Source organism: Enterobacter sp. CPE_E863 (assembly GCF_046521465.1).
GTDB classification, from domain to species: domain Bacteria; phylum Pseudomonadota; class Gammaproteobacteria; order Enterobacterales; family Enterobacteriaceae; genus Enterobacter; species Enterobacter adelaidei.
This window is the reverse complement of sequence record NZ_JBKFZX010000001.1, coordinates 1,209,744-1,325,086: the sequence shown is the minus strand read 5'-3', so window position 1 is coordinate 1,325,086 and position 115,343 is coordinate 1,209,744. Positions and strand designations below refer to the sequence as shown.

At 53.9% G+C, this 115,343-nt stretch carries 104 protein-coding genes, 4 pseudogenes and 1 CRISPR repeat array (2 of these 109 cut by a window edge); of the genes and pseudogenes, 49 read left to right on the top strand and 59 right to left on the bottom strand.

Going from position 1 to position 115,343, the window contains the following annotated elements; genetic code table 11:
• Nucleotides 1-803: the 5' portion of a 3-phosphoserine/phosphohydroxythreonine transaminase gene (serC, locus tag ACLHV8_RS06370; protein ID WP_028019248.1), read on the bottom strand. 286 nt of this gene lie to the left of the window's left edge; the window shows 803 of its 1,089 coding nt (coding positions 1-803); the start codon lies at nt 801-803; its stop codon lies beyond the left edge, outside the window.
• A gap of 162 nt (nt 804-965) precedes the next feature.
• On the bottom strand, nt 966-1,658 hold the full coding sequence (locus ACLHV8_RS06365; protein WP_208594456.1) for a DUF421 domain-containing protein: 693 nt from the start codon (nt 1,656-1,658) through the stop codon (nt 966-968).
• A gap of 126 nt (nt 1,659-1,784) precedes the next feature.
• Between ACLHV8_RS06365 and ycaO the strand changes: the two genes are divergently transcribed.
• The 4 genes from ycaO (at nt 1,785) to pflA (ending at nt 8,087) form a co-directional block, all read left to right on the top strand.
• Nucleotides 1,785-3,545, top strand: coding sequence for a 30S ribosomal protein S12 methylthiotransferase accessory factor YcaO (gene ycaO, locus ACLHV8_RS06360; RefSeq protein ID WP_410392116.1), 1,761 nt, complete (start codon nt 1,785-1,787; stop codon nt 3,543-3,545).
• A 406-nt stretch (nt 3,546-3,951) separates the two neighbouring features.
• Entirely contained in the window at nt 3,952-4,809 is an 858-nt protein-coding gene (gene focA, locus ACLHV8_RS06355) for a formate transporter FocA (protein ID WP_008499974.1), read from the top strand.
• Between the two features lie 51 nt (nt 4,810-4,860).
• Nucleotides 4,861-7,143 (top strand): formate C-acetyltransferase, encoded by a 2,283-nt coding sequence (pflB, locus tag ACLHV8_RS06350; protein ID WP_024907798.1) that lies wholly within the window; start codon nt 4,861-4,863, stop codon nt 7,141-7,143.
• 203 nt (nt 7,144-7,346) lie between these two features.
• Nucleotides 7,347-8,087, top strand: coding sequence for a pyruvate formate lyase 1-activating protein (pflA, locus tag ACLHV8_RS06345; RefSeq protein ID WP_010429226.1), 741 nt, complete (start codon nt 7,347-7,349; stop codon nt 8,085-8,087).
• A gap of 35 nt (nt 8,088-8,122) precedes the next feature.
• Here the strand turns inward: pflA and ACLHV8_RS06340 are convergent, their stop codons facing one another.
• The 10 genes from ACLHV8_RS06340 to lrp all read right to left on the bottom strand — a co-directional run bounded on the left by ACLHV8_RS06340 (nt 8,123) and on the right by lrp (nt 22,114).
• Nucleotides 8,123-8,644 carry an anti-virulence regulator CigR family protein gene (locus ACLHV8_RS06340; RefSeq protein WP_208594454.1) on the bottom strand — a complete coding sequence of 174 codons (522 nt, stop codon included), beginning with the start codon at nt 8,642-8,644 and terminating at the stop codon, nt 8,123-8,125.
• A 123-nt stretch (nt 8,645-8,767) separates the two neighbouring features.
• On the bottom strand, nt 8,768-9,916 hold the full coding sequence (locus tag ACLHV8_RS06335) for an MFS transporter (RefSeq protein ID WP_028019252.1): 1,149 nt from the start codon (nt 9,914-9,916) through the stop codon (nt 8,768-8,770).
• A 275-nt stretch (nt 9,917-10,191) separates the two neighbouring features.
• A complete protein-coding gene (locus tag ACLHV8_RS06330) occupies nt 10,192-11,055 on the bottom strand; it encodes a dimethyl sulfoxide reductase anchor subunit family protein (protein WP_028019253.1) in 864 nt (287 codons plus the stop codon).
• A gap of 1 nt (nt 11,056) precedes the next feature.
• A complete protein-coding gene (locus ACLHV8_RS06325; RefSeq protein ID WP_017384545.1) occupies nt 11,057-11,674 on the bottom strand; it encodes a DMSO/selenate family reductase complex B subunit in 618 nt (205 codons plus the stop codon).
• A 10-nt stretch (nt 11,675-11,684) separates the two neighbouring features.
• Nucleotides 11,685-14,129 (bottom strand): dimethylsulfoxide reductase subunit A, encoded by a 2,445-nt coding sequence (gene dmsA, locus ACLHV8_RS06320; RefSeq protein WP_208594453.1) that lies wholly within the window; start codon nt 14,127-14,129, stop codon nt 11,685-11,687.
• Between the two features lie 210 nt (nt 14,130-14,339).
• Nucleotides 14,340-15,632: a serine--tRNA ligase gene (gene serS, locus ACLHV8_RS06315; RefSeq protein ID WP_047071876.1), complete on the bottom strand. Its 1,293-nt coding sequence runs from the start codon at nt 15,630-15,632 to the stop codon at nt 14,340-14,342.
• 92 nt (nt 15,633-15,724) lie between these two features.
• Nucleotides 15,725-17,068 (bottom strand): replication-associated recombination protein RarA, encoded by a 1,344-nt coding sequence (gene rarA, locus ACLHV8_RS06310; RefSeq protein ID WP_208594452.1) that lies wholly within the window; start codon nt 17,066-17,068, stop codon nt 15,725-15,727.
• 9 nt (nt 17,069-17,077) lie between these two features.
• A complete protein-coding gene (gene lolA / locus ACLHV8_RS06305; protein WP_108090351.1) occupies nt 17,078-17,692 on the bottom strand; it encodes an outer membrane lipoprotein chaperone LolA in 615 nt (204 codons plus the stop codon).
• A gap of 129 nt (nt 17,693-17,821) precedes the next feature.
• The gene (locus ACLHV8_RS06300) at nt 17,822-21,484 is read right to left on the bottom strand and encodes a DNA translocase FtsK 4TM domain-containing protein (RefSeq protein ID WP_208594451.1); all 3,663 of its coding nucleotides are present in this window, start codon (nt 21,482-21,484) and stop codon (nt 17,822-17,824) included.
• 135 nt (nt 21,485-21,619) lie between these two features.
• Nucleotides 21,620-22,114, bottom strand: coding sequence for a leucine-responsive transcriptional regulator Lrp (gene lrp, locus ACLHV8_RS06295; RefSeq protein ID WP_000228469.1), 495 nt, complete (start codon nt 22,112-22,114; stop codon nt 21,620-21,622).
• 544 nt (nt 22,115-22,658) lie between these two features.
• Here lrp and trxB point away from each other — a divergent pair.
• The 5 genes from trxB to infA all read left to right on the top strand — a co-directional run bounded on the left by trxB (nt 22,659) and on the right by infA (nt 28,483).
• On the top strand, nt 22,659-23,627 hold the full coding sequence (gene trxB, locus ACLHV8_RS06290; protein WP_208594450.1) for a thioredoxin-disulfide reductase: 969 nt from the start codon (nt 22,659-22,661) through the stop codon (nt 23,625-23,627).
• Nucleotides 23,628-23,741: 114 nt separating this feature from the next.
• The gene (gene cydD, locus ACLHV8_RS06285; protein WP_208594449.1) at nt 23,742-25,508 is read left to right on the top strand and encodes a heme ABC transporter permease/ATP-binding protein CydD; all 1,767 of its coding nucleotides are present in this window, start codon (nt 23,742-23,744) and stop codon (nt 25,506-25,508) included.
• Complete coding sequence (gene cydC, locus ACLHV8_RS06280) at nt 25,508-27,229, top strand: heme ABC transporter ATP-binding protein/permease CydC (RefSeq protein ID WP_208594448.1); 1,722 nt, start codon at nt 25,508-25,510, stop codon at nt 27,227-27,229. The genes cydD and cydC overlap by 1 nt, the downstream gene beginning before the upstream one ends.
• A 46-nt stretch (nt 27,230-27,275) precedes the next feature.
• Nucleotides 27,276-27,980 (top strand): leucyl/phenylalanyl-tRNA--protein transferase, encoded by a 705-nt coding sequence (aat, locus tag ACLHV8_RS06275; protein WP_028019262.1) that lies wholly within the window; start codon nt 27,276-27,278, stop codon nt 27,978-27,980.
• 284 nt (nt 27,981-28,264) lie between these two features.
• Nucleotides 28,265-28,483 (top strand): translation initiation factor IF-1, encoded by a 219-nt coding sequence (gene infA, locus ACLHV8_RS06270; RefSeq protein WP_002211347.1) that lies wholly within the window; start codon nt 28,265-28,267, stop codon nt 28,481-28,483.
• A gap of 228 nt (nt 28,484-28,711) precedes the next feature.
• A CRISPR array of direct repeats spans nt 28,712-29,702; the repeat unit is 28 nt; unit sequence TTTCTAAGCTGCCTGTACGGCAGTGCAC.
• A gap of 174 nt (nt 29,703-29,876) precedes the next feature.
• Here the strand turns inward: infA and ACLHV8_RS06265 are convergent.
• The 3 genes from ACLHV8_RS06265 to clpS form a co-directional block, all read right to left on the bottom strand.
• Entirely contained in the window at nt 29,877-30,320 is a 444-nt protein-coding gene (locus ACLHV8_RS06265) for a hypothetical protein (RefSeq protein ID WP_208594447.1), read from the bottom strand.
• A gap of 479 nt (nt 30,321-30,799) precedes the next feature.
• Nucleotides 30,800-33,082 carry an ATP-dependent Clp protease ATP-binding subunit ClpA gene (gene clpA / locus ACLHV8_RS06260; RefSeq protein WP_049005459.1) on the bottom strand — a complete coding sequence of 761 codons (2,283 nt, stop codon included), beginning with the start codon at nt 33,080-33,082 and terminating at the stop codon, nt 30,800-30,802.
• A gap of 27 nt (nt 33,083-33,109) precedes the next feature.
• Nucleotides 33,110-33,430, bottom strand: a complete 321-nt coding sequence (clpS, locus tag ACLHV8_RS06255) for an ATP-dependent Clp protease adapter ClpS (RefSeq protein ID WP_006174393.1) — start codon at nt 33,428-33,430, stop codon at nt 33,110-33,112.
• Nucleotides 33,431-33,697: 267 nt separating this feature from the next.
• Between clpS and cspD the strand changes: the two genes are divergently transcribed.
• A complete protein-coding gene (gene cspD, locus ACLHV8_RS06250; protein ID WP_008499993.1) occupies nt 33,698-33,919 on the top strand; it encodes a cold shock-like protein CspD in 222 nt (73 codons plus the stop codon).
• Nucleotides 33,920-33,989: 70 nt separating this feature from the next.
• Here cspD and macB read toward each other — a convergent pair whose 3' ends face one another.
• Both macB and macA read right to left on the bottom strand, forming a co-directional pair.
• Nucleotides 33,990-35,930 carry a macrolide ABC transporter ATP-binding protein/permease MacB gene (gene macB, locus ACLHV8_RS06245; RefSeq protein WP_208594445.1) on the bottom strand — a complete coding sequence of 647 codons (1,941 nt, stop codon included), beginning with the start codon at nt 35,928-35,930 and terminating at the stop codon, nt 33,990-33,992.
• A complete protein-coding gene (gene macA / locus ACLHV8_RS06240) occupies nt 35,927-37,042 on the bottom strand; it encodes a macrolide transporter subunit MacA (protein ID WP_129325288.1) in 1,116 nt (371 codons plus the stop codon). The genes macB and macA overlap by 4 nt, the downstream gene beginning before the upstream one ends.
• 159 nt (nt 37,043-37,201) lie before the next feature.
• On the opposite strand from macA, the gene ACLHV8_RS06235 reads away from it, so the two are divergent.
• Nucleotides 37,202-38,158, top strand: a complete 957-nt coding sequence (locus ACLHV8_RS06235) for a VirK/YbjX family protein (RefSeq protein ID WP_208594444.1) — start codon at nt 37,202-37,204, stop codon at nt 38,156-38,158.
• On the opposite strand, the gene ACLHV8_RS06230 is transcribed toward ACLHV8_RS06235, so the two are convergent.
• Nucleotides 38,155-39,813: an ATP-dependent endonuclease gene (locus tag ACLHV8_RS06230; protein WP_049005455.1), complete on the bottom strand. Its 1,659-nt coding sequence runs from the start codon at nt 39,811-39,813 to the stop codon at nt 38,155-38,157. The genes ACLHV8_RS06235 and ACLHV8_RS06230 overlap by 4 nt on opposite strands.
• Nucleotides 39,814-40,105: 292 nt before the next feature.
• On the opposite strand from ACLHV8_RS06230, the gene aqpZ reads away from it, so the two are divergent.
• The 4 genes from aqpZ to hcr all read left to right on the top strand — a co-directional run bounded on the left by aqpZ (nt 40,106) and on the right by hcr (nt 44,659).
• The gene (gene aqpZ, locus ACLHV8_RS06225; protein WP_208594443.1) at nt 40,106-40,801 is read left to right on the top strand and encodes an aquaporin Z; all 696 of its coding nucleotides are present in this window, start codon (nt 40,106-40,108) and stop codon (nt 40,799-40,801) included.
• A 182-nt stretch (nt 40,802-40,983) separates the two neighbouring features.
• A complete protein-coding gene (locus ACLHV8_RS06220) occupies nt 40,984-41,883 on the top strand; it encodes a lysine exporter LysO family protein (RefSeq protein WP_049005454.1) in 900 nt (299 codons plus the stop codon).
• A gap of 144 nt (nt 41,884-42,027) precedes the next feature.
• Nucleotides 42,028-43,680 (top strand): hydroxylamine reductase, encoded by a 1,653-nt coding sequence (gene hcp, locus ACLHV8_RS06215; RefSeq protein WP_208594442.1) that lies wholly within the window; start codon nt 42,028-42,030, stop codon nt 43,678-43,680.
• A 10-nt stretch (nt 43,681-43,690) separates the two neighbouring features.
• A complete protein-coding gene (gene hcr, locus ACLHV8_RS06210; RefSeq protein ID WP_208594441.1) occupies nt 43,691-44,659 on the top strand; it encodes an NADH oxidoreductase in 969 nt (322 codons plus the stop codon).
• A gap of 59 nt (nt 44,660-44,718) precedes the next feature.
• Here hcr and ACLHV8_RS06205 read toward each other — a convergent pair whose 3' ends face one another.
• The gene (locus tag ACLHV8_RS06205; RefSeq protein ID WP_208594440.1) at nt 44,719-45,153 is read right to left on the bottom strand and encodes a DoxX family protein; all 435 of its coding nucleotides are present in this window, start codon (nt 45,151-45,153) and stop codon (nt 44,719-44,721) included.
• A 151-nt stretch (nt 45,154-45,304) separates the two neighbouring features.
• On the opposite strand from ACLHV8_RS06205, the gene poxB reads away from it, so the two are divergent.
• The 4 genes from poxB (at nt 45,305) to ACLHV8_RS06185 (ending at nt 50,616) form a co-directional block, all read left to right on the top strand.
• Nucleotides 45,305-47,023: a ubiquinone-dependent pyruvate dehydrogenase gene (gene poxB, locus ACLHV8_RS06200; RefSeq protein ID WP_208594439.1), complete on the top strand. Its 1,719-nt coding sequence runs from the start codon at nt 45,305-45,307 to the stop codon at nt 47,021-47,023.
• Nucleotides 47,024-47,060: 37 nt separating this feature from the next.
• A complete protein-coding gene (ltaE, locus tag ACLHV8_RS06195) occupies nt 47,061-48,062 on the top strand; it encodes a low-specificity L-threonine aldolase (protein ID WP_208594438.1) in 1,002 nt (333 codons plus the stop codon).
• 10 nt (nt 48,063-48,072) lie between these two features.
• Nucleotides 48,073-49,509 carry an SDR family oxidoreductase gene (locus tag ACLHV8_RS06190; protein WP_208594437.1) on the top strand — a complete coding sequence of 479 codons (1,437 nt, stop codon included), beginning with the start codon at nt 48,073-48,075 and terminating at the stop codon, nt 49,507-49,509.
• A 93-nt stretch (nt 49,510-49,602) separates the two neighbouring features.
• A complete protein-coding gene (locus tag ACLHV8_RS06185) occupies nt 49,603-50,616 on the top strand; it encodes an NAD-dependent epimerase/dehydratase family protein (RefSeq protein ID WP_028019276.1) in 1,014 nt (337 codons plus the stop codon).
• A 90-nt stretch (nt 50,617-50,706) separates the two neighbouring features.
• On the opposite strand, the gene ACLHV8_RS06180 is transcribed toward ACLHV8_RS06185, so the two are convergent.
• From ACLHV8_RS06180 to gspC, 15 genes are all read right to left on the bottom strand, one after another.
• Nucleotides 50,707-52,527 (bottom strand): chitinase, encoded by a 1,821-nt coding sequence (locus ACLHV8_RS06180; RefSeq protein ID WP_208594436.1) that lies wholly within the window; start codon nt 52,525-52,527, stop codon nt 50,707-50,709.
• 131 nt (nt 52,528-52,658) lie between these two features.
• On the bottom strand, nt 52,659-53,099 hold the full coding sequence (gene iagB, locus ACLHV8_RS06175; RefSeq protein ID WP_028019278.1) for a type III secretion system invasion protein IagB: 441 nt from the start codon (nt 53,097-53,099) through the stop codon (nt 52,659-52,661).
• Nucleotides 53,100-53,201: 102 nt separating this feature from the next.
• Complete coding sequence (locus tag ACLHV8_RS06170) at nt 53,202-55,895, bottom strand: glycosyl hydrolase family 18 protein (RefSeq protein ID WP_208594435.1); 2,694 nt, start codon at nt 55,893-55,895, stop codon at nt 53,202-53,204.
• A 256-nt stretch (nt 55,896-56,151) separates the two neighbouring features.
• On the bottom strand, nt 56,152-56,949 hold the full coding sequence (locus tag ACLHV8_RS06165; protein WP_129325272.1) for a prepilin peptidase: 798 nt from the start codon (nt 56,947-56,949) through the stop codon (nt 56,152-56,154).
• Nucleotides 56,946-57,431: a type II secretion system protein GspM gene (gspM, locus tag ACLHV8_RS06160; RefSeq protein WP_028019281.1), complete on the bottom strand. Its 486-nt coding sequence runs from the start codon at nt 57,429-57,431 to the stop codon at nt 56,946-56,948. The genes ACLHV8_RS06165 and gspM overlap by 4 nt, the downstream gene beginning before the upstream one ends.
• Entirely contained in the window at nt 57,428-58,561 is a 1,134-nt protein-coding gene (gspL, locus tag ACLHV8_RS06155; protein ID WP_208593749.1) for a type II secretion system protein GspL, read from the bottom strand. The genes gspM and gspL overlap by 4 nt, the downstream gene beginning before the upstream one ends.
• 15 nt (nt 58,562-58,576) lie before the next feature.
• Nucleotides 58,577-59,587 carry a type II secretion system minor pseudopilin GspK gene (gene gspK / locus ACLHV8_RS06150; protein ID WP_208593750.1) on the bottom strand — a complete coding sequence of 337 codons (1,011 nt, stop codon included), beginning with the start codon at nt 59,585-59,587 and terminating at the stop codon, nt 58,577-58,579.
• The gene (gene gspJ, locus ACLHV8_RS06145) at nt 59,584-60,189 is read right to left on the bottom strand and encodes a type II secretion system minor pseudopilin GspJ (protein ID WP_208593751.1); all 606 of its coding nucleotides are present in this window, start codon (nt 60,187-60,189) and stop codon (nt 59,584-59,586) included. The genes gspK and gspJ overlap by 4 nt, the downstream gene beginning before the upstream one ends.
• Nucleotides 60,186-60,566 (bottom strand): type II secretion system minor pseudopilin GspI, encoded by a 381-nt coding sequence (gspI, locus tag ACLHV8_RS06140; RefSeq protein WP_028019285.1) that lies wholly within the window; start codon nt 60,564-60,566, stop codon nt 60,186-60,188. The genes gspJ and gspI overlap by 4 nt, the downstream gene beginning before the upstream one ends.
• Entirely contained in the window at nt 60,559-61,044 is a 486-nt protein-coding gene (gene gspH / locus ACLHV8_RS06135; protein ID WP_028019286.1) for a type II secretion system minor pseudopilin GspH, read from the bottom strand. Before gspH ends, gspI begins: the two co-directional genes overlap by 8 nt.
• On the bottom strand, nt 61,044-61,493 hold the full coding sequence (gspG, locus tag ACLHV8_RS06130; protein ID WP_028019287.1) for a type II secretion system major pseudopilin GspG: 450 nt from the start codon (nt 61,491-61,493) through the stop codon (nt 61,044-61,046). Before gspG ends, gspH begins: the two co-directional genes overlap by 1 nt.
• A gap of 3 nt (nt 61,494-61,496) precedes the next feature.
• The gene (gspF, locus tag ACLHV8_RS06125; protein ID WP_028019288.1) at nt 61,497-62,705 is read right to left on the bottom strand and encodes a type II secretion system inner membrane protein GspF; all 1,209 of its coding nucleotides are present in this window, start codon (nt 62,703-62,705) and stop codon (nt 61,497-61,499) included.
• Entirely contained in the window at nt 62,705-64,183 is a 1,479-nt protein-coding gene (gspE, locus tag ACLHV8_RS06120) for a type II secretion system ATPase GspE (protein ID WP_208593752.1), read from the bottom strand. Before gspE ends, gspF begins: the two co-directional genes overlap by 1 nt.
• Before the next feature lie 12 nt (nt 64,184-64,195).
• Complete coding sequence (gspD, locus tag ACLHV8_RS06115; RefSeq protein WP_108090370.1) at nt 64,196-66,085, bottom strand: type II secretion system secretin GspD; 1,890 nt, start codon at nt 66,083-66,085, stop codon at nt 64,196-64,198.
• A gap of 13 nt (nt 66,086-66,098) precedes the next feature.
• The gene (gene gspC, locus ACLHV8_RS06110; protein WP_028019291.1) at nt 66,099-66,830 is read right to left on the bottom strand and encodes a type II secretion system protein GspC; all 732 of its coding nucleotides are present in this window, start codon (nt 66,828-66,830) and stop codon (nt 66,099-66,101) included.
• Nucleotides 66,831-67,128: 298 nt separating this feature from the next.
• Here gspC and ACLHV8_RS06105 point away from each other — a divergent pair, with 298 nt between their 5' ends.
• Both ACLHV8_RS06105 and ACLHV8_RS06100 read left to right on the top strand, forming a co-directional pair.
• Complete coding sequence (locus ACLHV8_RS06105; protein WP_208593753.1) at nt 67,129-68,676, top strand: ExeA family protein; 1,548 nt, start codon at nt 67,129-67,131, stop codon at nt 68,674-68,676.
• Nucleotides 68,676-69,305 carry a hypothetical protein gene (locus ACLHV8_RS06100; RefSeq protein WP_208593754.1) on the top strand — a complete coding sequence of 210 codons (630 nt, stop codon included), beginning with the start codon at nt 68,676-68,678 and terminating at the stop codon, nt 69,303-69,305. Before ACLHV8_RS06105 ends, ACLHV8_RS06100 begins: the two co-directional genes overlap by 1 nt.
• Here ACLHV8_RS06100 and ACLHV8_RS06095 read toward each other — a convergent pair whose 3' ends face one another.
• The 3 genes from ACLHV8_RS06095 to ACLHV8_RS06085 form a co-directional block, all read right to left on the bottom strand.
• The gene (locus ACLHV8_RS06095; protein ID WP_028019294.1) at nt 69,306-69,929 is read right to left on the bottom strand and encodes a helix-turn-helix domain-containing protein; all 624 of its coding nucleotides are present in this window, start codon (nt 69,927-69,929) and stop codon (nt 69,306-69,308) included. It lies immediately after the preceding gene.
• A gap of 267 nt (nt 69,930-70,196) precedes the next feature.
• On the bottom strand, nt 70,197-71,027 hold the full coding sequence (locus tag ACLHV8_RS06090; protein WP_208593755.1) for an N-acetylmuramoyl-L-alanine amidase: 831 nt from the start codon (nt 71,025-71,027) through the stop codon (nt 70,197-70,199).
• Nucleotides 71,024-71,347: a heavy metal-binding domain-containing protein gene (locus tag ACLHV8_RS06085; RefSeq protein ID WP_023310944.1), complete on the bottom strand. Its 324-nt coding sequence runs from the start codon at nt 71,345-71,347 to the stop codon at nt 71,024-71,026. The genes ACLHV8_RS06090 and ACLHV8_RS06085 overlap by 4 nt, the downstream gene beginning before the upstream one ends.
• Before the next feature lie 97 nt (nt 71,348-71,444).
• Here ACLHV8_RS06085 and ACLHV8_RS06080 point away from each other — a divergent pair, with 97 nt between their 5' ends.
• The 6 genes from ACLHV8_RS06080 (at nt 71,445) to artJ (ending at nt 75,965) form a co-directional block, all read left to right on the top strand.
• On the top strand, nt 71,445-71,963 hold the full coding sequence (locus ACLHV8_RS06080; protein ID WP_028019296.1) for a lipoprotein: 519 nt from the start codon (nt 71,445-71,447) through the stop codon (nt 71,961-71,963).
• Between the two features lie 226 nt (nt 71,964-72,189).
• Complete coding sequence (gene artP, locus ACLHV8_RS06075; RefSeq protein WP_028019297.1) at nt 72,190-72,918, top strand: arginine ABC transporter ATP-binding protein ArtP; 729 nt, start codon at nt 72,190-72,192, stop codon at nt 72,916-72,918.
• 19 nt (nt 72,919-72,937) lie between these two features.
• The gene (gene artI / locus ACLHV8_RS06070; RefSeq protein WP_028019298.1) at nt 72,938-73,669 is read left to right on the top strand and encodes an arginine ABC transporter substrate-binding protein ArtI; all 732 of its coding nucleotides are present in this window, start codon (nt 72,938-72,940) and stop codon (nt 73,667-73,669) included.
• Nucleotides 73,670-73,675: 6 nt separating this feature from the next.
• Entirely contained in the window at nt 73,676-74,392 is a 717-nt protein-coding gene (artQ, locus tag ACLHV8_RS06065) for an arginine ABC transporter permease ArtQ (RefSeq protein ID WP_028019299.1), read from the top strand.
• Complete coding sequence (gene artM, locus ACLHV8_RS06060) at nt 74,392-75,060, top strand: arginine ABC transporter permease ArtM (protein WP_028019300.1); 669 nt, start codon at nt 74,392-74,394, stop codon at nt 75,058-75,060. Before artQ ends, artM begins: the two co-directional genes overlap by 1 nt.
• Before the next feature lie 173 nt (nt 75,061-75,233).
• Nucleotides 75,234-75,965: an arginine ABC transporter substrate-binding protein ArtJ gene (gene artJ / locus ACLHV8_RS06055; protein WP_028019301.1), complete on the top strand. Its 732-nt coding sequence runs from the start codon at nt 75,234-75,236 to the stop codon at nt 75,963-75,965.
• Nucleotides 75,966-76,007: 42 nt separating this feature from the next.
• Here artJ and ACLHV8_RS06050 read toward each other — a convergent pair whose 3' ends face one another.
• Nucleotides 76,008-77,480: a sensor histidine kinase gene (locus ACLHV8_RS06050; RefSeq protein WP_208593756.1), complete on the bottom strand. Its 1,473-nt coding sequence runs from the start codon at nt 77,478-77,480 to the stop codon at nt 76,008-76,010.
• The gene (locus ACLHV8_RS06045) at nt 77,477-78,199 is read right to left on the bottom strand and encodes a response regulator transcription factor (RefSeq protein ID WP_028019303.1); all 723 of its coding nucleotides are present in this window, start codon (nt 78,197-78,199) and stop codon (nt 77,477-77,479) included. The genes ACLHV8_RS06050 and ACLHV8_RS06045 overlap by 4 nt, the downstream gene beginning before the upstream one ends.
• A gap of 144 nt (nt 78,200-78,343) precedes the next feature.
• On the opposite strand from ACLHV8_RS06045, the gene ACLHV8_RS06040 reads away from it, so the two are divergent.
• The 3 genes from ACLHV8_RS06040 to ACLHV8_RS06030 are packed head-to-tail and all read left to right on the top strand — an operon-like array spanning nt 78,344 to nt 79,994.
• The gene (locus ACLHV8_RS06040) at nt 78,344-78,940 is read left to right on the top strand and encodes a cytochrome b/b6 domain-containing protein (protein ID WP_208593757.1); all 597 of its coding nucleotides are present in this window, start codon (nt 78,344-78,346) and stop codon (nt 78,938-78,940) included.
• A gap of 9 nt (nt 78,941-78,949) precedes the next feature.
• On the top strand, nt 78,950-79,720 hold the full coding sequence (locus ACLHV8_RS06035; protein ID WP_028019305.1) for a molybdopterin-dependent oxidoreductase: 771 nt from the start codon (nt 78,950-78,952) through the stop codon (nt 79,718-79,720).
• 28 nt (nt 79,721-79,748) lie between these two features.
• A complete protein-coding gene (locus ACLHV8_RS06030) occupies nt 79,749-79,994 on the top strand; it encodes a pentapeptide MXKDX repeat protein (protein WP_208593758.1) in 246 nt (81 codons plus the stop codon).
• 42 nt (nt 79,995-80,036) lie between these two features.
• On the opposite strand, the gene rlmC is transcribed toward ACLHV8_RS06030, so the two are convergent.
• From rlmC to nfsA, 9 genes are all read right to left on the bottom strand, one after another.
• Nucleotides 80,037-81,164, bottom strand: coding sequence for a 23S rRNA (uracil(747)-C(5))-methyltransferase RlmC (gene rlmC / locus ACLHV8_RS06025; protein ID WP_208593759.1), 1,128 nt, complete (start codon nt 81,162-81,164; stop codon nt 80,037-80,039).
• Nucleotides 81,165-81,329: 165 nt separating this feature from the next.
• On the bottom strand, nt 81,330-81,848 hold the full coding sequence (locus ACLHV8_RS06020) for a YbjO family protein (protein ID WP_208593844.1): 519 nt from the start codon (nt 81,846-81,848) through the stop codon (nt 81,330-81,332).
• A gap of 20 nt (nt 81,849-81,868) precedes the next feature.
• On the bottom strand, nt 81,869-82,714 hold the full coding sequence (gene potI / locus ACLHV8_RS06015) for a putrescine ABC transporter permease PotI (RefSeq protein WP_023310934.1): 846 nt from the start codon (nt 82,712-82,714) through the stop codon (nt 81,869-81,871).
• On the bottom strand, nt 82,711-83,664 hold the full coding sequence (gene potH / locus ACLHV8_RS06010) for a putrescine ABC transporter permease PotH (protein ID WP_208593760.1): 954 nt from the start codon (nt 83,662-83,664) through the stop codon (nt 82,711-82,713). Before potH ends, potI begins: the two co-directional genes overlap by 4 nt.
• Before the next feature lie 10 nt (nt 83,665-83,674).
• Nucleotides 83,675-84,808, bottom strand: coding sequence for a putrescine ABC transporter ATP-binding subunit PotG (potG, locus tag ACLHV8_RS06005; RefSeq protein WP_050482952.1), 1,134 nt, complete (start codon nt 84,806-84,808; stop codon nt 83,675-83,677).
• Between the two features lie 102 nt (nt 84,809-84,910).
• Entirely contained in the window at nt 84,911-86,023 is a 1,113-nt protein-coding gene (gene potF / locus ACLHV8_RS06000; protein WP_028019311.1) for a spermidine/putrescine ABC transporter substrate-binding protein PotF, read from the bottom strand.
• A 351-nt stretch (nt 86,024-86,374) separates the two neighbouring features.
• Nucleotides 86,375-86,851 carry a YbjN domain-containing protein gene (locus ACLHV8_RS05995; RefSeq protein WP_014169308.1) on the bottom strand — a complete coding sequence of 159 codons (477 nt, stop codon included), beginning with the start codon at nt 86,849-86,851 and terminating at the stop codon, nt 86,375-86,377.
• A gap of 63 nt (nt 86,852-86,914) precedes the next feature.
• A complete protein-coding gene (gene rimK / locus ACLHV8_RS05990) occupies nt 86,915-87,817 on the bottom strand; it encodes a 30S ribosomal protein S6--L-glutamate ligase (RefSeq protein WP_028019312.1) in 903 nt (300 codons plus the stop codon).
• A gap of 69 nt (nt 87,818-87,886) precedes the next feature.
• A complete protein-coding gene (gene nfsA / locus ACLHV8_RS05985; protein WP_208593761.1) occupies nt 87,887-88,609 on the bottom strand; it encodes a nitroreductase NfsA in 723 nt (240 codons plus the stop codon).
• A 184-nt stretch (nt 88,610-88,793) separates the two neighbouring features.
• Between nfsA and ACLHV8_RS05980 the strand changes: the two genes are divergently transcribed.
• Nucleotides 88,794-89,063, top strand: coding sequence for a GrxA family glutaredoxin (locus ACLHV8_RS05980; RefSeq protein ID WP_014883149.1), 270 nt, complete (start codon nt 88,794-88,796; stop codon nt 89,061-89,063).
• 30 nt (nt 89,064-89,093) lie between these two features.
• Here the strand turns inward: ACLHV8_RS05980 and ACLHV8_RS05975 are convergent, their stop codons facing one another.
• On the bottom strand, nt 89,094-89,465 hold the full coding sequence (locus tag ACLHV8_RS05975) for an inner membrane protein YbjM (protein ID WP_049005427.1): 372 nt from the start codon (nt 89,463-89,465) through the stop codon (nt 89,094-89,096).
• A 273-nt stretch (nt 89,466-89,738) separates the two neighbouring features.
• Here ACLHV8_RS05975 and ACLHV8_RS05970 point away from each other — a divergent pair, with 273 nt between their 5' ends.
• The 5 genes and pseudogenes from ACLHV8_RS05970 (at nt 89,739) to ACLHV8_RS05950 (ending at nt 94,466) form a co-directional block, all read left to right on the top strand.
• Nucleotides 89,739-91,424, top strand: a complete 1,686-nt coding sequence (locus ACLHV8_RS05970) for an aspartate:alanine antiporter (protein ID WP_028019315.1) — start codon at nt 89,739-89,741, stop codon at nt 91,422-91,424.
• A gap of 248 nt (nt 91,425-91,672) precedes the next feature.
• On the top strand, nt 91,673-92,491 hold the full coding sequence (locus tag ACLHV8_RS05965; RefSeq protein WP_208593762.1) for an abortive infection family protein: 819 nt from the start codon (nt 91,673-91,675) through the stop codon (nt 92,489-92,491).
• A gap of 158 nt (nt 92,492-92,649) precedes the next feature.
• On the top strand, nt 92,650-93,552 hold the full coding sequence (locus ACLHV8_RS05960) for a hypothetical protein (protein ID WP_208593763.1): 903 nt from the start codon (nt 92,650-92,652) through the stop codon (nt 93,550-93,552).
• Nucleotides 93,553-93,811: 259 nt separating this feature from the next.
• Nucleotides 93,812-94,150: pseudogene (locus ACLHV8_RS05955) on the top strand (phage portal protein); the annotation flags it as partial.
• Nucleotides 94,147-94,466, top strand: a pseudogene (locus ACLHV8_RS05950) (ogr/Delta-like zinc finger family protein). The pseudogenes ACLHV8_RS05955 and ACLHV8_RS05950, both read left to right, overlap by 4 nt.
• 27 nt (nt 94,467-94,493) lie before the next feature.
• On the opposite strand, the gene ACLHV8_RS05945 reads toward ACLHV8_RS05950, so the two are convergent.
• Nucleotides 94,494-95,150, bottom strand: coding sequence for a hypothetical protein (locus ACLHV8_RS05945; RefSeq protein WP_208593764.1), 657 nt, complete (start codon nt 95,148-95,150; stop codon nt 94,494-94,496).
• Nucleotides 95,151-95,270: 120 nt separating this feature from the next.
• A pseudogene (locus tag ACLHV8_RS05940) lies at nt 95,271-95,504 on the bottom strand (replication endonuclease); the annotation flags it as partial.
• A gap of 237 nt (nt 95,505-95,741) precedes the next feature.
• Between ACLHV8_RS05940 and ACLHV8_RS05935 the strand changes: the two are divergent.
• The 6 genes from ACLHV8_RS05935 to ACLHV8_RS05910 all read left to right on the top strand — a co-directional run bounded on the left by ACLHV8_RS05935 (nt 95,742) and on the right by ACLHV8_RS05910 (nt 100,405).
• Complete coding sequence (locus tag ACLHV8_RS05935; protein ID WP_244249988.1) at nt 95,742-96,497, top strand: hypothetical protein; 756 nt, start codon at nt 95,742-95,744, stop codon at nt 96,495-96,497.
• A gap of 221 nt (nt 96,498-96,718) precedes the next feature.
• Nucleotides 96,719-97,198, top strand: a complete 480-nt coding sequence (locus tag ACLHV8_RS05930) for an Hcp family type VI secretion system effector (protein WP_208593765.1) — start codon at nt 96,719-96,721, stop codon at nt 97,196-97,198.
• Between the two features lie 223 nt (nt 97,199-97,421).
• A complete protein-coding gene (locus ACLHV8_RS05925) occupies nt 97,422-97,742 on the top strand; it encodes a metalloregulator ArsR/SmtB family transcription factor (RefSeq protein WP_108090520.1) in 321 nt (106 codons plus the stop codon).
• A 40-nt stretch (nt 97,743-97,782) separates the two neighbouring features.
• Nucleotides 97,783-99,072 carry an arsenic transporter gene (locus tag ACLHV8_RS05920; protein ID WP_208593766.1) on the top strand — a complete coding sequence of 430 codons (1,290 nt, stop codon included), beginning with the start codon at nt 97,783-97,785 and terminating at the stop codon, nt 99,070-99,072.
• Nucleotides 99,073-99,084: 12 nt separating this feature from the next.
• Complete coding sequence (gene arsC / locus ACLHV8_RS05915; RefSeq protein ID WP_128347877.1) at nt 99,085-99,516, top strand: glutaredoxin-dependent arsenate reductase; 432 nt, start codon at nt 99,085-99,087, stop codon at nt 99,514-99,516.
• Nucleotides 99,517-99,634: 118 nt separating this feature from the next.
• Nucleotides 99,635-100,405, top strand: coding sequence for an SDR family NAD(P)-dependent oxidoreductase (locus ACLHV8_RS05910; protein WP_128347876.1), 771 nt, complete (start codon nt 99,635-99,637; stop codon nt 100,403-100,405).
• On the opposite strand, the gene ACLHV8_RS05905 is transcribed toward ACLHV8_RS05910, so the two are convergent.
• On the bottom strand, nt 100,402-100,953 hold the full coding sequence (locus ACLHV8_RS05905) for a TetR/AcrR family transcriptional regulator (protein WP_049005417.1): 552 nt from the start codon (nt 100,951-100,953) through the stop codon (nt 100,402-100,404). The genes ACLHV8_RS05910 and ACLHV8_RS05905 overlap by 4 nt on opposite strands.
• Nucleotides 100,954-101,034: 81 nt before the next feature.
• On the opposite strand from ACLHV8_RS05905, the gene ACLHV8_RS05900 reads away from it, so the two are divergent.
• Both ACLHV8_RS05900 and ACLHV8_RS05895 read left to right on the top strand, forming a co-directional pair.
• Nucleotides 101,035-102,249 (top strand): MFS transporter, encoded by a 1,215-nt coding sequence (locus tag ACLHV8_RS05900; protein WP_028019328.1) that lies wholly within the window; start codon nt 101,035-101,037, stop codon nt 102,247-102,249.
• Nucleotides 102,239-103,051 (top strand): annotated as a pseudogene (locus tag ACLHV8_RS05895) (Cof-type HAD-IIB family hydrolase). Before ACLHV8_RS05900 ends, ACLHV8_RS05895 begins: the two are co-directional and overlap by 11 nt.
• Nucleotides 103,052-103,110: 59 nt before the next feature.
• Here the strand turns inward: ACLHV8_RS05895 and ACLHV8_RS05890 are convergent.
• Complete coding sequence (locus ACLHV8_RS05890; protein ID WP_208593768.1) at nt 103,111-104,343, bottom strand: MFS transporter; 1,233 nt, start codon at nt 104,341-104,343, stop codon at nt 103,111-103,113.
• 168 nt (nt 104,344-104,511) lie between these two features.
• On the opposite strand from ACLHV8_RS05890, the gene ACLHV8_RS05885 reads away from it, so the two are divergent.
• From ACLHV8_RS05885 to deoR, 3 genes are all read left to right on the top strand, one after another.
• Entirely contained in the window at nt 104,512-105,240 is a 729-nt protein-coding gene (locus ACLHV8_RS05885; RefSeq protein WP_208593769.1) for a phosphatase PAP2 family protein, read from the top strand.
• Between the two features lie 7 nt (nt 105,241-105,247).
• Complete coding sequence (ybjG, locus tag ACLHV8_RS05880) at nt 105,248-105,856, top strand: undecaprenyl-diphosphate phosphatase (RefSeq protein ID WP_208593770.1); 609 nt, start codon at nt 105,248-105,250, stop codon at nt 105,854-105,856.
• A 68-nt stretch (nt 105,857-105,924) separates the two neighbouring features.
• The gene (gene deoR / locus ACLHV8_RS05875) at nt 105,925-106,683 is read left to right on the top strand and encodes a DNA-binding transcriptional repressor DeoR (protein WP_208593771.1); all 759 of its coding nucleotides are present in this window, start codon (nt 105,925-105,927) and stop codon (nt 106,681-106,683) included.
• 39 nt (nt 106,684-106,722) lie between these two features.
• Here the strand turns inward: deoR and dacC are convergent, their stop codons facing one another.
• Complete coding sequence (gene dacC, locus ACLHV8_RS05870; RefSeq protein WP_128347873.1) at nt 106,723-107,928, bottom strand: serine-type D-Ala-D-Ala carboxypeptidase; 1,206 nt, start codon at nt 107,926-107,928, stop codon at nt 106,723-106,725.
• 241 nt (nt 107,929-108,169) lie between these two features.
• Here dacC and ACLHV8_RS05865 point away from each other — a divergent pair, with 241 nt between their 5' ends.
• On the top strand, nt 108,170-108,796 hold the full coding sequence (locus ACLHV8_RS05865) for a glutathione S-transferase family protein (RefSeq protein WP_028019335.1): 627 nt from the start codon (nt 108,170-108,172) through the stop codon (nt 108,794-108,796).
• On the opposite strand, the gene ACLHV8_RS05860 is transcribed toward ACLHV8_RS05865, so the two are convergent.
• Both ACLHV8_RS05860 and bssR read right to left on the bottom strand, forming a co-directional pair.
• A complete protein-coding gene (locus tag ACLHV8_RS05860) occupies nt 108,797-109,915 on the bottom strand; it encodes a PQQ-dependent sugar dehydrogenase (RefSeq protein ID WP_208593772.1) in 1,119 nt (372 codons plus the stop codon). It lies immediately after the preceding gene.
• A 106-nt stretch (nt 109,916-110,021) separates the two neighbouring features.
• Nucleotides 110,022-110,405, bottom strand: coding sequence for a biofilm formation regulator BssR (gene bssR / locus ACLHV8_RS05855; protein WP_028019337.1), 384 nt, complete (start codon nt 110,403-110,405; stop codon nt 110,022-110,024).
• A gap of 216 nt (nt 110,406-110,621) precedes the next feature.
• Between bssR and rimO the strand changes: the two genes are divergently transcribed.
• Nucleotides 110,622-111,947 (top strand): 30S ribosomal protein S12 methylthiotransferase RimO, encoded by a 1,326-nt coding sequence (rimO, locus tag ACLHV8_RS05850; RefSeq protein WP_028019338.1) that lies wholly within the window; start codon nt 110,622-110,624, stop codon nt 111,945-111,947.
• A gap of 63 nt (nt 111,948-112,010) precedes the next feature.
• Here the strand turns inward: rimO and gsiD are convergent, their stop codons facing one another.
• The 3 genes in view from gsiD to gsiB are tightly spaced (at most 5 nt apart) and all read right to left on the bottom strand, a layout consistent with a single transcriptional unit that may run on beyond the window.
• The gene (gsiD, locus tag ACLHV8_RS05845) at nt 112,011-112,922 is read right to left on the bottom strand and encodes a glutathione ABC transporter permease GsiD (RefSeq protein WP_028019339.1); all 912 of its coding nucleotides are present in this window, start codon (nt 112,920-112,922) and stop codon (nt 112,011-112,013) included.
• Between the two features lies 1 nt (nt 112,923).
• Entirely contained in the window at nt 112,924-113,844 is a 921-nt protein-coding gene (gene gsiC, locus ACLHV8_RS05840; protein ID WP_049005410.1) for a glutathione ABC transporter permease GsiC, read from the bottom strand.
• A 5-nt stretch (nt 113,845-113,849) separates the two neighbouring features.
• On the bottom strand, nt 113,850-115,343 hold the 3' portion of the coding sequence (gsiB, locus tag ACLHV8_RS05835; RefSeq protein ID WP_134707355.1) for a glutathione ABC transporter substrate-binding protein GsiB. The gene runs 45 nt beyond the window's last position; only the last 1,494 of its 1,539 coding nucleotides appear in the window; its start codon lies off the right edge, out of view; the stop codon is at nt 113,850-113,852.

Here is a 115,343-nt window from a genome sequence, read left to right as displayed (position 1 = left end):
ACCTTGTCCATCTGCGCCACACCGCCGTTTTGCTTCAGCCATTTGAACACCAGACCGGAGAGGTACCACGCAAACGTAGGTGGGGTGTTGAACATAGAATCGTTATCGTTCAGCACGGTGTAATCGAGAATCGACGGGCACGATTTATGCGCTTTCCCCAGTAGGTCTTCACGCACGACGACGATAGTCAAACCGGCCGGACCGATATTTTTCTGCGCGCCCGCATAGATAACACCGTAGCGGCTGACATCAATCGGTGCAGACAAAATGGTGGAGGAGAAATCCGCGGCAACCACGACATCGCTGCCGAAGTTTGGCGTCTCGTCGATGGCAATCCCGTCAATGGTTTCGTTCGGGCAGTAGTGCAGATACGCTGCGTTATCAGAAAGCTGCCACTCGCTCATTGGCTTAACAGCGCGCAGACCGTCAACAGTCACTTTGGCGTCGATAACATTTGGCGTGCAGTATTTATGCGCTTCTTTAACGGCACTTGCCGCCCAGTAACCCGCGTCAACATAGTCAGCCGTCGTTTTGTTACCGAGGATATTCAGCGGTACACCTGCAAACTGACCGCGTCCGCCGCCGTGACAGAACAATACTTTGTAGTTCGAGGGAATATTCAGCAGATCGCGAAAATCCTTTTCTGCCTCTTCCGCCACCTGAATAAACTCTTTACCCCGGTGGCTGATTTCCATCACCGACGTACCGAGACCGTTCCAGTCACAAAGTTCCTGTTGGGCCTGTTTAAGCACGTCTGCCGGTAACATTGCCGGACCTGAACTGAAATTAAAGACTTGAGCCATTTCCCCTCACCACGCTAAAAGCCATAAGTTATAACTGTGGATATCGGTTTTATCATTCAGTGACACGCGCCGCAATGTCTAAAACTTATGGCCGGCGAAATGTGTCCCGCGTCACACAAAACAATCTACCGCCTCGCCAGGACAAAACCGACAAAATGGCTGTCAGGTAAGCCGTTTGGCCCGGCTAACCTTCGACCATTCCGGATTTGCGCAGCGGGGGCATAATTGACGATCGCCCGGCTGCATCGCAACCACGTGGCTGCATCGTATGCAAGCATAGTCGCCAGCTTCAGGAACCGTTCTGAAACGTTCGATCAGCATGTCCGGTAAAATACAGAGACCGGGCTTGACGTCCTCGTCAGAATAGTAATAAACGCTGATCTGCCCGTTGGTTTCCATTATTGCCAGACGTACCTGCCCGAGCTGTTCCACGCTATTCAGGCGTAGCTCCATAAAGAATTCAAACTCGGTCATATTGGCACTTTTTACATTTTCCCAGGCCAGCTGGCCGTCCTCGACGATAACAACCGGCTTCCCTTCAAGCAGGTCTTCCAGCTTTTCGCTTTTCGACATCAGCCACATGACAAGACGGTAAATAAGCGCCAGTGAGACAAAGACAATAAACACCGGCACCATCGGCACATCATCATAGAAGGCAACGTCACCCGCCGCTGATCCCAGCGTCAGGATAATCAATACCTCAAAGAGCGACATCTGCCGGACACCACGACGGCCCGTAATCTTGAGAAACAGAAAGACCAGGACGAAGGTATACAGACTGCGCAGAGCGACTTCGCCTAAAAACTCAGGAGGGACTTTATCAAACGCCATCCGATGGAGATCGAAAGCTTTCATTTTTCTATGCCTTACAGTAGGTTACTGGCTATAAGCATAGCTCAGGCATTTATTTTCGCCGAAGATAGCACCTGTCACGCAAAACCCGTATCATTGCGCGCTTTACGTACGATAAAAGTGAACGCCATGACTCAAACATTTATCCCCGGCAAAGACGCCGCCCTGGAAGATTCCATCGCTCGCTTCCAGCAGAAACTGACCGACCTGGGCTTTAACATCGAAGAAGCCTCCTGGCTCAATCCGGTGCCTCATGTCTGGTCCGTGCATATTCGCGATAAAGACTGTGCCCTGTGCTTTACCAACGGTAAAGGTGCGACAAAAAAAGCGGCACTGGCCTCTGCGCTGGGTGAGTATTTTGAGCGTCTGTCCACCAACTATTTCTTCGCTGACTTCTGGCTGGGCGAAACCATCGCTAACGGCCCGTTTGTTCACTATCCAAACGAAAAATGGTTCCCACTGACCGAAGGTGACGAACTGCCGGAAGGTATTCTCGACGCCCGCCTGCGTGCCTTCTACGATCCGGAAAACGAACTGACTGCCAGCATGCTGATCGATCTGCAGTCCGGTAACGACGAGCGCGGGATCTGTGCCCTGCCGTTTACCCGTCAGTCAGATGAGCAAACCGTCTATATTCCGATGAACATCGTCGGCAACCTGTATGTCTCCAACGGTATGTCCGCCGGTAACACTCGCAATGAAGCGCGCGTGCAGGGTCTTTCCGAAGTCTTCGAACGTCACATCAAAAACCGCATTATTGCCGAATCTATCAGCCTGCCTGAAATTCCGGCAGACGTGCTGGCGCGCTACCCGGGTGTGGTGGAATCCATCGCCAAACTGGAAGCAGAAGGTTTCCCAATCTTTGCGTATGACGGCTCGCTGGGCGGTAAATACCCGGTTATCTGCGTCGTGCTGTTTAACCCGACCAACGGCACCTGTTTCGCCTCCTTCGGCGCGCACCCTGACTTCGGCGTGGCGCTAGAACGTACCGTCACCGAACTGCTGCAGGGCCGTAGTCTGAAAGATCTCGACGTGTTCACCCCGCCAACGTTTGACGATGAAGAAGTGGCCGAGCATACCAACCTCGAAACCCACTTCATCGACTCCAGCGGTTTGATCTCCTGGGATATGTTTAAACAAGACGCGGATTATCCGTTCGTGGACTGGAGCTTTGCCGGTACCACTGAAGAAGAGTTCGCCACGCTGATGGCGATCTTCGACGCGGAAGATCAGGAAGTCTATATTGCCGACTACGAACACCTTGGCGTCTACGCCTGCCGTATTCTGGTGTCAGGTATGTCCGACATCTACCCGGCTGAAGATCTGTGGCTGGCGAATAACAGCATGGGCGCGCATCTGCGCGAGACGCTGCTGGCTCTGCCGGGCAGCGAATGGGAGAAAGAAGATTATCTGAACCTGATCGCCCAACTGGACGAAGAAGGTCACGATGACTTCACCCGCGTACGCGAACTCCTGGGTCTGGCTACCGGTAAAGACAACGGCTGGTATACCCTGCGCATCGGTGAGCTGAAAGCCATGCTGGCCCTGGCGGGTGGCGATTTGGATCAGGCCCTGGCCTGGACCGAGTGGACCATGGAATTCAACCAGTCGGTCTTCTCTGCCGAGCGCACCAACTATTACCGCTGCCTGCAAACGCTGTTGTTGCTTGCACAGGAAGAAGATCGCGAGCCGCTGCAATATCTGAATGCCTTCGTACGGATGTACGGTGCTGAGGCGGTAGAAGCGGCCAGTGCGGCCCTGAGTGGCGAAGCGCCGTTCTATGGCCTGCAGGCTGTTGACAGCGATCTGAAAGCCTTCCCGGCGCACCAGTCGCTGCTGAACGCCTATGAAAAACTGCAGAAAGCAAAAGCCGCTTACTGGTCAAAATAAGCGCACATAACATTAGCAGCAGTAGGCGTATTCAATCGTCTGGGCTATATTACGGGGCAATTTCATTGCCCCGTTTTTTATTTTCTTCGGCAATGATTGTTGATTGTAATAATAAAGTTAAACATGGGTAAATATAATAATATTAACCCGGGCTTTACTGTTACTTTTTATGGTAAATACTCCATATTAATTAACTGTTTTAGAGGTGGCCGAACGAAAAAATTCAACTCTTTTCATAACTTTTAAAATTTATTTTTATACGGATAATCAAATACTTACTCCGCATTTGTTGTAAAACCATACACACTGCGGGCCTATAAGCCAGGCGAGATATGATCTATATCAATTTCTCTTCTATAATGCTTTGTTAGTATCTCGTCGCCGACTTAATAAAGAGAGAGTTAGTGTGAAAGCTGACAACCCTTTTGATCTTTTACTCCCTGCTGCGATGGCCAAAGTTGCCGAAGAAGCGGGTGTCTATAAAGCAACGAAACACCCGATGAAGACGTTCTATCTGGCGATCACGGCTGGTGTGTTCATCTCTATCGCTTTCGTCTTCTACATCACTGCCACCACCGGTACTGCTGGAATGCCTTTCGGCATGGCCAAACTGATTGGCGGTATTTGCTTCTCACTGGGTCTGATTCTTTGCGTTATCTGCGGTGCCGACCTCTTCACCTCAACGGTGCTGATTGTCGTAGCGAAAGCCAGCGGAAGAATTACTTGGGGTCAGCTGGCGCGTAACTGGCTTAACGTCTACGTGGGTAACCTGGTTGGCTGTCTGCTCTTTGTTTTGTTGATGTGGCTTTCTGGCGAGTACATGACCGCCAACGGTGGCTGGGGGCTCAACGTCCTGCAAACTGCCGACCACAAAATGCACCACACATTTATCGAAGCCGTTGCTCTTGGCATCCTCGCTAACCTGATGGTCTGCCTGGCTGTATGGATGAGCTATTCGGGTCGCAGCCTGATGGACAAAGCCTTAATAATGGTTCTGCCAGTTGCGATGTTTGTTGCCAGCGGCTTTGAGCACAGTATCGCGAATATGTTCATGATCCCAATGGGCATTGTCATCCGCGACTTTGCAAGCCCGGAGTTCTGGACCGCAGTTGGTTCATCCCCGGAAAGTTTCTCTCACCTGACTATTATGAATTTCATTACTGATAACCTGATCCCTGTCACTATCGGGAACATTATCGGTGGGGGTCTGTTAGTTGGGTTGACATACTGGGTCATTTACCTGCGTGGCGACGATCATCATTGATGGTTTTCTCAGGCAGTAAATAAAAAATCCACTTAAGAAGGTAGGTGTTACATGTCCGAGCTTAATGAAAAGTTAGCCACAGCCTGGGAAGGTTTTGCGAAAGGTGACTGGCAGAATGAAGTAAACGTACGTGACTTCATTCAGAAAAACTATACCCCGTATGAAGGTGACGAATCCTTCCTGGCTGGCGCAACTGACGCGACCACCAAGCTGTGGGACAGCGTAATGGAAGGCGTTAAACTGGAAAACCGCACTCACGCGCCAGTTGATTTCGACACCTCCGTTGCTTCCACCATCACTTCTCACGATGCTGGCTATATCAACAAAGCCCTTGAGAAAATCGTTGGTCTGCAGACTGAAGCACCACTGAAACGTGCAATCATCCCGTTCGGTGGTATTAAAATGGTTGAAGGTTCCTGCAAAGCGTATAACCGCGAGCTGGACCCAATGCTGAAAAAAATCTTCACCGAATACCGTAAAACCCACAACCAGGGCGTATTCGATGTTTACACCAAAGACATTCTGAACTGCCGTAAATCTGGCGTTCTGACCGGTCTGCCAGATGCGTATGGCCGTGGCCGTATCATCGGTGATTACCGTCGCGTTGCGCTGTACGGTATCGACTTCCTGATGAAAGACAAGTACGCACAGTTCGTTTCCCTGCAGTCTGACCTGGAAAACGGCGTAAACCTGGAAGCGACTATCCGTCTGCGTGAAGAAATTGCTGAACAGCACCGCGCGCTGGGTCAGATCAAAGAAATGGCAGCTAAATATGGCTGCGATATCTCTGGTCCTGCGACCAACGCTCAGGAAGCTATCCAGTGGACTTACTTCGGCTACCTGGCCGCGGTTAAGTCTCAGAACGGTGCAGCGATGTCCTTCGGTCGTGTATCCACCTTCCTGGATGCTTACATCGAACGCGACATCAAAGCAGGCAAAATCACCGAGCAAGACGCTCAGGAAATGATTGACCACCTGGTCATGAAACTGCGTATGGTTCGCTTCCTGCGTACCCCAGAATACGATGAGCTGTTCTCCGGTGACCCAATCTGGGCAACTGAATCTATCGGTGGTATGGGCGTTGATGGCCGTACTCTGGTAACCAAAAACAGCTTCCGCTTCCTGAACACCCTGTACACCATGGGTCCTTCTCCGGAGCCGAACATTACTGTTCTGTGGTCTGAAAAACTGCCTCTGAACTTCAAGAAATTCGCCGCTAAAGTGTCTATCGACACCTCTTCTCTGCAGTACGAGAACGATGACCTGATGCGTCCGGACTTCAACAACGACGATTACGCTATCGCTTGCTGCGTAAGCCCAATGGTTGTTGGTAAACAAATGCAGTTCTTCGGTGCGCGTGCAAACCTGGCGAAAACCATGCTGTACGCAATCAACGGCGGCGTTGATGAAAAACTGAAAATGCAGGTTGGTCCTAAGTCTGAGCCAATCAAAGGCGACGTTCTGAACTTCGACGAAGTGATGGACCGCATGGATCACTTCATGGACTGGCTGGCTAAACAGTACGTCACTGCACTGAACGTTATCCACTACATGCACGACAAGTACAGCTACGAAGCCTCTCTGATGGCGCTGCACGACCGTGACGTTATCCGCACCATGGCGTGTGGTATCGCAGGTCTGTCCGTTGCGGCTGACTCCCTGTCTGCAATCAAATATGCGAAAGTTAAACCAATTCGTGACGAAGACGGCCTGGCTGTAGACTTCGAAATCGAAGGCGAATACCCGCAGTTTGGTAACAACGATTCTCGCGTTGATGACATGGCGGTTGACCTGGTAGAACGTTTCATGAAGAAAATTCAGAAACTGACTACTTACCGTAACGCTATCCCGACTCAGTCTGTTCTGACCATCACCTCTAACGTTGTGTATGGTAAGAAAACCGGTAATACCCCAGACGGACGTCGTGCTGGCGCGCCATTCGGCCCAGGTGCTAACCCAATGCACGGTCGTGACCAGAAAGGTGCTGTTGCCTCTCTGACTTCCGTTGCTAAACTGCCGTTTGCTTACGCTAAAGATGGTATCTCTTACACCTTCTCTATCGTTCCAAATGCGCTGGGTAAAGACGACGAAGTGCGTAAAACTAACCTCGCGGGTCTGATGGATGGTTACTTCCACCACGAAGCGTCCATCGAAGGTGGTCAGCACCTGAACGTGAACGTAATGAACCGTGAAATGCTGCTCGACGCGATGGAACACCCTGAGAAATATCCTCAGCTGACCATCCGCGTATCCGGCTACGCAGTACGTTTTAACTCCCTGACTAAAGAACAGCAGCAGGACGTTATCACCCGTACTTTCACTCAGTCCATGTAAGTGGAATTGACTGAAATCACGCGTTAAAAAGCGTACAATAAAGGCTCCACGCAAGTGGGGCCTTTTTAGCACCCTCTCCACCTCAGTCTCTTTTGTCCGCTATCTATACTTAATGGATAACAGCCAAAACAGACTTAACACAGCCGGTTTTGAGCTGTGCATACACAGGCCCCGGACGGGCCGATGCTGGAGATATCACCGCAATGTCAATTATTGGTCGCATTCACTCCTTTGAATCCTGTGGCACTGTCGATGGCCCAGGTATCCGCTTTATCACCTTTTTCCAGGGCTGCCTGATGCGCTGCCTGTACTGCCATAACCGTGACACCTGGGATACACACGGCGGCAAAGAAGTGACCGTTGAAGATTTAATGAAAGAGGTGGTGACCTACCGTCACTTTATGAACGCGTCTGGCGGTGGTGTAACCGCATCCGGCGGTGAAGCCATTCTTCAGGCTGAGTTTGTACGCGACTGGTTCCGTGCCTGCCGCAAGGAAGGTATTCATACCTGTCTCGATACCAACGGCTTTGTACGCCGCTACGATCCGGTTATCGACGAGCTGCTCGAAGTGACCGATCTGGTGATGCTCGATCTCAAACAGATGAACGATGAGATCCACCAGAACCTCGTTGGTGTCTCAAACCACCGGACGCTGGAATTTGCCAAATACATTGCCGATAAAGGCATCAAAACCTGGATCCGCTACGTGGTTGTGCCTGGCTGGTCAGATGATGACGACTCCGCGCATCGTCTCGGGGAATTTACCCGCGACATGGGCAACGTCGAGAAAATCGAGCTTCTGCCTTATCACGAGCTGGGTAAACACAAATGGGTGGCAATGGGCGAAGAGTACAAACTCGATGGCGTGAAGCCGCCGAAGAAAGAGACGATGGAACGCGTCAAAGGCATTCTTGAGCAGTACGGCCATAAGGTGATGTATTAAAGAAAAGCCCGGTGAAAACCGGGTTTTTTTATATTCTATTTAAAGACGCCGTTAATCACGGACGTCACAATGGCTGTACTCAGCGCAATTAAGACCAGATCGTCACCCACTACCCGCCATTCATAGCCAGGATAGGAAGGAAGCTGGCCCAGCATAGAGGCCGGCACGGTTTTCTTCGCAATGCCCGGAGGCAACGGCTTACCGCGCGCCAGGTTTTTCGCGATACCCGGAGGCAGAGACTTATAGCCCGTTAGGCCATAATTCAGCGCCAGATGGCGGGCATGATCGAAACTCACGCGAGCGTCGACATCGTTACCGACATCTTTACTGCTCTTAACGCTCTTATCCGATTTTCCAGGGTTATCCTGACCGTTATTTTGCTTATTGCCATGGTTACCAGAATTTCCATTACCATGACTGCCGCTGTTACCCTGTCCGCCGCCGTTTCCGTGACCATTGCCATTCCCGTTTCCAGGATTAGCCATGACCGGAGCCGTTGCAAACGTTAAAGACAACACTACGGCAAGTGCGGTAGTGGCAAAACGACGAATAGACATGATTGATGCCTTATAGTGGTAGAACTCACATGAATTATCGTCTGACGCAATAAACAAACAATAAGTAAAACTCTTAGTTGTGACAGGGACAAAAAAGCCTGTCATCGACAGGCTTTTAATTAATCAGGCATGAGCCACAGGCGTTGGGTGTTCGCCCGCTTTGCGCAGCAGCATTAAGAGATAAATAAACGATACGCTGGCGATCATGATAAACAATAAATTATCAGAGTAATTCTGCATCAACATCGCGGTAAACGTCGGCCCTAATAAACTGCCGATGGTATAGCTCAGTAACAGCGCCTGGTTCATTGCCACCAGCTGGTGATGTTCTACTTTCTCACAGGCCCAGGCCATCGCGACCGGATAGAGCGTAAAGCCAGCGGCCCCGAGAATAAACAGCGCAGGCGCCATCGCGGCGTTGCTGAGCATGGCTAGACATCCCAGGATCACCACGAAGACCTGAACGCGCAGTACCAGCAGACGACCGAAACGGTCCGCCAGACGGCCAATCGGCCACTGCCCGACGATCCCTGCACTCACCATAACCGCCATCCAGAAGCCAATTCCGGAATCGCTGACGCCCTGATGATTTAGATAGAGCGGCATCAGGCCATAGAGTGAGCCCAGTACAATCCCCGAGATAATGCAGCCGTTAACGCCCAGCCGCGCCTGACGGAGTCTCAGCATCGGCCAGACGTGGGTTGCTTCCTGGTGTTCGCTGTTCTGGTTCACAATGCGCGTAAAGAGCAGCGGCAGGATCGCGGCAAGCACCATACCCGTTACCCACGGCAGAACGCTCATCAGGTCGGTTGGCAGTTTGCTGACCATCAGTTGACCCAGCACGGTGCCCACGTAGTAAACCATCATATAGGCTGCCAGCAGGCGTCCGCGGTTGCGCGACGTACCGCTGCACATCAGCGCACTTTCAACCACCACCCAAATCATCGCGCAGCCTACGCCAGCGATAAAACGCCATGCCATCCAGCTCCAGAAGCCGACCATAAGGCCTAAACCGGCACATCCGGCGGCGAAAATCAGCGAAGCCAGATAATAGCTGCGATTAAAGCCAAAGCGCTTAATCAGGCTCCCGGTGACCAGCGTCCCCAACAGGTTGCCGGTAAAAAAGGACGAGCTGACCATACCCACCTGCCAGGTCGGTAAGTTTTCATGGGCGAGCCACAGCGGGACGAGCGTATTTAACACTGCGATCGCCAGGGTCAACAGAAGTAGGCCACAGAGCAACAGAAGCACTGGCCGGGTATAGGTGGTCATGGGTTAAAAACCGTGAGGAAGTTCAGATTTCGTGCGCATCATGCCACTGGCAAAAACAAAGTCAATCCGCTGATTTCGCCATCACGCACAATATGTTCCCTGTCGATTTAAAAAACTTATCCTGCTAATGCAACGCCTGCTATAGATATTAATTATGTATCTGTTTTTATTTATTAATGAACGAAATTAAAACAAAACGACAGTCGAAAAATTTCATGATCGAAAAAAGAAAAAGCCGGGCACTCAGGCCCGGCTTGATATAACTAAATGCAACGTTAACTGGCAATAGCCATACCCACGGTCATATGCAATCCGTAGAACACACCACGGCCAATCAGTTCACCCGCCAGTACCAGCACAAAAGCCAGCGACAGCAGCGGCAGCGCGGGCTGATATCCTTTAAGCTGAGGAGCGATCCAGAATACCAACGCCGCGACCAGCAGAACGATGCGCCAGGCCATCAGTGAACCGTAGTCCGGCACCAGGGCAGAGGCCTGCTGAATCGAGCTGTGAATGGTTGCCAGTTCGGTTCCCTGCATCAGGGCAACCATTGCACTCACCACCAGCGCCAGCAGCGAAACAGCGGGGAGCAAACGCATTGCCCACCCATCTACGCCCGCTACGCGCAGCAGCAGGTAGCCCAACAGCGGACCACCGATAAACATCGTCAGGAAGAAACTCATCGGCGTCCAGACGCTGTACCAGGTGGGAACGGTATCAATGGTGTTGTACACGCGCACCATCATCCATACGAATACCACGCCCAGCACCATGGTCACGATCAGCCACAGGCTGCGTAGACCCGCAGGCAATTTTTTCAGCGCTGCCAGCAGCCATCCCAGACCACCGACGGCGAAGAAAATCGCCCCGCTGGCAATCTCATTACTGAGTGATGAGGCCCCCACGCGGTTCAGGGAGTTAAACGCACGCATCGGTGAGCCCAGATGCAGCGTTGAGGCAATAAAGCCAATTCCCATCAGTACCCACAGACCAAACATACTCAACACGAGACGCTGCTGCTGTTCAGCACTGAGGTTGCCTTTTAACAGCGCCAGGGCGAGCACGATAAACCCACCGGCAACACATTGCCCAAAGACCGTGAAGATCATCAGCGGCCATTCATGCCATCCACTTCCCATCTCACACCTCCTTCGGATTTGCCAGGTAGCCGGTGGTGTCACCTGTCGGACGGCTGTTGGCGTTAGGTTTAATCACAATACTCGGCTTCGTGAAGTGCGCTGACGGTAGTGGCGCTACCGCCGCAAGCTGACCGTGTTTTTTACGCAGCTCTTCAATTGGGCCAAAGTCCAGCGCGCGCAGCGGACAGGACTCGACGCAAATCGGTTTTTTGCCATCCGCCACGCGTGAGTGGCAGCCGTCGCACTTGGTCATATGACCTTTAGCGGCATTGTACTGCGGCGCACCATACGGGCAGGCCATGTGGCAGTAGCGACAGCCGATGCAGACATCTTCATCCACGACGACAAAACCGTCATCGCGCTTGTGCATCGCCCCACTCGGACAGACCTTAGTACAGGCCGGATCTTCACAGTGGTTGCAGGCAATCGACAGGTAGTAGGCGAACACGTTTTGATGCCAGACGCCGTTATCTTCCTGCCAGTCACCCCCGGCGTATTCGTAGATTCGGCGGAAGCTGACGTCCGGGGTCAGATCTTTGTAATCTTTACAGGCCAGCTCGCAAGTTTTGCACCCGGTGCAACGGCTGGAATCAATAAAAAATCCATACTGGGTTGTCATCGGTTACTCCTTAAACCTTTTCAACCTGAACAAGGTTTGTGTGAGATGGGTTACCTTTCGCCAGTGGCGATGGGCGCTGTGTAGTCAGTACGTTAATACTGCCTGCCTGGTCGATGCGGTTGGCATCCGGGTTATACCAGGCCCCTTCCCCCAGCGCGACAACGCCAGGCATCATGCGCGGTGTAACCTTGGCTTCGATATGTACCTCACCACGCCCGTTGAAAATGCGTACGCGATCGCCATTGTTGATGCCACGCGCTTTGGCATCCATCGGGTTGATCCACATCTCCTGACGGCAGGCGGCTTTCAGTACGTCGACGTTACCGTACGTGGAGTGAACTCGCGCTTTGTAGTGGAAACCGGTCAACTGCAGCGGGAATTTCGCCGTCAGCGGATCGTTATAGTTTTCAAAGCCCGGTGTGTAGATCGGCAGCGGATCGATAACGTCCCCTTCCGGCAACTCCCAGGTTGAGGCAATTTTTGCCAGCTCTTCGGAGTAGATTTCGATTTTACCCGACGGTGTGGTTAGCGGGTTCGCCTGCGGGTCTTCACGGAACGTTTTGTACGCCACGTGGTGCCCTTCCGGATCGCGCTGTTTGTACATCCCTTGCTTACGGAAGGTGTCGAAATCTGGCAGGTCAGGGATCGTTTTACGGGAAAGTTCATGCAGATGACGCATCCACCCTTCCTGAGTACGCCCCTCAGTAAACTGCTGCTCAACGCCAAGACGTTTCGCCAGATCAGAGGTCATCTCATAGATGGTTTTGCACTCAAAGCGAGGTTTGATGGCCTGATCGGTGAAGATCACATAGGACATGTTGCCGCAGGAGGCGTCCAGCGCAAAATCCATCTGCTCAGATGCAGTACAGTCCGGCAGCAGGATATCGGCATATTTTGCCGAGGAGGTCATGTGGCAGTCGATGACCACAATCATCTCGCACTTCTTGTCATCCTGCAGGATTTCGTGGGTACGGTTAATTTCAGAATGCTGGTTGATCAGACAGTTGCCGGCATAGTTCCAGATCATCTTGATCGGCACATCCAGCTTGTCCTTGCCGCGCACACCGTCGCGCAAAGCGGTCATTTCCGGACCACGTTCGATCGCATCGGTCCACATAAACATCGAGATGCTGGTCTGAACCGGGTTATCCAGTGTCGGCATACGTTCGAACGGCACTTCATACGAGCCTTCACGCGCACCGGTATTGCCGCCATGAATACCGACGTTGCCGGTCAGGATGGAGAGCATAGAAATGGCGCGGGTCGCGATTTCACCGTTTGCATGACGTTGCGGGCCCCAGCCCTGGCTGATATAGGCCGGTTTGGCTGAGCCAATCTCACGCGCCAGCTGGACGATGCGTTCGACCGGAATACCGGTGATCGTGGACGCCCACTCTGGCGTTTTCGCCACGCCATCGCTGCCCTGGCCAAGAATGTACGCTTTGTAATGCCCGTTTGCCGGCGCGCTGGCTGGCAGGGTTTTCTCGTCGTAACCGACGCAGTATTTATCCAGGAAAGGCTGATCGACGAGGTTTTCGGTGATCATCACCCACGCCAGCGCTGAGACCAGCGCCGCATCGGTACCTGGACGGATTGGGATCCACTCATCTTCTCGCCCGGCACCGGTATCGGTATAGCGCGGATCGATGATGATCATGCGGGCATTGGACTTAGCGCGAGCCTGTTCGAGGTAATATGTCACCCCGCCACCGCTCATGCGGGTTTCACCCGGGTTGTTACCGAACAGCACAACCAGCTTGCTGTTTTCGATATCGGACGGACTGTTGCCGTCCGCCCAGCCACCGTAGGTGTAGTTCAGGCCAGCAGCGATCTGAGCAGAGGAGTAGTCACCATAGTGATTAAGATAACCGCCGCAGCAGTTCATCAGGCGCGCCACCAGTGTTTTACCCGGTGGCCAGGAACGGGTCATGGTGCCGCCGAGCGTCCCGGTACCGTAGTTCAGGTAGATGGATTCGTTGCCATACTCGTTGATCAAACGCTGCATGTTGGTGGCGATGATATCGTAGGCTTCATCCCAGCTAATGCGCTCGAACTTCCCTTCCCCACGCTTACCAACGCGCTTCATTGGGTACTTCAGACGGTCCGGATTATACACACGACGACGCATGGAACGGCCACGCAGACAAGCGCGTACCTGATGTAATCCTTCGTAGTTATCGTCCCCGGTATTGTCGGTTTCAACATATTTAATTTCGCCATCCACCACATGCATACGCAGTGGACAACGACTACCACAGTTTACGGTACAGGCGCTCCACACCACTTTTTCCGGAGCTGTCGCCGGGGACAATGCATCTGCCGCCGACGCCAGCCGGGTAAAAGGAAGCGTGAGGGCGCTACTGGCCATAGCCAGGCCGCCTATTGCCGTGGTTTTCATCAACCCACGGCGAGTGACCTCAGCTGCCATTAATGCTTCAGGCGCGTTGATTTTCATAGAGACTCACTTGGTTGCTCACAAAGAAAAGAGAGGCGGCACATACCGCTATATAGTTTTATATATAACGAAACTCTTCGTTATCAGTCATTTATGCTAACTTTCATTCGGAGGAGTATTACTACTTTAGAGGGAGGGGGTATTGCGTAGTATCAATTCAGAGGCATAAAAAAAGCGCCCGAAGGCGCTTTTTTGTTGTGAGGCAAAGAATTAGCCGATGTACTGCTGGCCTTTCATGTATGGGCGCAGTACTTCAGGGATCTCGATACGACCATCTGCCTGCTGATAGTTTTCCAGCACGGCAACCAGCGTACGGCCGACAGCCAGACCAGAGCCGTTCAGGGTATGAACCAGACGGGTTTTCTTGTCAGATTTGCTGCGGCAACGTGCCTGCATGCGACGCGCCTGGAAATCCCAGACGTTAGAGCAGGAGGAGATCTCACGGTAGGTGTTCTGCGCAGGCACCCACACTTCCAGATCGAAGGTTTTGCAGGCGCCAAAGCCCATATCACCGGTGCACAGGGCCATACGACGGTACGGAAGACCCAGCAGCTCCAGCACTTTCTCAGCGTGGCCGGTCATCTCTTCCAGCGCGTCCATGGATTCTTCAGGACGGACGATCTGCACCATCTCAACTTTGTCGAACTGGTGCATACGAATCAGACCGCGCGTGTCGCGACCGTAAGATCCTGCTTCAGAACGGAAGCACGGAGAATGTGCCGTCAGCTTAATTGGCAGGTCGTCTTCGTCGATGATCTCATCGCGCACGAGGTTAGTCAGCGGCACTTCAGCAGTTGGGATCAGCGCGTAGTTGCTGCTATCCGCTTCCTCGTCCAGCGGACGGGTGTGGAACAGATCGCCGGCAAATTTCGGCAACTGGCCCGTACCGTACAGCGTATCGTGGTTAACCAGATACGGGACGTAGGTCTCGCTGTAGCCGTGCTGCTCAGTGTGCAAGTCCAGCATGAACTGCGCCAGCGCGCGGTGCAGATGGGCAATCTGGCCTTTCATCACCACGAAGCGAGAGCCAGTCAGCTTAACCGCCGCCGCAAAGTCCAGGCCCGCGTGCATTTCGCCCAGCGTCACGTGATCGCGCACTTCGAAGTCAAATTCACGAGGTGTACCCCAGCGTTTCACTTCAACGTTGTCGTTTTCATCTTTGCCGACAGGCACGCTATCGTCAGGAATGTTCGGGATAGCCAGGGCAATATCACGAATTTCGGTCTGAAGAACATCCAGCTCAGCTTTCGCCTGATCCAGCTCTTCACCCAGTTTGTTCACTTCCAGGCGTAATGGCTCAATATCTTCCCCGCGCGCTTTCGCCTGGCCAATGGATTTCGATCGAGAGTTACGCTCTGCCTGCAGATTTTCAGTTTGTACCTGCAAAACTTTACGACGCTCTTCAAGAGCGCGCAGCTTATCTACATCCAGCTTAAAGCCTCGGCGTGCCAGTTTTTCAGCGACTGCGTCTGGCTCGTTACGCAGCAGATTGGGATCGAGCATGCTTATCCTGTGCTTATCGAATTAAAATAGGAAAATGTGACCACAGCCTGCGGTCACAGGGATACATTGCCAACATTACCGCAACGATAGCGCTAACGGTAGCGTTTTATAGGGCTATTTTGATCCTGTCCGGCGAGCCAGGTGAGCTTTTCACCAATCTTGCCTTCAAGACCTCTGTTTGTGGGATGATAATAGCGCGTTTGTGCCATCTCTTGCGGGAAATATTCCTCTCCGGCAGCGTAGGCATTGGGTTCATCATGGGCGTAACGGTACTCCTGACCATACCCCATCTCTTTCATCAGTTTGGTCGGTGCATTACGCAGATGAACCGGCACATCGTAGTCCGGACGTTCACGCGCATCAGACATTGCCGCTTTAAAGGCGGTATAGACCGCATTACTCTTCGGCGCACAGGCCAGATAGACAATCGCCTGCGCAATGGCGCGCTCCCCTTCAGCGGGACCGACGCGGGTAAAACAGTCCCATGCTGAGAGCGCCACCTGCATCGCCCGTGGATCAGCATTGCCGACATCTTCCGAGGCAATAGCCAGGCAACGTCGTGCAACATACAGCGGATCGCCACCGGCAGTGATAATGCGTGCATACCAGTAAAGTGCCGCATCCGGCGCGCTGCCTCGCACGGACTTATGTAGCACCGAGATCAGATCGTAAAAACGGTCGCCCTTGTTATCGAAACGCGCGCTGCGTTCACCAGCAATCTCGGTGAGCAGTTCCGGTTTAAGCACTCTCTTGCCGGAGTCATCAATTTCGGCCATATCGGCCATCATCTCCAGCGTATTCAGTGCCCGACGCGCATCACCGTTGACCAACTCAGCAATCGCACGACGCGTCTCGTCAGGTAAAACGATATCCTGCCCACCGTAGCCGCGTGCTTTGTCGTCCATTGCCTGGGTGAGAACCTTTTCGATATCCTCGGTGGTCAGCGATTTGAGCAGGTAAACGCGCGCACGCGAAAGCAGCGCCGAGTTCAGTTCAAACGACGGGTTTTCAGTGGTTGCACCGATGAAGAAAATCGTGCCGTCTTCAATATGCGGCAGGAAAGCATCCTGCTGGCTCTTGTTGAAGCGGTGGACTTCGTCCACAAAGAGGATGGTACGCCGCCCGGCATTGCGGTTCTGCCGCGCACGCTCGATCGCCTCGCGGATCTCTTTCACGCCGGAGGTGACCGCCGAAAGACGTTCAACGTCCGCGTTGGCATAGCGGGCAATAACTTCTGCAAGGGTGGTTTTGCCAGTGCCGGGTGGCCCCCAGAGGATCATGGAATGGAGATGCCCGGCTTCAATAGCACGCGGCAAAGGCTTTCCGGCAGCCAGCAGATGCTGCTGGCCGATGTACTGCGCTAAATTTTCTGGCCGCATACGAGCGGCCAGAGGTTGAAACGCGTTATCTGAAAAATCGAGCGACAGATTGCCCACTCACGCCTCTTACTTATTGCGTTGGTCGTCCACCGTTACGCCCTTCGGCGGGGTAAAGGTGAATTTCGATGCATCAACGGCGCCGTTCTGCTGAGACTTAAGCTGGTAGCTGCTGCGCTGATCGTCCTGCTCAACCGCGCCGAACTGATTAATGGTTCCGTTGGTGCTTACGTTAATGGTGAACTGCTTCAGGTTGCCGTTGCTGCCTTTCGGCGTCAGGATAAACTCGTCACCCGTCTGTTTGATATTGTACTGCTGCCAGTCGCTGGACTGGTTGCGGGCAATCAGCATAAACGGCGTATTGCTGGTGGCATCTTTCAGCCAGGTCGCCGTTGCCTGCTCAACGAACGGGTTGAAGAACCATAAGGTTTTACCGTCAGACACCAGGATGCTCTCATCCGGCTGGGTCATGTGCCAGTTAAACAGATTGGGGCGCTTTACCCACAAATCGCCCTGGCCTTCCTGTACCGCGTTGCCGCTGCCGTCAGTCACTTTTTGCGTGAAGCTGGCGTGGAAGCTGCTCACTTTATCCAGTCGGCTTTTAAGGTCGCTGGCTGCATCAGCCCAGACGCTGCTGGCGACAAAACTGGTCAGTAATGCACAGGCGATGGCGATTTTTTTCATTGTTATTCCTTAAAATACGTCTTCCCGAAATGGGGTTTCCGTCTTCTATTCTGGACCTGCCCGAAGGCAGGCGACAGAAGAAAATGCTTAATTTTTTGCTGATTTACCCTTCTTTGCAATCGCTGAAGGTTAGTCAAACGGCGGCGGAGCAAGCACCTCGCGGTTACCGTTATGCCCCTGCTCGCTCACGATGCCCTGCGCTTCCATCTGCTCTATGATACGCGCTGCGCGGTTATAGCCGATGCGGAACTGACGCTGAACGCCAGAGATGGACGCTTTGCGTTTTTCGGTAACGAAGTTAACCGCCTGATCAAATAATGGATCCAGCTCTTCTCCACCGTCAAAACCGCCACCGCCGCCTTCGCTTTCTACATCGCTGGTAATACCATCAACATACTGCGGACGACCGCGCGCTTTCCAGTCCTGCACCACGGCGTGAACTTCCTCATCGCGGACAAACGCGCCGTGGACACGCACCGGAGAGGTGGAGTTCGGGCCGGAATAGAGCATGTCACCCATACCCAGCAGCGACTCTGCGCCGCCCTGATCAAGAATGGTACGGGAGTCAATTTTACTTGATACCGTAAACGCAATACGCGTCGGAATGTTCGCTTTAATAAGACCAGTGATAACGTCCACGGAAGGACGCTGGGTCGCGAGAACAAGGTGAATACCGGCCGCACGCGCTTTCTGCGCCAGACGGGCAATCAACTCTTCCACTTTCTTACCGACGGTCATCATCAGGTCAGCGAACTCATCCACCAGAACGACGATATAAGGCAGTTTTTCCAGCACCGGATGCTGGGCATCCATGCTGTCACCCGGCTTCCAGTAAGGATCCGGGATCGGACGTCCCATGCGCACAGCCTGGGCAATTTTCTCGTTATAACCGGCCAGGTTTCGCACGCCCAGCGCAGACATCAGCTTGTAGCGGCGTTCCATCTCATTGACGCTCCAGCGCAGGGCATTGGCGGCGTCTTTCATGTCGGTGACCACTTCGGTCAGCAGATGCGGAATGCCTTCGTAGACCGACAGTTCGAGCATTTTCGGGTCGATCATGATGAAACGCACGTCTTCCGGCTGCGCTTTATAAAGCATGCTGAGGATCATGGCGTTCACGCCGACGGACTTACCGGAACCGGTGGTCCCCGCTACAAGCAGGTGAGGCATTTTGGCGAGATCAGCCACCACCGGATCGCCCGCGATATCTTTACCCAGCACCACGGTCAGCGGGGATGGGTTATCGCGGAATTTGGTGTTATCCAGCACTTCGCGCAGGTAAACGGTTTGACGTTTTTTGTTCGGCAGCTCAAGGCCAACGTAAGGTTTGCCGGGAATCACTTCCACCACACGTACCGCAACGGTCGACAGCGAACGTGCCAGGTCGCGGGACAGGTTCGAAATACGCGCGGCTTTAACACCCGGCGCCAGATTCAGTTCAAAACGGGTAATAACCGGGCCAGGAGAGTAGTTCACCACGTCCGCCTTGATACGGAAGTCGGCCAGACGAGCTTCCACCAGACGGGCCATCTGCTCCAGCGCAAACGTATCGACCGGCTCAACTTCAGACGGCGGCGGCGTTAACAGGTCCAGCGACGGCAGCGGCGTACTTGGACGTTGCAATGGACGGCTGTCACCATTACGCATCAGCAGCGGGTGAATCAGGCTTTCCTGCGCCTGAGGCGCAGGTTGCTGGAATTGCGGAGGCTGTTGCGCCTGTTGCGGCTGTTGCGGCTGCATATAAACCTGCGGAGCTGGCTGCTGACGCACTGGCTCGGCTTCCGGCATCACGCTCGGGGTGAATAAAGGCTCGCTCGGACCATCATCCACCAGATCCTTCATTGGCGAGAATTCAAAATCAGACAGCGAGAACGGGTTCGCACCAGCAGGTTGTTCACCGGAATAGCGTTGCTGCTGCGTTGCGGCAAACTGGCGCGCTAATTCGGCTTCCGCCGCGTCATCTTCATCTTCCAGAATCGGTTCATCGTGCTGGTATTCCTCACCGTAACGTTGATTCTGTTGCGCTGCGAACTGGCGGGCCAGCTCGTCCTGCTGCATCTCATCGGCGTCATCTTCGTACTCTGGTTCACGCGCTTTTTCTTCGGCCATACGCTGGGAAGGCAGCTTGATACCGTAAGAAGCAAGCTCACGACGAGTAGGCACACGGACACGATTTGGACGAGGCAATTGTGGGCCAATACCCTCTTTCACCTGAGGACGTGGTGTCCCACCGGTTGCCAGACTGAAGACAGGTGCAGCCACGGCCGCCGCCGCAGTTGCCTGCTTAACGCTTTCCGTAACAGGAGCAACAGCAGGTGTTGGGTCAACCGGCGGAACAGAGAAAGAAGGTGCTTTGGTAACCGGCTCCTGCACCGGTTCAGGCACAGGCTGATACCAGGCTGCCAGCTGCTCGCGTTCACGAGCACGACGCTCTTCAACCTCTTCAAAATAATACATTGGTGGACGAGAGGGTTTCACCTCTTCCACCACTTCAGGTTCAGGCTGTGGCGCTACATAAGGCTGCACAGATTCAACCGGCACAGGCACATACTCCTGATACGGCTGGGCCACAGGCTGTTCATATTGCTGCGGTTCATATTCAGGTTGCGGCGGCTGATAAGGCTCCTGCCACTGCTCCTGATGCACAGGGATATAGCTTTCCGGTTCAGGGGCGATAACGGGCTCCGGTGTGTGAACACCGGGTGCTGTCTGCCAGTCAACCTGAGGCTGCTGAATAACGGATTCCGGCGGCGAAACCGGCGCAGATGGCATCACGGCTTCGACAGGTGCAGCATACGCCTGCGCAGCGGTCGTTGCTGCTGCGGCAGCCGCAACCGGCGCGGTAACGGTTTGGCCATTTAGCAGCGGATCGTATTCGTCAAAGTCACCCGGCGTGGCACGGCTCCCGGAGAAAAGCACATCATCAGGATCGACGGCGTTACCTGCTGCGCGATACTCAACCTGCTCGTCTTCATCCATGCGTTTGCCGGAGAAGAGTGCCGCATCGGTTTTACGTCCAAGCGGGTTGGCAAATTTTTCAGCTACGCGCTGGCGACGCGCCAATGCCCCACGCAGGATACGGGCGCGACGGGATTCGCGACGTTGCACAGGCGCTTCATCCTCATCTTCGTCTTCATCTTCATACTCGTCTTCATCCACCCACGTATCGTCACGACGGGTACGGTTGCTGGCGAAGGTCAGAATGGTGAGGATAAAACTGCCGATTTTCTCGGCAATGCTCACCCAGGACCAGCCGGTAAACAACGTCAGCCCGGCAGCCCAGATGCACAGCAGCGCCAGCGTGCCGCCGCTGCTGTGGAGCATCGGTTGCAGTGCAGAACTCAACAAACTGCCGATCACTCCGCCAGAGGCAAAGTACCAGATATCATCGGCATTAATGGCCGCCAGACCGCATGAGGTCAGGATCAGTGCCAGCGCGCCGATCAGGCGCAGCGAAACCGCGAAATAGTCGATGTAATCATCGTTCTGACGATGACGCCACGCAAACCAGCATCCGCCAATGATAATGACGGGAAGGGTGTAGGCCATCACACCGAAAATGAAAAACAGCGTGTCCGCAAGCCAGGCTCCGGGGACACCGCCTAAATTATGGATAGGCTCATGCCATGCAGTTTGTGACCAGCTGGGATCTGAGGGGTTGAAACTGAGTAAGGCTGCCATCAGCCAGACGGCAAAAAGGGCAATAACAATCAGCAAAGCCTCGAGGAGACGACGTCCGCTGCTTAGCTTCGATAGTGTGACTTCTTTGTCTTCAGTGTATTCCTGGCTCAAGAAAGGCTCTCCAGGTATCAGGCATATCCTGCCTGTTTGCTAAAACGGACAACAGCGCCGGGACTCCCCAGCACTGTTGCTGTATGGATTAACAGGAGTGTAATCAAACTACGCTGATTTTGCACCTGTTCCGTGTTAGCGCGTCTTAATAACCAGACGATTGCTCTGTTTGACCTCTTCCATCACCACATAAGTACGGGTGTCGTTCACGCCCGGCAGACGCAGCAGGGTCTCACCCAGCAGCTTACGGTAGGCGGACATATCCGGCACACGGGTTTTCAACAGGTAGTCGAAATCACCGGACACCAGGTGACACTCTTGAATTTCTTCAAGTTTTTGTACAGCAGCGTTAAATTGCTCAAACACATCCGGCGCACCACGATTCAGAGTAATCTCAACAAATACCAGAAGTGAGGCATCCAGATAATGCGGGTTCAGCAGAGCAGTATAGCCCTGAATGAAACCCTGTCTTTCCAGTCGGCGCACACGCTCAAGGCATGGCGTCGGGGAAAGTCCCACACGTTTTGAAAGCTCGACGTTGGAAATACGCCCATCCTTTTGCAATTCATTAAGAATGTTACGATCGATACGGTCGAGATCTTTGCCAGGGCGCTTCTTGCTATCTACCATTATTATTGTCTCTCTGTATTCCTTCCCTACTCCTGCCTGGACCCTGTGCACATCACTGTTCAGAGCCTGTACCCGTTAGTCATCACATCGCCTGGTTTTGTATTAGACGCGATGCGGATTCGGGTTCTGTTGGTAAGAAGACCGTTGCCCGAAGGCAGTCACCGACATCACGTATGGCGTCTGTCCACGCCATGCGTAGATTTCACTGACCCGGTAAAAATGGCATTTACATGCATGCCTATGCGGCACACGGTTAACGCGGTTTTTTTTCTTCCTTGAATGTTTTCGCAAAAGCGCAGGGGATTGTCAAAGCAAAACATCGTTTTTTAGTACAACATGCCGGATATTCATTACGGCAGGGTATGAATCCTCATTTTATTGCCTTACAAACGACCGTTTTTCAAGGGAAAGCGCGATGTTATCGCGCGCCATTCATCGTCAGCGGCTATTACACAGATTGATATCAAAATTGCTGCGCTCTTTTTTTACGGCAACAAATTCCCTACAATCCTGCCAAATGTCTGCCAACAACAATGGGGATCTCATGGGCACGGCTAAACACAGTAAGCTGCTAATCCTTGGTTCTGGACCTGCGGGATATACCGCGGCGGTCTATGCTGCACGCGCTAACCTGCAACCGGTGTTAATTACCGGCATGGAAAAAGGCGGTCAGCTGACCACCACCACCGAAGTGGAAAACTGGCCAGGCGACCCGCACGACCTGACCGGGCCGCTGCTGATGGAGCGTATGCACGAGCATGCCGCTAAATTCGAAACCGAAATTCTGTTCGACCACATCAATAAGGTCGATCTGCAGAACCGTCCGTTCCGCCTGACGGGCGACAGCGGCGAATACACCTGTGACGCGCTGATCATCGCCACCGGTGCCTCTGCCCGTTACCTCGGTCTGCCATCCGAAGAAACGTTCAAAGGCCGCGGCGTTTCTGCATGCGCTACCTGCGACGGTTTCTTCTACCGCAATCAGAAAGTCGCGGTCATTGGCGGCGGTAACACCGCAGTGGAAGAAGCGCTCTACCTGGCGAACATTGCCTCTGAGGTGCATCTGATCCACCGTCGCGACACCTTCCGCGCAGAAAAAATCCTGATCAAACGTCTGATGGATAAAGTGGCAAGCGGCAACATCGTGCTGCATACCAACCGCACCCTGGAAGAGGTGACGGGCGATCAGATGGGCGTTGCGGGTCTGCGTATCCGTGATACCCAGAACACCGATAATGTTGAAACGCTGGAAGTGGCGGGTCTGTTTGTGGCTATCGGCCACAGCCCGAACACCGCGATCTTTGACGGTCAACTAGAGCTGGAAAACGGCTACATCAAAGTGCAGTCTGGTATTCACGGCAACGCAACCCAGACCAGCATCCCGGGCGTGTTCGCCGCTGGTGACGTGATGGACCATATTTATCGTCAGGCGATTACCTCAGCGGGCACCGGCTGTATGGCCGCGCTGGACGCTGAACGCTACCTCGATGGACTGGCTGAACAAGGTAAATAATCTTTACAAGTCAGTAACAAACGTAAATAAAGGCGGCGATAAGTCGCCTTTATTGTCTCACCGTTGTAACATTGCGCTGCCCAATTTCTAATAACGTCACCTGCAAAGTACGCAATGGAAAAAACCCGTCAACAAGAGTTAACACGCTGGCTGAAACAGCAAAGCGTTCTTTCCCGCCGCTGGCTTACGATCTCCCGTATTCTTGGGTTCGTCAGTGGTCTGTTGATTGTTGCCCAGGCATGGCTGCTGGCCCGCATTCTTAATCATATGATCATGGAGAACATTCCACGCGAAGCGCTCCTGCTGCCCTTTATTGTTCTGATCCTGATTTTTATCCTGCGAGCCTGGGTGGTATGGCTACGTGAGCGTGTCGGGTTTCACGCCGGACAGCATATCCGCTACGAGATCCGCCGTCAGGTGCTCGATCGCCTTCAGGAAGCCGGACCCGCGTGGATCCAGGGTAAACCGGCCGGTAGCTGGGCGACGCTGATTCTTGAGCAGATTGACGATATGCACGACTACTATGCGCGCTACCTGCCGCAAATGGCTCTTGCCGTCTTTGTTCCGCTGCTTATTGTGCTCGCCATCTTCCCGGTGAACTGGATGGCCGCGCTGATTCTGATGGGCACCGCCCCGCTGATCCCGCTGTTTATGGCGCTGGTCGGCATGGGGGCTGCGGACGCTAACCGTCGTAACTTCCTGGCATTGGGTCGCTTAAGCGGCCATTTCCTCGACCGTCTGCGCGGCATGGAAACATTGCGCATTTTTGGCCGCGGTGAAGCGGAAACCGAAAACATTCGCCAGGCATCGCAGGACTTCCGTCAGCGCACCATGGAAGTGTTACGTCTGGCGTTCCTGTCCTCAGGCGTACTGGAATTCTTCACCTCGCTGTCGATTGCCCTCGTGGCGGTCTATTTCGGCTTCTCCTACCTCGGCGCGTTGGATTTTGGCCATTACGGCACGGTGGTGACCCTTTCTGCCGGTTTCCTGGCACTGATCCTGGCCCCGGAGTTTTTCCAGCCGCTTCGCGACCTGGGGACCTTCTATCACGCTAAAGCACAGGCGGTTGGCGCGGCCGACAGCCTGAAAACATTCCTGGAAACGCCGCTGGCGCACCCGGAACGGGGTGACATTACGCTGAATGCTAAAGATCCCGTGACCATTGAAGCGCAGGACTTTTCCATTTTGTCACCCGAAGGCAAAGTGCTCGCGGGTCCGCTGAACTTTACCTTACCTGCCGGACAACGCGTAGTGCTCGTCGGCACCAGCGGTTCCGGGAAAAGTTCGTTGCTGAATGCGCTATCCGGTTTTATGGCCTACACAGGTTCACTGCGGATCAACAAAACGGAACTGCGCAACCTCGATCCTGACGCCTGGCGTAAACAGCTGAGTTGGGTAGGCCAAAATCCGCAGCTTCCAGCCTCTACGCTGCGTGAAAACGTGCTGCTGGCGCGCCCGGATGCCCGAGAAGACGAGCTGCAATCGGTTCTCGACCGCGCCTGGGTCAGCGAATTTCTGCCGCAACTTCCGCAGGGAGTTGATACCGTGGTCGGCGACCAGTCTGCCGGGCTGTCCGTCGGACAGGCGCAGCGTGTGGCGGTTGCCCGTGCGCTGCTTAACCCGTGCCAGCTGATGCTGCTTGATGAGCCCGCAGCCAGTCTGGATACACACAGCGAGCAGCGCGTAATGGATGCTCTGAATGACGCCTCTCTGCAGCAAACCACCCTGATGGTCACCCATCAGCTGGAAGGCATTGCCGACTGGGACCAGATCTGGGTTATGGAGAACGGCCGTATTGTTGAGCAAGGCGATTACGCCTCTCTCGTTACCGCGCAGGGACCGTTTGCCGCCCTGCTGGCGAATCGTCAGGAGGACATCTGATGCGTGCTCTGCTGCCTTATCTTGCGCTCTATAAACGCCACAAATGGATGCTGACACTGGGGATTGTGCTGGCGATTGTGACGCTGCTCGCCAGTATCGGCCTGCTCACCCTTTCCGGCTGGTTCCTGTCGGCCTCTGCCGTTGCGGGCGTTGCCGGGTTGTACAGCTTCAACTATATGCTTCCGGCGGCCGGTGTTCGCGGTACCGCCATCACCCGTACTGCCGGACGCTATTTCGAGCGGCTGGTCAGCCACGACGCCACTTTCCGCGTGCTGCAGCACCTGCGTATCTACACCTTCAGAAAACTACTGCCCCTCTCCCCTGCCGGGCTGGCGCGTTTTCGTCAGGGTGAGTTACTTAACCGTGTCGTAGCGGATGTCGACACGCTGGATCACCTGTACCTGCGCGTGATATCCCCGATCGTGGGCGCGTTTGTGGTGATTGTAGTGGTCACGCTGGGACTGTCCGTTCTGGATGTTCCCGTTGCGCTGACACTGGGTGGGATCATGTTGCTCACGCTCATTATATTGCCACCGCTGTTTTACCGCGCCGGGAAATCCACCGGGGAAAACCTGACGCGCCTGCGCGGGGACTACCGTCAGCAACTGACCTCCTGGCTTCAGGGGCAGGCCGAGTTGACCATTTTTGGTGCCAGCAAGCGCTACCGCGCCCGAATGGAAAGTACGGAACTGAACTGGCATGAAGCCCAGCGCCGCCAGTCGGAACTGACGGCCTTCTCTCAGGCGCTGATGATGTTAATCGGCGGCGTGGCAGTAATCGCTATGCTATGGCTGGCATCCGGTGGTATCGGCGGTAATACGCAGCCAGGTCCTCTGATCGCCCTCTTCGTGTTCTGTGCTCTGGCCGCATTTGAAGCGCTGGCACCGGTGACAGGCGCTTTCCAGCATTTGGGACAGGTAATCGCCTCCGCCCTGCGCATCACCCAGATCGCCGAGCAAGAACCTGAAGTCACATTCAGTGCCGCACAGACCGCGGTGCCAGAGAACGTTGCGCTCACGCTTGATAATGTCACTTTCGCTTACGACAAGCAGGCGCAGAACGCACTGGAAGGTGTGAATCTCGCGGTAAACGCTGGCCAGCGCATTGCCATACTCGGCCGTACCGGCTGTGGCAAATCGACGCTGTTACAGTTGCTGACCCGCGCCTGGGACCCGCAGCACGGTCAGATTCGTTTCAATGATACGTTGCTGACAGATTTCAGCGAACAGTCTCTGCGCAAAACTGTCAGTGTGGTTCCGCAGCGCGTGCATCTGTTTAGCGCCACACTGCGCGATAACCTGCTGCTGGCAGCACCAGAGGCCTCTGATGATGAACTGAGCGCCATGCTGGAACAGGTTGGACTGCATAAGTTGCTTGAAGATGCAGGGCTAAACAGCTGGCTGGGTGAAGGTGGCCGTCAGCTCTCCGGCGGTGAGCTGCGCCGTCTGGCGATTGCCCGCGCGCTGCTGCACGATGCGCCGCTGATGTTGCTGGACGAACCGACGGAAGGTCTGGACGCCACAACCGAGAGCCAAATCCTTGATTTGCTGGCCAATGTCATGACCGGTAAAACCGTGCTGATGGTCACGCACCGCCTGCGCGGACTGGCGAGTTTTGATCAGATAATTGTGATGGACAACGGACACATTATTGAGCAAGGTAGTCACACAGAACTGTTGGCGAAACAGGGTCGCTACTACCAGTTTAAACAGCGTCTGTAGACTATATTTGTACCGATCCTCACTCGCGTATTGGAGTTCTGCTGTCATGCGCCTGGTCCAGCTTTCTCGTCATAATATTGCGTTCCCTTCTCCGGAGGGGGCGCTACGTGAACCCAATGGGTTGCTGGCTCTTGGTGGCGATCTCAGTCCTGCACGACTATTGATGGCCTACCAGCGAGGTATTTTTCCCTGGTTTTCCCCCGGTGATCCGATTTTATGGTGGTCTCCCGATCCGCGTGCCGTACTGTGGCCTGCGCAGTTTCACCTGAGCCGCAGCATGAAGCGTTTCCACGCTAAATCACCGTATCGGGTGACCCTGAATCACGCCTTTGGTCAGGTGATTGAAGGCTGTGCTGAAGACCGCTACGAAGGGACATGGATAACGCGCGATATCATTACCGCTTACCACCAGCTCCATGAGCTGGGTTACGCCCACTCCATCGAGGTATGGGAAGGTAGTGAGCTCGTCGGCGGCATGTATGGCGTCGCGCAAGGGACGCTTTTTTGCGGCGAATCCATGTTCTCCCGCGCGGTGAATGCCTCGAAAACGGCGCTGCTGGTCTTCTGCCAGGCGTTTGCCCAACGCGGCGGACGCCTGATCGATTGTCAGGTACTCAACGAGCATACGGCCTCGCTGGGTGCTGTTGAAATTCCGCGACGCCAGTACATCGAACAACTGGATGCCAGCCGTCAGGAGAAGCTCCCGCGCGACTTCTGGATACCGAGAACGCTCTTTCTGCCCAATGCCTAAATGTTTTCCGCATATTTTTTGTGAGGGTGTTATAATTATGCCGCAGAGTAGCTTCTGCCTGTTGCCCCGCCGCCGTTTGGGACCCTCGCTTCAGATAACGTCCTGACGTTTATCCTGTCGTCTCCCCTTTACGAATGCGCTTCCTGTTCGGTTGTACCGTGACGCTTGGGCAATGCGCCGAAACTGTTTTGCTGCGTTTTAATCGCGCAATTCTTTACTTAATTGATGAATTTCGGCATTATCTTGCCGGTTCAAAACTTGGTAGTGATACCCCAGAGGATTAGATGGCCAAAGAAGACAATATTGAAATGCAGGGTACCGTACTTGATACGTTGCCTAATACCATGTTTCGCGTAGAGCTGGAAAACGGTCACGTGGTAACTGCGCACATCTCCGGTAAAATGCGCAAAAACTACATCCGCATTTTGACGGGCGACAAAGTGACTGTTGAACTGACCCCGTACGACCTGAGCAAAGGCCGCATTGTCTTCCGTAGTCGCTAATTGTTTTCGCCTGTAATGGCAGATGAATATTAAATAAGGCCGGGTTTTTCCCGGCCTTATTTTTTTGTGGTGTAGTTGATTATTTGAACAATTATTTGGGCTTTGTTTCTGCTTCAAGGCTGTCTGTTCGATAGTGCAAAGAGTAAGGGGGAGACCTTATTTTCTATTTTGCTAAGCTGCATGTGCAGCAGTGAGCTTTCTCCTGTGATTATGGTTGTCCATCACTCTTCTCTAAGCTGCCTGTACGGCAGTGCACTACAGTTTCATACTGTTATGGTGATAGCTTTCTTTCTAAGCTGCCCGTACGGCAGTGCACAAATCGCAGGTGCATTTCTGCATCTGTGACAATTTCTAAGCTACCTGTACGGCAGTGCACCTTAGTTGTTGTTCAATCGTGTTCATTATCAATTTCTAAGCTGCCTGTACGGCAGTGCACGAACATTCGCGGCACACCTTGTTGATAGGTGATTTCTAAGCTGCCTGTACGGCAGTGCACGGTTGATTACACGTTCAACGCCAACGGTTCAATTTCTAAGCTGCCTGTACGGCAGTGCACTGGAAGCCCGCCGCGCCGCGCTGGCTGAAGAATTTCTAAGCTGCCTGTACGGCAGTGCACTTCGATGCTGTCCAGGCTGGCCGGGTCTTTGTTTTCTAAGCTGCCTGTACGGCAGTGCACATGCGCAATCGCAGAAACTGAAAGGTTATACATTTCTAAGCTGCCTGTACGGCAGTGCACCCATTGTCGCTGGTGATCCAATTTCTATTTACTTTCTAAGCTGCCTGTACGGCAGTGCACTCACAAAGTTTTCGGCGCTGGTGGCGCTGTGATTTCTAAGCTGCCTGTACGGCAGTGCACTCGTGGTATTGTCGAAGAAACCAATCGTTCCTTTTCTAAGCTGCCTGTACGGCAGTGCACTACGTGAAGGTGAGTCTGGTAGATGGCCTGTTTTTCTAAGCTGCCTGTACGGCAGTGCACCCTTTTCAATCTCGATTTCGAGGATAAGAGGCTTTTCTAAGCTGCCTGTACGGCAGTGCACCTCAAAGCTTACAGCTTTCATCGGTAGCAATCCTTTCTAAGCTGCCTGTACGGCAGTGAACATAACGAGCGGCTGAGAGGGTTCAGCGCATCATTTCTAAGCTGCCTGTACGGCAGTGAACATGCAGGCGCTGGACTATGACGCGAAGCGGAGGTTTCTAAGCTGCCTGTACGGCAGTGAACTGAAGGGAAACCACGCCATCTTATTGTTAGAAAAGAAAATAATCAACTTCTGCACATTAAACCCTTTTTTCTGCACCGTGAAACCATGCTTGATAAATCAATGCGTTACGTAAGCTGCAAAAAAAAGGGTTACACATCTGGAGTCAGAAGAACCCTCCAGGCTTCGAACCATCGTCAGGAAATAATATGGATTACCTTTTCTGCACCTCGAGATGCGACCAAATCTGCCGCCATTGAATGCGCTATGTCATGCAATAACCCCGTGAGGTGCGGCAACATATCGTGGTCAAAATGCGAAATCAGCAACACGTGATTTAACGCCCGACAGTAATCACACTGTGCTTCGGTGCCTTCAAGCAGCCACTCTTTTTGTCTCGGTTGTTCCGCTTCGTCCTCAAATTCCACCACCTGAAAATCACGCATTGACTCTGTGAGGCCGGATTTCATTTCTTCCAGATACGCCCCAAGGCAGCGACAGATGGGCTGCGTTTGTGGGAGTGATGTGCAATCGAGGAGGATTTCGGTGAGCAATTTGCAGCGCTCTGCAAGGGTTGGGAGATCGGGGTTGAGGGAGAGTTCGCTGTAGAGTTGGGAGATAGACTGGTTTTCCATATTCATAATTTCCATATTAAGAGCTGAAAACTACCACCAGAAACGCCAACTTCGGGTGGCAGACTGAACCGGTTTGGCGTACCGACCATATGGAAAATCGGCGCTTCAAAAGAAGCCCCGGTTCAGCCCACCATATTTGAAGATACGGATTATACCGCAGCTAAAAAAAGAGTGAACGAAACCAGTGACGTTGCGTTAGCAACATCTTTCCATATGTGTGTAATCAGGACGCCAATCCCAGCACCTGATTTTGCAGGTGCGACGCCATTTTATTACTGTGGTTTTATCCAGCAACTGACTTCGAAGGAAACTGGAAAGCGCCTCGCAAAATTCCTCTGCGGTCTGTTGCCCTCACCCCAACCCTCTCCCACAGGGAGAGGGAGAAAACACTAAAAACGACAACACTGTTGTCGTTTTGCTTTTACCTTGGCAGGCATAAAAAAACCGGGCAAAAGCCCGGTTTTTAACATTAACGTTCAACTCACTCAGTGAGCCGCTTCAGGCTTGTGTTTCTGCGCACTCTGGAAATCATACGTCAGCTCATTCTTCGCCTGATCCAGCGCCACCGTCACCTGGCCGCCATCCACCAGCGAGCCAAACAGCAGTTCGTTCGCCAGCGGTTTCTTCAGGTTGTCCTGAATCACACGCGCCATTGGACGGGCACCCATCGCACGGTCATAGCCTTTCTCAGCCAGCCAGTTGCGGGCCTCCTGGCTCACTTCCAGCGACACGCCTTTCTGATCCAGCTGAACCTGCAGTTCGACGATGAACTTGTCCACAACCTGATGGATCACCTCGGTAGACAGGTGATCGAACCAGATAATGTTGTCCAGACGGTTACGGAATTCCGGCGTGAAGATTTTCTTGATCTCCTCCATCGCATCGGTGCTGTTGTCCTGGTGGATCAGGCCGATGGATTTACGCTCGGTTTCACGCACGCCGGCGTTGGTGGTCATCACCAGCACCACGTTGCGGAAGTCCGCCTTGCGCCCGTTGTTGTCGGTTAGCGTCCCGTTGTCCATCACCTGCAGCAGGATGTTGAACACGTCCGGGTGCGCTTTCTCGATTTCATCGAGCAGCAGTACCGCGTGCGGATGCTTGATCACCGCGTCGGTCAGCAGACCGCCCTGGTCAAAGCCCACATAGCCCGGAGGCGCACCAATCAAACGGCTGACGGTGTGACGCTCCATATACTCGGACATATCAAAACGCAGCAGCTCAATGCCCAGGGCTTTGGAGAGCTGTACCGTCACCTCGGTTTTCCCGACACCGGTTGGACCGGCGAACAGGAAGGAACCGACTGGCTTGTGGTCATGTCCCAGCCCAGCGCGTGCCATCTTGATCGCTTCGGTTAAGGCCTCAATGGCTTTATCCTGACCAAAGACCAGCATTTTCAGGCGATTGCCGAGGGTGCGCAGCGTGTCGCGGTCGCTCTGAGAAACGCTCTTCTCAGGGATACGCGCGATACGAGCCACCACGGACTCAATATCCGCCACGTTAACGGTTTTCTTACGCTTGCTGGCCGGCATCAGGCGCGCACGCGCCCCTGCCTCATCAATCACGTCAATCGCCTTATCCGGCAGATGACGGTCGTTGATGTATTTCACCGCCAGCTCCACAGCCGCACGTACCGCTTTCGCGGTGTAACGCACGTCGTGGTGCGCTTCGTACTTCGGCTTCAGGCCATTGATGATCTGCACCGTCTCCTCGACGGACGGTTCGGTCACGTCGATTTTCTGGAAGCGGCGCGCCAGCGCACGGTCTTTCTCAAAGATGTTGCTGAACTCCTGGTAGGTGGTGGAGCCAATCACGCGGATCTTGCCGCTGGAGAGCAGCGGTTTGATCAGGTTCGCGGCATCCACCTGGCCACCGGAGGCCGCACCTGCACCGATGATGGTATGGATTTCATCGATAAACAGGATGCTGTTGGTGTCCTGCTCCAGCTGTTTTAACAGCGCCTTGAAGCGTTTTTCAAAATCACCGCGGTATTTGGTGCCAGCCAGCAGCGAGCCGATATCCAGCGAATAGATGGTGCAATCGGCAATCACTTCCGGCACGTCGCCCTGCACGATACGCCAGGCCAGGCCTTCGGCAATCGCGGTTTTACCCACGCCAGATTCCCCCACCAGCAGCGGGTTGTTCTTGCGACGACGGCACAGCACCTGGATCGCGCGCTCCAGCTCTTTATCGCGGCCAATCAGCGGGTCGATACCGCCAACGCGAGCAAGCTGGTTAAGGTTGGTGGTGAAGTTTTCCATACGATCCTCCCCGCCTGCTTGCTCTTCATTATTGTTATTGACCTGATTGCTGGAATCCGATGCCTGGTTAGGCTCGTCTTTGCGCGTTCCGTGAGAAATAAAGTTAACCACATCGAGGCGGCTGACTTCGTGTTTGCGCAGCAGGTAGGCAGCCTGTGACTCCTGCTCACTGAAGATGGCGACTAAGACGTTTGCGCCAGTCACTTCGCTACGTCCGGAAGACTGGACGTGGAAAACCGCGCGCTGCAATACACGCTGGAAGCTGAGCGTCGGCTGCGTGTCGCGCTCTTCTTCACTGGCTGGCAGCACCGGTGTGGTTTGTTCGATGAAGGCTTCGAGTTCCTGACGTAGCGCCACCAGATCCACGGAGCAGGCTTCCAGCGCTTCGCGGGCAGATGGGTTGCTAAGCAGTGCGAGCAGTAAATGCTCGACGGTCATAAACTCATGTCGGTGCTCACGCGCTCTGGCGAAAGCCATGTTTAAACTGAGTTCCAGTTCTTGATTGAGCATAGGCACCTCCCCCAATTTTATGCCTTATCAGGCCTTTTCCAGCGTACACAGCAACGGATGCTCGTTCTCCCTCGCGTAGTCGTTCACCATCGCCACTTTGGTTTCCGCGACTTCAGCAGTAAAGATGCCGCAGATCGCTTTACCACGATAATGAACGGTAAGCATCAGTTGCGTTGCACGTTCTACATCATAAGAAAAGAACTTTTGTAGCACGTCAATAACAAATTCCATCGGCGTGTAATCATCGTTCATTAACATAACTTTATACATAGATGGCGGTTTTAGCGCGTCGCGCACTTTGTCTTCCGCCAGCTGGTCAAAATCCAGCCAATCGTTGGTCTTACCCATTATGCATAACCACTTTGAATCTACCTCAGATGTTAGATAACAATCATCTATTACTGTCATCCGCGATGTCTGTCACAAACTGTTGCAATAGCGTTAACTGCTTCAAACTTTGGTTGATTATTGTCCCATCTCCAGCCCCAAACGCTTGACGACTTCTTTCGTTTCTCTAAATTGTACAAGCGTGAGATGGCGAGGTTTTGAACAGCCCCCACTCCACCACCGGTTCATTCCATCTTAATTTATAAGATTTACGAAGGATGTCGAAGCATGGAAATGGGTACTGTTAAGTGGTTCAACAACGCCAAAGGGTTTGGATTCATCTGCCCCGAAGGCGGCGGCGAGGATATCTTCGCTCACTATTCCACCATTCAGATGGATGGTTACAGAACGCTCAAAGCCGGGCAGTCCGTCCGGTTCGATGTACACCAGGGACCAAAAGGCAATCATGCAAGCCTTATCGTACCCATTGAAGCAGAGACGGTTGCATAGCTCTCTGTTTTATTGTGTACATCCCGCAGTCAAAATGCCAGCCCGATCGGCTGGCATTTTTATTTTCAGCCTATTCGCGGGCCAGCGCATCAACCGGATCCAGCCGCGCCGCGTTGCGGGCCGGCAACCAGCCAAACAAAATGCCGGTAAATGTCGAACACAAAAATGCGGTAAGAATAGCCAGAGGTGAGAAACCAATCTCCCAGCCGGGTAAAAAGAGCTGGAGCGCAAACGCGATCATCATCGAGAGCGCAATGCCCATTGCACCGCCGACCAGACACACCAGCACCGCTTCAATCAAAAACTGCTGTAGCACGTCGCTGGCCCGGGCCCCGACCGCCATACGGATGCCAATCTCCCGCGTGCGTTCGGTCACCGACACCAGCATGATATTCATCACCCCAATGCCACCCACCACCAGCGAGATCACTGCCACCAGCGTCAGGAACAGCTGAAGAGTACGTGTGGTCTTTTCAGCCGTTTTCAAGAGGCCGTCCATATTCCAGGTGAAGAAATCTTTCTTTCCGTGACGTAACGTGAGCAGTTGTTCCAGCTGCTGCTCGGCCCGGGCACTGTCGTAGCCTTCCTTCACGCGCACGGTGATGGAGTTGAGCCAGGATTGCCCCATGATCCGCCCTGAGATGGTGGTATAGGGCAGCCAGACGCGCAGGATCTTACTGCTGCCAAACATCGACTGCTTCTCTTCCGCTACGCCAATGACGGTGGCAGGCATATTCCCTACCAGGATCACCTCACCCACCACGTTGGTTTTATTGGGGAAGAGTTGCCTGCGTGAGTTCGCGTCCAGCACCACCACCTGTGCCCTGCCCGCCAGCTGCTCGGCGTTGAAGGTAGCGCCTTCACTGAAGGTCATGCCGTAGACGTTGAAATAGTCTCCACTCACGCCATTCGCGCTGGCGGCCACGTCAACGTTGCCCACGCGCAGACGCAGGTTTTGCGAAACCGCAGGCGTGGCGGAGTTCACCCACGGCTGCTTCTGAATAGCCTCCAGATCGTTATATTTCAGCGCCTGCTGATACTGTGGCTCGTCGTCGCCAAAGTCTTTGCCGGGATAGACGTCAATAGTATTGGTGCCGATGGCGCGAATATCGGCCAGCACCAGCTGCTTGGCGGCATCGCCCACCACCACAATCGACACCACCGAGGCGATACCAATGATAATGCCGAGCATTGTCAGCAAGGTGCGCATTTTGTTGGCCGCCATCGCCAGCCAGGCCATGGTCAGCGCTTCGCGAAAGCCACTGGAAAATTGCCCCCAACCGGTTGACGCAGGCAAGGCTTCTTTCGGTGCTGCCGCTCTGGTCTGTCGCGGTGGCGGGTTGCTGACCAGCTCGCCGTCGTGGATCTCAACGATCCGCTCCGCCTGCGCCGCGACCTGTGGGTCATGCGTCACGATAATCACCGTGTGCCCCTGATCGCGCAACTGATGGAGGATCGCCATGACCTCTTCACCCGAATGGCTGTCGAGCGCGCCGGTCGGCTCATCCGCGAGGATCACCTGTCCACCGTTCATCAGCGCACGGGCAATACTGACTCGCTGCTGCTGACCGCCGGAAAGCTGAGACGGTTGATATTCCACCCGTTCTGCCAGCCCCAAACGCGTTAATAACGCTTGCGCCCGCTCCAGACGCTTTTTACGATCCACGCCCGCATAGACCGCGGGCACTTCCACGTTCTGTGCCGCACTTAAATGAGAAAGCAGGTGATAACGCTGGAAGATAAAACCAAAGTGTTCGCGCCGCAGTTTTGCCAGCGCGTCACCATCAAGCGTGGAGACATCCGTCCCGGCCACGCGATAGGTACCGCTGGTGGGTTTATCCAGGCAACCGAGAATATTCATCAGCGTCGATTTACCGGAACCGGACGCCCCGACAATCGCCACCATCTCGCCAGCCTCGACGCGTAACGAGATCCCCTTCAGCACCTCCACCGGACCGTCGCCCGATGGGTAGCTGCGACGAATGTCGTTCAGCTCGAGCAGCGCCGTCATTTAGGCGCTCCTGGCAGGCTTTCGCTGGTGACAACCTCCTCACCCTCTTCCAGCCCTTTCGTCACCACCACGTCAGTATCGTTACGCGCGCCGATCACCACTTCTCGATCGCGAGTTTCGCCATTGCGCAGTACCTTCACCTTATAACGGCCCTCGCCAGTGGATTCACCCAGCGCGGAGAGTGGAATGGTCAGCACGTTTTTCACGCCGGTGAGCTGAATATGCACCTGTGCGGTCATGTCCAGACGCAGAACGCCTTGCGGGTTGGGCACCTCAAAACGGGCATAGTAGAAAATGGCGTCGTTGACCTTTTCCGGCGTCGGCAGAATATCTTTTAGCACGCCTTCATAACGCGTCTGCGGATCGCCAAGCACCGTAAACCAGGCATTCTGCCCCGGTTTAAGATGGATCACATCCGCTTCTGAGACCTGGGCTTTCACCAGCATGGTGCTCATGTCTGCCAGGGTCAGAATGTTTGGCGCCTGCTGTGCCGCAATGACCGTCTGGCCCTGAAGCGTCGTGATCTGGGTGACTTCCCCGGCCATCGGGGCAACAATTTGCGTGTAATCGAGGTTGGTTTTCGCCGTATCCAGCGAGGCCTGATTGCGCTTGATTTGTGCATCAATCGTGCCAATCTGCGCCTGCTTGACCGCCAGTTCTGTGGTGGCAGTATCTAAATCTTGTTTCGAAATAGCCTGAGTTTTGGCAAGCGCCTGCTGGCGGGTGAGCGTCACCTGGGCGAGGTTACGCTCTGCCAGTGCCTGTGCACGCTGCGCCCGCAGTTCCATCAGCGTCGCTTCCACCTCACGGATCTGGTTCTCAGCCTGTTCAGGGTCGATTACCCCAAGCAACTGACCTTTTTTCACCTTGTCGCCAATCTCTACCGACAACGTTTTCAACTGGCCGCTGACCTGAGCGCCGACATCAACCTTGCGCAGGGCGTCAAGTTTGCCCGTTGCGAGGACGTTTTGCTGCAGTTCACCCGGACGAACAATCAGTGTCTGATACTGCGGCACCGGCGCATTAAGCACCTGCCAGAGCCAGTATCCGCCGACCAAAACCACGACCGCCAGCAGCAGAAACAGCGTTCTGCGTTTTCCCTTGAGGTTCATAAATATTCCAAATAAATGTTCTGGCAATTATCAGTGTTGATTTTATCTAAACGATACCTCAACGAAACCCCTGTTTCTCGAAATCGTCACAATTTGTTTACGAGATGTTGAACGTTTGCCTGTTGAAATGAGGTTCTTCAACAAGAAGCAGGATCTATCATGTCTTCCATCGTCGATACACCTTTTTCAAACCTGCCGCAGCCTAAATCAGGCTGGCAGCTCTTCAAAAATCTGGCTTTTGGTCAGCTCACACCTGGGCTTGCGTGGAAGAATCCCTCCTATCGACGTAAATTCATGTTACGTTCGCTGGCGTCACCTGTTAGCACAGCGCGCCTGTTAACGAGTCTTGCAAAACAACCGCGGCTGATGCAGATGCTGCAGGTACAGCCTGGGCTGCCATGCCGGCTGCATCGTCCCTGGTTAACGGTGAACATGGATAGTCAGCACGCGCTGGAATCCCTCAACTGGCACTATCAGACGATGAGCCGCCAGCTACCTGCGACGCTGCTGAATGGTTATCTTTCTAAACAGGGCTTCACGCTGCTGACCTTAACCGGCAAAGATGAGCAGCAATTTACCGTTCGTCTGTGCGCAGATGCATTCCTGGATAAAGAGGGAGAAGCCACCCTCGCTTTCTGTGACGGCCAGAATACGGTGCTGGCAGAAATGACCTTTACGTTGTGCCAGTTTGAAGGAAAATCGACGCTGTTTATCGGCGGTTTGCAGGGCGCAAAAGCACACGTTCCGCACGAGCTTATCCAGGGGGCAACGAAAGCCTGTCACGGCCTGTTCCCGAAACGTCTGCTCGTTGAAGCCGCAATGACCCTCGGCACCGCTTTCCCGGTAGAACAGATTGTTGCCGTCAGTAACGCCACCCATATTTATCGCAGCTGGCGTTATCGCAAGAAAAAAGAGGGGAAACTGTTGGCCGATTACGACAGTTTCTGGGTTTCCATCGGCGGTGAAAAACAGGATAACGGTAACTTTAGGCTGCCGCTTGTCATGCCACGTAAGCCGATGGAAGAGATCGCGAGCAAAAAACGTTCCGAATATCGCCGCCGCTACGAACTGCTGGATAGCCTGATTCAGCAAGTGAGCCAGGCAACCCAATCTTAATCCGCTTTCCCGCGTGCCAGCCACAGCACGCGGGAGAACATCTTGCGCAGCAGCGTCGGTACCGACTCCACGCCCCGTTTCCCCGCCTCCGTCGCCACTTCAATGGCTAAATCCGGTTTTGACGAACGATGAATGGCTTTGGCAATCACGCGCCGCATGTTCATCGGGACATCTACAGGTACCATCGCAATTCTGTGGAATACGTCATCAAAACCTTGACGATACATAAAATGCTCCATGTCCATCGCAGGGAGCATGGTTAAATGGTCGCGCTCTTCTTCTCGCTCGTTATTCAGCAGGCTACGCACGGTTGAGGCGTATTTTTTACCCGCTTCGTCACCGTCTACCAGGACATGCCACTCGATCCCCATCCGGCGGGCAAATTTTATCAACGGTTTTAATCCCGACTGGGCAAACTCAATCACCTTAATGCCTTCGGCATCAAAATGGTGGCCGCACTGGCGCGCCAGTTCGTTGATGACCCAGGTTTCCGTTTCCCCCTCCACCAGCAGCCAACAGCGGGCAAAAAGCGACGATGCTCGATTAAAGCGAATATGAAACGCAATACGACGCCCGTCTTCCGCGTTCAGACCGCCAGGCCCGAGCCGGTAAGCAGAAACGCGCGAAGATTCACGCACCAGACGGCAGACGTGTTCAACCGGCGTCAGCGATAATAACTCGCCGGAATTGGTGGTGGTAATGCGCTGGAGCGGCAGCAGATTCAGCAGATGCCATGCCACGGAGAGCATAATGGGATGCAGACGGGTCTCAGGATCTTCTACCAGCAGCAGCGGGCGGGCGTCCCGGTCAAGACGAACGGTCCCTTTGGCCTGCAAAAGGGTTGAAAATAGCCCCAGCAAAATCACCCGATGGGTACGGCCTCCAGGCCGGTCGATCATCCGGTTAATAATATCGAGGTAACGCCAGCTTCGCTGCTCATCATGAGAGCGTCGGCGCATCAGACGATGGCGCGACTCCGACGTGCCCTGTTCGGAAAAATAGTGCTCCAGAAGTTGCACCATTGCGGACAATCCCTGACGGATTTGCCCATCGGTCAGATTTTGCGGACGCGAAACCAGCTCTCTGGCCAGGAAATCCAGCTCCCGGGCCGTGACTTCCGCTTCCGGCATATGCGGTACAGTACCGTTACGGATACGCCGCATAAAGCGCGCATCACGCAGGCGTAGTACCGGCGTCAGGCGGGTCAGGTGGCGCGCCAGATCGTCGATATTCTCCAGGGGGATCGGGTTGGCTTTCTCATCGAGAAAATCACGCAGGGTCAGTACCCCTTCGTTTTCCGACATCTCGCCTTCAAGCCGATAGAAAATACGATGGAAATCGTCATCGCACGGCACCCAGCAAGGTGATAACGGGCGGAAGCGACGCACGCGATGACGTCCTGGCTCAGATTCCCGGAACGTCAAAATGATATGCAGATGCTTCTCGCGGCCCGTGATGTCACCCGGTGGGAACCAGAAATCATCGTGGACGAAGTGATACAAATCATCTTCGGGCGAAAGCAACAACGTTAGCGCATCCAGCAGGCTGGACTTACCCCAGGCGTTCTCGCCGATCAGGACGTTGTTCTGTTCCAGCTGCAGCGACAGGCGGTTAATCCCGCGAAACCCGACAATTTCCACACGTTCGAGAAGCATAAATCCCCCGCGAAATGACCACTTTTTCCTTTAAGTTATCAGCAGTATAGCGGGCGGCGTTCTGTCACGACAGCATAACATTCGTCCTTGCGAGAATTGGTCTATGCTCTGTTTACCGCTTATTTGAACAAGGATTGACATCACATTGCCTTAAATCAAATTAATCGAATTTATTTAAGTGGCGAAGGGGTGTTGTTGGTTTTTAGAATAACGGCTCTTTGAGTCGTCATCCCTTTATGGCGATATATCCCGTACGCGGGAAAGCGTGCGGAAATTTATTATTGAGGTGGTTATGTTTAGAAAATTGGCAGCAGAATGCTTTGGTACATTCTGGCTGGTATTTGGTGGCTGCGGTAGCGCCGTTCTGGCTGCGGCATTCCCGGAATTAGGCATTGGTTTTGTCGGCGTCGCACTGGCGTTTGGTTTAACCGTATTAACCATGGCCTTTGCCGTAGGGCATATTTCGGGTGGCCATTTTAACCCGGCGGTGACATTGGGTTTATGGGCGGGAGGCCGTTTCCCTGCGAAAGAAGTCGTTGGCTACATCGTCGCTCAGGTAGTGGGCGGTATTATTGCGGCAGCTGTGCTTTACGTGATTGCTAGCGGTAAAGCCGGCTTCGACGCTGCAGCCAGCGGGTTTGCCTCTAACGGCTTCGGTGAACACTCCCCAGGCGGCTACTCCATGCTGTCTGCTATCGTGATTGAAATTGTGCTGACCGCAGGCTTCCTGCTGGTGATCCACGGCGCAACCGACAAACACGCACCAGCAGGCTTTGCCCCTATTGCCATTGGTCTCGCGCTGACGCTTATCCACCTGATTTCTATTCCGGTCACTAACACCTCCGTCAACCCGGCACGCAGTACCGCCGTCGCCATTTTCCAGGGCGGTTGGGCGCTTGAGCAGCTGTGGCTATTCTGGGTGATGCCAATCATCGGCGGTATTCTGGGCGGTGTGCTGTATCGCACCCTGCTGGAAAAACGCGATTAATGATTTTCTCCCTCTCCCGTGGGAGAGGGTTGGGGTGAGGGCATCAGGCCGCATAACCCCACATACACTCAAGCCGGGTAAGGCGCAGTCGCCACCCGGCTTTCTTTTTGCCGCTTTACTGAACAGCCTTTATTGGGTAGTGTCACTGGCGCTTAACAGATACTCAAAAGGACCAGCTGTTCATGTTTTCAGGACTCCTCATCATTCTGCTGCCCCTGATTGCGGGCTACCTTATCCCGCTGCATCAGGAATCCGCATTACGTCTTATCAACCGTTTTCTCAGCTGGATTGTATACGTCATTCTTTTCTTTATGGGGATCAGCCTGGCCTTCCTGGATAATCTGGCGACCAATCTGCTTTCTATCCTGCATTATTCAGTGGTCACCGTGGTGGTTATTTTACTGTGTAATATTGCCGCACTCTTCTGGCTTGAACGTACCGTTCCCTGGAAAAACCATCATCATCAGGAAAAGCTGCCTTCCCGAATTGCGATGGCTCTGGAATCATTAAAACTGTGCGGCGTCGTGGTGCTCGGGTTTCTTCTTGGGCTGACCGGCTGGGCATTTTTACAGCACGCAACAGAGGCCAGTGAATATACGCTGATCTTCCTGCTGTTCCTGATCGGTATTCAGCTGCGAAATAATGGCATGACGCTTAGGCAAATTGTTCTGAACCGTCGGGGAATGATGGTCGCGGTCATTGTTGTCGCCAGCTCCATGGTGGCGGGCGTGATTAACGCTTTTATTCTCGACCTGCCGCTGAAAACAGGCCTCGCGATGGCCTCAGGTTTCGGCTGGTATTCCCTCTCCGGGATTCTGCTGACCGAATCGTTCGGCCCGGTGATTGGTAGCGCCGCCTTCTTTAACGACCTGGCACGGGAGTTAATTGCCATTATGCTGATCCCGGGTCTGGTGCGCCGAAGTCGCTCTACGGCGCTGGGTCTGTGCGGCGCGACTTCAATGGACTTTACCCTGCCGGTATTACAACGCTCTGGCGGACTGGAGATGGTGCCCGCCGCCATCGTGCACGGCTTTATTTTAAGCCTGCTGGTTCCGGTTCTGATGGCAGTCTTCTCGGCCTGATACTTCTTTGGCGGTAGGGTTCCTGCCGCCAAAATTGCGCTAAATCAATCTCCCTTTATTTTGTAGCAAAAAGCCCTTTTCACCGTTCTGGCACAGGCATAACCTTAAACATGTATATCAAATATAACTTTAACAGGTGTGATTATGTTTTGTGTGCAATGTGAACAAACCATCCGTACCCCGGCAGGCAATGGCTGCTCTTACGCACAGGGTATGTGCGGCAAAACCGCAGAAACATCTGACCTGCAGGACCTGCTGATTGCGGCCCTGCAAGGCCTTTCCGCATGGGCGTGCAAAGCGCGTGAATATGGCATCATCGACCACTACGTCGACAGCTTCGCACCGCGCGCCTTCTTCTCCACGCTAACCAACGTTAACTTCGACTCTCCGCGCATTGTCGGCTACGCCCGCGAAGCCATTGCCCTTCGTGAAGCGCTGAAAGCGCAGTGTCTGAAGGCGGACGCTAACGCCCGCGTGGAAAATCCGATGTCAGAACTTCAGCTGGTGAGCGACGATCTGGGCGAGTTGCAGCGTCAGGCGGCTGAGTTCACCCCAAACAAAGACAAGGCGACCATTGGCGAGAATATCCTTGGCTTGCGTCTGCTGTGCCTGTACGGTCTGAAAGGCGCCGCGGCCTATATGGAGCACGCGCATGTGCTCGGTCAATACGACAACGACATCTACGCCCAGTACCACAACATCATGGCGTGGCTCGGCACCTGGCCTGCAGATATGAACGCGCTGCTTGAGTGCTCAATGGAAATCGGCCAGATGAACTTCAAAGTGATGAGCATTCTGGACGCCGGTGAAACCAGCACCTACGGCCACCCAACGCCCACCCAGGTCAATGTCAAAGCAACCGAAGGCAAATGCATCCTGATTTCCGGTCATGACCTGAAAGATCTCTACAACCTGCTGAAGCAAACCGAAGGTACGGGCGTTAACGTTTATACCCACGGTGAAATGCTGCCGGCTCACGGGTATCCAGAGCTGCGTAAATTCAAACATCTGATCGGTAACTACGGCAGCGGCTGGCAGAACCAGCAGGTTGAGTTTGCCCGTTTCCCGGGCCCAATCGTGATGACCTCTAACTGCATCATCGACCCAACCGTGGGCGCATATGACGACCGCATCTGGACCCGCAGCATCGTCGGCTGGCCGGGTGTAAGCCACCTTGAGGGCGATGACTTCGGTCCGGTCATCAAGCAAGCGCAGCAGATGGCGGGCTTCCCGTACAGTGAAATTCCGCACCTGATTACCGTCGGTTTTGGCCGTGAAACACTGCTCGGGGCTGCAGATACGCTGATCGATCTCGTCAGCCGTGAAAAACTGCGCCATATCTTCCTCGTCGGCGGCTGTGACGGCGCGCGTGGCGAGCGTAACTACTTCACCGATTTCGCCACCCGCGTACCGGAAGACTGTCTGATCCTGACGCTGGCCTGCGGTAAATACCGCTTCAACAAACTGGACTTCGGTAACATCGAAGGTCTGCCGCGCCTGGTGGATGCCGGACAGTGTAATGATGCCTACTCTGCGATCATCCTGGCGGTCACTCTGGCGGAGAAACTAGGCTGCAGCGTGAACGATCTGCCGCTGTCGCTGGTGCTGTCATGGTTTGAGCAGAAAGCGATTGTCATCCTGCTGACCCTGCTCTCTCTGGGCGTAACCAACATCGTGACCGGCCCAACCGCGCCGGGCTTCCTTACGCCGGACCTGCTGGCCGTGCTGAACGAGAAATTCGGCCTGCGTTCCGTGACCAACGTTGAAGACGATATGAAGCAGCTGCTGAGCGCGTAAGGAGTTATTCATGACCATGCCAACCTCACAATGTCCGTGGCGGATGCAGATTCATCACATCCATCAGGAGACGCCGGATGTATGGACACTGTCACTGCTGTGCCATGACTACTATCCGTACCGTGCAGGGCAGTATGCGCTGGTCAGCGTTCGCAATTCGGCGGACACCCTGCGCGCCTATACCCTATCCTCAACGCCGGGTGTGAGCGAATACATTACGCTCACCGTCCGCCGCATTGACGACGGCGCGGGCTCCCAGTGGCTGACGCGTGACGTCAAGCGCGGGGATTACATCTGGCTGTCTGACGCGCAGGGGGATTTCACCTGTGACGACAAAACAGACGATAAATTCCTGCTGCTGGCAGCGGGTTGTGGCGTGACGCCGATTATGTCGATGCGCCGCTGGCTGGCGAAGAACCGCCCGCAGGCCGACGTGCAGGCGATCTTCAGCGTCCGTTCCCCGGACGATGTGATTTTTGCCGAGGAGTGGCGTGATTATCCGGTGACGCTGGTGGCGGAACATAACGCAACCCATGGTTTTGTGCCCGGTCGTCTGAGCCGCGAGCTGCTGCAAAGCGTGCCTGATATCGTGAATCGTACCGTGATGACCTGCGGCCCGGCGCCGTATATGGATATCGTGGAAGCGGAAGCGAAGACCCTGGGTGTGACCCGCTTTTTCAAAGAGCAGTTCTTCACCCCCGTGGCAGAAGCGGCAACCAGCGGGATTAAATTCAGCAAACTGCAACCTGCACAGACTTTCTTTGGCCGTGTGGGCACGACACTGCTGGAGGCGCTGGAAAGCAATAAGATCCCCGTGGTGGCGGCCTGTCGTGCAGGTGTGTGCGGTTGCTGCAAAACCAAAGTGGTGGATGGCAACTACACGGTTACCAGCACCATGACGCTGACCGACGCGGAAATTGCAGAAGGTTACGTGTTGGCCTGCTCGTGTCATCCGCAGGGTGATCTCGTCCTCGCATAAACGTTAAACGTTCGATCACAGGCCCGGCAAGCGCTAGCGCCACCGGGCTTTTGTTTTCCTCACTGCCACTCAGGACCTTTCCCTACCGCAAACCGCCCAGCCCCTAAAAACGCGACTGCCAGCGAGCCGATAAAGAAATACACCAGGCTTTCAATTCCCCATGCTCCGACAGCGTCAAGGGTGAACGTTTCACCGATGCCCACCATTAACCACGCCACAATCATCGTAAATGCCAGCACCAGCGCGGCCGGGCGCGTAAAGAGCCCAATGATAATCAGGATCGGTGCCACGACTTCGCCAATCAAAACGCCATAGGCGATAAACCCCGGCAACCCTTTTTCCACCAGCATGCCGCTGATGAATCCCACACCACCAAACAACTTATGCAAGCCGTGAAACAGCATTAGCCCACCCACGGCAAGTCGTAACAAGAGTTTGCCAAGATCGTCGCACGATAGCTTTTCATTAACAGCAATTAACAATGATTTAACCATTTGAAATGATTCCTGTTTTCACTGAGGTATCACCAGATTATGCCGAATAATTGCGCGTGAACAGCACCTTTTAATTGGGGGGATGCGGCGGGCAATACGGAGACTTTCTTCTAAGCTTGTAAGCGATATCACAAAAAGGAGACGGACAACCATGAAACAAACTGTGGCTGCATACATAGCGAAAACCCTGGAACAAGCAGGCGTAAAACGCATCTGGGGTGTCACCGGCGATTCACTTAACGGACTGAGCGACAGTCTCAACAAGATGAAAACCATTGAATGGATGCCGACCCGTCATGAGGAGGTCGCCGCCTTTGCCGCCGGTGCCGAAGCCCAGCTCACGGGGGAACTGGCCGTCTGCGCCGGATCGTGTGGGCCGGGAAACCTGCATTTAATCAACGGTCTGTTTGATTGCCACCGTAACCACGTGCCGGTGCTGGCGATTGCCGCTCATATTCCGTCTACAGAGATCGGCAGCGGCTATTTTCAGGAGACGCATCCGCAGGAGCTGTTCCGTGAATGTAGCCACTATTGCGAGCTTGTTTCGACACCCGAGCAGATCCCTCAGGTCCTGGCGATTGCCATGCGCAAAGCTGTGCTGAATCGGGGTGTTTCCGTGGTCGTGTTACCTGGCGACGTCGCGCTCAAGGCCGCACCAGAAACCGCCAGCAGCCACTGGTATCATGCGCCACAGCCAGTGGTGACGCCAGCCGAAGAAGAGCTGAAAAAACTGGCGCAACTGCTGCGCTATTCCAGCAATATTGCCCTGATGTGCGGCAGCGGCTGTGCAGGCGCACATAAAGAATTACTTGAGTTCGCCGGTAAGCTCAAAGCGCCGATCGTCCACGCCCTGCGCGGCAAAGAGCATGTTGAGTACGATAACCCCTATGATGTGGGTATGACCGGCTTAATCGGCTTTTCCAGCGGTTTCCACACGATGATGAATGCCGACACGCTCATTTTGCTCGGCACGCAGTTCCCGTATCGCGCGTTTTACCCAACGGATGCCAAAATCATTCAGATTGATATCAACCCCGCCAGTATCGGCGCGCACAGCAAGGTCGATATGGCGCTGGTGGGCGATATTAAATCCACCCTTGCCGCCCTGCTGCCGCTGCTGGAAGAAAAAACGGACCGCAGGTTCCTCGATAAGGCGTTGAGCGACTATCACGATGCGCGCAAGGGGCTGGACGACCTCGCTAAACCGAGCGACAAAGCCATTCACCCGCAGTATCTGGCGCAGCAGATCAGCCATTTTGCCGACGACGACGCCATCTTTACCTGCGACGTGGGCACGCCAACCGTGTGGGCAGCGCGCTATCTGAAAATGAACGGGAAACGTCGCCTGCTCGGCTCGTTCAACCACGGTTCGATGGCCAACGCCATGCCGCAGGCGCTGGGGGCGAAAGCCACGGCACCGGAACGTCAGGTCGTGGCGATGTGCGGCGACGGCGGGTTCAGCATGCTGATGGGGGATTTCCTGTCGGTGGTGCAGATGAAGCTCCCGCTGAAAATCGTGGTCTTTAACAACAGCGTGCTGGGCTTCGTGGCCATGGAGATGAAGGCCGGCGGCTACCTGACGGACGGCACCGAACTGCACGACACTAACTTCGCGCGTATCGCCGAGGCCTGCGGCATCACCGGTATTCGCGTGGAAAAAGCGTCAGAGGTGGATGAAGCCCTGCAGCGCGCCTTTTCCATTGACGGCCCGGTACTGGTGGACGTGGTGGTCGCCAAAGAAGAGCTGGCGATCCCACCGCAAATCAAACTGGAACAGGCCAAAGGCTTTAGCCTCTACATGCTGCGCGCCATCATCAGCGGCCGCGGCGATGAGGTGATCGAACTGGCAAAAACGAACTGGCTCAGGTAAAACATCTGGCATCGCCTTTTAAATATAAGGACATGCCATGATTGATTTACGCAGTGATACCGTAACCCGTCCGAGCCGCGCCATGCTCGAAGAGATGATGGCCGCTCCGGTCGGGGACGACGTCTATGGTGACGATCCGACGGTTAACGAGCTGCAGCGCTATGCCGCAGAGCTCAGCGGGAAAGAGGCCGCTCTGTTCCTGCCCACCGGTACGCAGGCCAACCTGGTGGCGCTGCTCAGCCACTGCGAGCGCGGCGAAGAGTACATCGTGGGCCAGGGCGCGCATAACTATCTGTATGAAGCAGGCGGTGCGGCGGTGCTCGGCAGCATTCAGCCACAGCCAATTGACGCCGCGCCGGACGGCACCCTGCCGCTCGATAAAGTCGCGGCGAAAATCAAAGCTGACGATATTCACTTTGCTCGCACAAAACTGCTCAGTCTGGAAAATACCCACAACGGCAAAGTGCTGCCTCGCGAATACCTGAAAGCCGCGTGGGAATTCACTCGCGAGCGCAAACTTGGCCTGCACGTGGATGGCGCACGCATCTTTAACGCCGTGGTGGCGTACGGTTGCGAGCTAAAAGAGATCGCGCAATATTGCGATTCGTTCACCATTTGCCTCTCTAAAGGGCTGGGCACGCCTGTAGGCTCCCTGCTGGTGGGCAATGCGGACTACATCAAGCGTGCCAACCGCTGGCGCAAAATGACCGGCGGCGGCATGCGTCAGGCGGGTATTCTGGCGGCGGCCGGGCTGTATGCCCTGAAAAACAACGTGGCGCGCCTGAAGGACGATCACGACAACGCCGCGTGGATGGCGGCGCAGCTGCGCGAGATTGGCGCCGACGTAATGCGCCACGACACCAACATGCTGTTCGTTCGCGTGGGTGACGAACACGCTGCCGTGCTGGGTGAATTTATGAAAGCCCGTGGCGTGCTGATCAACGCCTCACCTGTCGTGCGTCTGGTCATGCATCTCGACGTGAGCCGCGAACAGCTGTCAGAGGTGGTGAAACACTGGCAGGCGTTTTTACAGCGATAAGGAGCCTCACGTGCCGCAACGCATTCTGGTGCTCGGCGCCAGCGGGTATATCGGTCAGCATCTCACCACTGTATTAAGCCAGCAGGGGCATCAGGTGCTGGCCGCGGCACGCAACACCGAACGTCTGCAAAAACTCAGTTTGCCTGGCGTCACCTGCCATAATGTTGACTTCAACTGGCCGAAGGAACTTCCCGCGCTGCTGGAAGGGGTCGACACGCTTTACTACCTGGTGCATAGCATGGGTGAAGGCGGAGATTTTATCGCCCACGAGCGTCAGGTGGCGATGAACGTCCGCGATGCCCTGCTGCAAACGCCGGTGAAGCAGGTCATTTTTTTAAGCTCGCTCCAGGCGCCCGAACATGAGCAATCCGATCATCTGCGTGCCCGCCAGCTGACGGCGGAAACCCTGCGCGGCGCCACTATCCCTGTTACCGAACTGCGCGCCGGAATTATCGTCGGCGCGGGCTCCGCCGCCTTCGAAGTGATGCGCGATATGGTCTACAACCTGCCGGTACTCACGCCGCCGCGCTGGGTCCGTTCGCGCACCACGCCGATTGCGCTGGAAAATTTACTGCATTATCTGGTGGCGCTGCTGGACCACCCGGCGGAGCAACACCGCGTGCTGGAGGCGGCAGGCCCGGAAGTGCTGAGCTATCAGGAGCAGTTTGAACATTTCATGCGCGTCAGCGGCCGTAAACGCTGGCTGATCCCCATCCCCTTTCCAACCCGCTGGATTTCGGTGTGGTTTTTGAATGTGATTACCTCTGTGCCGCCGACGACCGCCAAAGCGCTGATCCAGGGACTCAAACATGATTTACTGGCGGACGATCGCGAGCTGCGGGCACTCATTCCCCAGAACCTGATCCGCTTTGATGATGCCGTGCGCAATACGCTGAAAGAAGAAGAGCAACTGGTAAACTCCAGCGACTGGGGTTACGACGCCCAGGCGTTTGCCCGCTGGCGACCGGAGTATGGTTATTATCCCAAACAGGCCGGCTGCACGGTAAAAACGCAGGCAAGTCTGGCGGCGCTGTGGGACGTGGTGAACCAGATTGGCGGCAAAGAACGTTATTTCTTCGGCAATATTCTCTGGCAAACGCGTGGAGCAATGGATCTGCTGGTGGGACACAGGCTGGCAAAAGGCCGCCCTGCTCGTCCTTACCTTGAAGTGGGCGATGCGGTCGACAGCTGGAAGGTCATCATCGTCGAGCCGGAAAAGCAGCTGGCACTGCTGTTCGGTATGAAAGCTCCGGGGCTGGGTCGACTCTGCTTTACGCTGAAAGACAAAGGCGACCATCGCGAACTGGATGTCCGCGCCTGGTGGCATCCGCACGGGATGCCGGGTCTGTTCTACTGGTTGTTCATGATCCCCGCACATCTGTTTATCTTCCGGGGAATGGCGAAGCGGATTGCGCAACTGGCAGAACAAAAGACGGAAAAGTTCTAAATAAAACTCTCTTTCTTTCACCTTTCCCATTGCAACCCGCCGTAATTCACGAAAGAATGCGCACGAAATTCTTTTTCAACACAGTGGATTGATATGAAGGTACTGGTTACCGGGGCGACCAGCGGCTTAGGCCGAAATGCGGTCGAATTTCTGCGCAACAAAGGCATCAGCGTCAGGGCTACCGGTCGCAACGAAGCGATGGGAAAACTGCTGCAAAAAATGGGCGCAGAGTTTGTCCATGCTGACCTGACGGAGCTGGTCTCCTCTCAGGCGAAAGTGATGCTCGCCGGTATCGACACGCTGTGGCACTGCTCCAGTTTCACCTCTCCGTGGGGAACCCAGGAAGCCTTTGACCTCGCTAACGTGCGGGCAACCCGCCGTCTGGGCGAATGGGCCGTTGCCTGGGGCGTGCGTAACTTTATCCATATCTCCTCCCCATCGCTCTATTTCGATTATCACCACCATCGTGACGTGCAGGAAGATTTCCGCCCCGCACGTTTTGCCTGTGAGTTTGCCCGCAGCAAGGCGGCCAGCGAAGAGGTGATTGACCTGCTGGCGCAGTCAAACCCGCATACCCGTTTTACGGTACTGCGTCCGCAGAGCCTGTTCGGGCCGCACGACAAGGTGTTTATTCCGCGTCTGGCGCAGATGATGCACCACTACGGCAGCGTGCTGCTGCCGCGCGGCGGCGATGCGCTGGTGGATATGACCTACTATGAAAATGCGGTTCACGCCATGTGGCTGGCAAGTCAGCCGGACTGCGATAAGCTGATTTCCGGCCGTGCCTACAACATCACCAACGGCGAGCCGTGTTCGTTACGCAGCATTGTGCAACGGCTGATTGATGAACTGCAGATCAACTGCCGTATCCGTTCCGTGCCCTACCCGATGCTGGACATGATCGCCCGCAGCATGGAGCGTTTTGGCAGTAAATCGGCCAAAGAGCCCGCGCTGACGCACTATGGGGTATCCAAGCTCAACTTTGATTTCACGCTGGATATTACCCGCGCAGAGAACGAGCTGGGGTATAAACCGATCGTGACGCTGGATGAAGGGATTGTGCGCACGGCGGCGTGGTTGCGGGACCACGGGAAGCTTCATCGCTAGCCTTTTTGCCCGGTGGCGGCTTCGCCTTACCGGGCCTACAACAGCAAGGTGCGAACACGAAAACGGCAACCCTTCGGTTGCCGTTTGCTTTTACAGCGCCGTCCAGGCGTCAGACCATGCCAGACCTGCGCCGGGTTCATAGTACGCCGGAGCCGTGTTACACCAGCCGCTGTACGGGAACGGTTTGCACTGGAAGAGTTTACCGTGGTTGTTCACGATATCACCTGCTTTGTACTTACTGTTCGCACTCCACGCGGCGTAAGAGTCGGATGTCCCTTCGTCCTGAGAAGGAACCGCTTTCGCCTTCACGTTCAGCAGATAAGAGGTTGTGCTGCTCAGTTCACCGTCGCTAACCGTGAGGCTAATTTCAACCTGCTGCGCCGTCGCCGCTTCTGGGGCTCTGAAGGTCACAACCGCTTTATCCTGACCCGTCACAGTCTGACCATCCTGAGAGCGCCAGGTATAAGTCAGTTTGTTACCATCAGCATCTGTCGAACCTTCGGCGCTCAGAGAAACCTGTGCACCTGCGTCAACCGCACCGATTGGGCCGGCAATATGCGCGACCGGTGCGTGATTGACAGCCGTCGGTTCTGCAGGCGTTTCATCCGGAACGGGCGCCGGAGCCGGGGTTTCCTCTTCCGATGGCGCTGGTGCTACCGGGGTTTCATCCGGCGTGGTTGTTGAGCCGTCATCGTTAACGATATTCACGTTAAAGAAGTGCTGTACGCATTTGCTGTAGTCGCCCTCTTTGAACGCGCTGTATGGCGTCTGGTAGCCCACCAGCTGGCAAGAGTACGTCTGACCGCTTGGTGTATCCGCGCTCCATCCCCAGTCCTGCTCCCAGTAAATCTTCAGCGCGCCAGCACCTCCTTCATCGAACTGCTTCATGTTGGCGCAGCCCAGCACTTCATTCGCCGGAACCGGAACCTTCAGGTAGTTCGCGAACTCTTTGTAGTACTTGATACGGTTTTGCGACTGGGCAATTTCAGTCGGACCGCCGCATTCTACGCCGCCGTTGATGATCTGGGTGGTCACGCCGAAGCCCGGTACCAGACCGTTGGCTTTATCGCGATCGTTCGGCTGCCATGTGCCGTCAATAACCTGCAGCATGCTGGGTTTTGGTGGCTGTGGATAGGCGAAGAAGAAGATCGCACTCGCCAGGTTCAGCCAGGTATCCGCCACCAGCTCAGGTTTATCGAGCAGCGTACGCACGTCACCGTACATCGCTTCAGAGAACGGGCCATAGTTGTAGTTGTAAGACAACTGTTTCGCGCCGCGACCGAAGTAGCTCAGGAAATCGCCGTCTTTATCTTTACCGCACGGCCAGGTCTGACCCTGCCAGACGTCCGGGTTACATTCGCCGTTATAGCCCCCCTTCTGCCCTTCGCTCCAGCCCATTTCACGTACGTGAACCAGCGCCTGACGCCATTCGGCTTCCGGACGCCAGCTTTCATGGCCGCCAGTCTCCTGAGCGAAGTGAGCAAACATGGTTGCCAGCTCTTTACGGCAGATGGCGTCGCTGTCGCGACCATCCTTATAGGTCTTACACAGCGCCGGGAATTTACCGACCGCTTTCAGGAAGTTGCTATAGGTGTACGCCTGCGCACGCAGCGGGAAGAGATATTCCCAGTCGCTGGCCTTAACAATGCCTTCAACGCGCTTCACGTTTTCCGGGTTCGCTGCACGGCCTGGCTCAATCAGTTCAACCTGCGCATTATCCAGCGTCTGAATGGTCTCTTTCACTGAGGCCATCAGCGGGAAACTGGTCAGCTCTTTTTCTTTCTTCGCCAGATCGCTGGCTTTCATGGTGTATGGCTCACTGGTGGTCGCTTGCAGCGAGGCAGCCTGTGCCATAAAGGGAGCTACGCATGCTCCGGCAACGAGCACACTTAGTAACGTCCTTTTGTTCATTTCCGATTCCTGTTAATTGAAGTTAAAATTAAAATCCCGGTTTATGTATTAATCCATTAATACATAAACCACAGACAGCTGTTTTTTCTTTTCGAAGAACACCCTGAGGAATTCTTCAAAAATAAAAAACATTAATATTGTGCAGCTAATTTTAATTGCTGATATTTTTTCCAGACTTTATGGGCATAGATCATACGCTGCGGATAATTCTCTTTTTTTAAACCTGCGTTATACGCGCCGACAGCCTCCCAGTTATAGCCATAGACCTTAATCATTCCGGACAAAATGGAAGCACCGACCATGATGGAGGTACAGGGCTCGGTCATCAGTCTGCGTTCATCAATACCTCTGGTCTCCAGTTCCGTAAAATGTGAGCTGTTAATTTGCATCAACCCAACATCACGCGTGCCATCATGATTTTGTCCCACCGCATACGGATTCATACCGGATTCGACATTGGCTATGGCATACAATAAATACGGGTCGACATGATAATAACGTGCCGCATTATCCCAACAGTTTGCCAGTGCGCTTTGGCTTATTATTAATAACAACAAAATGATCTTTTTCATTTTTACCTGCTGACAGTTTCTGTTATTTCTCCCTACCAACATCCTGTAAAATGAATTTTTCATCACTCCCCCTTCGTGAGGGGGAGTGATTATCGGGTTAGATTATTTGCAATCTGTTGATGCGCCTTCTTTCACCCATACGTCGCTATTAGCCGGGTTATCGCCACGGGTCCACCATTTGGCACGGTAAACGTTACCCTGGTAAGTGGTGGTTTCACCGCCGTTGTAGACCAGGTCAGAACGCCAGTTCATCTTCACGTTGCTCACCAGTTCCCAGGCATCCACACCGAAGCCAGGTTTGTTACCTTGCGTCCAGTATTTCGCTTTCCACACCAGGTGGTCGGCACTCACGGTGTCGCCATTGTTGTATATTTTGCTGGCATCCCATGCGGCATATTTGCTGGCGTTAGCATCGACTGGCGCGTCGCAGCTACCGGTTGCCGTGCCTTCATCCGAAGGAGGTGTCACTTCATCAGACGGAGGGGTCACTTCATCAGCAGGCGGGGTGACGTCAGCAGGTTTAGGATTCACCGTGACCTGCACGTTAGACTGCACGCTGGTTTTACCATCGCTTACGACGACACTCAGGGTGTAAGTCGAGGCGGAGGTCACATCTGGCGCAGTGATATTCACGTTCGCCGTATCAGTCCCGGTCGCGTGCATATCCGCCGGAACGCTCCAGGCGTAGGTCAGTGCATCACCGTCTGGATCCGCGGCCTGCGCGTGCAGCGCATAGGTTTCACCTGCCTGCAGCGTCACTGCTTCCATTGGGTTCACAACCGGTGCCTGGTTCGCTTTTGGCGCTTTGTTTACAACCTGCACATCAATCGCGTTGCTCAGTCCTTTCGCGTCAGTCACGGTCAGGCGGAATGCCATCGTCTGATCGCTGGTCACCGCAGCCACGTTGAAGGTGGCTTTCGCTTTGGTGCTGTTGGTGAGCGTCACCGATGGGCCAGAAATCTGGGTCCACTTATAGGTGATTGCATCGCCATCCGGATCGCTGGAAGCAGACCCGTCGAGCGTTACGGTCGCCGGGCCAGAGACGTTAAGATCGGTCGAGGAGGCAATCGGCGCATGGTTGGTGACAACAGGTTCAACCGGGGTTGAACTACCGCCCAGCAGGCTTTCATTCATGGCGTTCAGAATGTCGCCGTTATCTGAGTCAATGGACCAGGAGAACAGACCGCCCAGCTGATTCGCCATAACATACTTGCCTTTTGCGGCAGCAGAACGCGCATCTTCATAAGTGATCAGGTCGCCAGTGGATTTATTGAAGACGTACGGTGCTTCAGCGTCTGCGTCGTAACCGTATTCCCAACCCGGCTTGCCTTTGTACTCATTCACAATCTGACGGTAGTCAACCACGCCCGGTTCCCAGGTCCCTTTCACCTTGCCGGTGGCGGTGCCAGTGAACGGATTGTTGCCGGTGTAACCATGAACCCCCGTCCAGCCGCGGCCGTACATGGCGGTTCCCACCACAATCTTGCCAGGCTGTACGCCCTGCTGCAGCAGCGCGTTAACGCCGTTTTCGGTGGTGTAGTTTGTGTCCGGACGCCATGCAGGTGCTTTCAGCGCAGCCTGGTGACCCAACTCTGTATTGCTCCAGCCGCCGTAGAAGTCATAGCTCATCAGGAAGATGTGATCGAGATACTGCTGTGTGGTGGTGTAATCCACGTCTTCGATCTTATCTTTGCCGGAACCGATCGCGGTGGTCAGTTCATAAGTACGGCCAGTTTCGCTGGAGAGTTCGTTCAGCATCGTGCGCAAATCATGCATCAGCGCGGTATACGTCGCTTTATCCTGCTGCGGATTACCCAGTGCCGTGTTCTCACCGCCGCCGCCCGGGAATTCCCAGTCGATATCCACACCGTCAAAGAATTTCCAGGTTTGCAGGAACTCTTTCACCGATGCCACGAAGCGGGAGCGAATAGCAGGGTTGTTCATCTGGAAGAACGGATCGGAGAGAGTCCAGCCACCGATAGATGGCAGTACTTTCAGCCCTGGATGTGCTTTTTTCAGCGCCATCAACTGACCAAAGTTACCTTTGTAGGGGTCATCCCAGCCAGAAACGCCGGCCTGTGGTTTTTGCAGCGCCGCCCACGGATCGTGAATGGCAACGGTATAATCCGGACGACCGTTACAGGCACGTTGCAACGCCTGGAAGCTGTTACCCCCTTCGATGGTTTTCAGGCTGTCGTTGATGCCGTCACCGCCACAGATTGGAATGAAGCCATACAGAATATGGTTCAGGTTAGCCGCCGGGATTTTATCGACCTGGAAGTTACGGTCATAGACGCCCCATTCCGGGAAGTAAGCCCCCACCACTTTGTCAGTATGCTGAGCAAAGGTCTTGTTGTTTTCCTTCATGGTAGTATTGAGAGGAAGCAAGTGGCTACCGTCGGTATCCGCGACAATAATCAGCTTGCTGGCGCTTTTGCTACAACCACTGGTGTTACAAAGCTCTACCTGCTCCTGGTAACGTCCGCCTTTTTTCACCTTGAAGGTGGCAGAACCTGATGCGCTGCCCGCACCGGTCCAGACGGTTTGGCCGTCCAGCAGCACCTTCGCGGACGTCGGTGCATCACCGCTCCAGACGTTCCACTCCACTTTTACATCCACGCCGTCTTTATGTACTTTGACAAGGCTGTTGTAATCCTGTGCTGCCTGATCGACTTCAACAAGGGCAAATTTGTCATTACCGTAGCCGATCGTCGGTGTACCCGGTGCTGCAGCAAATGCGGAGCTGGTTGCCGCCGCAATAAAGAGCGCCAGATATTTAGGCTTCATAAATTTCATTTTTATTTCCTGATAAATTTATTCGTAACGTTAATCATCCATGTCTTCCTTGAGAACATGGAGCTTTTTGCGTAATGCGTATTTAACCAATCTGAAAACCGAGAAAAAAAAACGTTTTTGCTGCGTTGTATTCCTCCATAAAAAGATACAAGCCCCAATTCCGTGTAGCTTATATCCCTTACGATACACTGGGCGCAAAGAGACGTCCTTCTCTTCCACCGTCAAAAAAATTTATAAAAAAACTTGACCTGAATATTTAAAAAATGAAAGCAAACTGCTGACTAATAAACACCACTATTCCAGCAAATGAGAGATACGGCCCGAAAGAAATCGTGAGGTTATTTTTATTTAAATTAAATAACGTGAAATAGCCGACAATACCGCTCAACGCTGCCACTAATTCAAGTACAGGCAACGACTGCCAGCCGCACCAGGCCCCTAAGGCCGCCAGCAGCTTAAAATCGCCGTACCCCAGACCTTCCCGCCCGGTTGTCAGGCGAAACGCCCAATAAAGTAACCAGAGCGACAGGTAACCCGCCACGGCACCGAACAGCGCATCCCGTAAGGGCAACCGGTGGTCAAAAGCATGGAGCAGCAATCCCGCCCAGAGCAGCGGCTGGGTCAGGCAATCCGGCAGCAGTTGATACCGCCAGTCGATCATGGTCAGCGGCAATAAAAAAGCGGCCAGCAGCCAAAGGGAAAACAATGCCTGTACGTCCGGCATACACCAGGCTGTAATACCAAAAAAAAGTGCAGAAAAAAGTTCGATTAAAAATATCCGCAATGGGATGGCGGTGTGGCAGCTTCGACAGCGTCCGCGTAAAACAAGCCAGCTGACCAGCGGGATATTCTCCCAGGCGGCAAGCGTGTGCTGGCATACCGGGCAGTGCGAGGCTGGGAACAGCAAATTGCTACTGCCTTCCTCTTCCATCACCATGCCAGGTACGCGCTCGGCGACGACGCCAAGAAAACTCCCCACAATGCTGCCCAATATCGCACTCATTGCCGGGAACCCCACAGGCCAGGTGTCCCGCATCAGCGCGAAAGTATTCATGCGGTTTTGCTCCAGGTGAGCTGTATTTCTGCTTTCACATCGCTGAGATGATCGACCGGTGTGAGGTTCATTTTTTGCAGTCTGACACCGGATGTCTGGTTAATTTCCCGCAGCCAGCTTTTTAATTCGTAGACGTTAACGCGACTAACCACGAACGATAATGTTTGTCCATCCTGACGCACATCGGTCAGAGAGAGATTAATTTCATGTGCGCTGTTTTCCACCACCGTGCGCGGATTGTTTGTTTTAACAACCTGAACCGGAAGGTGGTTTTTATTTATTTCGCTGCGCATCCAGTTCAGCGTCTCTTTTTGTCTGGTGAGCGTGGCTTTACTATTTTGAATCATATTATCCAGAGGAATAACACCTGCATAATATATAGCGCCCCCCAATACGGTAATAGCACATATTTTCAGGATGTTTTTTTCTCTGGCGCTGTAATGCTGGTAACGAGACTTGAGCTGTGCGATTCGCGCTTTCATTTATATTTCCCGGCGATCATAGCGGTATAAGGAGCAGACGTAGAAACAGGCTGCAGGGTGAAATCAAAATTTTCACCCGCCTGATTCACAAACGTCTGCAATGCAGTTTGGCTTTGCGAACTGACGCTCAGCGTCAGCGAGTTTTGCCGGGCATCGTATTCGAGCAGAGAGATCTCCATTCCTGGTACCGCCTGTCTGGCTTTTTCCAGATCGTCCAGTTGCAGAAATATCCCTTTACTCTGCTTTTTCATGTTTTGACCAAAGTGATATTTGATATTGGTCTGCTGACGCATACTGGGGAAGTGATGCTGATAAACCTGAAGGATCTCCTGCTGAACCTGATTTTCCTGTTGCACCAGCATCCAGGCCATGGCGATCCGCGGGCCCAGTAACAGGCCAAGAGAGAGCAGGCCCGCTGCGGCCATCGCCGCTTTGATGCTCTTCGCGGCTTTACCCGTGCTCGCTTTCGCGCTGAACTGACCATGCAGGAGCGTGACGCGGCAGGTTTGCCACTGCGGCTGGATCAACACCAGTGGATGCTGCCAGGGTTGCACGGTATCGACGTCAACATCGGCAGGCGTTTCCCCGTAACAGCACACCTCCCCCTCTCCCGCTTTCTGCAGTAAAAGGGGCAACAGGCCCGGCGCTATTTCGCAGGCGGCATGCGGCGATGAACGCAGCCAGTAACCATTGTCCATGGCGACAAGCGTGTTTCCGCCTGCCGTTGCGGGCAGCAGCCAGGCATCCGGCAGCGCCTGTATGACCTTCAAACCGGCCTCCTGGCAGCGGGTTAACCACCCGCGCAGACAATCGGCGTCGATGGCTACGGCGTCAACCTCGGCACCCTTTTTGTTAAGCACCGTCCAGTGAAGGTTGTCCACATCACCCATCAGCGTCTCTTCTGCCATCCACGAGAACGCCGTCGCCTGCGAGGCGACTTTCTTCGGCAGCGTAAAATGGCGGAAGATCATGTTGCTCGCGGGCAGCAGCAGACAAACACGGGCTGCCAGAGGATGCTCCACCAGTGCGTCCAGGCTATCCACTACCTCAACCTGTTCGCAGCCGGAGAGACACCACATTATTTTCCCGTCCTCGCGGCTGTCGGGACGAACAAAAAGTACCTGTTTCATAGCGTTCAACTTTTCTTATTCAATCATTCGGTAACGACGTTGCCACGTCACGATCTCGCCAGCCTCACTGTTGACCTGAAGCTGGCTCACCACGCGAAGCGTTAATTCATCAGTATTGCCGGTATAATTGACGCGGAAATACCGGCTATTGGTTGAGAAGAACTCAGCCACCTGCGGGAGATCGTCTTTTAGCTGTGGGAAGGCCCGTTCCAGCGCTTTGCTGAACGCTTCCATATTTTCCCAGCCAGTTTCAGGGCGCGATTCAATCAGGCGCAGGGCGTCATCTTCGGTTATTTTTCCGGGGAACATTGCGGCCAGTAAGGCCGCCTGCGCCGGTTTCAGCGTGTTCACATCCACCTTGCTGGCGGAGTCCGGTAATGCGCATAACAGCTTGTTCACCTTCGGGTATGCCGTTGCCGGAAATGCCGGCAGCATTGCGATCTCCGCAATCGTGCGCATCATCTGGTTCGCCGGTTGTCGGGCGGGCACCACGCCAGCCCAGGCATCGGTCTCGCTACCCTCTTTGGCCGTCGTCGTATCGCCATCGAGATAGTCCACCAGCTGTTGATACACCTCTTCTGCCGTGTTGTGGCTCAGGCCACTCTCTGTCAGAAGCTGTTCAACAATCTGCTCTTTACGCGATTTTTCCGGTGTGACAGGCACATTTTGCCCCTGGGCAATTTTCTCAGCGGCCAGCAGGTTGTTGACGTTAAAACAGTCCTGCGCGTCTTCTACCTGGCTGACGACCGTATAGTCTTCCCCGCGTGTTTCCAGCGGTTGATGCCAGTCGCCCTCAAGCGTGAGGGCTTTACTCTCACCGCTGGCGTCGGCTTGCAGCCGGTCTTTCACCACCTTCTCCTGCGCCTGCATCGCCCAGCGCAGCTGCTGCTGGCTCACCTGGTAATGCGTTTTTTGCAGGTTGCGGCAAAATTGCTGGCTGATTTTAGCGGCCAGCGCCGACATCATGACCAGCAGGATCAACACCACCAGCAGGGCCACCCCTTTCTGTTTGCGTAATACACTCATGATGTTGCTTCCGGTGCCGCTGGCGACACAGGCGACGCAGCTTCCGGCAGATCGCCCGGGGTCGTAAACACCCAGCGCCAGGTATCACCGTTTTCCATGGTCAGCGTCAGTTCTACGCCGTCCGGCAGATGCGCCGGGTCGCTCCAGCTTTTCAGCCAGCCCTGATGGTAAAAACGCCACTGCAGGGATTTCACCTCGCTGACAATCGGCACCTCGTCGGGTTTGGCGTCCGCCGGGCCGTCAATCACCGGCCAGACGTCGCGATACAGGCGCCCCTCTTCCAGCCGCCAGCGCACGCGCTCCAGTTGTACCGTTCCGCTCACGCCGTTCAGGGTGGTCAGTTCAAGCACATCACCAACCTGACGAAACCGATCCGGCTCATTACGCGGGGCGCGCGCCTGAAGCTGGTAGAAATCACGCTCCATCAGGTTCCAGGCCCGCTGAAGCTGATTGAGCTTCGCCGCGCTGGCATCGGTGGCCGAGCTGGTACGCATCGCGCCGTCCAGAATTTGCCAGGCCAGGGTGCTGATCACCGCAAAGATGGTCAGCGCAATCATGATCTCCAGCAGGGTAAATCCGCGCTGGCGTCGGGTTTTCTTCACTTGCTCTCTCCCGGCCCAATGATTTGCAGTGAGATTACCGGCTGGCTGTCGTCGCCTTCCGCATACACGCGGATGGCGTTAGCCCAGCTGTTGTCGGCGGTTTTGACCCGCTGCTTGCGCCAGTTCCAGCTGCGTCCGCCCATGATTTCCGTTCCCTGCTGCTCAGCATCCGGGAAGTCGGTTTTCGCGAGCTGCGCTTCCGCCAGCTGGTTCTCGGCAACCCAGCTCGCCTGCAATGTGTCGGCCAGACCATGGGTGAAACGCACGTTCAGGGAGACCGAGTTCATCAGCGCCAGTGCGGCAGTCGAGAAGATGACCAGCGCGACCATCACCTCCAGCAGCGTCATGCCCTTTTGCTTAGCGTTGCCTTTAGTCATCGTTTTCTACCGATACCGGGGCCGCACCTTGCGACACCACGCGAAAATGGTGCTGTTTGTCGTAGCTTTGCAGCGTCAGCGTGAAGCGGCTGATTTCACCATCCGGCAAAAAGAGCACCTGCGGCTCGGAGGCGACCGTGGCGGCCAGGCGCTGCGGCGAGAGCGAAACGTGCATCTCCTCAGGGAAATCGCCTTTGGTGGTAATACGACCTGCGGATAACGGTACCCAGTGCCGCTCGCCGTTTTTATCGTCGAGCGTCACCAACTGATAGTTATCCGTGGTTAGCACCAGCCCGACGATATTTCCGTCCATCACCGCACGGTCTGAACCATAATCAACGAGGGCTTTTAATTGCTGGCCAAATATATCCGCACCGCTGCGCGAAGGTATTGTTGACACCACCATCATGGCGCAACTGGCAAATATCACCAGCGCCAGAATAATTTCCAGCAACGTAAAGCCGCGTTGATTTTTCATCATTTCTCTTTTTTATCCAGAGACCAGTTCGTAATATCATCGGCGGTATTAGCTTCACCATCAGGCCCTGCCGAGAAGACATCGACCGCACCGTGTTCGCCCGGGCTCACCAGAATATACTCTCCGCCCCATGGGTCCTGAGGCAGTCGACGAATATAGCCGTCAGCACGGTAGCCGTTCGGGATGGGTGCGATTTCAGGTTTAGTCACCAGCGCCTGCAAACCCTGTTCCGTCGTCGGATAACGGTGGTTATCCAGCTTATACATATCCAGGGAGCCTTCGAGCGCGACAATATCGCTGGTCGCTTTTTGGGTATCGGCCTTTTCTTTATTTCCCATTAAGTTTGGCACCACCATACTCGCTAACACGCCGAGAATAACAATAACCACCATTAATTCGAGCAAAGTAAACCCCGCCTGGCGTGCCAGGTGTTTTCTTTTCATAGCCATGTTTTAACCTACCATATTATTAAGTTGCAGAAGCGGTTGTAATATTGACAGCACGATGAATAAAACAATCGTTGCCATGGATACCACCAGTGCCGGTTCAAATACCGACAGCGTTAACGTAATTCGATGCTGTAATGCCGATTCCTGGTTTTCCGCCGCGCGATCCATTAAATTGCCTAATTCGCCGCTCTCTTCGCCGGAGGCAATCATATACAGCATGGTCGGCGGGAATAATTTCGCCTGTTCCAGCGCGGCATACAGTGACGCCCCCTGGCGCACAGTATCTGCTGCCTGCTCCAGCACCTGCCGGGCATAGAGGTTTTCAATGCCGTCCATCGCGATATACATCCCTTCCAGTAACGGCACGCTGCTGGCCTGAAGGATACTTAAGGTACGGATATAACGGGCGCTGTTAATGGCGCACACCAGCTTTTTAACTGGCGATCCGTTGACCAGCCAGTGGTTCCATTTGAAACGGTTTTTGGTATGTCTGAGCCAGGCCTTAAAGCTGACGAATCCACCGCCCAGCACGCCGACAATGTAGATGCCGTAGGCCTGCAGGAAATCACTCACCGCAATCAGCGTCCGGGTGGTGATCGGCAGTTGCTGCTTCATGTGGGTGAACTGTTCAATCACCTGCGGCACCACCGCCACCAGCAGAATGCTGATGACCGCGATGGCCACCACCGTCAGGGTGATGGGGTAGACCATCGCCTGCGTCAGCTTGCTTTTCATCTTCTGACGCTGCTCGTTGTACTCGGCCAGCTTCTCCAGCACATCGCCCAGGTGGCCGGTCTTTTCACCAGCCATCACCAGCGTGCAGTAGAGTTTGTCGAAGGTGCGCGGAAACTGGCTGAAGGCGTCAAAGAGCGTGTGTCCCTCCACTACCTTCTCGCGGATCTCCACCACCATCGCCGCCAGCTTTTTGTCTTCCGTCTGCTTCGAGATTGCTTTCAGCGCGCTCTCCAGCGGCAGCGCGGCGTTGACCAGCGTGGAGAGCTGGCGGGTAAACATCGACAGCACCGGGGTGGAGAGCTTTGTCCCCGTTTTCGTTTTTCCGGCTGACGCTGCTTCACGGGTCTCGGTAATGCTGACGGGCATCAGCTTTTGCTCGCGCAACATCTGGCGAACCTGCTTCTGCCCTTCGGCCTGCAACGCGCCACGCACGGTTTTGCCCGCGACATCCGTTGCCGTCCAGGCGTAGAAGGCCATTACGCATCCCCTCCACGCTCGGCGGTCACCCGCATCACCTCTTCGAGAGACGTTACGCCGCCGATCACTTTCAACAGCCCGTTTTCACGCAGGCTGTAGGCCTGCTTAAAGAGCTGTGTCTCGATGGACATTTCATCTTTATCTTCATGAATGGCGCGGCGCATAGTGCTGTCCACCACCAGGAATTCATGAATACCGGCCCGGCCCTGATAGCCGCTCTGGCGGCAGTGCTCGCACCCTACCGCGCGATAGATCGTTTTGGGTGGCGTCTCCATAAAACTGAACAACGCCTTTTCATTGTCATCCAGCGGACTGGTGGTTCGGCAGTGAGAACACAACCGACGCACCAGACGCTGGGCAATGACACCGAGTAACGATGAACCGATTAAAAAGGACTCCAGCCCCATATCCCGCAGACGGGTAATCGCCCCTGCGGCACTGTTGGTGTGCAGCGTAGACATGACCAGGTGACCGGTCAGCGACGCCTGCACCGCAATTTGCGCGGTCTCACCATCACGAATTTCCCCAATCATCACCACGTCCGGGTCCTGACGCAGAATTGCGCGCAGTCCGCGGGCAAAGGTCATGTCCACGCGCGGGTTAACCTGCGTCTGCCCCACCCCTTCCAGCTCGTATTCAATCGGATCTTCAACGGTCAGAATATTGCGTTCATGGCCGTTCAGCGCCGACAGAATGGCGTACAGGGTGGTACTTTTACCGGAACCCGTTGGCCCGGTGACCAGGATAATGCCGTGCGGACGGTCAATCAGCCCTTTTAACTTCTCCAGCTCTTCATCAATCAGCCCCAGCTTGTTGATGTCGGGCTTGAGATTGCTTTTATCGAGCAGACGCATTACCACGCGCTCGCCATACTGAGATGGAATGGTCGACACACGCACGTCAATCGCCTTACGACCAATGCGCAGGGAGATACGGCCATCCTGCGGCAGGCGCTTCTCGGCGATATCCAGTTTTGACATGACTTTAATACGCGACACCAGCAGCGGCGCGAGTTTACGCGCAGGCTGCAACACCGGGCGCAGTACGCCGTCGACGCGGAAGCGAATACTCAGCGTGCGCTCAAAGGTTTCGATATGAATATCTGACGCACCATCCTTGACCGCCTCGCCGAGAATGGCGTTGATCAGGCGGATCACCGGGGAGTTTTCGTCGTTATCGAGCAGATCTTCGTTATCCGGGATCTCCTCGGTTAACGCCATCAGATCGATATCTGCATCCATATCGTCCACCAGCTGCTGAGACACGCCGCTGCTCTGCTGCCAGATTTTGGCCAGCATCTCATCGAAAGCGTCAGACGTCAGGGTTACCGGAACGAACGCGCGCCCCAGCACCCGGTGTACCTCCAGCAGGGCAAACGCCGGGGTGTCATCACGGATATAGACAGCATTGTTGTAAAATAAAACGCCATTATCTTTCGCGTAGCTGCTGCTACACAGAGTTTTCCCCAGCTCGTCCACGTTATGCCTCCCTTACTCTTTAAACGGGTTGCGGGAGGCAGAGGGCAATGCAGGCAACACCGCATTATCGGTTGGCTCAACGATACCGAGCTTTTTCTCCTCCACGCGCTGCTGCTGACGAGCGCGGATTTGGTCATACTTCTCTTTCGACGCCGCACTGTAGTTATCGTCATCACGCAGGACGGTGGTATGGATGAATACCATCAGGTTGCGTTTGGACGTATCCTGCGAGGTGTAGCGGAACAGCTGACCGACCAGCGGGATATCGCCGAGCAGCGGCACTTTGGAAACCGACTGTTTGGTGACGTTTTCCATCAGTCCGCCAAGCACCACCGTCTGCCCACTGTGCACCATCACTTCGTTGTTGATGGTACGGGTGTTGAAGGTTGGGCCGAGGCTGGCGTCTTCCGTTGCACTGTTGTCGACACTGGACACTTCTTGCTCGATCTTCAGATGGATCATGTCCCCGTCGTTGATTTGCGGCACAATCTTCAGCTTGGTACCGACCGTCTTACGCTCAACAGAGTTAAAGACGTTGTCACCACTGGTGGTCTGCGAACCGGAAAGCACCGGCACATCCTGACCCACGTTGAACGACGCTTCTTTGTTATCCAGCGTGACCACGCTTGGGGTCGAAAGAATGTCATTTTTGCCATCGGTTGAGAGCGCGGTCATCAGGGCCCCGAAATCACCGTTAAAGAATCCTGTCGCCAGGCCAGTGAAACTCGCCCCTTTCATCACGCCATTTTTCACCTGGCTGATGGGCAGCCCGGTGGAGCCGAACTGCACACCACCATGTTTACTGGTCCACTGCACGCCGAGGTCCAGTCCGTTACCGTCCTGCACCTCAGCAATGATCGCTTCTACCAGTACCTGCGGACGGCGGATGTCGAGCTTGTCGATCACCTTCTCCAGAGAGTTCATCACGTTAGGCTGCGCGGTGATCACCAGCGAGTTGGTTGCTTCATCAGCGGTAATATTCAGATCGCTTGTCGCAGTAGCGGTTTTCGCCTTAGGCGTGCCCGCTTTATCTTTCAGCTGCTCGCCAATACCGGTAAGCACCGGAACCACTTTCGTGGCACTGGCATATTTGAGATAGAAGACGCGGGTGTTGCCCTCGTTGTTCTGCTCGCGATCCAGTTGATGAATGAGGGAACGGGTACGCATCCGCGCATCTTCCGAACCGCTGATCACCAGACTATTCGTTTCGTCATCCGCCACCACTTTGGTAGCCAGTTGCGGCGCGTTTTGCCCTTTCTGCTCTTCGTTGTTGAGATTGTTCAACATGTCTGAGAGCTCCTTCGCGGACGCAAAGCGCAGCGGCACAATCTCACGACGCTGAACCCCGTCTTTATCCACGCGCTGAACCAGATCCACCAGACGGTTCACCACTGAGGCTTTACCGGTTAACAGCAGCACGTTGGAGGGCTCGAAATGGACCACGTTGCCGATGCCGGTGGCATCGTTGAGCTGACGCAGCAGCGGAGCCAGTTCACGTACTGGCACATTTTCCATGCGCACGACGCGAGTGATGATCTCATCACCCTTGCCCGGATTTTTGCTGTCTGCCAGCGGTGCGCCGGCGGTGCGGGCTACGCTTGAGCGCACCACTTTGACCATACCGTTGTCCATCGGGATCACCGACAGCCCGTACAAATCCAGCACGCTCAGAAAGAACTGGTAATACTCATCTTCCGTCAGCACGTTGTAGGTTCTGACCGACACCGTGCCCTGAACGGACGGGTCGACGAGAATGGTTTTATTAAGATTGCGGCCAACCGTATCAATAAACTCGCGGATATCGGTATTTTTAAAGCTCGCGCTAAAGTTGGCTGCAAGCAGCGAACTCGAATATAACGACAATGCGGTCAGCGCCACGCACGCCCAGGGAAATTTCTTCATGTCTGTACACTTGTTAATTGTTTAGAACATTAACCCGAATATTTTCAAGGTGAGCGTGACGTCTGACGACGACCTCCGCTTCTTTCATTTTCGACCAACTGGCAATAATACTTTTTGCCTTTGCTTGATCGGTCATATCGACTGAGTTCACTTCTACTGCCACATCCCCTTTTTTCAACCCTGAATGGCTGTAGAAGGTGGAAGCGTCCTTTGGATTAATGTTATAGCCTTCCAGTTGCCCCTTTTCGATTATTGGTTTTAACACCAGATAATCATCCAGATGCACATTGTCCGCACCTGCATCTTTCGTCGAATGGGTTACCGGGCCGTTGTCAACGCCGCCCTTAAAATAATCAGGTTTATTTAAAGCCAGTACCTGCGTAGCACCTTCGTAATTAACCACCACATTATCTTTGTTAATTTCCTGAATATAGGCATCGTTAAATCCGGCCAGTGGCTCACCTTCGCGGTAACTCTTTTGACCACCGGGTGTTTTGATGACGGCGAAGGAAAGCCAGGTATCATCACTGCGTACGATGCCTTCAATTTCCGCAGCCAGAGGGGCTTTGACTGCCGCAGGTAAGTTATCCTGACGTACAGCAGCGGCGAAAAGTGTGAATGTCTTTTCTTCACGAGGATTTTTCGCTGGCTGCACATCAGAATTAACCAACTTATTCGTCACTTTTTTATAATCTTTAAACGTCCGATACCCTTGCTGGCCGCAAAAAATTAACAGCACAAACATAATGCAAGGCGTTATCCACCGAGACAGATATGAGAACCTCATTTTTCATCTGGCCTTTAGCAAAGCGAAAATAAGCAGCATCACGCTGCACTAATATGTGTGGAAAGCGTAATCCCTCGCGATAAATACGACCACTGGCTTTGCCGCTAACTTTCATGAAAAAACATATTGACCGTATAAAATTCAGATGTTAGGTATCGACAGCAGGATATTTTTACCCTGTGTATAAATTGCCCCCTCGGTGGCGTTGCTTTACTTTCTCGTCCTGTTGCTATTCAATCAGAGACGGTAAGTCGTTATGTATCAGAGCCACTTTAATTTTAAAAATCCGCCCTTTCGGAAGATCACTCGTTTATCCGGGGATTTTCTGGTGCCTTATCATCAGGACGTTTTCAACCTGCTGAAAGAGAAAACCCAGCTGGCGGGAATTACGGGGCTCTTTTCTGACGATCTCCCGCTGCTGGGCCAGTTCAGCGATGCCCTGAAATCTGCTAACCCTAATGTTCTTGCCATCAACGCGTTCCCAAAACTGAGTGCCAGTAGCCTGCTGTATAAGCTCAACCCGGGAACGAAAGAGAACAAGAACAGGGTTCAGGCGGTGGATGCGGTGTTGCACCAGTGGCAAGGCGGTAAAACCAGGTCGAAAGTGCTGGTGCTCACCCACACCGAAGCCATGAAAGACACCTGCCGGGAGGTGCTGGCTCTGTTGCTCACGCGCGCCCAGGAGCTGGAGTTTGCTCTTTCCATCGTGCTGATGGGCGCAGCAGCTCAGGAAGCCGTCCTGATGCAGCAATCTGTGTTGCGGGAATATACGCACACCCATCACACGTTGCGCTCGCTCACCTGCCGGGAATATCTCAACTACGTGCAGGCGCAGTGTGACGAACAGGGATGCGAGAACTCACCGTTAACCCCGGCCCGCGTGCGTAAAATGCATGCCCTGACCAAAGGGAATATCAGCAAGCTAAATGAACTGGCGCACCTCGCGATGCTTGCCGCCTGGACCGAGCGTGCAAGCCAGGTCAGCCCACGTCATTTACGCCTGGCCGCGGGAGAAGTCCTGCCCGGGAAAAAATACGGTAAGCGCCTGGCTACCGTGGGGTTATTCGCGTCTGTGCTGTTCGCTGCCTGCGGCTGGTATTTCAGCTCAGCGATGACGGCACGCCTTCCGGTTCAGCTGCCGGTTCCGGTAAGCTGGCGGCATCAGACGCCAAAAGTTCAGGCGCCTGTTGTGCCGGTTATCGATAACGAAATGATCACCCCGTCAGATGCCATGCATCAGCTCTATCTGATGTGGGGTTATGACGCCTCGGCGGACGATGCTCTGTGTCAAAACGCCGCGAAGGTGAATCTGATGTGCAAACAGGGAAATGCCTCACCGGAAGCGCTGACACAGGAGGGCTATCCGTGGATCAGTGAACTGAAAACGGGTAACCACCTTAACTATGCTGTGGTCGCCCGCGTCGGAGAGACCTCAATCGACCTGCTGATGAACAACCGCACCTGGCAGGTGAGCCGCAACTGGTTTAAGCAACACGCGACCGGAAACTACACCCAACTGCACAGCCTGACGCCGGAAGGTAAAGACGCGATCGGCGCCGCCAGCGACAGTAAAGATATGACCTGGCTTGACCAGCAGTTGAGTCAGGCCCTTGCCCAACCGGAAACCCACTCTCAAACCTGGACGGCGGAAATGATGAAACGCACCCGCGAGTTCCAGCAAAAAATGCATCTGCATGTGGATGGTATTCCCGGGGAAGAGACGTTGATGCAGTTAATGCGCGTAACCAATACCACGCCGAGCGTATTGATTCAGACCACTCAAACGCAGGAGGGGCGTTCCTGATGTCTACCATCTGTCTTGCGGCTCAGCGCAGCTACACAACCGGGGAGGCGGTCTGGTTTTCGTATCGTTTCCCCCACCTGAGAACAATATTCACCTACACCGTCGTATGGATGGTGAGTCTGTGTGCCATGCTGATGGCGGGACTGTACACGCATACCTACTGGAACCTGCGTCATCCCGCACCGGAACTGGCAAAAAAGGTCAGCGTCGTAAAACCCGAGACGCAGATTTCAGATATGCACTATGTGTATGTGAGTAAACCGTTCCCGCATCCGGAGCCGAAACCTGCGCCAGTACACCATGATATTCCTGCCATGCAGGATCTTCCCATTAACAGCGATGATGCCGACTGGCAGCAGGCACCTCAGGGTACGGAACCGCACGATACGTCGCGGGATACGTTACCCGGAACTGAAGCTCACGATGTTTCGCCCGCCAGCACAGACACAAATAATTCATCGTTAACCGAGTTGTTTAAGCAGGCATTAAAAGAACAAGAACAGGATTACTCGCACGGAAAAATTCCCGCGCCGCCAGTTGACGAAACGCAGGAGAATTCACAGTCTGGTGTATTACATAAAGCAGACACCCGATCGCCTTTGAGTCAGAAAGGCGATCGGCTGGAATAATTAATATTTCTCAGGCAATGTTGCCATATTAAGGAGACGCCCCTTTTCCACGACAATATACTGACCTTTTTTCAGGTCGGAGAGAATTTTAATGATGGTACTACGCGCCAGATTGGTGTACTCCTGAATATAATCATAGACATTAATATCACGTTGATGATGAATAATCAGTTCATTAATTTCGTACAGGAATTCGCGTACGACTGAATAGGCACTGCGGGCAACCAACACATCGTCTCGTTTGCTCAGCATACAAATGTACCAGGAGAGGACTTTAGTCAGTTCCGGCCATAAGTTGTTTTCAGTCATTAGCTGGGCGAAAACCTCTTTTTTAATTGAGCGCACCACGGTATTGGCACGAACGAGGCCATACATGTGCGTTGCGTTGTAGTACATGGCAGAGAGACCAAAAATGCACTGGCCCGTCACAGTGAACATACACAGCTCGTCGGATTCACGGCGGAACTCAACTTCGCCGCTGACGATAATATGAATATACTGTGAATCAGAGGTCGATATTTTTTGCCATTTCTTTAAGGTTCTTTCTTCAAAACCTGACGTTGCAGAGATAATGGTTTCCATTTCATGCTGCGGACGTAATTTTTTCGCATAGATGCTTAACATTATTATACCCGATTTAAGATGTGAAATTTAAAAAGTAAGACTAAGGTATAAAACCTTAACCTTTTAATATTTTCCTGATGATATTCTCAAGGAGAAAATAAAGGGCGAGTACGTTATATTTATTTGCCGCATTACTTAGCAAGCTATGTGTCTATCTTAAATCCGGATAATTTTAAGTCAATTAACTAAAAATGAATTAAGTTTGTACTTAAGATTAATCTCAAGCAATTCAGCATAAACAGGCGCATTCGGGGGCAATCCGAAGGATTACCCCTGCCCGTATTTCTCTAGAAGTGCTTCTGCAATGGCCATCGTTTCGATATCCGCGACTCCGTTCCACAGATCGGGCCGGAAATGCATCTGGAAGACCATGATGATGCGTTTTTGCTGCGCCGGCGTACTGTCTGCCGGTACTTCATAGCCATAACGCGCAAGGAGATCGAGTAACGCGGGAGTATCCACCTGTTGATAGCGCGGACGCCCGTTCATATAGAACGCAACACGTGAGGGATCGGGCCATGCGCCGATGCCTTGCTGAGCCAGCTGTCGCCACGGAAACAACGGACCGGGGTCATCTTTACGCTGCGGCGCGATATCCGAATGGGCCACGACATTTTCAGGTCTGATGTTGTAGCGGGCAATAATGTCTTTGGCGAGCGGCACCAGCGCCGCGATCTGCGCAGGTTCAAAAGGAGTAAAGTGCTTAACGCCAGACGTCTTTTGCCAGCCACGGTTTTCCAGCTCAATGCCGACAGATGTATCATTGATACGATTAGTACCCCGCCAGAAGCTAATGCCTGCATGCCAGGCCAGCTCGCTCTCGGGCACCAGTTGCCAGATGCGCGGTTTTCCTTCCGGTGCCGGTGGCTTTGCAGGGATCAAATAGTGAGAGCTGACGTTTTTATCCGTTAGCGTGGCGAGCGAGCTGTCAAAATCATCCGCGGTGTAGTGGATCACCAGCACCTTGATGCGCGGGTAAGCCGCCTGCGCCTGATGCCGGGTATCCAGCTCGTAGGCACCTTTATCAATAATCCCTTTTTCAGCGGTGCACCCTGCCAGCAACAGCGCCAGCAGGAGCGCCGTAAGCGAACGCGTCATCGAAGAGTTTTCACCGCCGTACCGCTTACGCTCACCATCAGCATGCTGGCATCTTTCCCGACCGTTTCGTAGTCGATATCAATCCCCACGACCGCATCCGCGCCGAGCGCTTCCGCCTGCTCGCCGAGCTCTTTAAAGGCAATCTCGCGCGCTTTGCGCAGCTCTTTTTCGTATGCGCCAGAGCGTCCACCCACGATATCGCGGATGCCGGCAAAAAAGTCACGGAAGATGTTGGCACCGAGAATCGCTTCACCGGTGACCACACCGCAGTACTCGGTAATGGTCTGCCCTTCCAGGGTTGGCGTCGTTGAAAACTGCATATTTTATCTCCTTCTTTAGCGTTCAATGCCTTAGGCACAGCATTATCGGTTCGTTACGCTATGATTGAAAGGATAGTTAATAAATAAGGAAATCAACATGCGCTATTCTGCTTTAACACTTTTCGTGCCCTGCGCGCTGGTGCTCAGCGCCTGTACTACCACGGTCACGCCAGCCTTTAAGGATATCGGTACCCGCAGCGGCCCCTGTATTGATGGCGGCCCGGACACCGTGGCGCAGCAGTTCTATGATTATCGCATTCAGCACCGCAGCAACGATCTCACCGGCCTGCGCCCGTATCTCAGCGATGGACTGGCAAAATTGCTGAACGACGCCACCCGCGATCCGCAGCACAACGCGCTGTTGAAATCCGATCCGTTCTCCAGCCGCGCCACGCTGCCTGACAGCGCCGAAGTGGCCAGCGCGTCAACTATCCCGAACACGGATGCGAGAAACATTCCGCTGCGTGTGAAGCTAACTCAGGGTACTCAGACCTGGCAGGATGAAGTGCTGATGATCCGTGAGGGTCAATGCTGGGCGGTGGACGACGTACGCTACGTCGGCGGCAGCGTTCATGCCCCGGCAGGCACGCTGCGTCAGTCGATTGAAAACCGTTAAACCATCCGATACAAAATTGTAACCCCCGAAAAATGTGCGGCATTTCATTCGGAATGCCGACATTTATACTCGCCGACCTTGCCGTTCGCTATTTTGTGCTATGTTTAAGAGGAAATACGGGTTATATTTAACTTTTAACGCAGAAATATTGCATAACTATTCTGTCAACGGTACTATCTGCGGCCTCAATTGCTATAGATTGCCTGGATGAGTAAAGACTGCCCCGATGAGTATTAAACTAAACGGCATTAACTGCTTCTACGGCGCACACCAGGCGCTGTTTGACATCACGCTGAACTGCCCGGAAGGCGAAACGCTGGTTTTGCTTGGCCCAAGCGGTGCAGGTAAAAGCTCCCTTCTGCGTGTCCTTAATCTGCTTGAAATGCCACGTTCAGGTACGCTGGCAATCGCCGGTAACCATTTTGATTTCGCGAAAACCCCGTCTGATAAAGCGATTCGCGAACTGCGTCAAAACGTCGGCATGGTCTTCCAGCAATACAATCTCTGGCCGCATCTGACCGTGCTGCAAAACCTGATTGAAGCCCCGTGCCGCGTGCTGGGGTTAAGCAAAGATCAGGCGATTGCGCGTGCCGAAAAACTGCTGGAACGTCTGCGTCTTAAGCCTTACAGCGACCGCTATCCGCTGCACCTTTCTGGTGGACAACAACAGCGTGTGGCGATTGCCCGTGCGTTGATGATGGAGCCTGCGGTACTGCTGTTTGATGAACCGACGGCGGCGCTGGACCCGGAAATCACCGCCCAGATCGTCAGCATCATTCGTGAACTGGCGGAAACCAATATTACTCAGGTCATCGTAACCCACGAAGTGGAAGTGGCGCGCAAAACCGCCAGCCGCGTGGTTTACATGGAAAACGGTTATATCGTCGAGCAAGGTGATGCGAGCTGCTTCTCCAACCCGCAAACCGATGCCTTCAAAAACTATTTATCTCATTGATTGTGTCAGGGGAAATATAATGAAAAAAGTATTACTTGCCGTGCTGCTTGCTGGCGTTACCCTTTCCGCTACCGCAGCCCAGACCATTCGTTTCGCCACGGAAGCGTCTTACCCTCCGTTTGAGTCCATGGATGCCAGCAACAAGATTGTGGGCTTCGATGTGGATCTGGCAAACGCCCTGTGTAAAGAGATCGACGCAACCTGTACCTTCAGCAACCAGGCGTTCGACAGCCTGATTCCAAGCCTGAAGTTCCGCCGTATCGACGCCGTGATGGCCGGTATGGACATCACGCCTGAGCGCGAAAAACAGGTGCTGTTTACCACCCCTTACTACGACAACTCCGCCCTGTTCATTGGTCAGAAAGGGAAATTCACCTCTGTTGATCAGCTGAAAGGCAAGAAAGTCGGTGTACAGAACGGCACCACGCACCAGAAATTCATCATGGATAAACATCCGGAGATCACCACTGTTCCGTATGACAGCTACCAGAACGCGAAGCTGGATCTGCAGAATGGCCGTATTGACGGCGTCTTCGGTGATACCGCTGTCGTGACCGAGTGGCTGAAAGCCAACGACAAGCTGGCACCAGTGGGTGACAAAGTGACCGATAAGGATTACTTCGGCACCGGTCTGGGGATTGCCGTTCGTCAGGGCAACACTGAGCTGCAGCAGAAATTTAACGCTGCGCTGGAAAAAGTGAAGAAAGACGGCACCTACGAAACCATCTACAAAAAATGGTTCCAGAAGTAATTCCTGATGAATGAAATTTTTCCTTTAGCAAGCGCCGCCGGGATGACCGTCGGCCTTGCCGTTTGCGCACTGATTATCGGCCTTGTGCTGGCGATGTTCTTCGCGGTGTGGGAATCAGCAAAATGGTTCCCCGTCGCCTGGGCAGGCTCCGCGTTGGTCACCGTGCTGCGTGGACTACCGGAAATCCTGGTGGTCCTCTTTATCTATTTCGGTTCCTCACAGCTGCTGTTAATGCTGTCGGACGGCTTCACCATTAATCTTGGCGTTGCGCAGATCCCGGTGCAGATGCAAATTGAGAATTTTGACGTTAGCCCGTTCCTGTGCGGCGTCATTGCCCTCTCTCTGCTCTACTCCGCCTACGCGTCGCAAACGCTGCGCGGTGCGCTGAAAGCGGTACCGCAGGGGCAATGGGAATCCGGTCAGGCGTTAGGCTTGTCGAAGTCAGCCATCTTCTTCCGTCTGGTGATGCCGCAAATGTGGCGTCATGCCCTGCCGGGGCTCGGTAACCAGTGGCTGGTGCTGCTGAAAGATACCGCTCTGGTGAGCCTGATAAGCGTAAATGATTTGATGCTGCAAACCAAAAGCATCGCCACCCGTACTCAGGAGCCGTTTACCTGGTACATTGTGGCGGCAGCTATCTACCTGGTGATTACGTTGCTCAGTCAGTACATCCTCAAGCGTATTGACCTGCGTGCGACGCGCTTTGAACGGAGACCAGGCTGATGCTTGAATATTTTCCCGAGTTGATGAAAGGGCTGCACACCAGCCTGACGCTGACCGTGGCGTCCATCATCGTGGCGCTGATCCTGGCCCTTATCTTCACCATCATTCTGACGCTAAAAACGCCGGTGCTGGTGTGGATTGTGCGCGGCTACATCACCCTGTTTACCGGTACGCCGCTGCTGGTGCAGATCTTCCTGATTTACTACGGGCCCGGCCAGTTCCCGTCGCTGCAGAACTACCCGGTTATCTGGCACCTGCTCTCTGAGCCGTGGCTGTGTGCCCTGATTGCTCTTTCGCTGAACAGTGCTGCCTACACCACCCAACTGTTCTACGGGGCTATCCGCGCTATTCCTGAAGGGCAATGGCAGTCGTGCGGGGCGCTGGGCATGAGCAAGAAAGACACGCTGGCGATTTTGCTGCCGTACGCCTTTAAGCGCGCGCTCTCCTCGTACTCCAACGAAGTGGTGCTGGTGTTCAAGAGTACCTCTCTGGCCTACACCATCACCCTGATGGAAGTGATGGGTCACGGACAGTTGTTGTACGGACGCACCTATGACGTGATGGTATTTGGTGCCGCAGGCGTGGTGTATCTGGTGGTTAACGGTCTGTTGACGCTGATGATGCGCCTGATTGAGCGTAAAGCGCTGGCATTTGAGCGCAGAAATTAACCACGCGAATGCATAAAACGGTATTCATGGAGCGGGTAACCTGATGGGTTATCCGCTTTTTTTTACAACAGACATAATATTTAATCATTTTTATTGCATACAAATTCATTAACTGGCATTGTACATCCAGGCCGCAGACACGGCGCATAAATAAGACAGACGGGAGCATTACAATGAAAAAGTTAGTTCTGGCCGCATTACTCGCAACCTTCGCCGCTGGCGCATCCGCTGCGGATAAAATCAATTTCGGCGTGTCCGCCACCTATCCGCCGTTTGAATCGCTGGATGCCAGCAACCAGATCGTCGGTTTCGATATCGATCTGGCAAAAGCGCTGTGCAAACAAATGCAGGCCGACTGCACCTTTACTAACCATGCTTTTGACAGCCTGATCCCGTCGCTGAAGTTCAAAAAATACGACGCGGTGATCTCCGGGATGGACATCACGCCTGAACGCAGCAAGCAGGTCGCGTTCACCGACCCGTACTACGCCAACTCGGCGGTGGTGATTGCGAAGAAAGGGGCTTATAAATCCTTTGACGAGCTGAAAGGCAAACGCATTGGGATGGAAAACGGCACCACGCACCAGAAATACCTGCAGGACAAACATCCTGAAGTGAAAACCGTGGCCTACGACAGCTACCAGAACGCGATTATCGACCTGAAAAATGGCCGTATTGATGGCGTGTTTGGTGACACTGCCGTGGTGAACGAGTGGCTGAAAACGAACCCGCAGCTGGGTACCGCAACCGAGAAAGTGACCGATCCACAGTACTTCGGTACCGGTCTGGGCATTGCAGTACGTCCGGATAACAAAGCGTTGCTGGAAAAACTGAACGGCGCCCTGAAAGCAATTAAAGCGGACGGCACCTATCAGAAAATCAGCGATCAGTGGTTCCCGCAGTAAGTATTTTTGCCGGGTGATGGTTTCGCCTTACCCGGCAATTTCTTACAACGGCACAAAGAACCGGAAACGTGCCCCGCTCACCGAATCCATCAGCCTGATCCCTCCCCCATGCAGCTCCAGCATTCGCTTCACAATCAGCAAGCCTAATCCGCCGCGATTCTCCCGCGATGCCTGCGGGTTTAACGCAGAAGGACGCTGAAACAGATCGTCACGCAATGCACGCTCGATACCTGAGCCACTGTCCGCCACCTCAACCTGCAGAAGCCCATTCTCCTGCCAGACCTTAAGCAAAATCTCGCCTCCTGCCGGGGTATGGCGAACGGCATTATCCAGCAAATTCGTGACCACCCGCTCAATCATCGACACATCGGCATACACCAGCGGCAGCGGGCCAGGGACGTCTATATGCATTCGCAACTGCCTTGTCTGTGTGGTCAGTTCGAATTTTTGCGCCACATCTGAAATCAATTCAGCCATGGCAAAACGTTCGCGCTGTGGTTTAATCCCCCCATGCTCAAGGCGCGCCAGTTCAAACAGCTGTTGAGAGAGATGGCGCACTTTCTGTCCCTGACGCAGTGCGATAGCCAGGTATTGATTCTGCTCCTCGGCACTCAACGTGGCGGACTTAAGCGAGAGGGTTTCGAGATACCCCAGCAGCGAAGTCAGCGGCGTGCGAAGATCGTGAGAGATATTGGCGATAAACTCCCTGCGCTGGCGGTCACCGTCAGCCAGTTGATCCCATTGTGAGGCAATCTTGCGCGATAATTCGATAAACGTGTTACGAAGCAGTTCAACTTCGTTTTCAGGAGCCAGATTGACCGGCCGGGCGGCCAGACTTTTTATGGCGCTGATGCTGTCCTGCTCAAGGTCATTTACCTCGCTGGTTAACTGTTCCACTGGACGGGTAACCCATTTTTTGACCAACCACCAGGCCAGTGCGCCAAAGAGTAATGCCAGTAAAAGCGATCCTACGATAGCGTCGGTCAGGGCCTTGTGCCACGCGGTGTTCGCCAGTGCATTCAGGTCTTCGCCCTGGAGAATAATATACAAGTAGGAGTGCAGATTGCCGTTAAGGAGGATCGGCGCCACGCTGAACACCTTACGTTGATCCAGACTTCGTGGATCATCGCCATACACAGGGAAAGCAGCCCCGGATAAATAGTTGTTTAACGGGGTAAGGTCAATCGTTTGACGCTTCATGTGCCCGACCGGGGCCGCGTCTGCCACAATATGTCCCTGAGGCGACACCACATAGAGTTCAACGCTGGGATTAAGCGTCATCAGACGATCGAACAGCGATTTGAGATTCTCAGCGTTTGCTTTACCCTGGTTATCAAGAAGCGGTTCACTGTTCACTATCTGCTGCGCCAACCCCGCTGACAGACGTTGCACCATGGCATCGCCGTACTGCTTACTGCTATAAAGCTGCACGCCACATGCCACAAACATGCATAAAACAAGCGTGGCGCTAAAAAGAAGTGACAGGCGCTGGCTCAAGGTTAAGTGGCTTATCATGCGTGGGGCTCCGCTTTTTCGACGGCAAATTTGTACCCTTTCCCCCACACCGTCAGGATGATATCTGGCTCTGCAGCATCTTTTTCAATTTTGACGCGCAGACGGTTAATGTGCGTATTTACCGTGTGCTCGTACCCTTCATGCTGGTAGCCCCAGACATGATCCAGCAACGATAAACGGGAGAACACCTCGCCCGGATGACGGGCAAACCAGTAGAGCAAATCAAACTCACGCGGGGTCAAGTCAATGGTTTCCCCCCGCAGGCGAACCTCTCGTGCCAGGGGGTCAATTTCCATGCCGTGACAGCGAATAATACCCGCCTCCAGACGAAGATTTTGCCCCATCGCTTCCTGACGTCGAAAGAGCGCCTTGACGCGAGCAATCAGCTCCAGAACGGAAAACGGTTTAGGCAGGTAGTCGTCAGCCCCCATCTCGAGCCCCAGCACCCGGTGCGTCTCGCTGGTGCGTGCGCTGATGATAATGACAGGCAGATAGCGGGTCATCTGGCGGATACGGCGACAGATCTCCAGCCCGTCCACGCCAGGCAGCATCAGATCGAGGATCACGGCATCCCAGTGCTGTTTTTCCAGTTGGAGCAGCGCACGTTCGCCATCGGCTTCGTGCACAATCTCAAAACCTTCATCTTTTAAGTTCAGGCTCAGGAAGGCGGCGATATCGCTATCGTCCTCCACCAGCAATATTTTCTTTGCGTTACTCATGACCCACATCCACGCCGTTTCATTACAGTTGAGCTTACCTAATAACGCCCGCCGGAGTTATCACATTTTATTTAAACTTCCGTGAGGATGTGGTGACCGAATTTATCTTAGGATTTGACCACGCAATGGAATAACGAGGTCACCATGTCTCTGCCAACAGCTGTTATTCATCCCCTTTGGGTCAGGGTGTGTCACTGGATTAATGCCCTCGCCATGGCTGGCATGGTATTCAGCGGATGGCGAATTTATAACGCCTCGCCGTTGTTCCCATTCACTTTTCCGTCCTCTTTCACGCTGGGAGGCTGGCTGGGCGGCGCGCTGCAGTGGCACTTCGCCATGATGTGGGTTTTAGGTATTAACGGCCTGATCTACTGCACGTTAGGTATTGTCACCGGGCGCTTTGCTCGCACCTTTTTCCCTTTGTCTGTTAAGGGGTTACTCAAGGATATGGCGCTGGCCCTGCGGGGAAAACTGCAGCATGCCGATCTCAGCCACTACAACATGGTGCAAAAACTGGCCTACTTGCTGGCCATATTAACCGGCGTAATGCTTGTGCTTTCCGGGCTGGTTATCTGGAAATCCGTTCAGTTTCCGCTTTTACGTGAACTGCTGGGAGGCTATGACACCGCACGTTACATCCACTTCTTTTGTATGTCCTTCATTGTTGTGTTTGTCGTGATCCACCTGCTTATGGTGCTGCTCGTTCCTAAAACATTACTGGCAATGCTACGCGGTCGCTAAGGGTATCTCATGAAAAAACCAACCTTTCTCTCTTCCCGCGACGCGGAATATCTGGTCAAGGACGCCGAAAAATCCGTAAATGCACAGCGACGTCACTTTCTTAAACAGGGGCTGACGTTAGGCGGGATTATGCTGCTTACAGGCTGTGACCTGAGCGACAACGCCAGTGTTGAAACTGCACTTTCACGAATGTCGCGCTTTAACGATCGTGTCCAGGGTTTCCTGTTCAGCGACCGTCATCTGGCACCTGAATATACCGAAAGCGACATCACCCGCCCTTTCCCGTTTAACGCCTTTTACGATCGCGACCAAATTCCGCAGGTCGACGGCCGGGATTATCAACTCGCCATTCGCGGCCTGGTGCGAGACACCCGCAGCTGGTCCCTGCCTGAGTTGTATCGTATGCAGCAGGTAAACCAGATCACGCGCCATATTTGCGTGGAAGGATGGAGCGCGATTGGCCGTTGGGGTGGAATCCCCTTCCGCCATTTTCTGCAGGCGATCGGTGCCGACACCCGCGCCAAATACATCAGCTTCCGCTGTGCGGATGATTACTACACCAGCATTGATATGGCGACCGCGTTGCACCCGCAAACGCTGCTCGCCCTAACCTGGGATAACCAAATCCTCCCTCCTGAGTACGGTTATCCCATGAAACTCCGTATCCCGACCAAGCTGGGGTACAAAAACCCGAAGCATATTCAGGTCATTGAAATCACCAATCGCTTCCCCGGCGGTTACTGGGAAGACCAGGGTTACAACTGGTTTGGTGGCAGTTAATACAACAACGTAAACGACGAGGAATACCATGAAAAAAATGATCATTGCAGCAACCGTGCTTTCAGCTCTGTTTATGGCAAATGTGCAGGCGGCAGACTCCATGAACAAAGAGACGATGGCAAAAGACACCATGTCCCAGCCACACGATAAAATGTGTAAGGGCGACATGTGCAAAGACGCCATGAAGAAGGATCACATGGGGAAAGACAAAATGGGCAAAATGGACAACATGAAAAAGGATGAGATGGGTAAAAAAGACGCCATGAGCCAGTAAGTCTCATCGCAGCCGGAGGCACCCGCCCTCCGGCTGCTTCACTTATTGTTTAACGAGTAGCGTCAACACTTCATAGTGCGCAGTGTGCGGGAACATATCGAAAAGCTGAACGCGCTCAATGCGATAATCCGGCAAATGCGCAATATCTTTCGCCATCGTCTGCGCGTTGCAGCTTGAATAGACGATGTAATCCGGTGCCATCTGGCTCAGGTAATCGCATAGCGCTTGTCCGATGCCACGGCGCGGCGGGTTTACCAGTACCAGCTCTGGCACATTACCCTGCCCGGTCGCGAACTGCGTAGAGTCCAGCGCCTGGAAGTGCAGATTCGTTAACCCCAGCTCAGCGGCGGACTGTCTGGCGCAGGCAATCGCCTCAGCAGAGATCTCAATCCCGGTAAGCTGCATCTCAGGCGTGGCGCAGTGCAGGCCAAATCCCCCCACGCCGCAGAACAGATCCCACATATGATGGATGTTTAACGCCCGAACCCAGTCGCGCGCGGTGGCGTACAGCGCACTGGCGACAGTCGGGTTGGTCTGGAAGAAGCTTTGCGGGCGGATCCACAGCGGCACACCGTTGAAATTCTCCGCCAGCGCGTGCTGTTCGGTGAAGAAGACCTCTTTTTCCCCTTCCATGATCGCCATATGCACCGGCTGAATATTTGCCGTAATGACCTTAAGCTGCGGAAGCTGTTCCTGCAACCACGGCAACGCCGCGCGAAGCTGTTCCAGCTTGGTTTCAGAACGCAGAACGAAACGCAGCATCATACCGCCGTCAATCTGGCTTTCCGTCAGCAGAAGGTATTTCAGCTCACCGCGCTTGCGGGCGACGTTGTAAGGCGTTAACCCGGCCCGCGCAATAAACGGTTTGAGTGCCGCAAAGACGGGCTCAAATGAGGTGGGGTAAAGCGGGCAATCAGTTAAGTCTTCTGGTGCGCCATCACGATGCAACATTCCCAGCAGCGGTTTTTCAACGCTGCCGCTGACCACCATTTTGGCTTTGTTGCGAAAGCCCTGCTCCGGGCCGCTGACGGGTGCGCACCACTCGCCCACCGCATGTTCAGCCAGCAGCTGTTGCAGGTCGGCCATTTTGGCGGTGAGTTGTTGAGAGACCGGCTGTTCTATCCACTGACAGGAGCGGCAGCGACCGGCGTCATAGAGTGCGCACTGCATATGAAGACCTTAAAAATCACGAGGGCTGCGATTATATACACAAAATCATTCAAGTTGTATCAAGGCGGCAAGTCTGAGAATCCCCAGGAGCTTACTCAAGTAAGTGACTGGGGTGAACAGACGCGGCCAACGCAGAGACGGCTTGAAGGATGACGTGTATACACATTATTGCAGGCGGAAGAATCTCCGACTGGAGGCCGGAACGAAGAGTAAAAAGAGCACCAGTATGTCCGGCAGTTTTTGCATAAACAGCGCGCGCAGGATTTCGCGTTTGGATTCACCGGCAATGCTGAACAGCTCCGGGTAGCCATATCCCAGCGAGGCGGCCCACAGATAGCTGGCGGCGGTAATTTGCGTCAGCAGATAGACCCAGCGCGCCCAGTTGCGCCCTTTCACCAGCGAAAAGGCGCAGTAGATCTCGATAAACACCAGCACCAGGCTGCTCAGAAAGACCAGCGTCAGATTCCACGTCTGCACGCTGCGGTGAATAAATTCACCAATGCCGCGCGCGCCCAGGGTGTTCAGAATCATCAGCACATCCAGGCAGCGGATCATAATAATGGCGAGCGCCGCCACCTGAACCAGCGCAGGAACATTTGGACGAGCGTGCGTAGGACGTGATTTCTTTAATAATCCCAATGTTTTACTTCCCTGAAAAACAGTGCCGCGTCGTACGCGGCACATCACTGGAAATTTTAAATCCTTCAGCCGCGTCTTGCACGCTGGATATCACGCACACGCTGTTTTTCCGCGCGCGCCATCAAATACCAGGCGATAAATCCGACAATTCCGACCACGCCAAGAATAATCGAGGCCAGGGCGTTGATTTCCGGGTTCACCCCCATGCGCACGCTGGAGAAGACCAGCATCGGCAGCGTCGTCGCCCCCGGGCCAGAAACAAAGCTGGCGATAACCAGATCGTCGAGCGACAGGGTAAACGCCAGCAGCCAGCCCGAGATCACCGCTGGCATAATCATCGGCAGGGTGATGATGAAAAAGACCTTCAGCGGCGTCGCACCAAGATCCATCGCCGCCTCTTCAATGGAGCGATCCAGCTCGCGCAGACGCGAGGAGATCACCACCGCCACGTATGCGGTACAGAAAGTGACGTGTGCCAGCCAGATGGTGAGCATCCCGCGATCCGCCGGCCAGCCGATGGCATGCGCCAGCGCCACGAACAGCAGCAGCAACGCCAGACCGGTGATCACGTCCGGCATAACCAGCGGGGCGGTGATCATAAAAGCAAAGCCGTTCGAACCGCGAAAACGCCCGAAGCGCACCATCACCAGTGCAGCGATGGTCCCCAGCACCGACGCCATGGTTGCGGCCAGCGCAGCAATCGTCAGGCTCAGCCCCACCGCGCTCATCATCGCATCATCGTGGAATAACTCGCTGTACCAGCGCGTCGACCAGCCAGCCCAGACCGTCACCAGTTTGGAGCTGTTGAAGGAGTAGATCACCAGCATCAGCATCGGCGCATACAGGAAGGTAAAGCCAATCACCAGGATCGCAATTCGCCACGGGGAGCGCACTACCGGTAAGTTGTTCATCCGTGGTCTCCCATCTGTTTCTGCTGATGCTTGTGGAACCACATGATCGGCACGATCAGCAGGAGTAACATCACTATTGCCACCGCAGACGCCACCGGCCAGTCGCGGTTATTAAAGAACTCTTGCCACAGCACGCGACCAATCATGATGCTGTCCGGCCCGCCGAGCAGTTCCGGGATCACAAACTCCCCCACCGCCGGAATAAAGACCAGCATCGACCCGGCAATAATCCCGCCTTTGGTCAGCGGGACGATCACACTGAAGAAGGTCTTCAACGGGCGCGCGCCGAGATCGAGCGACGCTTCCACCAGCGAGTAATCAATACGCGTCAGCGCCGTATAAATCGGCAGCACCATAAACGGCAGATAGGCGTAAACAATGCCGATGTAGACAGCGAGGTTGGTGTGCAGGATCGTCAGCGGCTGATCGATAACTCCGAGCCACATCAGGAAGTTATTCAGTACACCGTTATTTTTCAGGATCCCCATCCAGGCGTAAACGCGGATCAGGAACGAGGTCCACGACGGCAGGATCACCAGCAACAGCAAAATGTTACGCGTCGACGGCTTACTGTGCGCCACGGCCCAGGCCAGCGGGTAGCCCATCACCAGACAGCAGATCGTCGAAATCGCCGCCACCTGTAACGACTGTAAATACGCTTCGAAATAGAGCGGATCGTCCGTCAGCTGCAGGAAGTTGCCGAGATTAAGCGTCAGCGTGAGCTGTCCGTCGGCCCAGTCCAGCAGGTTGGTATAAGGCGGGATCGCCCGCGCCATTTCTGCGAGGCTTATCTTGAAAACAATCAGGAACGGCAGCAGGAACAGCAGGATCAGCCACACGTATGGCATGGCGATCACCAGCTTGCGACCGTGGTTCATCTGCATACGCGCCAGCCAGTTCGCAAAACCACCCGTTTTTTCTGTGCGGGCTGGAGGTTCTAGTGTACTCATGGGCCGCTCCTTATACCGTCAGCACAACGCAACTGTCAGCATCCCAGCACAGGCGCACTTCGTCACCCCAGGTCGGCTGCCCCTTGCGATAGCGATGTTCGTTCTGCAACTGAGCGCTGAGCATCTGTCCGCTTTTCAGACGCACATGGTAGATGGAAAGATCGCCCAGGTAGGCAATATGTACCACTTCACCGACGGCAAAGTTATAGCCATCGGCAGGGGGATCCTCACAGAGCATGATTTTCTCCGGGCGCAGCGCGACGTAGACGGGCACGTTATCCACCACCGAGTTATCCGGATCGACCTTAAGCGGATGTTGCAGCCCCGGTGATTCAATGACCAGGCCATCTTCCTGGCGGTCTTTCAGCAGCCCTTCGAAGACGTTGACCGAGCCAATGAACTCCGCGCTGTAGCGGGTAGTCGGGTGCTCATAAATCTCTTCCGGTTCGCCAATCTGCACGAACTTCCCACGGTTCATGATGGCGATACGCCCGGCCATGGTCATTGCCTCTTCCTGGTCGTGAGTCACCATCACGCAGGTCACCCCCACACGTTCGAGGATATCCACCACTTCGAGCTGCATACGGTCGCGCAGTTTTTTATCCAGCGCCCCCATCGGCTCGTCGAGCAGCAACAGTTTTGGACGTTTTGCCAGACTGCGGGCCAGGGCGACACGCTGACGCTGACCGCCAGAGAGCTGGTGCGGTTTACGCTTCGCGAACTCCTGCATGTGAACCAGGCTCAGCATCTCGGCCACACGCGCGGTAATTTCGGCTTTCGGCAGTTTGTCCTGCTTCAGACCAAAGGCGATGTTCTGCTCCACCGTCATGTGCGGAAACAGCGCGTAGGACTGGAACATCATGTTAATCGGGCGCTGATACGGCGGTACGCTGGAGAGATCCACGCCATCCAGCACAATCTGCCCGGCAGTGGGCTGTTCAAAACCGGCCAGCATACGCAGCAGGGTCGACTTACCGCAGCCTGATGCTCCCAGGAGGGCAAAAATTTCACCTTTGTAGATCGTCAAATTGACGTCGTCCACGGCATGCTGGCCATCGAAAGATTTGGTGAGGTTACGAATTTCAAGAAGCGGGGTCAGCGCTTTACGGACTTTCGCCTGCGGGCGGGGGATCGCGTCATTCACGGGGTGCTCTCCGGCAGAAATCAAATCATGGTGCAGGCGCACCATAACGGTGCGCCTGTTGCCGGGGGCGCTGTGCTTGCCCGGCCTACAACTCACGGGTAATTACTTACCGCTTTTCACCTTGGTCCACGCACGGGTACGTACGCGGTCAATTTTTGGATCCTGAACTTTCAGGGTGAACAGCTTGGCGAACACATCCGCAGGCGGATAGATAGCCGGATTATTGCGGATCTCTTCACTGACCAGCGGCACGGAAGCCTTGTTACCGTTCGCGTAGTAGACGTGGTCACTGATATGGGCGATGACGTCAGGACGCATCAGGTAATTGAGGAACTGATAGGCTTCATCTTTGTTTTTCGCATCGGCAGGCATCGCGAAGACGTCAAAGAACGCCAGCGCCCCCTCTTTCGGAATGAAATAGGAAACGTTCACGCCGTTTTTCGCTTCTTTCGCGCGGTTCGCCGCCTGCCACACATCGCCCGCCCAGCCAATCGCGACGCAGATGTCGCCGTTTGCCAGGTCGTTGATGTACTGGGACGAGTGGAAGTAGCGAATGTTTGGACGCAGCTTCAGCAGCAGATCGGTCGCCGGGCCGGTGTAATCGTCAGCCTTGTTGCTGTTTGGATCTTTGCCCAGATAGTTCAGCACGGTGGCGAAAATCTCTTCCGGCGCATCGAGGAAGGAGACGCCGCAGCTTTTCAGCTTCTCAAGGTTTTCCGGCTTCAGCACCACGTCCCAGCTGTCCAGCTTGACGTCCGGGCCCAGCACCGCTTTGACTTTATCGACGTTGTAGCCGATACCGGTAGTCGCCCACAGATAAGGCATGGCGTATTTATTATCAGGGTCGTGCTTCGCAACCAGCTTAAGGACGTCCGGGTCAAGGTTTTTCCAGTTTGGTAACTTGCTCTTATCCAGCGGCTGGAAGACGCCTGCGGTAAGTTGACGCTCCAGGAAGCTTGCGGAAGGCACCACGAGATCAAACCCGGTGCTGCCCGCCATCAGTTTTCCTTCCAGCACTTCGTTGGAATCGAAAACGTCGTAGACCACTTTAATCCCGGTCTCTTTTTCAAAATTGGCGACCGTGTCCGGCGCAATATAATCAGACCAGTTGTAAACGTGCAGCGTTTTTTGTTCCGCAGCGAGCGTGCCGGCAGAGACGGCCATCAGAGCACCCGCAACCAGACCCGATAACCATTTTTTATTCAAGGCGATCATATCTTTATTCCTTCTGAAAGCTCGTTAACAAACGAACTAAAACTGTGCAATCTGAAGATATGCAATAATCATGCATAGTTTGTCGCTCTGCCTAAAATAAAAAGAAACCTCTTTACCCGGCAGCTTCCGCTCGCTTTTTTAAGCATCGCAAGAATAACTGTAGCCCGTGTCTCCGGCTATAGCCCAGACGAAAAAACGCCTTTTATCAATTTTTTATGCAGGTTATGTCTACGTGATAAGCCGAAACGGCCTTGAGGGAGGTGAAAAATTCTTTAAAGAAAGGTTAAAAGCAGCAGAAAAAATGGTCTTCTGCAGCCGCTATGGCAGCGACTGCGCAAAAGTCAGACAGGCTTAGTGAAGAAAATTGGGAGATGCATCATTATTCTCTGCATCATCTTCCGCGCTATACAGCAGATGATGTGCATTGGCTTCCATCATTACCATGGAAATTTGCTCTTCACTCAAGCGCATAAACCATGAGAACTGTTTGAACGACAGCCCGGCACCGGAGAATAAAGACTGGCAAACGACCAGTTTTGGCAGATTATCATCCTGTATGTCGAGAAATGCCTTCACGGTCAAAGAACTGGCATTGATGGCCGACAGGTCGGAGGCCAGCGCCAGCAGCGCAGACGGCTTCACTTCAGCCAGCGCAGAGAAAAGAATCACGTCGTTAATGAGATCGATTTTGGCATCAAAAATGCCATCGAAATTCTGCATATGAGGCAGATGCAGCGCCTGGCAGGAATCGCATTCGAAGAACGTAATCCCGGCATCATCAAGCCATTGACGTAACGTATCCAGTGTTGGAACGACCTGTAAATCCATCGCTGTGCAGCCTCTTTAATAAATACTTCGCATAGATTACGCAAAAAGTGGGTTCAATTCCATTTAACCGCCCGTTTTCAGACAGTAGCCGGGCGTCGCATGACGCTCGATCCATGCGATCATTTTACCCGCAATATCGACCCCTGTGGTTTTTTCCACGCCTTCCAGCCCCGGCGAGGCATTCACTTCCATGACCAGCGGTCCACGCGTTGCCCGCAGAAGGTCTACCCCCGCCACGTCCAGCCCCAGGGTTTGCGCGGCTTTTACCGCAATTTCCCGCTCACGCTCACTGATATCCGCCACCCGCGCAACGCCGCCACGGTGCAGGTTGGAGCGGAAGTCGCCCTCTTTTGCCTGGCGCTCTATGGCCGCTACCACCTCGTTCCCCACCACGAAGCAACGAATGTCGCGCCCTTTGGCCTCTTCGATGTACTCCTGCACCAGGATGTGGGCATTCAGCCCCCGGAAAGCATCAATGACGCTTTCTGCCGCCTGGCGTGTTTCCGCCAGCACCACACCAATGCCCTGCGTGCCTTCCACCAGCTTGATCACCAAAGGTGCGCCGCCCACCATATCGATGAGATCGCTGGTGTCGTCCGGTGAGTGGGCAATCCCCGTAACGGGGAGATCGATCCCCTGCCGGGCGAGCAGCTGTAACGAGCGCAGCTTATCGCGGGCGCGGGAGATGGCGACGGATTCATTGAGCGGATAACTGCCCAGCATCTCGAACTGGCGCAGCGCGGCGGTGCCGTAATAGGTTATCTGGGAGCCGATGCGGGGGATCACCGCATCAAAATGCGGCAGCTTGCGGCCTTTGTAGTGAATCGACGAGGCGGCCGGATCAATGTTCATATAGCAGGACATTGGGTCGAGGATCTCAACCTGATGTCCGCGTTTCGCCGCCGCTTCTCGCAGACGTTTACATGAATAGAGCGTTCCATCCCGGGACAAAATGGCAATTTTCACCCTGCACCTCTCTAAAGACATGGAAAAAGCCTGCATATCATATACGCAGGCAGGCGCAGGAGGAATGGACTATCGCGTCGCCCAGCCCTGTTTATGCAGATAATCGAGAATAAACGGACGGTTTTCTTTGATGATGGTGCGACGAATATGGTCACTCCAGGTGTCGCGGCGGTTATTGCTGCCGCGCGTCATATAGTAGTTCGCCAGTTCTTCATCGTATTGCGCGAGGACATCCTGATCGACAGGTTGATAGTGATTTTCATGCACCAGCATGGCGGCAGGAATACGCGGCTTCAGATCCGGGTTATCCGCTGGCCATCCGAGGCACAGGCCAAACAGCGGCAGAACGTGTTTTGGCAGCTTCAGCAGTTCGGTGACGCTTTCGATGTTATTACGCAGGCCGCCGATGTAGACACCGCCTAACCCCAGCGATTCCGCCGCCGTAAAAGCGTTTTGCGCCATCAGCGCGGTATCCACCACGCCCAGCAGCAGCTGTTCTGCCAGCCCCAGCTCGGCCTCAGGGCAGATCTGCAGGTGACGGTTAAAGTCGGCGCAGAACACCCAGAACTCCGCCGCCTGGGCCACATGCTTCTGTCCGCCCGTAAGCGTGACCAGTTGTTCCCGCATGGCCGGATCGGTAATGCGGATAATAGAGCTGCACTGCAGGAAGCTGGAGCTGGAGGTCGCCCTTGCGCTGTTAATAATGACTTCGCGCTGCGCCTCGGTAATCGGCTCATCGGTAAAATGGCGAATGGAACGGTGGGATGTGAGCAGGTCTATGGTTGGCGTCATTTTGTCTCTCTTTGTCTTGCTTAATTCGCATGGCAGCCAGTATAGGCAATGATTGTCACAGTGTAATTGGCGAAACATAGCCTGACTGTATCAAAGCGACAGGCGAAACCTTCTTTAATGGCGGCAGGTTATCGGGCACTATATATGTTATTCGCCGTCAGGCTTGTTTTTTGAGGAGAGAGAAATGTTTGCAGTAATTTTTGGTCGTCCAGGGTGCCCTTACTGTGTGCGCGCGAAAGAGCTGGCTGAGAAACTGACCGCAGAGCGCGATGATTTCAACTTCCGCTACGTTGATATTCACGCGGAAGGCATCACGAAAGCCGATCTGGAAAAAACCGTCGGTAAGCCGGTTGAAACTGTCCCGCAGATCTTCCTCGATCAGAAACACATCGGCGGTTGCACAGATTTTGAAGCTTACGCCAAAGAGCATCTTGGCCTGTTTGCTGAGCAGTAATACCCAAGCGCCCTCACCTTGAGGGCGTTTTTATTTCGGGTGCCGCCGGTGTATCAGGCTGCGCACAAACAAGTAGCACAATGCGCCAAGAGCGCACCAGAACACACCGCTCAGCAACCACGCCAGCTCCTGCCAGAAACTTCTCACTGGAATAAACAGCAAGCGCATCAGCAGCAGACACAGTGGTGCTGCAAGCATTGCACCCAATAGCGGTTTCACCACCTCCCCTTTACGGGAGAGAAAGCTGGCGGCCGCGCCCGGCAGAGTGAAAAAGAGTAAACCCAGCTCCGGATGACCCGACGCCCTGAATGCCCCTTTCACATTAAAAGCAAGCGACATGCACACGACCGTGAACAGCAAAAAGCAGCTGATCACCCCCGCCCAGTTTCGTTTAATGTTCAAACAATCCTCCTGACTTATCTCTATCAAATACACATTCGTCGGGTAGACGCCCAGTCAGATAAAGCAATGCGGCAATCCTTGCCAAAGTACGCACAGGGTGATGCGATAATCAGTAGCTGTCAGTAGCTAATACGATTAAACTACACGCCAGCTAATGTTTTAGGGAATAAAGCAGGAAACAGGGAGCGTTAACGCCTTTCCCTGACCCAGAAAACAGTAGCCCAAAAAGCCCTTTCATTCAACAACTTACTGGTAAACAAGAAGTTAGCCTCCGTGAATATAAACGTCGCAGACTTGTTAAATGGGAATTACATCCTGTTATTATTTGTTGTACTCGCGCTGGGCCTTTGCCTGGGTAAATTGCGCCTGGGGTCGGTTCAACTTGGTAATTCCATTGGCGTTTTAGTCGTATCATTAATATTAGGTCAGCAGCATTTCAGCATTAACACGGACGCGCTCAACTTAGGTTTTATGCTGTTTATTTTTTGTGTTGGTGTGGAAGCGGGTCCCAACTTTTTTTCAATTTTCTTCCGCGACGGCAAAAATTATCTGATGCTGGCGCTGGTCATGGTCGGTAGCGCACTGCTGATCGCGTTAGGGCTGGGTAAACTGTTTGGCTGGGATATCGGGTTAACGGCCGGTATGCTGGCAGGTTCGATGACATCTACGCCAGTGCTTGTCGGTGCAGGTGATACCCTGCGCCATTCCGGCATGGCTGGAGCACAACTCTCTACCGCCCTCGACCACCTGAGCCTGGGCTATGCCCTGACTTATCTGATCGGTCTTGTGAGCCTGATTGTGGGCGCGCGCTACCTGCCGAAACTGCAACACCAGGATCTACAGACCAGCGCCCAGCAAATCGCCCGCGAGCGCGGCCTGGATACCGATTCCAAACGTAAAGTCTATCTCCCGGTGATCCGTGCCTACCGCGTCGGGCCAGAACTTGTGGCATGGGCAGACGGGAAAAATCTTCGCGAGCTGGGCATTTACCGCCAAACCGGTTGCTATATCGAACGCATTCGACGTAACGGCATTCTGGCGAACCCGGACGGCGATGCGGTGCTGCAGATGGGCGACGATATCGCACTGGTGGGTTACCCGGATGCTCACGCCCGTCTTGACCCAAGCTTCCGTAACGGTAAAGAGGTATTCGACCGCGATCTGCTCGACATGCGTATCGTCACCGAAGAGATTGTGGTGAAAAACCATAATGCCGTTGGCCGCCGTCTGGCGCAGCTGAAGCTGACCGACCACGGCTGCTTCCTCAACCGCGTGATCCGCAGCCAGATTGAGATGCCTATCGACGACAACGTCGTACTCAATAAAGGCGACGTGCTCCAGGTCAGCGGCGACGCCCGCCGCGTGAAAACCGTTGCCGACCGTATCGGCTTTATCTCCATTCACAGCCAGGTCACCGACCTGCTGGCCTTCTGCGCCTTCTTTATCGTAGGCCTGATGATTGGGATGATCACCTTCCAGTTCAGCAACTTTAGCTTCGGCATCGGTAACGCCGCCGGTTTGCTGTTCGCCGGGATCATGCTGGGCTTCCTGCGAGCGAACCATCCGACCTTTGGCTACATTCCGCAGGGCGCGCTGAATATGGTGAAAGAGTTCGGCCTGATGGTCTTTATGGCGGGTGTCGGGTTAAGCGCGGGTAGCGGCATTGGCCACAGCCTGGGTGCCGTCGGCTGGCAAATGTTAGTTTCCGGACTGATCGTCAGCCTGGTACCGGTTGTCATCTGTTTCCTGTTCGGCGCCTACGTGCTGCGCATGAACCGCGCCCTGCTCTTCGGAGCAATGATGGGTGCTCGTACCTGTGCGCCAGCCATGGAAATTATCAGTGACACCGCACGCAGTAACATCCCGGCGCTGGGCTATGCGGGCACTTACGCTATCGCTAACGTACTGCTGACGCTGGCAGGTACGCTGATCATTATCATCTGGCCTGGACTCGGATAACTCCTAAGTTTGCGCATAAAGAAAAAATTTTCGTTATGCGCAGAACTTTTTGATCAGGGGGCAGTCATAACTAGTGCCACTGCTTTTCTTTGATGTCCCCAATTTGTGGAGCCCATCAACCCCGCCGTTTTGGTTCAAGGTTGATGGGTTTTTTGTTGCCTGCTATATTACCCCCTGAAAATCAAAAACTTACAACCTTTCACTAAAGCCAAATGGCGGCGGCGCGTAAGCACGTTGATGGAGTCTATATGGGACGACAAATTCCACAGCCAGTTATTTCGGTTTTATCTGACCATATGGGCTCAGTCGAAACTCACGCAACCATGAACAGTTTGTTCATGTACGCTGATGCACCTGGCGATGCTCCTGATTTAGCGAAAGCGGCGAAAGCACAGGAATGGCTGAGAAGAATCAACAAAGAATGTGACGACCCATTAGCAATCCTTGGCAGATTGATAGAAGGCTACATGGAAGCAGATCAGCCTAAAGGCAGCATATTCGGTTGGGAACAACCCAAGGTTGACTTTGCCGAAAAAATGACTGATTTGCTTGGTCGATATGGATTGCGATATCTGACTGGCGGACATATTTCTGATGGAGCATCGATAACCTCTGTCACCCTAAAAGAGGCAATTGGAAAACGCAACATTCCCGCTGTAGAGATGGAGTTTTCCAGGGTACTTGAGAATATCCACACTGATCCGAGAGAAGCAGTATCCGCAGCCTGTAACATTATGGAATCGACCTTCAAAGTATATATTGACGATGAAAAACTTCAGATTCCAGCCAAGCAAGATCTACAGGGACTATGGAAAGTTGTTCGAGAGTCTTTAGGGCTTGATACTAAAGCAGTTGAAGATGAAGACCTCAAACGCATTCTTAGTGGCCTCTATTCGTTGACTGATGGGATTGGTGCCCTACGAACTCACGCAAGTTCAGCTCACGGAGCCGGAAGAAAAATCTATAACTTAAAGCCTCGCCACGCCAGATTAGCTATAAATGCTGCACATACTTTGACTATGTTCATTCTCGAATCTTGGGATGAACAGAAACAAAAAAGCCCGTGATACTTTGAATAAACCTACGCATTCAAGTAAGTTTTTGATGGCTAAGAAATGAGTGACACAAAAGTGTTGCACACGGTTTATCCGTTTGTGATGTATGACACTCTGTGCGCCATAGCCCTGATGCTTAATAATTCTTGTTACAAACTGAGGAGGACTCAATGGCTGACCCTTTAGCAACGGTTCTTACGCACTTAACAAACCTTGTTTCATTTAGATCGTCACTCAGGCTGCTGATAATCTCTGGTTCGATTATTTACTGTTGGGTTTTTATTGCACCAATGCTGACCCCATTTAAGCTACCCAGCGAATTATCATTAGGATTAATTACAGTAATTGGTTTTTCAATTGGTGCTTTGACATCTTCCATTCTGTTCAACTCAGTAGACTTCATTTACAGTTCTACCAAAAACAGAATACAACTCAGAAAGAATAAATTAGACCGTCAAAAACAATCGGCAGAAAAAGAGATAAGCGATCGCAAGAAACTAGAATTATTTGAAAGTAGCTTTAATGACTATTCATTTCAAGCCAAAAATATAATGTTAAAGCTTAATAAAAGTGATTGCACAATTGTTCTGGAGCCATATAGTGATTCTGAACACAATAAGGCATTCATGGGCCTTCTTGAAAGCAATATTATATTACCACTTCACCGACTAGATAAAAAAAACACTTTCTGCACTATTAACCCATCATATAAAAAAGTAATCAGCCAATTATTTGAATTCAAACATCGAAAAGAAGTTGATGACTTATTTGATTTCAACCCTGATGGGCTTAAAATGTTGATGAAGAATTTTCAAGATCGCACCTTTGATGAAGAGCATATATTCAACATTCCTTTTGTTAGTTATCAAAACAGGTACAACTATCAACCTGTCATTAAAAATGAAATATACGAACCAGGTGAATTCATTGATAACTGCAATATACAATTTTATATTGACGAGCATCATTACCCCTACGTTCATGAGAAATTTGGCGCAGAGATTAGAAGTTACATACTCGGTAATTTTAATGAAGAGCGGGCTTTGAAACGTCTTGGCCAGCTACATTCCTAACATGCCACCATAAAATCATGTGTATTCTGACACTGTTAATCTTTTCAGTTTTTCATAAGTTCTTGTCCAATCGAAAACCCGCGCCAGTTCTCACCCTGCGGGTTCTCCATGAGCTTCTCACCTCATAAATTTGATCTTCTTTTTTCACATAAAACATAAAAATACCTTTATTATCATATTATTACGCATTTTATTAGATCCAGCACAGATCCATAAATGTGAAAAACACTGAAATTCTTTTCAATCTTTTCAGTTTCGGTTTACCGGGATGCTTACAAACATCCCTAGCGGCGACCGGGACGCGATCAAGTTTATTGGGATGGGGGATATTTCGGCCAAAGATGAGTTTGCGAGCGTGAAAAACATCAGCGCCTAGGACATTCTGAACGCACACCGTTTTCCGGCCGGACTGGCAGGTATAGTTCCGCAGAACACTGCCGGACTGGGCGACCCGGAGAAGGTTGAGCGAACCTACAAAAAGAATGAAGTGCTGCACATTCAACGCCGCCTTGCGATGGCCATCAACAGCGATCCGGAAATCTCGCCCAACCTGCATCTGTATTTTGCAATGGAAACAACGGAGAAGGGTGCAGCATGAGACAAAAAAGGCTAAAATCCAGGCATTATTTAACAGCTGGAGAGCGAAATATGAGAGTCCTGAAAATTGAATGCCTGAATGTGACTCAAAGGCTGTGATTCGCAAGACTAACCGGAAGCACCGACAGATTGCTGATATTTACTGTGCCTGTGCAGATGTGGAGTGTGGGCGCGCTTTTGTTATGAATTTGACGTTTTCCCATACCCTCAGCCCCAGCGCTAAAACTGGAGATGTGATAGTTCAGCCTCTTCTGAATCATCCCTCACCCGCACAAAAACAAATGGCGCTAGACTTACTGAAAGCACCAGCGGTATAGTGCTTCGACTTCCATTTTATCAGCCAGTTAATTTGATAAATGAGTCAATATCATATCACTGGCTTGCATATTTTCTTTTATCAATCTTTCAGCTGCTGCAATGCTTGAAGCCTTAGATAGCGCTAAAAAACCTATAATTAAAAACTCACCAGTCACTAAGCAAAGAGCAATAAATAACTTCGCATCCATTCCTTTAATAAGTTTCGTCACAAGCTCAGACTCAAAGTTAATCAAATAAACAACTAACATCGGGATTGTCATTATAAAAACAAAATAGATTGCAATACATATTGTTTTTAAAAATTTCCTGTACGCAACATTTCTATATCGCTTCGTCTTCCATTCAAATAATGAAATGCCCTTTTCATTAACTTCTACAAATCGTCTGCATTTTTTGAACGATTCAATAGCCCTAACAGGATCAGAAACCTCAAGAACTCTGTCCCGCTGAGATGGCTTAAGGTTCGTATTTCCCAGAAATGCAATAACCCCAAAATCATAACCTAATCTCTCAAATTTTTTGCGGCCTGTCTTTGCAAACAGTTCATATGCAAACAAGCTTCGTTTTGAGAAATTATTAAATGGTTTATTAAACTCAAAATCTCGCCATTTGATAACATTGATTATAATAATAACAGTCCCCAAAACCGATACTATCGCTTTCAGATTATTTAAAAAATCCATTTCATCCCTCATAACCAACATAGTTATTGGATAATATCTACCCCAATAACAATTTAATTGCAACAACTTCAGTTTGGGGGAAATGTTCCCCCTATCAATTATTTATTAGCAAAAGCGACACCCGGCACGGGAGATCGCTGCGCGTGATTTTGCCCAGACGTTGCATAAATAACGCTGCGTGTCCCGTGGGCTTAATCCGTTCCACTGAGACACAAAGCCGCCCTTACTGTGTACAGCGTGATAACGTGAAAGCGCAGTGATTGTGTAAAACTCGCCAGCCAGCCCCTGTTCATTGGCGATATCTTTAAACCCACGCATACGTACAATCAGTTCGCAACAACGAATGGCCGGGTTTTAGAATGCATCACTCTAAATTGAACTCATCTATTCTCACTTTAAACTCCCGATAAATCCTATTTAGGTTAAAAAATATCAAGTCATTATCCTAAAAATCCCGTGTTTTTCATAAACATGATCTGTTTTGAACTTCCATACAAGCGACGAGAATAATCTGGAGCGGATAGAAACCTACTATGGAGGGGATAGGGATGCGATTTTCAAGCTCGGTAATGGAAATGCCGGTATTAGGGAATGCAGCAAAAGATCGCTCAATTGAGCTTAAGCGCGAGGCCGGTAGGCATGTACCATTCTGAAGAGATCATCCGCCAGCTTCAGAGCCAAAAAGTACTGGCCATGAAGCTGGACCAGGCGGTACGCGCGGTAGGTGAAGAGGTAAAGAGCAACCTGAGTAATATAGGGGCCGGTGCCCAACGCCTGCTGTACTACACTTCCTGCTTTACTGATGAATATTACGATGTATGCACCAGACAAAACCTGGAGGACGCTCGCTTTCGAAAAGGCATATTCCACCTCGTTTCTCGCTGGAACATCGTCTTTGACCTAATCAACACGTACGTTGAGGAGCTGGTTAAGAATTATTCACCGGAAGAATTATCAGCGATAAAGCATGCTCTAATGCGCGCGAACGTTCACATATCCACCAGCACGCTAACCTCGTATTCATTCTCTGCAGGCGTTGCATCGACTATTTGCCTCTATGTGACCCTCCCACCTTCAGGGTTAAAGGTCGTTTCAGGATTAACGGGCGCGGCTATTGGCGGGTTGGGGATATACGGGATTGTGCAAAAGGCCGTTGACAGCGCTCACCGCTTGCAAGTGATGCATCCCGCCTACTATCAAGCGTTGTACCTGCGAGAACTGGAAATGATGTATTTCCTGGTGGAACCTGCGTTTATGCGAGCAGGCGTACTAACCCAGCAATGGGCTGACAGTCAAAGCCCTTATGATGCTGCTGACACGATCCTTAAGCTCATGGGCAGGCACTAATGAGCTTTCTAAGACGCTGGTTCAAATCTCAGGCCCAGTTTTTCTTCTGGACCTATATACCCATCATCCTCACGTTCATTTTTGGCTATGTCCTTGACGTTTATTTCCCTGAGGTTAGCCAAGGATTCATCCTCCTGTTTTACCTGGTCACACTGGGGCTGGCTTACTGGATATGGCATTGAGGACCATAAAAGCTTCACGTTTACTAATAAGGAAATGACATGTCTACACCCGCACATCTCTGGCTTGAGGACGAGAACGGCTCGCCAATTGTCGGTAGCTGCATGATGCCCACCCGTCTTGGTTCCATAGAACTGAAATCGTTCTCCCACGGCGTAACCATTCCGGTTGACCCAAGCTGGGGCAAGCTCACCGGCACGCGCGTCCATCACCCAATTACGATAGTCAAAGAATTTGATCAGACTACCCCACTTCTTTACCGTGCCGTGTGTGAAGGGCGAGTTATGAAGAAGGGGGTTATTAAGATGTACCGTATTCTGACGTCCGGTATCGAAGTCGAATATTTCAATATCGTGATGGAAAACGTTAAGTTCACGACTGTGGCACCCTTCCTAACCCCTAACGGGATGAGCAGCACCCATCTTGAAACGCTCGAATTGCGTTATGAAGCCATTTCCTGGAAGTACACTGAGGGGAATATCATCTTCCGTGACACCTGGAACGATCGCTGCTGCGCCTGAGCACAGAAGTACGTTGAAAGTGAGCAGATAAAAAGGAACCGTTCCAGGGGACGGTTTCTTTCCCATGACTGTCAGGGGTGGTCCAGGCAAGCCATAAAGACTATTTTGGTCTTCTACAAGCCCCCCGGATTTTTTTCTATCCTTCCTGCTTTTCCCTCTTCTCTCTCCAGCCATAGACATATATGATTTAATGCATATGATAAAAAACATTCAGGATGGCCGAATGCTCCACCCGCTCCAACTCTTCAAAACCCTCTCCGACGAAACACGGCTCTCCATCATCATGCTGCTCCGCGAAGCGGGCGAGCTGTGCGTCTGCGATCTCTGCTCCGCGACCACCGAGTCGCAGCCGAAAGTCTCCCGCCACATGGCGCTGCTGCGAGAGTCCGGGCTGGTTATCGATCGCCGGGAAGGGAAATGGATCCATTACCGTTTATCCCCCCACATGCCTGCATGGGCGGCAACCATTATCGACAACAGCTGGAACTGCCTGCGGGAAGAGACGCGTGAGAAGCTGAAAAACAGACTTCCGGGTTCGTGCTAATCAATACACATTCACAAAAACAGATATGATGGAGTAAGCAATGTTTCTGGCAGGGGCAATTTTTCTGTTTACGCTGGTACTGGTTATCTGGCAGCCAAGGGGACTGAGTATCGGCTGGAGCGCGACCATTGGTGCCGTGCTGGCGCTGGTCAGCGGTGTGATCCACATTAATGATATTCCGGTGGTCTGGAATATCGTCTGGAACGCGACGGCCACGTTTATCGCCGTCATTATCATCAGCCTGCTGCTGGATGAGTCTGGCTTTTTCGAATGGGCTGCGCTACACGTCGCCCGCTGGGGGAACGGCCGGGGGAGATTGCTTTTTACGTATATCGTGCTGCTCGGCGCGGCGGTTGCGGCGCTGTTTGCCAATGACGGTGCGGCGCTGATCCTGACGCCTATCGTGATTGCTATGCTGCTGGCGCTGGGGTTCAGCAAGCAGGCAACGCTGGCGTTTGTGATGGCGGCAGGGTTTATCGCCGATACCGCCAGCCTGCCGCTGATTGTCTCTAACCTGGTCAACATTGTGTCAGCCGATTTCTTCACGCTGGGGTTCAGCGAATATGCCTCGGTGATGATCCCGGTTGATATCGCCGCGATTGCCGCCACGCTGGTGATGCTGCATCTGTTCTTTCGCAAGGAAATTCCCCCGGAATATGACCTGTCGAAACTTCGGGAGCCAGCGCGCGCTATTACCGATCTCCCGACGTTCAGAACGGGCTGGATCGTCCTGCTCCTTCTTCTGGTCGGCTTCTTTGTGCTCGAACCTCTCGGTATTCCGGTCAGCGCCATTGCGACCGTCGGTGCGCTGATTTTATTCGCTGTCGCAAAACGCGGACATGCGATAAACACCGGAAAAGTGCTGCGCGGCGCACCGTGGCAGATCGTCATCTTCTCGCTGGGGATGTATCTGGTGGTGTATGGCCTGCGCAATGCCGGGCTGACGGACTCTCTCACAGGCGTACTGAATAGCCTGGCCGGATACGGATTATGGGCGACTACGCTGGGAACCGGGTTCATCACCGCGTTCCTGTCATCCATAATGAACAATATGCCCACGGTGCTGATTGGCGCGCTCTCTATTGACGGCAGCACGGCAACTGGGTTGATCGAGGACGCGATGATTTACGCCAACGTGATTGGATGCGATCTGGGGCCGAAAATCACACCTATCGGCAGCCTGGCGACACTGCTCTGGCTTCATGTACTGGCGCAGAAAAACATGACGATTACCTGGGGTTACTATTTCCGGACGGGTATCATTATGACGCTGCCGGTCCTGTTTGTGACGCTCGCCGCGCTGGCGCTACGTCTCTCCTTCACACTGTAATGAGCCACTGATATGACCCACATCACCATTTACCACAACCCCGCCTGCGGTACCTCGCGCAACACGCTGGAGATGATCCGCAACAGCGGCACGGAGCCAGAGATTATCCTCTATCTGGAAACCCCACCGTCCCGCGAGAAGTTGACCACTCTGATTGCCGATATGGGGATTTCTGTTCGGGATCTGCTGCGTAAAAACGTGGAGCCCTATGAACAGCTCGGCCTGGCCGAAGATAAATTCACCGACGAACAGCTGCTCGACTTCATGCTGCAATACCCGATCCTGATTAACCGTCCGATCGTCGTGACGCCGCTGGGCACTCGCCTGTGTCGCCCTTCTGAAGTCGTCCTCGACATCCTGCCTGACGCGCAAAAAGGGGCATTTACGAAAGAGGATGGCGAAGCCGTCGTTGATGCCAGCGGGAAAAAAATCTCACAAAAGTAACCCATTGATAATGGCGCAGTAAGGCTTGCATGCGGCATACCCCACCTACCGGCTGAGTTGCATCAGCCGAAACCCGGCACATACTTTTGAGGGTTAAGTCTGGTGAGGGTATGCGGATATGGGCTTTAAAAACAAAATCGCGGTCATCTTCGGCGGCAGTGGCGCCATCGGCAGCGCTGTGGCACATGCTCTGGCGCGTGAGGGGGCTGAAGTGCACCTCGCTGCACGCACCTCTACCAGGCTGGAACACGTTGCCAACAGCATTCGCAACGCAGGCGGGTCTGCCAGCACATTTATTTTCGATGCGCTGGATGAGTTCGCGCAGCTTCCTGAGTTTGCCCACATTGATATTGTCGTCAACGCCACGGGCTTTATGCACGATCAGGGAAAACGCCTTGACGCATTAGCCCTTAGCGAATTCAGGCAGGGTTTTGATCCCTTCCTGACCGCGTACTTTAACATCGCCAAAGCTGTTTCACCCCGCATGGGCGGCGAACATGGCGGAACCCTGATTACCGTCGTCGCGCCCGCCGCGAATATGGCGATCTCCGGGCACCTGGGACATATCGTTGGCTGCGCGGGAACAGAAGCGTTTACCCGGGCGCTTGCCGCAGAACTGGGCGTTAAAAATATTCGCGTCGTGTGCGTGCGTTCGCACGCGATTGCCGACGCGGTGCAGGCAGGTTCGTATGTCGGTGCCATTTTCGCCGCTAAGGCGCAGGAGATGGGAATTACGGTCGAGCAGTTTCTCGGTGGTGCCGCGCAAAGTACCCTGACACATCACCTGCCCACGCTGGCACAGGTAGCAGACACGATTACGTTTCTGGCCTCAGATGCGGCAAGCGCCATCACGGGAACTACCGTCAATATGACCGCGGGCGCAACCTAGCAGCCGCCCTCGCCCGCAATTCTGCCCACCATAACCCGGATCTCCTCCCGGGTTAATGGTGCCCGGTCGGTGACATAGTGCAGCGTCATCCCTTCAATAAACGCATCCAGCGCACGGGTGGTAACCGGGTCAAACCACTGCTCCAGCGTGGTCTGGCTCATCTTCATCCAGTCCTGCATCACCGTTTTGAGCGCCGCGCTGCGGTGCATAAAGGCGTAGAGCTGATACATCAGCGCCATGTTGTGCGGCGTCGTCACCTGTGAGCTGTGGATCAGCGTGGTGATGGATTCACACGCCATTTCCGGCCCGGTGACGCCCGCGAAGAAATCCCGGTACTGTTGCGACATCTGCCGGGTAAACCACGTGAAAGCTTCCTCCAGCAGCGGCTCCATACCGTCGAAATAGTAGGTCATCGAACCTAGCGGCACACCTGCACAGGTGGCGATTTTACGGTGCGTGACGGCGTGAATCCCGTGCTCGGCAATAGTATCGAGCGTTGCCTTCAGGATCTTCTCCCGTCGATGCGGATCGTTCGGTGGTCTGCTCATAAATTCCTCACGTGGTTTGTGTACAAATGTACACAAACTTGCTAGTGTTGTCGCTATTGTTGTACTTCTGGTGCTACACCAATGACGCTGACCTCTCCCCGCAAAGCCCTGCAGCTGCGCCTGTGGGCGCTGTTTATGTTCTTCTTCATTCCCGGCCTGCTGATGGCCTCCTGGGCCACGCGTACCCCCGCCATTCGCGATATTTTGTCCGTTTCTACTGCCGAGATGGGTATTGTGCTGTTCGGTCTGTCGATAGGCTCTATGAGCGGCATTCTTTGCTCAGCGTGGCTGGTGAAGCGCTTTGGTACACGGGCGGTGATCCGCACCACCATGTGCTTTGCCGTGTTCGGGATGGGGGTACTGAGCGTTGCGCTATGGTTTGCCTCACCGGTTCTGTTTGCCCTGGGGCTGACAATATTTGGCGGCAGCTTCGGCTCGGCGGAAGTGGCGATAAACGTTGAAGGGGCGGCGGTCGAGCGCGAGATGAACAAAACCGTGCTGCCGATGATGCATGGCTTTTACAGCCTTGGCACGCTGGCCGGTGCGGGCGTGGGGATGGCGCTGACGGCCTTTGGCGTCACTGCGAATCTGCATATCCTGCTGGCAGCACTGGTTTGTATCATTCCGATTTTGACCGGCATCCGGGCAATCCCTGACGGCACTGGTAAGAACTCCTCTGATGAACAACATTCTGCGGAAAAAGGGCTGCCTTTCTACCGCGATATTCAACTGATGCTGATCGGCGTGGTGGTGCTGGCAATGGCTTTCGCAGAAGGTTCCGCCAACGACTGGCTGCCGCTGCTGATGGTGGACGGCCACGGCTTTAGCCCGACCTCCGGCTCGCTGATCTACGCCGGGTTTACGCTGGGGATGACCGTAGGGCGCTTTACCGGCGGCTGGTTTATCGATCGCTACAGCCGCGTGGCGGTGGTTCGCGCCAGTGCTCTGCTCGGAGGGCTGGGAATTGCGATGATCATCTTTGTGGATGTGGACTGGATTGCCGGCGTGTCGGTCATCCTCTGGGGGCTGGGTGCATCACTCGGCTTCCCGCTGACCATTTCGGCCGCCAGCGATACCGGCCCGGATGCCCCAACGCGCGTCAGCGTGGTGGCGACCACGGGCTACCTCGCTTTCCTGGTCGGGCCGCCACTGCTCGGTTTCCTCGGCGAGCACTACGGGCTGCGCAGCGCCATGCTGGTGGTGTTAGGACTGGTCATCATCGCAGCGCTGGTGGCACGCGCGGTGGCAAAGCCGGAAACGAATCAAACGACACTGGAGAAGGGATATGAGCGTTAAACTGATCGCCGTCGACATGGATGGCACTTTCCTGAGCGATGCAAAAACCTACAATCGCCCGCGTTTTCTGGCCCAGTATGCGCGCATGAAGGCGCAAGGCATTCGCTTCGCCGTCGCCAGCGGCAACCAGTAATACCAGCTGATCTCCTTTTTCCCGGAGATCGCGCATGAAATTGCATTTGTCGCCGAAAATGGTGGCTGGGTCGTGAGCGAAGGGGAAGATGTCTTTAACGGTGAACTGTCGAAAGCCCATTTCGAGACCGTCGCAAACGTCTTAAACGACGTTCCGGGCATTGAGATCATCGCCTGCGGGAAAAGTAGCGCGTATACGCTGAAATGCTATGACGAGGGCTTTAAGGAGATCGCGGCGAAATACTACCACCGCCTCGAAATGGTGAGTGATTTCGACAACCTGAACGATATTTTCTTCAAGTTTGGGCTTAACGTGTCTGACGATGAAATCCCGCGTATACAGGCGCTGCTGCATGAAAAACTGTGTGACATCATGGTGCCCGTCACGACCGGGCACGGCAGCATAGACCTGATCATCCCAGGCGTACATAAAGCCAATGGTCTGCGGATACTGCAAAAGCGCTGGGGCATAGACGACAGTGAAGTGCTGGCCTTTGGTGATAGCGGTAATGACGTGGAGATGTTGCGCCAGTCCGGGTTCAGCTTTGCGATGGCAAATGCCAGACCGCATATTAAAGCGGTGGCGCGCTTTGAAGCACCGCATAATAACGAGGAAGGGGTTTTAAACGTGATTGAGAAGGTGTTGAACGGAGAGGCGCCGTTTAATTGATAGCGTGCGGTCTGGTGTCCTCTCTACCCCTCTCCCATACGGGAGAGGGAATAAACAGATTACGGTTGCAGGGCGTTTCCGACGCGTTTGTCTTTCAGGAACACCACCATCAGTCCAACCCATAGCACGCCGTTGGCGAGGTTAAACAGGCTGAACAGTCCGTTGCCGCCCATCGCGTAAGCATGCTTGCTTACTTCGATACCGATGGTAAAAATTAGCATCTGCAACATTCCCATTGCCGCGGACACCGTACCTTTACTCATCTCGCTGGCAAACAGCGTCAGGCGTACCAGCCCGGCATTCGCCACACCAATCCCGAACGCATAAATGCTTAACCCTGCGGTCATCCACAGATACGCATGTGATGACACCACGGTCGCGACCGCCGCGACAATCAGCCCCACCGCAATCGGCCAGCCGCCCATAATAATCAGCGAACGCACGGTGCGGCGTGACGTCAGACGTGCCAGCACCAGGTTGCCGATAATCAACGCGCCGAAAATCGGCACCTGCAGCAGGCCATACTCGTAGCTGCTGAGCTTTTCACCGCTGATGATAATGACCGGAGACTGCGCAATCCACGCCAGCAGCGGCAGGCTAACGAACCCAGTCGCCAGTGCCCCCGCAACAAAGCGGCCATTCCTGAGCACTTCTTTGTAATCCCGGCCCAGCTCTTTGAGCGAAAGTTTCTCGCCGATGCGGGTGGCCGTTTCCGGCATCGCACGGTGCAGACCAAAGAACGCGATGGCGGCGAAAACAGCAAAGAGCACAAACATCCCTTCCCATGGCGCAACGTGCACCCACGCGGCACCCACCAGCGGGCCGAGCAACGGGGCGATCAGCGCCACATTCGCCATCAGAGCGGTGATCTTGATACACACCGCCTCTTCAAACGACTCCTGAATGGCGGCATACCCCACGGCACCGATAAAGCACAGGCTCACCCCCTGCAGGAAGCGCAGCAGGGTAAATTGTTCAATATTTTGCGCCAGCAGCGTGGCAAGACAGGTGACGATAAACCACACCACGCCGGTCAGCATCACCGGACGGCGGCCAATACGATCCGACAGCGGGCCTAACAGCCACTGTAAAAACATGCCGCCGGCCAGATAGGCGGTCATGGAGGTCGGCACCCACTCAATTCCCGCGTTGTACTGTTCCACAACGGCCAGCATACCGGGCTGGATCATATCGTTGCCGATATAGGTAGAGAATTCGTAGAGCACCAGACACAGAGGAAAAAGCAACGCCTGACGACCCAGACGCGCTCCAGAAGAAGAACGGTTTAACATGCAATCTCTTTTTAATGACAAAATCGCGACGAGTGTAATGAAATGCCCCAGCCCGAGATAGTGATTTATCGAGGATAAACAGAAATAAGGCACATATCGTCTTCGTTTAAGGTTTCCTTAAGTTGACAGATTTATGATAGCCCCATTATTCGTCAACGACCCCAGATTATGGCACTCACTTCCAGCCGTTCAGAATTATCTAACTTACAGACAAATAAGACAAAACAACTTTACCGCTTACCGGCCCGCTTTTATGGTTACCAGCTTCTGGTCCTGATAGCCCTTGCCGTGCTGTTTACGTGGTTATCCCGCGATGAAACGCTCGACAAATGGGTGACCGGCTTTTGGTACGACGCGGCGACACAGAGTTTCCCGCTGCAGAAAGACCATCTGCTGGATCTGCTGAACCACCGCATGGCGAAGTATATCGCCATCGCCTTAGGTGCCGTGGCGCTGTTTTACGGCGCTTACAAGCGTAATGCAAGACTGGTTACGGCTGCGTTGTTGATGGGACTTGGCGCGCTGGTGGTTGGCGTACTGAAAAGCGTAAGCCATCACAGCTGCCCGTGGGATCTGGTGGAATATGGCGGTAAGGCTATTTCTTATCCCCTGTTCAGTTCCGTCCCTGCAGACAGCGGTCCCGGGCGTTGTTTCCCCGGTGGTCACGCGTCCAGCGGTTTTATGGTCATGGGCCTGTTTTTTGCCTTCTGGCGCGAGCGTCCACGTCTGGCATGGTCCTTTGTCTTACTTGGCGTGGTGTTAGGCCTGGTGATGGGTTATGGCCAGGTGATGCGCGGCGCACATTTCTTATCTCACAACCTGTGGGCTGGGTGGTGGGTTTGGTTTTCCCAGGTGGTGGTCTATGGCCTTATTTCCACCCGATTTGCTAAAGAGTAACGACATTATGTTAGAACAATTGAACTACGGGCTGTTTTATCTGATTAACGCTACCCCGGCATCGCCGGAGTGGATGATTGATATCGCCACCTTTTTTGCCAAAGATCTGATCAGTATCGTTCCTGTGCTGGCCGTGATCCTCTGGTTATGGGGCCCGCGCAATCAGGTCATCGCGCAGCGTCAGCTGGTTATCAAAGTCGCGATGGCCCTTGCGGTAAGCGTACTGATGAGTTTTGCACTGGGGCATCTGTTCCCGCACGATCGTCCTTTTGTTGCCCACGCTGGCTATACCTTCCTGCATCATGCACCTGATGACTCCTTCCCGAGCGACCACGGCACGGTGATTTTCACCTTTGCACTGGCATTCTTGTTCTGGCATCGCCTGTGGTCTGGTGCACTGCTGATGGTGGTGGCGGCAGCTATCGCCTGGTCGCGTGTTTACCTGGGCGTGCACTGGCCGCTGGATATGGTCGGCGGTTTCCTGGTGGGGCTGATGGGTTGCGTGAGTGCAGCTATCCTGTGGAGCCTCTTTGGTCAGGCGCTCTACCGCGGGATCTCCCACCTCTATCGTATCCTCTTTGCGATCCCGATCCGCAAAGGCTGGGTGCGTGACTAACCCTGGCTCAACAGGTTACACTTGAACCCCCGCCCTGCGGGGGTTCACTTTTTCCACGACGAGGTTCTATGGAAACACGACGCGATGACCGCATAGCTCAGCTGCTACAGGCGCTGAAGCGCAGCGATAAGCTGCATCTGAAAGAGGCTGCCACGCTGCTTGGCGTCTCCGAGATGACTATTCGTCGTGACCTGAACAGCGATAGCGCGCCCGTCGTGCTGCTGGGTGGGTATATTGTGCTGGAGCCACGCAGTGCCAGCCACTACCTGATTAGCGATCAAAAAACGCGCCTGGTTGAAGAAAAACGTAAAGCCGCACGGCTGGCGGCTTCGCTGGTACAGCCGCATCAGACGCTGTTTTTTGACTGCGGCACGACGACACCGTGGATAATCGAAGCCATCGACAGCAGTATTCCTTTCACTGCTGTGTGTTATTCGCTGAACACCTTTCTGGCGCTTCAGGAGAAACCCGAGTGTCGGGTGATCCTCTGCGGTGGTGAGTTCCACGCCAGTAACGCCATTTTTAAGCCGCTCAATCTTCAGGATACGCTCAGCAATTTGTGCCCGGATATCGCGTTTTACTCCGCAGCGGGCGTCAGTACCCGTCAGGGGGCGACCTGTTTTAACCTGGAAGAGCTGCCGGTGAAACACTGGGCATTAAGCGCCGCGCAGTATCATGTGCTGGTGGTCGATCACAGCAAGTTTGGCAAGGTGCGTTCGGCAAGAATGGGGGAGCTGGCGCAGTTTGATGCCATCGTCAGCGATTGCCGTCCGGATGATGAGATAGTCGCCCATGCGAAGGCGCAGCAGGTGAAGTTGATGTATTGAGGTTGTGCCGGGTAAGCGCAGCGCCACCCGGCAAAAAACTTAGCTAAACCAGCTGCCAAACCAGCTATGGAATTTCATTAATACAAAATCCCACATCCGGCTGAAGAAGCCGCCCTCTTCGACCGCCTCCATCACAATCAGCGGACGCTGTTCAATCGACTTGCCGTTAAGCTGGAAATCAATCGTCCCCACCACCTGGCCTTTTTTCAGCGGCGCGGTGAGCTGCGGTTCGGTCAGGGTATAACTGGCTTTCAGGTTTTTAAGCTGACCGCGCGGAATGGTCACCGAACCAGCCTCACCGGCCCCCAGATTCACTTCGTTCTTGTCACCAAACCAGACGCGCTGGCTGACGAACGTGGCATCCGGTTTAATCGGCGTCACGGTTTCAAAGAAGCGGAATCCCCAGGTCAGTAATTTTTCTGATTCGTTAAAACGGATACGGTCGGTTTTGGTCCCCAGTACCACCGAAATCAGGCGCATGTCGCCCTGCGTTGCAGAAGCCACCAGGTTGTATCCCGCCCCGGCCGTGGTACCGGTTTTCATCCCGTCCACGTTGACGTTGCTGCTCCACAGAAGGCGGTTGCGGTTCGGCTGACGAATTTTATTGAAGGTAAACTCTTTCTCTTTGTGGATAGCGTATTCATCCGGCACGTCGTGGATCAGCGCTTTACCCAACAGCGCCATATCACGGGCGGTGCTGAACTGGCCCGGCGCATCAAGACCGTGAACGGTTTTAAAGGTGGTGTTGGTCAGGCCCAGCTTTTGCGCATAGCCATTCATCAGGCCGATAAATGAATCCTGACTGCCGGCGACATAATCCGCCAGCGCGATACAGGCGTCGTTACCGGACTGGATAATCACCCCTTTATTCAAATCAGAAACGGAAACCTGATCGCCTGGTTTGAGGAACATCACTGATGAGCCCCTCAGCGCCGGGTTGCCGGTCGCCCAGGCGTCCTTCCCGATGGTAACCATATCATCAAGCTTGATCTTGCCTGCTTTTAACGCCTGGCCGACCACATAGCTGGTCATTATTTTAGTCAGACTGGCTGGATCGAGTTTCTCATCCGCATTGCCTTCCGCCAGCACTTTACCGCTGGAGTAGTCCATCAGGATCCAGGCGCGCGCGTCCACCGGCGGCGCTTCGGGCGCAGCCTGCTCAGCTGCGTAAAGAGTTGGTGCAAACAGGAAAAGGAGCGCAGAGCCTGTCGCAAGGCTGCGCAGAGAAGTCATTTTTCGCGTCATAAATGCCACCCGAGTGTCCATTCAAAAATTACGTCACATCACCGTGTCGCAAGAAGCGATGAGTAATAGCGCACTAAAACCGTTAAAGAAACCCAACGAGGGTAAAGTTATTAAAGTTTATGCAATAACATTCAGATACGCTTTGATTAAGGCGATTTTTTTGTCTTCTGTTGCGTAATTGTTAGGTTTATCTCACCATGGCAAAAAGCTGACTCGGATTCACATCTCATCGGGAGTAAATATGATTACGCTGTGGGGCAGGAACAATTCGACCAACGTTAAGAAAGTGCTCTGGACACTGGAGGAGCTTGATTTACCGTTCAATCAAATCATGGCTGGGTTATCGTTTGGTGTGAACAAAGAGGCCGACTATCTGGCCATGAACCCGAACGGCCTGGTGCCGCTGCTGCGCGATGATGAAACAGACGCAACGCTTTGGGAGTCCAACACGATTGTGCGTTACCTTGCGGCTCAGTACGGCCAGGGTCGCCTGTGGGTAGAAAATCCGGCTCGTCGTGCTCAGGGTGAAAAGTGGATGGACTGGGCGAATCAGACGCTTTCGCCAACCCATCGCGTGATCCTGATGGGACTGATCAGAACACCAGAAGCCGAACGTGATTATCCCGCCATCCATGCCGCACAGGATGCCTGTGAAAACCTGTTTGCCATGATGGATGACGAACTGGCGAAGCACAAATGGTTCTCCGGTGACGCATTTGGTACAGGCGATATCGCCGTCGCGCCGTTCGTCTGGAACCTGACCAACATGGGTCTGAAGTGGACGCCGCGCCCTCACCTCGAGCGCTGGTTAAAGCAGCTTAGCGATCGTCCGGCATACCGTAACGTTGTGATGATCCCGGTAACCTGATTACGTTCCGGACGGGCTGACTCTCAGCAGTTGCCCGTCCGTCTCATCGGTCAGGACATACAGATACCCATCCGGTCCCACCCTCACATCACGGATACGCTGCTCCCGGTCGCCCAAAATCCGCCCGTCTTCAGTCACTTTATTGCCACTCACGCTCAGCACAATAACGTCCTTTTCCTTCAGTGCGCCGATAAACAGTTTGTTTTTCCACTGTGGAAAGACGTCGCTGTTGTAGAACGCCATACCGCTCACGGCGGGCGAAACTTTCCAGACAAACAGCGGTTTTTCGGTTCCCTCAACGTGCTCACCTTTGGCTTCCGGAATTTTCAACCCGCTGTAATTAATGCCGTGCGTTGCCAGTGGCCAGCCGTAGTTTTTTCCTCTCTCCGGGATATTGATTTCATCTCCGCCGCGCGGACCATGCTCGTTAAGCCACAGCGTGTCGCTCCAGGGATTCATCGCCATCCCCTGCGGGTTACGAATGCCATAGGACCAGATTTCAGGCCGCGCGCCAGAGGTGTTCACGAACGGGTTATCCGCAGGCACTTTGCCGTCTTCGGTGAGGCGCACCACTTTGCCCTGCAGTTTATCCAGTTCCTGCGCCGTCGGTCGCTGGTTGTTCTCGCCGAGCCCAATAAAGAGATAGCCTTTACCATCGAACACCAGTCGTCCACCAAAATGGTTCCCGGTAGAGAGTTTCGGCATCTGGCGGAACACCACCTGGAAGGCTTCAATGCGCGTCAGATCGTCGCTCAATCGGCCATAGCCCACCGCAGTTCCGGCTTTGCCGTCACTCCCTGCTTCGGCGAAGCTCAGCCAGATGCGGCGCGATTTTTCAAAATCCGGGGCGAGAGCCACGTCCAGCAATCCTCCCTGACCGTTTGCCCATACCTTCGGCACGCCGACAATCGGAGCGGAAAGCCCGCTCCCGGCCTGCCAGTGTTTGAGTTGACCTCCCCTGAGGGTCACCAGCAGCCCTTTATTATCCGGCAGAAACGCCAGAGACCAGGGATGATCGAGTCTGTTTTGTAACACCTCGACGTTGACCGCGACCGGTGCAGCAAGAAGAGAAAATGAAAATAACAACGTAGGCAGGAAAATCAACGAGGATCGAGGCATAACGCGCTCCTTTAACGGCATATGGCTTAAAGGTTAGCCATAACGCCCGGGCACGTTATCACTTTTACAAAAGCTTAATCAGAAGGGGGAGTTGCCTCCCCCGGATTCAGTACTGTTCGAGCTTGTCGTGCTCGTTCAGACACATGATGCAAAGAGAGAGCGTTGTCAGGCAGTTTTCAAGCTTCTCCGCGTTAACAGCGATAAAATTCGGGCAGTCGTGGCGTCCGTTCATCAGGCACACCCCTGCAATGGAGAGCACCTCAGCGGCGCGACGGAGCGCTATCAGCTCACTTTCGCAGTATTCCGCTTTCAGGGTCGGTGCTTTTTCACGCATAAAATTACACAGTTCAAACAGATTATCACGCAGATGTTCGCTTTCGCTGACTGACATATACCCTTTTGCCTTCCTCAACTGCAGGTACGCGGCCAGGTCGATTCGGGCGTTGATCAGCTTGTTCAGCAGATCGCGTTTCAGTCTGTCAACGGACATTCTCTTTCCTCCTCTGTCAGCCATTTTGCATATTCAGAGTAAGGTTATTTTTTGTACAATTTAATGCCTCAGATCAATAAAACATAACTGATTAACATCATTTACAATGTTACAACACCAGCCAACCGCATCCACCTTGCAAAGAGTGTATAAATCCCCCGCGATACGCTGTAAAATCCCGCCCTGATAACTCCATAATTGATGAATTTTTAACCTATGAGCAATGTTACGCACCAGCCGAAAATCGGCTTTGTCTCCCTGGGCTGCCCAAAAAACCTGGTGGATTCCGAACGTATCCTGACCGAACTGCGCACCGAGGGCTATGACGTGGTGCCAAGCTACGACAACGCCGATATGGTGATCGTTAACACCTGTGGGTTTATCGACAGCGCGGTTCAGGAGTCGCTGGAAGCCATCGGTGAAGCCCTGACTGAAAACGGCAAAGTGATTGTAACCGGCTGCCTGGGCGCGAAAGAGGATCAGATCCGCGAAGTGCACCCGAAAGTGCTGGAGATCACCGGCCCGCACAGCTACGAGCAGGTGCTGGAACATGTTCATCACTACGTGCCAAAACCAAAGCACAACCCGTTCCTGAGCCTGGTGCCGGAGCAGGGTGTGAAGCTGACCCCACGCCACTACGCGTACCTGAAAATTTCTGAAGGCTGCAACCACCGCTGCACCTTCTGCATTATCCCGTCCATGCGTGGCGATCTGGTGAGCCGTCCAATTGGCGAAGTGCTGGCGGAAGCGAAACGTCTGGCCGACGCGGGCGTGAAGGAGCTGCTGGTCATATCCCAGGATACCTCGGCCTACGGCGTGGACGTTAAGCACCGCTCCGGTTTCCACAACGGCGAGCCGGTGAAAACCAGCATGGTCGGCCTGTGCGAGCAGCTGTCTAAACTAGGTATCTGGACGCGTCTGCATTACGTCTACCCTTACCCGCACGTTGACGACGTGATCCCGCTGATGGCGGAAGGCAAAATTCTGCCGTACCTGGACATCCCGCTGCAGCACGCCAGCCCGCGTATTCTGAAGCTGATGAAACGTCCAGGCTCCGTTGATCGCCAGCTGGCACGCATCAAGCAGTGGCGTGAAATCTGCCCGGAACTGACCCTGCGTTCCACCTTTATCGTCGGCTTCCCGGGTGAAACCGAAGAAGACTTCCAGATGCTGCTCGACTTCCTGAAAGAAGCGCGTCTGGACCGCGTTGGCTGCTTCAAGTACAGCCCGGTAGAAGGCGCAACCGCCAACGAGCTGGCGGACCAGGTGCCGGAAGAGGTGAAAGAAGAGCGCTGGAACCGCTTCATGCAGCTGCAGCAGCAGATCTCTGCCGAGCGTCTGCAGGAAAAAGTGGGTCGCGAGATCATGGTCATCATCGACGAAGTTGATGAAGAAGGCGCGATTGGCCGCAGCATGGCGGATGCCCCTGAAATCGACGGAGCGGTGTACCTCAACGGTGAAACCAGCGTTAAGCCGGGTGATATTATTCGCGTGAAGGTTGAAAACGCGGACGAGTATGACCTGTGGGGTAGCCGGGTTTAATCTCCCCACTCCGCTTTTGTATGCCGGGTAAGGCGTAGCCGCCGCCCGGCACATTTCACTGCACTACCCCTTAATCCTCGGATCCAGCGCGTCGCGCAGCCCGTCACCCAGCAGGTTAAACGCCAGCACGGTCAGAAAAATAGCCAGGCTCGGGAAGATCGCCACGTGCGGTGCAATCACCATATCTGCCCTCGCCTCGTTCAGCATTGCGCCCCACTCCGGCGTCGGAGGCTGCGCGCCTAATCCCAGAAACGACAGGCTGGCCGCCGAGATAATCGACACGCCAATACGCATGGTGAAATAGACCACGATGGACGACACCGTACCCGGCAGAATATGGCTGAACAGGATGGTGGCGTCGCTGGCCCCCATGCTGCGGGCCGACTCGATAAACGTCTGCTGTTTCAGCACCAGCGTGTTGCCGCGCACCAGACGGGCAAAGGCCGGAATGGAAAAGACCGCCACCGCAACGATCACGTTCGCCATGCCGCTGCCCATGATTGCAACCACCGCAATCGCCAGCAGAATACCCGGGAAGGCAAACAATACATCGCAGATACGCATGATGATGCGGTCCCACCAGCCTTCATAATACCCGGCAACGAGACCCAGCACGGTACCGATGGCCGCGCCAATCAGCACCGCGAACACCCCGGCGGCGAGCGAGATCTGCGCCCCCACCAGCACGCGACTAAAAATATCGCGCCCCAGCGAATCCACCCCAAACCAGTGCATCATGGAGGGACCGTCATTCAGCCGGTCGTAATCAAAATAATTTTCCGCATCAAACGGCGCTATCCACGGGGCAACGATCGCCAGAATGATGAGCAGTAGCACAAATAACCCCGCCGTCATGGCAACCGGCTGACGGCGAAAGCGCCGCCAGAATTCGGACCACGGCGTGCGGATATGTTCCGGTTTGAGACCCGGCATAGCGTTTAAAACAGCCTGACGTCGCCAGTTTAACAATCGCATCTTACTTATACCTGATGGCCGGGTTAATGGCGGCGTAGAGTACGTCCACCACTAAGTTGATAAGAATAAACTCCAGCGAGAAAAGCAGGACTTCCGCCTGAATCACCGGGTAGTCGCGCATCTCGACGGAATCGACCAGCAGACGCCCCAGCCCCGGCCAGTTGAAGACCTTTTCCACCACAATAGAGCCGCCCAACAGGAAGCCAAACTGTAGCCCCATCATCGTTACCACCGGGATCATCGCATTGCGAAACCCGTGCTTGAGAACGACCCACTTCTCGCTAACCCCCTTCGCCCGCGCGGTGCGGATATAATCTTCGCTAAGTACGTCAACGAACGAAGCGCGGGTAAAGCGGGCCATCACCGCCGCAACGGCAGCCCCCAGCGTCATGGAAGGCAGGATGTAATGCTTCCAGGTATCGGCGCCGACCGTCGGCAGCCAGCCCAGTTCGACGGAGAAGATCTGCATCAGCAGCATCCCCAGCGCGAACGCCGGGAAAGAGATACCGGTCACCGCCAGCGCCATACCGAGCTTATCCGGCCAGCGGTTGCGCCAGACGGCCGCGACAATTCCGGCCCCCAGCCCAAACAGCACCGCCCAGCTCATACTGGCTATCGTTAACCAGAACGTCGGCATAAAGCGGCTGGCAATCTCTTCTGATACGGGACGACGCGACACCATCGAGGTACCAAAATCCCCCTGCAAAACGTTGCAGATATAATGGAGAAACTGCATATACAAAGGTTGATCGAGCCCAAGTTGTTTTCGCACCAGCTCAATGACGGCGGCATCCGCTTCAGGCCCCGCAACCAGACGCGCCGGATCGCCCGGCAGCATATGGACAAACAAAAACACCAGCACCGCCACAATCAGCAGCGTCGGGATAAGCCCCAGCAGGCGTTTACAAACATAATTCAGCATGAGTGTTATTTTATATCCGCATCGTCAAAGCTAAAGCCGGTGTCCGGCATGATGTAGAAACCGGTCAACGCTTTGTTATGGGCTGACACCAGTTTCTCGACCACCAGCGGCACCCACGGTGACTCTTTCCAGATGATATCCTGCGCGTCTTTGTAGAGGCGGGCCTTCTCTTCCGGTTTGGTGGTTTTCAGCGCATCGGCCAGATCTTTGTCCACCTGCGGGTTACTGTAGAACGCGGTATTGAACAGGGTTGGCGGCCAGTTCTGCGAAGCAAACAACGGTGATAACGCCCAGTCGGCTTCACCGGTCGAGGCCGTCCAGCCGGTGTAGAACATCCGCACGCCGCTCTCTTTTTGCCCTTTACCTTCCACTTCAGCCGCACGCTGTCCGGCATCCATCGCGGTGACCTGCACCTTAATCCCGACCTGTGCCAGCTGCTGCTGGGTGAACTGCAGCACCTTCTGTGCGGTACTGTGATTGTGCGACGACCACAGCGTGGTGCTAAACCCGTTCGGGAAACCCGCCTCTTTCAGCAGCTCGCGCGCTTTGGCCGGATCGTACGGCCACGGCTGATAGTTTTGCGCATACGCGATAGCCGGTGGCAGCACGCCGGTCGCCGGAATGGCATAGCCGGCAAAAGCGACTTTCACCAGCGCCTGACGGTTAATGGCATAGTTGATGGCCTCCCGCACCTTCGGGTTATCGAACGGCTTTTGCGTCACGTTCATGCTGATGTAGCGCTGCATGATGGACGGGCTGGCCACCAGCTCCAGCTTGCTGTTTTTCTGCAAAATGGCGGCCTGCTCATACGGGATCGGGAAAGCAAACTGCGCCTCGCCGGTTTGCAGCATCGCCGCGCGGGTGTTGTTGTCCACCACCGGGCGCCAGGTAATGGTGTCCAGCTTCGGCAGCCCCTGCTGCCAGTATCCGGCGAATTTCTTCACCTTCACAAAATCGGTCTGGTTCCAGGTCAGCAGTTCGTAAGGGCCGGTGCCAACAGGGTGGAAGCCGATCTCCTTGCCGTATTTCTTCAGCGCGGCAGGGGAAATCATTGCCGTCGCCGGATGCGCCAGAATATTGATAAACGCGGAGAACGGCTCTTTCAGGGTGATTTTTACCGTCGTCGGGTTGACCACCTCGGTGCTGGCGATGTTTTTATACAGGTTATAGCGCTTGAGGCTATTTTCCGGATTACTGGCGCGGTCGAGGTTAACCTTTACCGCCTCCGCATTGAAATCTGTACCATCCTGGAATTTCACGCCGGTTCTGAGCGTGATGGTATACACCAGCCCGTCGTCGGACACGGTGTACCCCTCAGCCAGCACGTTTTTGAGCTTCATCTCTTTATCCAGGCCGAAGAGTCCCTGATAGAACGATTTCGCCACCGCCTGAGAGAGCGTGTCGTTGGCGTCATACGGATCCAGCGTGGTGAAATTGGAGCCGACGGCCACCACCACATCTTTGGCAGCGAACGCGGGGCTAGCGGCCAGGGCTGCCGT

What these genes read in the sequence shown, in the direction of transcription:
- ltaE (WP_208594438.1), top strand. Translation starts at nt 47,061, where the DNA reads ATGATTGATTTACGCAGTGATACCGTAACCCGTCCGAGCCGCGCCATG.
- ACLHV8_RS05920 (WP_208593766.1), top strand. Translation starts at nt 97,783, where the DNA reads ATGTTTCTGGCAGGGGCAATTTTTCTGTTTACGCTGGTACTGGTTATC.
- infA (WP_002211347.1), top strand. Translation starts at nt 28,265, where the DNA reads ATGGCCAAAGAAGACAATATTGAAATGCAGGGTACCGTACTTGATACG.
- ACLHV8_RS06330 (WP_028019253.1), bottom strand. Translation starts at nt 11,055, where the DNA reads ATGGGAAGTGGATGGCATGAATGGCCGCTGATGATCTTCACGGTCTTT.
- ACLHV8_RS05960 (WP_208593763.1), top strand. Translation starts at nt 92,650, where the DNA reads ATGGCTGACCCTTTAGCAACGGTTCTTACGCACTTAACAAACCTTGTT.
- artP (WP_028019297.1), top strand. Translation starts at nt 72,190, where the DNA reads ATGAGTATTAAACTAAACGGCATTAACTGCTTCTACGGCGCACACCAG.
- gspI (WP_028019285.1), bottom strand. Translation starts at nt 60,566, where the DNA reads ATGACTAAAGGCAACGCTAAGCAAAAGGGCATGACGCTGCTGGAGGTG.
- ACLHV8_RS05930 (WP_208593765.1), top strand. Translation starts at nt 96,719, where the DNA reads ATGTCTACACCCGCACATCTCTGGCTTGAGGACGAGAACGGCTCGCCA.
- ACLHV8_RS06030 (WP_208593758.1), top strand. Translation starts at nt 79,749, where the DNA reads ATGAAAAAAATGATCATTGCAGCAACCGTGCTTTCAGCTCTGTTTATG.
- ACLHV8_RS05910 (WP_128347876.1), top strand. Translation starts at nt 99,635, where the DNA reads ATGGGCTTTAAAAACAAAATCGCGGTCATCTTCGGCGGCAGTGGCGCC.
- ACLHV8_RS06185 (WP_028019276.1), top strand. Translation starts at nt 49,603, where the DNA reads ATGAAGGTACTGGTTACCGGGGCGACCAGCGGCTTAGGCCGAAATGCG.
- ACLHV8_RS06265 (WP_208594447.1), bottom strand. Translation starts at nt 30,320, where the DNA reads ATGAATATGGAAAACCAGTCTATCTCCCAACTCTACAGCGAACTCTCC.
- ybjG (WP_208593770.1), top strand. Translation starts at nt 105,248, where the DNA reads ATGTTAGAACAATTGAACTACGGGCTGTTTTATCTGATTAACGCTACC.
- ACLHV8_RS06230 (WP_049005455.1), bottom strand. Translation starts at nt 39,813, where the DNA reads ATGCTTCTCGAACGTGTGGAAATTGTCGGGTTTCGCGGGATTAACCGC.
- hcr (WP_208594441.1), top strand. Translation starts at nt 43,691, where the DNA reads ATGACCATGCCAACCTCACAATGTCCGTGGCGGATGCAGATTCATCAC.
- potI (WP_023310934.1), bottom strand. Translation starts at nt 82,714, where the DNA reads ATGAACAACTTACCGGTAGTGCGCTCCCCGTGGCGAATTGCGATCCTG.
- ACLHV8_RS06040 (WP_208593757.1), top strand. Translation starts at nt 78,344, where the DNA reads ATGTCTCTGCCAACAGCTGTTATTCATCCCCTTTGGGTCAGGGTGTGT.
- gsiC (WP_049005410.1), bottom strand. Translation starts at nt 113,844, where the DNA reads ATGCTGAATTATGTTTGTAAACGCCTGCTGGGGCTTATCCCGACGCTG.
- ACLHV8_RS06080 (WP_028019296.1), top strand. Translation starts at nt 71,445, where the DNA reads ATGCGCTATTCTGCTTTAACACTTTTCGTGCCCTGCGCGCTGGTGCTC.
- ACLHV8_RS06220 (WP_049005454.1), top strand. Translation starts at nt 40,984, where the DNA reads ATGTTTTCAGGACTCCTCATCATTCTGCTGCCCCTGATTGCGGGCTAC.
- clpA (WP_049005459.1), bottom strand. Translation starts at nt 33,082, where the DNA reads ATGCTCAATCAAGAACTGGAACTCAGTTTAAACATGGCTTTCGCCAGA.
- lrp (WP_000228469.1), bottom strand. Translation starts at nt 22,114, where the DNA reads ATGGTAGATAGCAAGAAGCGCCCTGGCAAAGATCTCGACCGTATCGAT.
- ACLHV8_RS06180 (WP_208594436.1), bottom strand. Translation starts at nt 52,527, where the DNA reads ATGAACAAAAGGACGTTACTAAGTGTGCTCGTTGCCGGAGCATGCGTA.
- ACLHV8_RS05860 (WP_208593772.1), bottom strand. Translation starts at nt 109,915, where the DNA reads ATGCCTCGATCCTCGTTGATTTTCCTGCCTACGTTGTTATTTTCATTT.
- ACLHV8_RS05925 (WP_108090520.1), top strand. Translation starts at nt 97,422, where the DNA reads ATGCTCCACCCGCTCCAACTCTTCAAAACCCTCTCCGACGAAACACGG.
- ACLHV8_RS06050 (WP_208593756.1), bottom strand. Translation starts at nt 77,480, where the DNA reads ATGATAAGCCACTTAACCTTGAGCCAGCGCCTGTCACTTCTTTTTAGC.
- deoR (WP_208593771.1), top strand. Translation starts at nt 105,925, where the DNA reads ATGGAAACACGACGCGATGACCGCATAGCTCAGCTGCTACAGGCGCTG.
- ACLHV8_RS05900 (WP_028019328.1), top strand. Translation starts at nt 101,035, where the DNA reads ATGACGCTGACCTCTCCCCGCAAAGCCCTGCAGCTGCGCCTGTGGGCG.
- macA (WP_129325288.1), bottom strand. Translation starts at nt 37,042, where the DNA reads ATGAACCTCAAGGGAAAACGCAGAACGCTGTTTCTGCTGCTGGCGGTC.
- ACLHV8_RS06035 (WP_028019305.1), top strand. Translation starts at nt 78,950, where the DNA reads ATGAAAAAACCAACCTTTCTCTCTTCCCGCGACGCGGAATATCTGGTC.
- ACLHV8_RS05905 (WP_049005417.1), bottom strand. Translation starts at nt 100,953, where the DNA reads ATGAGCAGACCACCGAACGATCCGCATCGACGGGAGAAGATCCTGAAG.
- ACLHV8_RS06095 (WP_028019294.1), bottom strand. Translation starts at nt 69,929, where the DNA reads ATGTTAAGCATCTATGCGAAAAAATTACGTCCGCAGCATGAAATGGAA.
- gspD (WP_108090370.1), bottom strand. Translation starts at nt 66,085, where the DNA reads ATGAAGAAATTTCCCTGGGCGTGCGTGGCGCTGACCGCATTGTCGTTA.
- ACLHV8_RS06105 (WP_208593753.1), top strand. Translation starts at nt 67,129, where the DNA reads ATGTATCAGAGCCACTTTAATTTTAAAAATCCGCCCTTTCGGAAGATC.
- gsiD (WP_028019339.1), bottom strand. Translation starts at nt 112,922, where the DNA reads ATGCGATTGTTAAACTGGCGACGTCAGGCTGTTTTAAACGCTATGCCG.
- aat (WP_028019262.1), top strand. Translation starts at nt 27,276, where the DNA reads ATGCGCCTGGTCCAGCTTTCTCGTCATAATATTGCGTTCCCTTCTCCG.
- gspL (WP_208593749.1), bottom strand. Translation starts at nt 58,561, where the DNA reads ATGAAACAGGTACTTTTTGTTCGTCCCGACAGCCGCGAGGACGGGAAA.
- cydD (WP_208594449.1), top strand. Translation starts at nt 23,742, where the DNA reads ATGGAAAAAACCCGTCAACAAGAGTTAACACGCTGGCTGAAACAGCAA.
- macB (WP_208594445.1), bottom strand. Translation starts at nt 35,930, where the DNA reads ATGACGGCGCTGCTCGAGCTGAACGACATTCGTCGCAGCTACCCATCG.
- trxB (WP_208594450.1), top strand. Translation starts at nt 22,659, where the DNA reads ATGGGCACGGCTAAACACAGTAAGCTGCTAATCCTTGGTTCTGGACCT.
- cspD (WP_008499993.1), top strand. Translation starts at nt 33,698, where the DNA reads ATGGAAATGGGTACTGTTAAGTGGTTCAACAACGCCAAAGGGTTTGGA.
- pflB (WP_024907798.1), top strand. Translation starts at nt 4,861, where the DNA reads ATGTCCGAGCTTAATGAAAAGTTAGCCACAGCCTGGGAAGGTTTTGCG.
- dmsA (WP_208594453.1), bottom strand. Translation starts at nt 14,129, where the DNA reads ATGAAAATCAACGCGCCTGAAGCATTAATGGCAGCTGAGGTCACTCGC.
- ACLHV8_RS06170 (WP_208594435.1), bottom strand. Translation starts at nt 55,895, where the DNA reads ATGAAATTTATGAAGCCTAAATATCTGGCGCTCTTTATTGCGGCGGCA.
- ACLHV8_RS06335 (WP_028019252.1), bottom strand. Translation starts at nt 9,916, where the DNA reads ATGACCACCTATACCCGGCCAGTGCTTCTGTTGCTCTGTGGCCTACTT.
- ACLHV8_RS06090 (WP_208593755.1), bottom strand. Translation starts at nt 71,027, where the DNA reads ATGACGCGTTCGCTTACGGCGCTCCTGCTGGCGCTGTTGCTGGCAGGG.
- ACLHV8_RS05980 (WP_014883149.1), top strand. Translation starts at nt 88,794, where the DNA reads ATGTTTGCAGTAATTTTTGGTCGTCCAGGGTGCCCTTACTGTGTGCGC.
- ACLHV8_RS06085 (WP_023310944.1), bottom strand. Translation starts at nt 71,347, where the DNA reads ATGCAGTTTTCAACGACGCCAACCCTGGAAGGGCAGACCATTACCGAG.
- pflA (WP_010429226.1), top strand. Translation starts at nt 7,347, where the DNA reads ATGTCAATTATTGGTCGCATTCACTCCTTTGAATCCTGTGGCACTGTC.
- ACLHV8_RS06365 (WP_208594456.1), bottom strand. Translation starts at nt 1,658, where the DNA reads ATGAAAGCTTTCGATCTCCATCGGATGGCGTTTGATAAAGTCCCTCCT.
- serS (WP_047071876.1), bottom strand. Translation starts at nt 15,632, where the DNA reads ATGCTCGATCCCAATCTGCTGCGTAACGAGCCAGACGCAGTCGCTGAA.
- gspC (WP_028019291.1), bottom strand. Translation starts at nt 66,830, where the DNA reads ATGTTTGTGCTGTTAATTTTTTGCGGCCAGCAAGGGTATCGGACGTTT.
- ACLHV8_RS06205 (WP_208594440.1), bottom strand. Translation starts at nt 45,153, where the DNA reads ATGGTTAAATCATTGTTAATTGCTGTTAATGAAAAGCTATCGTGCGAC.
- aqpZ (WP_208594443.1), top strand. Translation starts at nt 40,106, where the DNA reads ATGTTTAGAAAATTGGCAGCAGAATGCTTTGGTACATTCTGGCTGGTA.
- ACLHV8_RS06165 (WP_129325272.1), bottom strand. Translation starts at nt 56,949, where the DNA reads ATGAATACTTTCGCGCTGATGCGGGACACCTGGCCTGTGGGGTTCCCG.
- gspG (WP_028019287.1), bottom strand. Translation starts at nt 61,493, where the DNA reads ATGGCTATGAAAAGAAAACACCTGGCACGCCAGGCGGGGTTTACTTTG.
- bssR (WP_028019337.1), bottom strand. Translation starts at nt 110,405, where the DNA reads ATGTCCGTTGACAGACTGAAACGCGATCTGCTGAACAAGCTGATCAAC.
- ACLHV8_RS05865 (WP_028019335.1), top strand. Translation starts at nt 108,170, where the DNA reads ATGATTACGCTGTGGGGCAGGAACAATTCGACCAACGTTAAGAAAGTG.
- ACLHV8_RS05965 (WP_208593762.1), top strand. Translation starts at nt 91,673, where the DNA reads ATGGGACGACAAATTCCACAGCCAGTTATTTCGGTTTTATCTGACCAT.
- artQ (WP_028019299.1), top strand. Translation starts at nt 73,676, where the DNA reads ATGAATGAAATTTTTCCTTTAGCAAGCGCCGCCGGGATGACCGTCGGC.
- gspM (WP_028019281.1), bottom strand. Translation starts at nt 57,431, where the DNA reads ATGAAAGCGCGAATCGCACAGCTCAAGTCTCGTTACCAGCATTACAGC.
- ACLHV8_RS05995 (WP_014169308.1), bottom strand. Translation starts at nt 86,851, where the DNA reads ATGGATTTACAGGTCGTTCCAACACTGGATACGTTACGTCAATGGCTT.
- artM (WP_028019300.1), top strand. Translation starts at nt 74,392, where the DNA reads ATGCTTGAATATTTTCCCGAGTTGATGAAAGGGCTGCACACCAGCCTG.
- potH (WP_208593760.1), bottom strand. Translation starts at nt 83,664, where the DNA reads ATGAGTACACTAGAACCTCCAGCCCGCACAGAAAAAACGGGTGGTTTT.
- gspH (WP_028019286.1), bottom strand. Translation starts at nt 61,044, where the DNA reads ATGAAAAATCAACGCGGCTTTACGTTGCTGGAAATTATTCTGGCGCTG.
- dacC (WP_128347873.1), bottom strand. Translation starts at nt 107,928, where the DNA reads ATGACGCGAAAAATGACTTCTCTGCGCAGCCTTGCGACAGGCTCTGCG.
- ACLHV8_RS06020 (WP_208593844.1), bottom strand. Translation starts at nt 81,848, where the DNA reads ATGTGCCGCGTACGACGCGGCACTGTTTTTCAGGGAAGTAAAACATTG.
- ycaO (WP_410392116.1), top strand. Translation starts at nt 1,785, where the DNA reads ATGACTCAAACATTTATCCCCGGCAAAGACGCCGCCCTGGAAGATTCC.
- ACLHV8_RS05935 (WP_244249988.1), top strand. Translation starts at nt 95,742, where the DNA reads ATGCAGCAAAAGATCGCTCAATTGAGCTTAAGCGCGAGGCCGGTAGGC.
- ACLHV8_RS06235 (WP_208594444.1), top strand. Translation starts at nt 37,202, where the DNA reads ATGTCTTCCATCGTCGATACACCTTTTTCAAACCTGCCGCAGCCTAAA.
- ACLHV8_RS05885 (WP_208593769.1), top strand. Translation starts at nt 104,512, where the DNA reads ATGGCACTCACTTCCAGCCGTTCAGAATTATCTAACTTACAGACAAAT.
- iagB (WP_028019278.1), bottom strand. Translation starts at nt 53,099, where the DNA reads ATGAAAAAGATCATTTTGTTGTTATTAATAATAAGCCAAAGCGCACTG.
- lolA (WP_108090351.1), bottom strand. Translation starts at nt 17,692, where the DNA reads ATGAAAAAAATCGCCATCGCCTGTGCATTACTGACCAGTTTTGTCGCC.
- hcp (WP_208594442.1), top strand. Translation starts at nt 42,028, where the DNA reads ATGTTTTGTGTGCAATGTGAACAAACCATCCGTACCCCGGCAGGCAAT.
- arsC (WP_128347877.1), top strand. Translation starts at nt 99,085, where the DNA reads ATGACCCACATCACCATTTACCACAACCCCGCCTGCGGTACCTCGCGC.
- rlmC (WP_208593759.1), bottom strand. Translation starts at nt 81,164, where the DNA reads ATGCAGTGCGCACTCTATGACGCCGGTCGCTGCCGCTCCTGTCAGTGG.
- gspF (WP_028019288.1), bottom strand. Translation starts at nt 62,705, where the DNA reads ATGGCCTTCTACGCCTGGACGGCAACGGATGTCGCGGGCAAAACCGTG.
- ACLHV8_RS06100 (WP_208593754.1), top strand. Translation starts at nt 68,676, where the DNA reads ATGTCTACCATCTGTCTTGCGGCTCAGCGCAGCTACACAACCGGGGAG.
- ACLHV8_RS06045 (WP_028019303.1), bottom strand. Translation starts at nt 78,199, where the DNA reads ATGAGTAACGCAAAGAAAATATTGCTGGTGGAGGACGATAGCGATATC.
- ACLHV8_RS06325 (WP_017384545.1), bottom strand. Translation starts at nt 11,674, where the DNA reads ATGACAACCCAGTATGGATTTTTTATTGATTCCAGCCGTTGCACCGGG.
- ACLHV8_RS06340 (WP_208594454.1), bottom strand. Translation starts at nt 8,644, where the DNA reads ATGTCTATTCGTCGTTTTGCCACTACCGCACTTGCCGTAGTGTTGTCT.
- cydC (WP_208594448.1), top strand. Translation starts at nt 25,508, where the DNA reads ATGCGTGCTCTGCTGCCTTATCTTGCGCTCTATAAACGCCACAAATGG.
- nfsA (WP_208593761.1), bottom strand. Translation starts at nt 88,609, where the DNA reads ATGACGCCAACCATAGACCTGCTCACATCCCACCGTTCCATTCGCCAT.
- ACLHV8_RS05890 (WP_208593768.1), bottom strand. Translation starts at nt 104,343, where the DNA reads ATGTTAAACCGTTCTTCTTCTGGAGCGCGTCTGGGTCGTCAGGCGTTG.
- ACLHV8_RS05945 (WP_208593764.1), bottom strand. Translation starts at nt 95,150, where the DNA reads ATGGATTTTTTAAATAATCTGAAAGCGATAGTATCGGTTTTGGGGACT.
- rimO (WP_028019338.1), top strand. Translation starts at nt 110,622, where the DNA reads ATGAGCAATGTTACGCACCAGCCGAAAATCGGCTTTGTCTCCCTGGGC.
- clpS (WP_006174393.1), bottom strand. Translation starts at nt 33,430, where the DNA reads ATGGGTAAGACCAACGATTGGCTGGATTTTGACCAGCTGGCGGAAGAC.
- potF (WP_028019311.1), bottom strand. Translation starts at nt 86,023, where the DNA reads ATGATCGCCTTGAATAAAAAATGGTTATCGGGTCTGGTTGCGGGTGCT.
- artI (WP_028019298.1), top strand. Translation starts at nt 72,938, where the DNA reads ATGAAAAAAGTATTACTTGCCGTGCTGCTTGCTGGCGTTACCCTTTCC.
- artJ (WP_028019301.1), top strand. Translation starts at nt 75,234, where the DNA reads ATGAAAAAGTTAGTTCTGGCCGCATTACTCGCAACCTTCGCCGCTGGC.
- poxB (WP_208594439.1), top strand. Translation starts at nt 45,305, where the DNA reads ATGAAACAAACTGTGGCTGCATACATAGCGAAAACCCTGGAACAAGCA.
- gspK (WP_208593750.1), bottom strand. Translation starts at nt 59,587, where the DNA reads ATGAGTGTATTACGCAAACAGAAAGGGGTGGCCCTGCTGGTGGTGTTG.